Origin of the sequence: Massilia glaciei (genome assembly GCF_003011895.2) — a bacterium.
In the GTDB taxonomy this organism is placed as follows: Bacteria; Pseudomonadota; Gammaproteobacteria; order Burkholderiales; family Burkholderiaceae_D; genus Telluria_A; species Telluria_A glaciei.
On the sequence record NZ_PXWF02000121.1, the window covers coordinates 1 to 114686 of the forward strand.

At 67.0% G+C, this 114686-nt stretch carries 101 protein-coding genes, 1 tRNA gene and 1 pseudogene (1 of these 103 running past the window's edge); 55 read left to right on the forward strand and 48 right to left on the reverse strand.

All coding sequences use genetic code 11. From position 1 onward, the window contains the following. From C7C56_RS08640 to C7C56_RS08650, 3 genes are all read left to right on the forward strand, one after another. On the forward strand, positions 1 to 765 hold a 765-nt coding region (locus C7C56_RS08640; protein ID WP_181373078.1), incomplete at its 5' end, for a TolC family protein. Between the two features lie 77 nt (positions 766 to 842). Then, the gene (locus C7C56_RS08645; protein ID WP_106757033.1) at positions 843 to 2027 is read left to right on the forward strand and encodes an efflux RND transporter periplasmic adaptor subunit; all 1185 of its coding nucleotides are present in this window, start codon (positions 843 to 845) and stop codon (positions 2025 to 2027) included. A 9-nt stretch (positions 2028 to 2036) separates the two neighbouring features. Next, positions 2037 to 5162 (forward strand): efflux RND transporter permease subunit, encoded by a 3126-nt coding sequence (locus C7C56_RS08650; RefSeq protein WP_106757034.1) that lies wholly within the window; start codon positions 2037 to 2039, stop codon positions 5160 to 5162. A gap of 96 nt (positions 5163 to 5258) precedes the next feature. Here C7C56_RS08650 and C7C56_RS08655 read toward each other — a convergent pair whose 3' ends face one another. Together C7C56_RS08655 and C7C56_RS08660 are read right to left on the reverse strand one after the other, a co-directional pair. Next, a complete protein-coding gene (locus C7C56_RS08655; protein WP_106757035.1) occupies positions 5259 to 7673 on the reverse strand; it encodes a catalase in 2415 nt (804 codons plus the stop codon). Between the two features lie 325 nt (positions 7674 to 7998). Then, positions 7999 to 8427 carry an ElaB/YgaM/YqjD family protein gene (locus C7C56_RS08660; protein ID WP_229458428.1) on the reverse strand — a complete coding sequence of 143 codons (429 nt, stop codon included), beginning with the start codon at positions 8425 to 8427 and terminating at the stop codon, positions 7999 to 8001. Positions 8428 to 8843: 416 nt separating this feature from the next. Between C7C56_RS08660 and C7C56_RS08665 the strand changes: the two genes are divergently transcribed. Both C7C56_RS08665 and C7C56_RS08670 read left to right on the forward strand, forming a co-directional pair. Then, positions 8844 to 9656 carry a phytanoyl-CoA dioxygenase family protein gene (locus tag C7C56_RS08665; RefSeq protein ID WP_219933127.1) on the forward strand — a complete coding sequence of 271 codons (813 nt, stop codon included), beginning with the start codon at positions 8844 to 8846 and terminating at the stop codon, positions 9654 to 9656. A gap of 76 nt (positions 9657 to 9732) precedes the next feature. Beyond that, positions 9733 to 9945 (forward strand): hypothetical protein, encoded by a 213-nt coding sequence (locus C7C56_RS08670; protein ID WP_106757037.1) that lies wholly within the window; start codon positions 9733 to 9735, stop codon positions 9943 to 9945. Positions 9946 to 9960: 15 nt separating this feature from the next. Here the strand turns inward: C7C56_RS08670 and C7C56_RS08675 are convergent, their stop codons facing one another. Beyond that, positions 9961 to 10272, reverse strand: a complete 312-nt coding sequence (locus tag C7C56_RS08675; protein ID WP_146204359.1) for a hypothetical protein — start codon at positions 10270 to 10272, stop codon at positions 9961 to 9963. Between the two features lie 226 nt (positions 10273 to 10498). Continuing rightward, complete coding sequence (locus tag C7C56_RS08680; RefSeq protein WP_106757039.1) at positions 10499 to 11935, reverse strand: App1 family protein phosphatidate phosphatase; 1437 nt, start codon at positions 11933 to 11935, stop codon at positions 10499 to 10501. Positions 11936 to 12301: 366 nt separating this feature from the next. On the opposite strand from C7C56_RS08680, the gene C7C56_RS30680 reads away from it, so the two are divergent. Together C7C56_RS30680 and C7C56_RS28045 are read left to right on the forward strand one after the other, a co-directional pair. Beyond that, positions 12302 to 12601 carry an energy transducer TonB gene (locus C7C56_RS30680; protein ID WP_370660190.1) on the forward strand — a complete coding sequence of 100 codons (300 nt, stop codon included), beginning with the start codon at positions 12302 to 12304 and terminating at the stop codon, positions 12599 to 12601. Positions 12602 to 12770: 169 nt separating this feature from the next. Continuing rightward, positions 12771 to 13082, forward strand: a complete 312-nt coding sequence (locus C7C56_RS28045) for a hypothetical protein (RefSeq protein ID WP_146204360.1) — start codon at positions 12771 to 12773, stop codon at positions 13080 to 13082. 309 nt (positions 13083 to 13391) lie between these two features. Here C7C56_RS28045 and C7C56_RS08690 read toward each other — a convergent pair. The 3 genes from C7C56_RS08690 to pepN form a co-directional block, all read right to left on the reverse strand. Beyond that, positions 13392 to 13467 (reverse strand) — tRNA-Thr (locus C7C56_RS08690). Between the two features lie 97 nt (positions 13468 to 13564). After that, complete coding sequence (locus tag C7C56_RS08695) at positions 13565 to 14566, reverse strand: class 1 fructose-bisphosphatase (protein ID WP_106757041.1); 1002 nt, start codon at positions 14564 to 14566, stop codon at positions 13565 to 13567. A gap of 61 nt (positions 14567 to 14627) precedes the next feature. Next, positions 14628 to 17273, reverse strand: a complete 2646-nt coding sequence (pepN, locus tag C7C56_RS08700) for an aminopeptidase N (protein ID WP_106757042.1) — start codon at positions 17271 to 17273, stop codon at positions 14628 to 14630. A gap of 197 nt (positions 17274 to 17470) precedes the next feature. Here pepN and C7C56_RS08705 point away from each other — a divergent pair, with 197 nt between their 5' ends. Next, on the forward strand, positions 17471 to 18181 hold the full coding sequence (locus C7C56_RS08705; RefSeq protein ID WP_106757043.1) for a DUF4136 domain-containing protein: 711 nt from the start codon (positions 17471 to 17473) through the stop codon (positions 18179 to 18181). Positions 18182 to 18374: 193 nt separating this feature from the next. Here C7C56_RS08705 and C7C56_RS28680 read toward each other — a convergent pair whose 3' ends face one another. The 4 genes from C7C56_RS28680 to C7C56_RS08720 all read right to left on the reverse strand — a co-directional run bounded on the left by C7C56_RS28680 (position 18375) and on the right by C7C56_RS08720 (position 20974). Further along, a complete protein-coding gene (locus C7C56_RS28680; RefSeq protein ID WP_181373080.1) occupies positions 18375 to 18527 on the reverse strand; it encodes a hypothetical protein in 153 nt (50 codons plus the stop codon). Beyond that, entirely contained in the window at positions 18524 to 19498 is a 975-nt protein-coding gene (locus C7C56_RS08710; protein WP_106757044.1) for a quinone oxidoreductase family protein, read from the reverse strand. Before C7C56_RS08710 ends, C7C56_RS28680 begins: the two co-directional genes overlap by 4 nt. Positions 19499 to 19633: 135 nt before the next feature. Continuing rightward, positions 19634 to 20023 carry a methylglyoxal synthase gene (locus tag C7C56_RS08715; RefSeq protein WP_106757045.1) on the reverse strand — a complete coding sequence of 130 codons (390 nt, stop codon included), beginning with the start codon at positions 20021 to 20023 and terminating at the stop codon, positions 19634 to 19636. 21 nt (positions 20024 to 20044) lie between these two features. After that, complete coding sequence (locus C7C56_RS08720; protein WP_106757046.1) at positions 20045 to 20974, reverse strand: DMT family transporter; 930 nt, start codon at positions 20972 to 20974, stop codon at positions 20045 to 20047. 121 nt (positions 20975 to 21095) lie between these two features. On the opposite strand from C7C56_RS08720, the gene C7C56_RS08725 reads away from it, so the two are divergent. Beyond that, positions 21096 to 21821 (forward strand): YebC/PmpR family DNA-binding transcriptional regulator, encoded by a 726-nt coding sequence (locus C7C56_RS08725; RefSeq protein ID WP_106757047.1) that lies wholly within the window; start codon positions 21096 to 21098, stop codon positions 21819 to 21821. A 4-nt stretch (positions 21822 to 21825) separates the two neighbouring features. Further along, on the forward strand, positions 21826 to 23094 hold the full coding sequence (gene purD / locus C7C56_RS08730) for a phosphoribosylamine--glycine ligase (protein WP_106757048.1): 1269 nt from the start codon (positions 21826 to 21828) through the stop codon (positions 23092 to 23094). 43 nt (positions 23095 to 23137) lie between these two features. Here the strand turns inward: purD and C7C56_RS29695 are convergent, their stop codons facing one another. Further along, positions 23138 to 23569: a tyrosine-type recombinase/integrase gene (locus C7C56_RS29695; protein ID WP_441295169.1), complete on the reverse strand. Its 432-nt coding sequence runs from the start codon at positions 23567 to 23569 to the stop codon at positions 23138 to 23140. Positions 23570 to 23773: 204 nt separating this feature from the next. Here C7C56_RS29695 and C7C56_RS28050 point away from each other — a divergent pair, with 204 nt between their 5' ends. Next, positions 23774 to 24010 (forward strand): hypothetical protein, encoded by a 237-nt coding sequence (locus C7C56_RS28050; protein ID WP_146204361.1) that lies wholly within the window; start codon positions 23774 to 23776, stop codon positions 24008 to 24010. A gap of 31 nt (positions 24011 to 24041) precedes the next feature. On the opposite strand, the gene C7C56_RS08740 is transcribed toward C7C56_RS28050, so the two are convergent. Then, the gene (locus C7C56_RS08740; RefSeq protein WP_146204362.1) at positions 24042 to 24278 is read right to left on the reverse strand and encodes a transposase; all 237 of its coding nucleotides are present in this window, start codon (positions 24276 to 24278) and stop codon (positions 24042 to 24044) included. Between the two features lie 53 nt (positions 24279 to 24331). Between C7C56_RS08740 and C7C56_RS08745 the strand changes: the two genes are divergently transcribed. The 6 genes and pseudogenes from C7C56_RS08745 (at position 24332) to C7C56_RS08770 (ending at position 26373) form a co-directional block, all read left to right on the forward strand. Further along, positions 24332 to 24646, forward strand: a complete 315-nt coding sequence (locus tag C7C56_RS08745) for a class I SAM-dependent methyltransferase (RefSeq protein ID WP_106757051.1) — start codon at positions 24332 to 24334, stop codon at positions 24644 to 24646. Beyond that, a complete protein-coding gene (locus C7C56_RS08750) occupies positions 24636 to 24965 on the forward strand; it encodes a helix-turn-helix domain-containing protein (protein WP_106757052.1) in 330 nt (109 codons plus the stop codon). The genes C7C56_RS08745 and C7C56_RS08750 overlap by 11 nt, the downstream gene beginning before the upstream one ends. Before the next feature lie 21 nt (positions 24966 to 24986). Next, a pseudogene (locus tag C7C56_RS08755) lies at positions 24987 to 25190 on the forward strand (type II toxin-antitoxin system RelE/ParE family toxin); the annotation flags it as partial. Further along, on the forward strand, positions 25190 to 25483 hold the full coding sequence (locus C7C56_RS08760) for a HigA family addiction module antitoxin (protein WP_106757054.1): 294 nt from the start codon (positions 25190 to 25192) through the stop codon (positions 25481 to 25483). The pseudogene C7C56_RS08755 and the gene C7C56_RS08760, both read left to right, overlap by 1 nt. Before the next feature lie 389 nt (positions 25484 to 25872). Further along, positions 25873 to 26154 carry a BrnT family toxin gene (locus tag C7C56_RS08765; RefSeq protein WP_106757055.1) on the forward strand — a complete coding sequence of 94 codons (282 nt, stop codon included), beginning with the start codon at positions 25873 to 25875 and terminating at the stop codon, positions 26152 to 26154. 9 nt (positions 26155 to 26163) lie between these two features. Continuing rightward, a complete protein-coding gene (locus C7C56_RS08770) occupies positions 26164 to 26373 on the forward strand; it encodes a BrnA antitoxin family protein (protein WP_106757056.1) in 210 nt (69 codons plus the stop codon). Between the two features lie 176 nt (positions 26374 to 26549). Here the strand turns inward: C7C56_RS08770 and C7C56_RS08775 are convergent, their stop codons facing one another. From C7C56_RS08775 to C7C56_RS08790, 4 genes are all read right to left on the reverse strand, one after another. Continuing rightward, positions 26550 to 27326, reverse strand: a complete 777-nt coding sequence (locus C7C56_RS08775) for a LytR/AlgR family response regulator transcription factor (RefSeq protein WP_106757057.1) — start codon at positions 27324 to 27326, stop codon at positions 26550 to 26552. Beyond that, positions 27323 to 28420, reverse strand: a complete 1098-nt coding sequence (locus C7C56_RS08780) for a sensor histidine kinase (protein ID WP_229458432.1) — start codon at positions 28418 to 28420, stop codon at positions 27323 to 27325. Before C7C56_RS08780 ends, C7C56_RS08775 begins: the two co-directional genes overlap by 4 nt. A gap of 55 nt (positions 28421 to 28475) precedes the next feature. Then, the gene (locus C7C56_RS08785; RefSeq protein ID WP_106757058.1) at positions 28476 to 28886 is read right to left on the reverse strand and encodes a hypothetical protein; all 411 of its coding nucleotides are present in this window, start codon (positions 28884 to 28886) and stop codon (positions 28476 to 28478) included. Positions 28887 to 28964: 78 nt separating this feature from the next. Continuing rightward, positions 28965 to 29999 (reverse strand): tetratricopeptide repeat protein, encoded by a 1035-nt coding sequence (locus tag C7C56_RS08790; protein ID WP_181373081.1) that lies wholly within the window; start codon positions 29997 to 29999, stop codon positions 28965 to 28967. Positions 30000 to 30335: 336 nt separating this feature from the next. Between C7C56_RS08790 and C7C56_RS08795 the strand changes: the two genes are divergently transcribed. The 14 genes from C7C56_RS08795 to C7C56_RS28055 all read left to right on the forward strand — a co-directional run bounded on the left by C7C56_RS08795 (position 30336) and on the right by C7C56_RS28055 (position 40733). After that, a complete protein-coding gene (locus C7C56_RS08795) occupies positions 30336 to 31313 on the forward strand; it encodes a CE1 family esterase (RefSeq protein ID WP_181373082.1) in 978 nt (325 codons plus the stop codon). A 31-nt stretch (positions 31314 to 31344) separates the two neighbouring features. Further along, on the forward strand, positions 31345 to 32085 hold the full coding sequence (locus C7C56_RS08800; RefSeq protein WP_109246564.1) for a DUF2306 domain-containing protein: 741 nt from the start codon (positions 31345 to 31347) through the stop codon (positions 32083 to 32085). A 64-nt stretch (positions 32086 to 32149) separates the two neighbouring features. Further along, entirely contained in the window at positions 32150 to 33031 is an 882-nt protein-coding gene (locus C7C56_RS08805; RefSeq protein WP_146204364.1) for a BPSS1187 family protein, read from the forward strand. 108 nt (positions 33032 to 33139) lie between these two features. After that, positions 33140 to 33445 (forward strand): TfoX/Sxy family protein, encoded by a 306-nt coding sequence (locus C7C56_RS08810; protein WP_106757063.1) that lies wholly within the window; start codon positions 33140 to 33142, stop codon positions 33443 to 33445. A gap of 98 nt (positions 33446 to 33543) precedes the next feature. After that, entirely contained in the window at positions 33544 to 33912 is a 369-nt protein-coding gene (locus tag C7C56_RS08815) for a VOC family protein (RefSeq protein ID WP_106757064.1), read from the forward strand. 178 nt (positions 33913 to 34090) lie between these two features. Beyond that, positions 34091 to 34315, forward strand: coding sequence for an addiction module protein (locus C7C56_RS08820; protein ID WP_106757065.1), 225 nt, complete (start codon positions 34091 to 34093; stop codon positions 34313 to 34315). A gap of 288 nt (positions 34316 to 34603) precedes the next feature. Beyond that, the gene (locus C7C56_RS08825; RefSeq protein ID WP_181373083.1) at positions 34604 to 35107 is read left to right on the forward strand and encodes a YcxB family protein; all 504 of its coding nucleotides are present in this window, start codon (positions 34604 to 34606) and stop codon (positions 35105 to 35107) included. A gap of 144 nt (positions 35108 to 35251) precedes the next feature. Then, a complete protein-coding gene (gene hemF / locus C7C56_RS08830) occupies positions 35252 to 36163 on the forward strand; it encodes an oxygen-dependent coproporphyrinogen oxidase (protein ID WP_106757067.1) in 912 nt (303 codons plus the stop codon). After that, entirely contained in the window at positions 36160 to 36810 is a 651-nt protein-coding gene (locus C7C56_RS08835) for a nicotinate-nucleotide adenylyltransferase (RefSeq protein WP_106757068.1), read from the forward strand. The genes hemF and C7C56_RS08835 overlap by 4 nt, the downstream gene beginning before the upstream one ends. Further along, positions 36810 to 37532, forward strand: coding sequence for a ribosome silencing factor (gene rsfS / locus C7C56_RS08840; protein ID WP_106757069.1), 723 nt, complete (start codon positions 36810 to 36812; stop codon positions 37530 to 37532). Before C7C56_RS08835 ends, rsfS begins: the two co-directional genes overlap by 1 nt. A 6-nt stretch (positions 37533 to 37538) precedes the next feature. Then, entirely contained in the window at positions 37539 to 38009 is a 471-nt protein-coding gene (gene rlmH, locus C7C56_RS08845; protein WP_106757070.1) for a 23S rRNA (pseudouridine(1915)-N(3))-methyltransferase RlmH, read from the forward strand. 17 nt (positions 38010 to 38026) lie between these two features. Further along, complete coding sequence (locus C7C56_RS08850; protein ID WP_106757071.1) at positions 38027 to 38647, forward strand: Maf family protein; 621 nt, start codon at positions 38027 to 38029, stop codon at positions 38645 to 38647. A 108-nt stretch (positions 38648 to 38755) separates the two neighbouring features. After that, positions 38756 to 40219, forward strand: coding sequence for a ribonuclease G (gene rng / locus C7C56_RS08855; RefSeq protein WP_106757072.1), 1464 nt, complete (start codon positions 38756 to 38758; stop codon positions 40217 to 40219). Positions 40220 to 40373: 154 nt separating this feature from the next. Next, entirely contained in the window at positions 40374 to 40733 is a 360-nt protein-coding gene (locus tag C7C56_RS28055; protein ID WP_146204366.1) for a hypothetical protein, read from the forward strand. Between the two features lie 123 nt (positions 40734 to 40856). Here the strand turns inward: C7C56_RS28055 and C7C56_RS08865 are convergent, their stop codons facing one another. Further along, on the reverse strand, positions 40857 to 42176 hold the full coding sequence (locus C7C56_RS08865) for an alginate export family protein (RefSeq protein ID WP_106757074.1): 1320 nt from the start codon (positions 42174 to 42176) through the stop codon (positions 40857 to 40859). 510 nt (positions 42177 to 42686) lie between these two features. Then, positions 42687 to 43364 carry an NAD(P)H-binding protein gene (locus C7C56_RS08870; protein ID WP_106757075.1) on the reverse strand — a complete coding sequence of 226 codons (678 nt, stop codon included), beginning with the start codon at positions 43362 to 43364 and terminating at the stop codon, positions 42687 to 42689. 88 nt (positions 43365 to 43452) lie between these two features. On the opposite strand from C7C56_RS08870, the gene C7C56_RS08875 reads away from it, so the two are divergent. From C7C56_RS08875 to C7C56_RS08895, 5 genes are all read left to right on the forward strand, one after another. Next, on the forward strand, positions 43453 to 44106 hold the full coding sequence (locus tag C7C56_RS08875; protein WP_181373085.1) for a ribonuclease T2 family protein: 654 nt from the start codon (positions 43453 to 43455) through the stop codon (positions 44104 to 44106). 89 nt (positions 44107 to 44195) lie between these two features. Continuing rightward, complete coding sequence (locus C7C56_RS08880; protein WP_106757076.1) at positions 44196 to 44891, forward strand: type 1 glutamine amidotransferase domain-containing protein; 696 nt, start codon at positions 44196 to 44198, stop codon at positions 44889 to 44891. Between the two features lie 400 nt (positions 44892 to 45291). Further along, positions 45292 to 49866, forward strand: a complete 4575-nt coding sequence (locus C7C56_RS08885; RefSeq protein ID WP_106757077.1) for a DUF5979 domain-containing protein — start codon at positions 45292 to 45294, stop codon at positions 49864 to 49866. A gap of 31 nt (positions 49867 to 49897) precedes the next feature. Beyond that, positions 49898 to 50842 (forward strand): CsgG/HfaB family protein, encoded by a 945-nt coding sequence (locus tag C7C56_RS08890; RefSeq protein ID WP_106757078.1) that lies wholly within the window; start codon positions 49898 to 49900, stop codon positions 50840 to 50842. Positions 50843 to 50865: 23 nt separating this feature from the next. Next, on the forward strand, positions 50866 to 51174 hold the full coding sequence (locus tag C7C56_RS08895; protein ID WP_106757079.1) for a hypothetical protein: 309 nt from the start codon (positions 50866 to 50868) through the stop codon (positions 51172 to 51174). A gap of 38 nt (positions 51175 to 51212) precedes the next feature. Here C7C56_RS08895 and C7C56_RS08900 read toward each other — a convergent pair whose 3' ends face one another. From C7C56_RS08900 to C7C56_RS28685, 10 genes are all read right to left on the reverse strand, one after another. Then, the gene (locus C7C56_RS08900; RefSeq protein ID WP_229458442.1) at positions 51213 to 52016 is read right to left on the reverse strand and encodes an ABC transporter substrate-binding protein; all 804 of its coding nucleotides are present in this window, start codon (positions 52014 to 52016) and stop codon (positions 51213 to 51215) included. A 15-nt stretch (positions 52017 to 52031) separates the two neighbouring features. Further along, positions 52032 to 52694 (reverse strand): ABC transporter ATP-binding protein, encoded by a 663-nt coding sequence (locus C7C56_RS08905; protein ID WP_106757081.1) that lies wholly within the window; start codon positions 52692 to 52694, stop codon positions 52032 to 52034. Further along, on the reverse strand, positions 52691 to 53398 hold the full coding sequence (locus C7C56_RS08910; RefSeq protein ID WP_106757082.1) for an ABC transporter permease: 708 nt from the start codon (positions 53396 to 53398) through the stop codon (positions 52691 to 52693). The genes C7C56_RS08905 and C7C56_RS08910 overlap by 4 nt, the downstream gene beginning before the upstream one ends. 151 nt (positions 53399 to 53549) lie before the next feature. Further along, positions 53550 to 56183, reverse strand: a complete 2634-nt coding sequence (locus C7C56_RS08915; protein WP_181373086.1) for a PKD domain-containing protein — start codon at positions 56181 to 56183, stop codon at positions 53550 to 53552. 209 nt (positions 56184 to 56392) lie between these two features. After that, positions 56393 to 57253: a formate dehydrogenase accessory sulfurtransferase FdhD gene (locus C7C56_RS08920; protein WP_106757084.1), complete on the reverse strand. Its 861-nt coding sequence runs from the start codon at positions 57251 to 57253 to the stop codon at positions 56393 to 56395. Then, entirely contained in the window at positions 57250 to 60069 is a 2820-nt protein-coding gene (gene fdhF / locus C7C56_RS08925; RefSeq protein WP_106757085.1) for a formate dehydrogenase subunit alpha, read from the reverse strand. The genes C7C56_RS08920 and fdhF overlap by 4 nt, the downstream gene beginning before the upstream one ends. Then, complete coding sequence (locus tag C7C56_RS08930) at positions 60066 to 61766, reverse strand: NADH-ubiquinone oxidoreductase-F iron-sulfur binding region domain-containing protein (RefSeq protein ID WP_106757086.1); 1701 nt, start codon at positions 61764 to 61766, stop codon at positions 60066 to 60068. Before C7C56_RS08930 ends, fdhF begins: the two co-directional genes overlap by 4 nt. Before the next feature lie 112 nt (positions 61767 to 61878). Then, positions 61879 to 62916, reverse strand: a complete 1038-nt coding sequence (gene waaF / locus C7C56_RS08935) for a lipopolysaccharide heptosyltransferase II (RefSeq protein ID WP_106757087.1) — start codon at positions 62914 to 62916, stop codon at positions 61879 to 61881. Next, on the reverse strand, positions 62913 to 64643 hold the full coding sequence (gene msbA / locus C7C56_RS08940) for a lipid A export permease/ATP-binding protein MsbA (RefSeq protein ID WP_106757088.1): 1731 nt from the start codon (positions 64641 to 64643) through the stop codon (positions 62913 to 62915). Before msbA ends, waaF begins: the two co-directional genes overlap by 4 nt. Beyond that, positions 64633 to 64857, reverse strand: a complete 225-nt coding sequence (locus tag C7C56_RS28685) for a hypothetical protein (RefSeq protein WP_181373088.1) — start codon at positions 64855 to 64857, stop codon at positions 64633 to 64635. The genes msbA and C7C56_RS28685 overlap by 11 nt, the downstream gene beginning before the upstream one ends. A 108-nt stretch (positions 64858 to 64965) precedes the next feature. Here C7C56_RS28685 and C7C56_RS08945 point away from each other — a divergent pair, with 108 nt between their 5' ends. Both C7C56_RS08945 and C7C56_RS08950 read left to right on the forward strand, forming a co-directional pair. Beyond that, complete coding sequence (locus tag C7C56_RS08945) at positions 64966 to 66222, forward strand: O-antigen ligase family protein (RefSeq protein WP_181373089.1); 1257 nt, start codon at positions 64966 to 64968, stop codon at positions 66220 to 66222. A gap of 18 nt (positions 66223 to 66240) precedes the next feature. Then, complete coding sequence (locus C7C56_RS08950; RefSeq protein ID WP_229458445.1) at positions 66241 to 67077, forward strand: glycosyltransferase family 2 protein; 837 nt, start codon at positions 66241 to 66243, stop codon at positions 67075 to 67077. Positions 67078 to 67215: 138 nt separating this feature from the next. Here C7C56_RS08950 and dnaE read toward each other — a convergent pair whose 3' ends face one another. Further along, positions 67216 to 70761: a DNA polymerase III subunit alpha gene (dnaE, locus tag C7C56_RS08955; protein ID WP_370660189.1), complete on the reverse strand. Its 3546-nt coding sequence runs from the start codon at positions 70759 to 70761 to the stop codon at positions 67216 to 67218. Positions 70762 to 71085: 324 nt separating this feature from the next. Here dnaE and C7C56_RS08960 point away from each other — a divergent pair, with 324 nt between their 5' ends. Genes C7C56_RS08960 through C7C56_RS08980 form a run of 5 tightly spaced genes read left to right on the forward strand, consistent with a single transcriptional unit; the run spans position 71086 to position 78370 of the window. Then, positions 71086 to 72327 carry a hypothetical protein gene (locus C7C56_RS08960; RefSeq protein ID WP_146204368.1) on the forward strand — a complete coding sequence of 414 codons (1242 nt, stop codon included), beginning with the start codon at positions 71086 to 71088 and terminating at the stop codon, positions 72325 to 72327. A 6-nt stretch (positions 72328 to 72333) separates the two neighbouring features. Then, entirely contained in the window at positions 72334 to 74676 is a 2343-nt protein-coding gene (locus tag C7C56_RS08965) for a CHAT domain-containing protein (RefSeq protein WP_106757093.1), read from the forward strand. Positions 74677 to 74710: 34 nt separating this feature from the next. Further along, positions 74711 to 75574 carry a hypothetical protein gene (locus C7C56_RS08970; RefSeq protein WP_106757094.1) on the forward strand — a complete coding sequence of 288 codons (864 nt, stop codon included), beginning with the start codon at positions 74711 to 74713 and terminating at the stop codon, positions 75572 to 75574. 19 nt (positions 75575 to 75593) lie between these two features. Continuing rightward, the gene (locus tag C7C56_RS08975) at positions 75594 to 77417 is read left to right on the forward strand and encodes an adenylate/guanylate cyclase domain-containing protein (protein ID WP_106757095.1); all 1824 of its coding nucleotides are present in this window, start codon (positions 75594 to 75596) and stop codon (positions 77415 to 77417) included. 41 nt (positions 77418 to 77458) lie between these two features. Next, a complete protein-coding gene (locus tag C7C56_RS08980) occupies positions 77459 to 78370 on the forward strand; it encodes a sulfurtransferase (RefSeq protein ID WP_106757135.1) in 912 nt (303 codons plus the stop codon). Between the two features lie 336 nt (positions 78371 to 78706). Here C7C56_RS08980 and C7C56_RS28690 read toward each other — a convergent pair whose 3' ends face one another. Then, positions 78707 to 78928 (reverse strand): hypothetical protein, encoded by a 222-nt coding sequence (locus C7C56_RS28690; RefSeq protein ID WP_181373090.1) that lies wholly within the window; start codon positions 78926 to 78928, stop codon positions 78707 to 78709. A 242-nt stretch (positions 78929 to 79170) separates the two neighbouring features. Here C7C56_RS28690 and C7C56_RS08990 point away from each other — a divergent pair, with 242 nt between their 5' ends. The 6 genes from C7C56_RS08990 (at position 79171) to C7C56_RS09015 (ending at position 87082) form a co-directional block, all read left to right on the forward strand. Continuing rightward, a complete protein-coding gene (locus tag C7C56_RS08990) occupies positions 79171 to 79971 on the forward strand; it encodes an ABC transporter permease (RefSeq protein ID WP_106757096.1) in 801 nt (266 codons plus the stop codon). After that, on the forward strand, positions 79971 to 81194 hold the full coding sequence (locus C7C56_RS08995; protein WP_106757097.1) for an ABC transporter ATP-binding protein: 1224 nt from the start codon (positions 79971 to 79973) through the stop codon (positions 81192 to 81194). Before C7C56_RS08990 ends, C7C56_RS08995 begins: the two co-directional genes overlap by 1 nt. Beyond that, positions 81191 to 82633 carry an FkbM family methyltransferase gene (locus C7C56_RS09000; RefSeq protein WP_106757098.1) on the forward strand — a complete coding sequence of 481 codons (1443 nt, stop codon included), beginning with the start codon at positions 81191 to 81193 and terminating at the stop codon, positions 82631 to 82633. Before C7C56_RS08995 ends, C7C56_RS09000 begins: the two co-directional genes overlap by 4 nt. A gap of 6 nt (positions 82634 to 82639) precedes the next feature. Further along, on the forward strand, positions 82640 to 85561 hold the full coding sequence (locus tag C7C56_RS09005; protein WP_106757099.1) for a glycosyltransferase: 2922 nt from the start codon (positions 82640 to 82642) through the stop codon (positions 85559 to 85561). A 132-nt stretch (positions 85562 to 85693) separates the two neighbouring features. Further along, entirely contained in the window at positions 85694 to 86680 is a 987-nt protein-coding gene (locus C7C56_RS09010) for a glycosyltransferase family 2 protein (RefSeq protein ID WP_106757100.1), read from the forward strand. A gap of 24 nt (positions 86681 to 86704) precedes the next feature. Next, the gene (locus C7C56_RS09015; protein ID WP_106757101.1) at positions 86705 to 87082 is read left to right on the forward strand and encodes a GtrA family protein; all 378 of its coding nucleotides are present in this window, start codon (positions 86705 to 86707) and stop codon (positions 87080 to 87082) included. 19 nt (positions 87083 to 87101) lie between these two features. Here the strand turns inward: C7C56_RS09015 and C7C56_RS09020 are convergent, their stop codons facing one another. Continuing rightward, positions 87102 to 89177, reverse strand: coding sequence for a DUF7024 domain-containing protein (locus tag C7C56_RS09020; RefSeq protein WP_106757102.1), 2076 nt, complete (start codon positions 89175 to 89177; stop codon positions 87102 to 87104). 478 nt (positions 89178 to 89655) lie between these two features. Continuing rightward, positions 89656 to 91155, reverse strand: coding sequence for a DEAD/DEAH box helicase (locus C7C56_RS09025; protein WP_106757103.1), 1500 nt, complete (start codon positions 91153 to 91155; stop codon positions 89656 to 89658). Between the two features lie 447 nt (positions 91156 to 91602). Between C7C56_RS09025 and C7C56_RS09030 the strand changes: the two genes are divergently transcribed. Next, positions 91603 to 94728 (forward strand): diguanylate cyclase, encoded by a 3126-nt coding sequence (locus C7C56_RS09030; protein ID WP_106757104.1) that lies wholly within the window; start codon positions 91603 to 91605, stop codon positions 94726 to 94728. A gap of 41 nt (positions 94729 to 94769) precedes the next feature. On the opposite strand, the gene C7C56_RS09035 is transcribed toward C7C56_RS09030, so the two are convergent. The 6 genes from C7C56_RS09035 to C7C56_RS09060 all read right to left on the reverse strand — a co-directional run bounded on the left by C7C56_RS09035 (position 94770) and on the right by C7C56_RS09060 (position 100617). Then, positions 94770 to 95615: a tetratricopeptide repeat protein gene (locus C7C56_RS09035; RefSeq protein WP_181373091.1), complete on the reverse strand. Its 846-nt coding sequence runs from the start codon at positions 95613 to 95615 to the stop codon at positions 94770 to 94772. A gap of 109 nt (positions 95616 to 95724) precedes the next feature. Then, on the reverse strand, positions 95725 to 97197 hold the full coding sequence (locus C7C56_RS09040; protein WP_181373092.1) for a serine hydrolase: 1473 nt from the start codon (positions 97195 to 97197) through the stop codon (positions 95725 to 95727). Positions 97198 to 97373: 176 nt separating this feature from the next. Then, a complete protein-coding gene (locus C7C56_RS09045; RefSeq protein WP_219933128.1) occupies positions 97374 to 98891 on the reverse strand; it encodes a serine hydrolase domain-containing protein in 1518 nt (505 codons plus the stop codon). Between the two features lie 45 nt (positions 98892 to 98936). After that, complete coding sequence (locus tag C7C56_RS09050) at positions 98937 to 99302, reverse strand: hypothetical protein (RefSeq protein WP_106757108.1); 366 nt, start codon at positions 99300 to 99302, stop codon at positions 98937 to 98939. A 17-nt stretch (positions 99303 to 99319) separates the two neighbouring features. Beyond that, positions 99320 to 100114 (reverse strand): anti-sigma factor, encoded by a 795-nt coding sequence (locus tag C7C56_RS09055; protein ID WP_106757109.1) that lies wholly within the window; start codon positions 100112 to 100114, stop codon positions 99320 to 99322. Further along, the gene (locus C7C56_RS09060; RefSeq protein ID WP_106757110.1) at positions 100111 to 100617 is read right to left on the reverse strand and encodes an RNA polymerase sigma factor; all 507 of its coding nucleotides are present in this window, start codon (positions 100615 to 100617) and stop codon (positions 100111 to 100113) included. The genes C7C56_RS09055 and C7C56_RS09060 overlap by 4 nt, the downstream gene beginning before the upstream one ends. A gap of 93 nt (positions 100618 to 100710) precedes the next feature. Here C7C56_RS09060 and C7C56_RS09065 point away from each other — a divergent pair, with 93 nt between their 5' ends. Next, positions 100711 to 102057, forward strand: a complete 1347-nt coding sequence (locus C7C56_RS09065; protein WP_229458448.1) for a S8 family serine peptidase — start codon at positions 100711 to 100713, stop codon at positions 102055 to 102057. 104 nt (positions 102058 to 102161) lie between these two features. Further along, positions 102162 to 103121 (forward strand): hypothetical protein, encoded by a 960-nt coding sequence (locus C7C56_RS09070; RefSeq protein WP_106757111.1) that lies wholly within the window; start codon positions 102162 to 102164, stop codon positions 103119 to 103121. 162 nt (positions 103122 to 103283) lie between these two features. Here the strand turns inward: C7C56_RS09070 and C7C56_RS09075 are convergent, their stop codons facing one another. From C7C56_RS09075 to C7C56_RS09100, 6 genes are all read right to left on the reverse strand, one after another. Further along, positions 103284 to 103901 (reverse strand): LON peptidase substrate-binding domain-containing protein, encoded by a 618-nt coding sequence (locus C7C56_RS09075; RefSeq protein ID WP_106757112.1) that lies wholly within the window; start codon positions 103899 to 103901, stop codon positions 103284 to 103286. Positions 103902 to 103974: 73 nt separating this feature from the next. Then, entirely contained in the window at positions 103975 to 104715 is a 741-nt protein-coding gene (locus tag C7C56_RS09080; protein ID WP_106757113.1) for an ABC transporter ATP-binding protein, read from the reverse strand. Then, entirely contained in the window at positions 104705 to 105463 is a 759-nt protein-coding gene (locus tag C7C56_RS09085; protein WP_106757114.1) for an ABC transporter permease, read from the reverse strand. Before C7C56_RS09085 ends, C7C56_RS09080 begins: the two co-directional genes overlap by 11 nt. A gap of 40 nt (positions 105464 to 105503) precedes the next feature. Further along, positions 105504 to 105959 (reverse strand): cupredoxin domain-containing protein, encoded by a 456-nt coding sequence (locus C7C56_RS09090; protein WP_106757115.1) that lies wholly within the window; start codon positions 105957 to 105959, stop codon positions 105504 to 105506. 11 nt (positions 105960 to 105970) lie between these two features. Next, a complete protein-coding gene (locus C7C56_RS09095; protein ID WP_229458459.1) occupies positions 105971 to 106576 on the reverse strand; it encodes an SCO family protein in 606 nt (201 codons plus the stop codon). Positions 106577 to 106590: 14 nt separating this feature from the next. Next, positions 106591 to 107613, reverse strand: a complete 1023-nt coding sequence (locus C7C56_RS09100; protein WP_229458461.1) for an ABC transporter substrate-binding protein — start codon at positions 107611 to 107613, stop codon at positions 106591 to 106593. A gap of 249 nt (positions 107614 to 107862) precedes the next feature. Between C7C56_RS09100 and C7C56_RS09105 the strand changes: the two genes are divergently transcribed. Next, positions 107863 to 109041 (forward strand): GAF domain-containing sensor histidine kinase, encoded by a 1179-nt coding sequence (locus C7C56_RS09105; RefSeq protein WP_106757116.1) that lies wholly within the window; start codon positions 107863 to 107865, stop codon positions 109039 to 109041. Here the strand turns inward: C7C56_RS09105 and C7C56_RS09110 are convergent. Then, positions 109038 to 110048, reverse strand: a complete 1011-nt coding sequence (locus tag C7C56_RS09110; RefSeq protein WP_106757117.1) for a hypothetical protein — start codon at positions 110046 to 110048, stop codon at positions 109038 to 109040. The genes C7C56_RS09105 and C7C56_RS09110 overlap by 4 nt on opposite strands. Before the next feature lie 599 nt (positions 110049 to 110647). Between C7C56_RS09110 and C7C56_RS28695 the strand changes: the two genes are divergently transcribed. Continuing rightward, positions 110648 to 112393 (forward strand): N,N-dimethylformamidase beta subunit family domain-containing protein, encoded by a 1746-nt coding sequence (locus C7C56_RS28695; RefSeq protein WP_181373093.1) that lies wholly within the window; start codon positions 110648 to 110650, stop codon positions 112391 to 112393. Here C7C56_RS28695 and C7C56_RS09120 read toward each other — a convergent pair. Together C7C56_RS09120 and glpK are read right to left on the reverse strand one after the other, a co-directional pair. Then, complete coding sequence (locus C7C56_RS09120) at positions 112390 to 112761, reverse strand: translational machinery protein (protein WP_106757118.1); 372 nt, start codon at positions 112759 to 112761, stop codon at positions 112390 to 112392. The genes C7C56_RS28695 and C7C56_RS09120 overlap by 4 nt on opposite strands. 129 nt (positions 112762 to 112890) lie before the next feature. Continuing rightward, positions 112891 to 114408 carry a glycerol kinase GlpK gene (gene glpK, locus C7C56_RS09125; RefSeq protein ID WP_106757139.1) on the reverse strand — a complete coding sequence of 506 codons (1518 nt, stop codon included), beginning with the start codon at positions 114406 to 114408 and terminating at the stop codon, positions 112891 to 112893. 160 nt (positions 114409 to 114568) lie between these two features. On the opposite strand from glpK, the gene C7C56_RS09130 reads away from it, so the two are divergent. Then, positions 114569 to 114686 carry the beginning of a glycerol-3-phosphate dehydrogenase/oxidase gene (locus C7C56_RS09130; RefSeq protein ID WP_106757119.1) on the forward strand. The gene runs 1487 nt beyond the window's last position, so the window shows 118 of its 1605 coding nt (coding positions 1-118); its start codon is at positions 114569 to 114571; its stop codon lies beyond the right edge, outside the window.

Here is a 114686-nt window from a genome sequence, read left to right on the forward strand (position 1 = left end):
GCGCTGGCGCGCGCCAGCGCCGCCGAGGGCAGCGGCCGCGTCGCCGGCCAGCGCGCCCTGTGCGAGCTCGACATCAAGGCGTTGGCCGCCCTCACCGGCGAAGGCGAGCCGGCGCTGCGCGCCCGGCTGGCCGGCGCGGCGGCTGTGCCGGCGCCGCCGCTCACGATCGCGTACCTGCCCGCGCAGGTGCTGGCGCAGCGCCCCGACGTCTTCAACGCCGAGCGCGAGGTGGCCGCCGCCAGCGCCGATGTCGGCGCCGCGCGCGCCCAGCGCTATCCGCGGCTGGCGCTGCAGGGTTCGGTCGGGCTGGCCAACTTCCGCAGCGGCGGCGAGAGCGTCGCGCTCGACACCTGGAGCATCGGCCCGCTCGCGCTGACCGTGCCGATCTTTAACGCCGGACGGCTCGCCGCCAACGTCGACGCGGCGGGCGCGCGCTACGACGCGGCCGTGGTCAACTACCGCGCCAGCGCGCGCCGCGCCGTCAGCGAGGTCGAGCAGGCGCTCGTCAACCTCGACAGCAGCACCGCGCGCATCGCCGACGCCCGGGTCGCGCTGGAGGGCTACCAGCGCGCGTTCAAGGCCGCCGAGGACCGTTACAAGAACGGCATGGCGGGCCTGATCGAACTCGAAGAGACCCGGCGCCTGCGCCTGGCGGCCGACAACGCGGCCGTCACGCTGCAGCGTGAACGCAACCAGGCCTGGGTCGCGCTGTACCGCGCGGCCGGCGGCGGCTGGACCCGCGGCGCGAACCAAGCGAACTTTTGACATCGAACCGAATTTTTGACATCGAACCGAATCTTTGACACCGAACTCGCGACATTGAACCGAACGGATAAAACAATATGAACAAGCTGATTTTCCCTGTGCCCACCGGCACGCTCAACCGCAAGCGCCTGTCGCTCGCCGTCGCCGGCGCCGTGGTGCTGGCAGCCTCGATCGGCGCCATCGCCGCCGACGACAAGCCGGACCCAAAAAACGCCGCGGCCGCGGTCAAGCCGGCGCTGACCGTCACCACCACGCGCGCGCTGCCGGCCAGCCTGCCCGTCAAGCTGGCCGCCAACGGCAACGTGAGCGCGTGGCAGGAGGCGCTGATCGGCAGCGAGTCGAGCGGCCTGCGCCTGCTCGAGGTGCGCGCCAACGTCGGCGACGTGGTCAAAAAAGGCCAGGTGCTGGCGGTGTTCGCGGCCGAGTCGGTGCAGGCCGACGTGGCGCAGGCGCGCGCCGCGCTGCTCGAGGCACAGGCCACCGCCGCCGAGGCCTCCGCAAACGCGGCGCGCGCGCGCACCCTGCAGAGCTCCGGCGCGCTCAGCGCCCAGCAGATCGGCCAGTACATGACGGCCGAGCAGACCGCCAACGCGCGCATCGCCGCCGCCAAGGCCACGCTGGCGGTGCAGCAGGTGCGCCTGAACCACGCCCGGGTGCTCGCGCCCGACCATGGCGTGATCTCCTCGCGCAGCGCCACCGTGGGCGCCGTGCCCGGTCCCGGCACCGAGTTGTTCCGCATGATCCGCCAGGGCCGCCTCGAGTGGCGCGCCGAGGTCACCGCGGCCGAATTGTCGCGCCTGACGCCCGGCATGGCGGCGCGGGTCAAGGCCGCCAACGGCAGCGAGCTGACCGGCAAGGTGCGCATGATCGCGCCCACCATCGACCCGCAGACCCGCACCGCGCTGGTGTATGTCGACCTGCCCACCAGCGCCGGCCAGAACGCGCCGTTCAAGGCCGGCATGTTCGCCAGCGGGCGCTTCGAGCTCGGCACAACGCAGGCGATGACGGTGCCGCAGCAGGCGGTCGCGGTGCGCGACGGCTTCAGCTACGTGTTCCTGCTCGGGGCCGACCAGCGCGTGACGCGCCAGAAGGTGCAGACCGGGCGCCGCATCGACGGCCAGATCGAGATCGTCTCCGGCCTCAAGCCGGCCGCGGTGGTGGTCGTCAGCGGCGCCGGCTTCCTCAACGACGGCGACATGGTGCGCAACGTGGCCGCCGGGGTGCCGTCCGCCAAGCCCTCCGCCAAGCCGCCGGCCAAGTAGGGACACGCCATGAATTTCTCATCCCTGTCTATTAAAAACCCGATCCCGGCGATCATGCTGTTCGTGCTGCTCAGCCTCGCCGGGCTGATGGCCTACAAGGCCAACGCGGTGCAGGACTTCCCCGACATCGAACTGCCGATCGTGACCGTGACCGCCACGCTCGAGGGGGCCGCCCCGGCCCAGCTCGAGACCGAGGTCGCGCGCAAGATCGAGGATTCGGTCGCCACCTTGCAAGGCGTCAAGAACATCTACACCAAGGTGCTCGACGGCGTGGCCAACGTCACGGTCGAATTCGTGCTCGAAAAGCCGATCGCCGAAGCCGTCAACGACGTGCGCGACGCGGTCGCGCGCGTCAAGGCCGACCTGCCGGCCGAGATGCGCGACCCGACCGTGACCAAGGCCTCGACCGCCGGGCGCGTGGTGATGACCTTCACCGCGGCCGCCGCCGGCGCCAACATGGACAACCAGGAGGTCAGCTGGTTCGTCGACAACGCCGTCGCCAAGCGATTGCTCAGCGTGCCGGGCGTCGGCGCGGTCAAGCGCGTGGGCGGCGTCTCGCGCGAGGTGCGCATCGAACTCGACGACGAGCGCATGGCCGCGCTGGGCGTCACCGCGGTCGAGGTGTCGCGCCAGTTGCGCCAGGTCCAGCGCGAGGCGCCCGGCGGGCGCGGCGACGTCAGCGGCGCCGAGCAATCGGTGCGCACCATCGCCACCGTCGGCAACGCCGCCGAACTGGCGCTGCTCGACATTCCGCTTGCGGGCGGGCGCAGCGTGCGGCTCGACCAGGTCGCGAGCGTGACCGACACCGTGGCCGAACCGCGCTCGCTGGCCGAGCACGACGGCAAGACCGTGGTCGCCTTCGAGGTGTTCCGGACCAAGGGCGCGAGCGAGATCGACGTCGCACGCGGCGCGCGCGAGGCGGTCGCCACGCTGCGCGCCGAACACCCGAACGTGACGCTCACCGAGGTCATCGACAACGCCTTCCCGGTCGAGGAGAACTTCGCCGGCTCGATGGAGCTGCTCTACGAGGGCGCGATCCTGGCGGTGCTGGTGGTCTGGTGGTTCCTGCGCGACTGGCGCGCCACGCTGGTGGCGGCGGCCGCGCTGCCGCTGTCGGTGATCCCGGCCTTCCTCGGCATCTACTACTTCGGCTACACGCTCAACACCGTGACCCTGCTCTCGCTCGCGCTCGTGGTGGGGGTGCTGGTCGACGACGCGATCGTCGAGATCGAGAACATCTCGCGCCACCTGCGCATGGGCAAAACGCCGATGCAGGCGGCGATGGAGGCGGCCGACGAGATCGGCATGGCGGTCATCGCGACCACCTTCGCGCTGGTCGCGGTGTTCCTGCCGACCGCCTTCATGGGCGGGGTGCCGGGCAAGTTCTTCAAGCAGTTCGGCTGGACCGCGGTGCTGGCGATCATCGCCTCGCTGATGGTGGCGCGCCTGCTCACGCCGATGATGGCGGCCTACATCCTCAAGCCGGCCAAGGAGCTCGGCGAGAAAACCGACAGCTGGGTCATGCGGCGCTACATGGCGTCGATGAAATGGTGCCTGACCCACCGCCACGTCACGGCGCTCGCCTCGGCCCTGTTCTTCGCCGCTTCGATCGCGCTGGTGCCGCTGCTGCCGACCGGCTTCGTGCCGCCGGCCGACCGCGCCCAGACCCAGATCAACCTCGAGCTGCCGCCCGGCTCGACCCTGGCCGAGACGCGCGCCGTGGCCGAGCGCGCGCGCCTGGCGGCGATGCAGGTGGGCGGCGTCAAGGGCGTGTTCAGCTCGATCGGCGGCGGCTCCAGCGGCGACGCCTTCGCCCCCGGCGCGGCGGCCGAGGCGCGCCGCGCCATCCTGACCCTGACCACCGTGCACCGCACCGACCGCGACGAGTCGCTCGACCAGATCGAGCGCCAGATCCGCACCCGGCTCGACCAGATCCCGGGCGCCAAGTTCAACGTCGGCCCGCCCGACACCGGCGTCAAGATGCAGCTGGTGCTGCGCAGCGAGGACCCGCTGGCCCTGACGGCGGCGGCGCAAACGGTCGAGCGCGAGCTGCGCACCCTCAAGGGCATCGGCAACGTCGGCTCGAGCGCCTCGCTGGTGCGCCCGGAGATCATCGTGCGGCCCGACTTCGCCAAGGCGGCCGACCTCGGCGTGACGGCGGCGGCGATCGGCGAGACGGTGCGGGTGGCCACCGCCGGCGACTACGACATCGCGCTCACCAAGCTCAACCTGACCGAGCGCCAGGTGCCGATCCGGGTCAAGCTGCCCGACGCGGTGCGCGCCGACCTGTCCGCGCTCGAGCGGCTCATGGTGCCCGGCAAGAACGGCCCGGTCATGCTGGCCAACGTGGCGAGCATCACCATGGAGAGCGGCCCGGCCCAGATCGACCGCCTCAACCGCAGCCGCAACGTCACGCTCGAGGTGGAGCTGTCGGGCCGTTCGCTCGGCGAGGTCAACACCGAGGCGCGCGCCCTGCCGTCGCTTAACAACCTGCCGCCGTCGGTCAAGATCGCCGAACTCGGCGACGCCCAGGAGATGGCCAACCTGTTCGCCAGCTTCGGCGTGGCGATGCTGATCGGGGTGCTGTGCATCTACGGCGTGCTGGTGCTGCTGTTCAAGGACTTCATGCAGCCGATCACCATTTTGGCGGCGCTGCCGCTGTCGATCGGCGGCGCGTTCGTCGCCCTGCTGCTGACCGGCAAGGCGCTGTCGATGCCGTCGATGATAGGCCTGATCATGCTCATGGGCATTGTGACCAAGAACTCGATCCTGCTGGTCGACTATGCGATCCTGGCGCGCCAGGCCGGCATGGAGCGCTTCGACGCGCTGGTCGACGCCTGCCACAAGCGCAGCCGCCCGATCGTCATGACCACCATCGCGATGGGCGCCGGCATGATGCCGCTGGCGCTCGGCTGGGGCGCCGACCCGAGCTTCCGCTCGCCGATGGCGGTGACCGTGATCGGCGGCCTGATCACCTCGACCCTGCTCAGCCTGCTGGTGGTGCCGGCCGTGTTCACCTACATCGACGACCTCGAGCAGCTGCTCGGACGGCTGATGCGCAAGATGCGCGGCAAGCCGCCCGCCCAGGTCGCGCTCGCCAAGCCAACCACGCAGTTGCATACGCAAAACCACTAAGGCAAGGCGGCGCCAAGGCGCATTGAAAAAGGCCGGTCAGCGAACGCTGCCCGGCCTTTTTTTCATCGCCGTTTCCGCCAAGGTTTCACAGCGGCCTCACACGGGCGGCGGATCGGTCTCGCGCCCGAAACTGCGGTGCCGCGACAGCGCCTCCTTGAACGCGGCCAGCGCCTGCGCCAGGTCCTCGCCGTGCGCGCCGATCAGCGACGGGTCGGCCCCGCCGTCGGGCAGCGCCGGCGGCACGCCGGCCTCGTGCAGCAGGCCGGCGCCGGCGCCGAGCACCAGGATCGGCTTGCAATGCCGGTATTGCTGGCGCACGAAGTCGAGCGCGTCGGCGTCGCGCCCGAGCGCCGCGACCCCGAACTCGCCGTCGGGCACCACCACCGCGTCGTACAGCACCGAGGCCCCGGCCTCGAACGTGATTTCCACGTCGAGCTCGCTGCCGTCGACGCCCTCGACCCGGCCCAGCCTGGCGCCGACCAGGCGCGGCACGGCGCCGTCGGCCAACAAGGCGGCATAGACCTCGCGCACCATCGCGCCGTCGACGCCGTCGGCCACCAGCAGCGCGACCTTGCGCGTGCGAATGCCGGTCTGGCCCGGGCGGCTAAACAGCGACAGCGCCGGCGACGGCGCGTATTCGGGCATCGGCCGATCGGTCGCCAAGGGCAGCGGCGGCGGGATCTCGATGCCGAGCCCGGCCGCGACGGCGCCGGCCAGCACCGGATGCACATTGGCCAGCGCGGCGACCACGCGCGCGCGCACGGCGGGGGTTTGGACGCGCGTGAGCTCGAAGCGGAACGCGGCCGCGATATGGTTCTGCTCGACCGCGCTCTGGCTCTCGTAGAACAGGCGCGCCTGCGAATAATGGTCGGCGAACAGCTCGGCACTGCCGCGCACCTTGTCCTCGGCCACGCGCTCGGGGAAGCTGGTGAAGCCTGCGGCGCCGGCCTGGAACGGACAGCCGCCGCCGAGCGAATTGGGCTCGTAGTTGACGCGCCCGCGGTTGAGCGCCTGGCGGTGCATGCCGTCGCGCTGGTTGTTTTGCACCGGCGCGATCGGCGAATTGATCGGGATCTCGTGGAAGTTGGCGCCGCCGAGGCGGCTTATCTGGGTGTCGAGATAGGAGTGGATGCGCCCCTGCAGCAGCGGGTCGTTGCTGAAGTCGATGCCGGGCACGATGTGGGCGGTGCAGAACGCGACCTGCTCGGTTTCGGCGAAAAAATTGTCCGGGTTGCGGTTGAGGACCATCTTGCCGACCGGGAGCAGCGGCACGAGTTCCTCGGGCACCAGCTTGGTCGGGTCGAGCACGTCGAACGCGAAGCTTGCCGCCTGCTCCTCGGAGAACACCTGCAGGCCCAGCTCCCACTCGGGGAATTGGCCGGCCTCGATCGCCTCCCACAGGTCGCGCCGGTGGAAGTCGGCGTCGGCGCCGGTCAGTTTGGCGGCCTCGTCCCAGACCAGCGAATGGGTGCCCTGCATCGGCGTCCAGTGGAATTTGCAGAACTGCGATTCGCCCGCCGCGTTGACCAGGCGGAAGGTGTGCACGCCGAAGCCCTGCATGGTGCGGTAGCTGCGCGGAATGGCGCGGTCCGACATCTGCCACAGCAGCATGTGGGTCGACTCGGGCATGAGCGAGACGAAGTCCCAGAATGTGTCGTGCGCGCTCGATGCCTGCGGCATGCCGTGGTGCGGCTCGGTCTTGACCGCGTGCACCAGGTCGGGGAATTTCATCGCGTCCTGGATGAAGAAGACGGGGATGTTGTTGCCCACCAGGTCCCAGTTGCCCTCCTCGGTGTAGAACTTGACGGCGAAGCCGCGCACGTCGCGCACGGTGTCGGCCGAGCCGCGCTCGCCGGCCACGGTCGAAAAGCGCGTGAACAGCGGCGTGCGCTTGCCGGCCTGCGCGAACGGCGCCGCGCGCGTCAGGGCGCCAAGCTCGCGGTAGCACTCGAAATAGCCATGCGCGGCCGAGCCGCGCGCGTGCACCACGCGCTCGGGGATGCGCTCGTGGTCGAAATGGGTCAGTTTTTCGCGCAGGATGAAGTCTTCCATCGCGGTCGGCCCGCGCAGGCCGATCTTGAGCGAATGCTGGTTGTCGGCCACCGGCACGCCCTGGTTGGTCGTGAGGCGCTGGCCGGCGGCGTCGACCCGCACGCGGTCGAGCGGATCGGTGGTCGGGTTGCCGCCCGGCGCCGGCTGGCCCTTGCCGAGCTTGGCCGAGGCGATGGTTTCGGTGCTGGTGCTGCCGGTGGCGGCCGGGTCGGCCGGCGCGTGCGTGGCGCCCTGGGCCGGGGTGCGCGCGGCGTCGCCGTACTCGCCCGCCTTGTTCGGGTTGAACGGCATGGCGGCGGCGAGCCCTTGGCTGCCGACGGTCTTGGCCAACAGGCGCGCGGCGACGGCGTTCTTGCTGCCGAGGCTGGCCGGCGGCTGCGCGCCCGAGGGCCCCGCAACGGTGCTGAGCACGGAGCCGGCGCCAGCGACGCCCTGGCCGTTCTTTTTGCGTGTAACCATAAGTAAATCCTCAATTGATGATTATGGCGCGCCGCACGGGGGTGCGGACGCGGTCGGTGAATCTGGAAAACGGCGACGGGGATGGGCCACGGGGATGGGCCTATGTGCGCCCTCGCGGCTGCGGCCGGAAACCGCACGACGATGGGGCTGCCGCGCGCGCGGGCGTCCATGTCTGGCCGGCCGGCGCGCGCCGGCCGGCCAGACATGGACGACAACAGGGTTACGCCTTGGGTTACGCCTTGGGTTACGCCTTGGGTTACGCCTTGGGTTACGCCTTGGGTTACGCCTTGGGTTACGCCTTGGGTTACGCCTTGGGTTACGCCTTTTAGTGGCGCCGGTTCAACAGCTTGGACAGGGTGTAGCCGGCCGCGAGCGCCACCAGCACCGAGGTGGCGGGGCTGGAGCGCACGTAGTCGCGCCCGGTTTCGGTGAAGTGGCTGTAGGCATCGGCGAGCTGGCGGGTTTTCTCGTCCATGCGGCGCGACGCGCCGCTCAGGGCGTTGGAGACCTTGTCGACGCCAGCATGGGCGCTTTCGGCCATGCCGGCCACCGCCGGCTGGACGGCGTCGGCCGCCTTGTCGATCGACTTGTGCAGGTCTGACGCGCCTTTGCCGATGTCTTTATTGATGTCCTTGGTGATGTCCTTGCCGAAGTCCTTGCCCGACTCCCTGCCCTGGTCCTTGCCCATGCTCGCACCCGCGCCCTCGCGATTGAGGTCGCGGGCGTTGCCGTCGTTCGATTTTTGATTATCCATGATGAGTTTCCTTGTAGTTTCCACTTAAAAATGACCATCAACGCGGCGTGAGGGGATCCTCGACCGTCGGCCATTGTTCCCCGATTCCCCATAAAACAAAACCCGGGTCCGGAATCCATCTGCGCTGCGTCAATCGCCAGAACGGCGGCCGCGCGCAACGGCGGACAGCCCGGCCGCGTTGCAAAACCCGCGCGATCCGATCGCAACAAGATTGCATCGAAGACAAAAAATATAACGTTTGCGGCGCCTTCACCGTGCGGTGACTAACAGAGCCGTTGATCGCGCGCGCAGGCGGCGTCCACCCACTGGCGGCGGCGGCCCCGCCCGCCATCCTCAGGGAAAAATTAACTGATTGGCGGCACTTTCTTGACGCACGGCGGTCTTATATGAACTTCGCAAATTTCAGGGGACCGGGGATGGCATACGATGTGGCCGACATCATGGGCGGGCTGTACGGCGAGGGGATCATCGCCTGCGAGGGCGCTTTCGCGCACGACTGGGTCGAGCGCCTCGGCGCCGACATCGCCACGCTGTTCGCCGAGGCGCGCGAGCGCCCTGGCGGGGTGCTCGCGCGCGGGCCGAACCGCTACTACGTCGAGATTCACCCCGAGCGCGTGCACGGCTTCCTCGACCTGGTCACCCATCCATGGGTGGTGGCGGTGTGCCAGGCCGTGCTCGGCCCCGACTACAAGGTGGTGGAGGCGGGCTTCGACATTCCGGGCCCGGGCGCGATGCGCCAGCCGTGGCACCGCGACTTCGCCGCGCCGCCCGAAACGCTGGTCGGGCGCCGCCTCAATTCGCTCGCCTTCAACATCACCACGGTCGACGTCACCGACGACATGGGGCCGCTCGAAATCGCGCCCGGCACCCAATGGGACGCCTGGCCCGGCGCCGACCCGATGTTCCCGCCGCCGGCGCTGGCCCCGCGCTACGAGGCGCGCCGCCAGCGCAAGCTGCCGCAGATGGGCGACATTTCCGCGCGTTCGGCGTTGACCATCCACCGCGGCACTGAGAACCGGTCGGCGCGGGCGCGTCCGGTGTTCGTGCTCGGCGTCGACGCGCCCGACGCGCGCAACGCCGACAAGCACGACCTTCAGCTGAGCGCCGATTTCCACGCGCGCCTGCCCGACGCAGTGCGCCGCCATCTGGCCTGCCGCGTGGTCGACCGTCTCACGCCCGTGGTGCAGGCGCACACGATCGAGGGACTGCTGATGGGTTCGAAGGGATGAGGGTGCCCGCTTGGGGCACGCCCTATAATGGTGGACTTCACCGCGAACGCGGCCACCAGCGACCCGAGTGCCACCAATGACAGACAAGCTGCTGCACGAAATGCTCTACTGCCAGACCTTCCTGGCCTGCGAGTCGCACGGCTGCCGCGCGCATTTCGAGTTCGACGAACTCGCCAACGAGCCGATGGAAGAGTGGGCGCGGCGCGCGGCAAGCGAGGCCGCGCAACAGGGGTGGAAGACCGGCCACACGGGGCTGGTCAAATGCCCCGCCTGCGCGGCGGTCGCGTAGCGAGGCCGGCCGCGCCTAACCGAGGTAGCGCACGCCGCCGACGCGTTTATCCTTGAGCACATAGACCTCGATCTGACCGTGCTTGTTCGGGTCGTGAAGTGATATCTTGTGGTCGAACTGCCACGGCGCGCCGGGTTTGTTGAGATTCCTGCGCGTGACAAAGAAAACCCGCGACGTGCCCACCCGTTGCGCATACGTGATCGCGCCAAAAGACTCCGCCAGCCACTTCTTGTCCTCGTGCTGTTCGCTTGCCAACTCCACCAGCCACTGCGGATCGAAACGTTTCCATCCAGTTAGATAGCGTGCGATAGAAGTAATGATTTGCATGACTCGATTTATTGTGGTTTACCCCGTGAAGGACGCTCTGCATTGTCCGGAGGATTGGGGCGCGCTGGAAATTGTGGAACAAAGTCGACAGGATGCCTGTAGTCCAGCTCCTACAACGGAGAAGTATATCGCAAATGGCAGCAAAAGTAACTTCAAAACAATATAATTAGTTTTTGTGCAATTGACGTTGCCAAAAGCGCGACATTTCTGTAAATACCTCAAATAATTAGACGCCTGGCCGCACGCTCTCGTCCTCTTTTTTGCCCAAGCGGACCGCGCCGAGCCGATCGACGTGAATCAATCCCTCGGCCGCCGCGTGCGCCGCCGCGAACACGCTGTCGGGCGCCAGGATAAGCTGGGTGCCGGTGGCGCTGACCTCCTCGATCAAGCGGTCGAGCGCCTCGATGCGGGATGGATCCGGATTCACATTGCGAATGTAGATCGCGCGCACCGATGTTGGATGCCGCTTGACGACCTCGGCGTAAATCTCGGGATCCTGCTCGCCGCTGTCGCCGATCAGGACGAATTGCATATCCGGGTAGTAGCTCAGGATGAGGTCGATCTTGCCGAGTTTGTGGTTGCCATGCTTGGTCAGATGGAACACCTCGCGCATGCCCAGCTCGCGCAGCAGCAACGGGCCGACCGGAATCGCCTGCACGCGCAGAAATTCGACAAGCGGCCCGAACAGATGCCAGGGGCTGCTCGAGACATAGAACACGGGATTGTCCTCGTTGCCCCCGGCGCCCTGCTGGAGCGCGCGGTAGAACGCGGCCACGCCCTTGAAGGGCTTGCGCGTGTGCGCGTTTGAGCGCGCCAGCATCAGCGCCATGTTCAGCTTGTTGGTGACATTGGTCCACAGCACCGTGTCGTCGATATCGCTGATGATGCCGAAACGCGCCGTGGACGCCGGCACGATCACCTCCGCGCCGGCCCGCACGTGCGCGCCGCCATCGGCGCCGCTGTCGGGGAGCTCGAGTTCGACCGTCTGCCAGCCGCCGCCGAGCGCTTGCGGCGGCACGATCTCGAACGAGAAATAGCCGCCCGCGTCGGTCACCGTGTCGTGGCTTTGCCCCTGGAAATGGGCGCGCACGCGGGCGCCGGCCACCTCGTCGGATTCGAGCCTTTGGTAGAGCGCGAACAGGTTGCGCCAGCGGCTGTCCTGGGCGCTTTGTTCGCGGAAGGCGCCCTCGTCGAGGACGCGGCCCTTGACCCACATTTTGCCGGCGTTGCCAAAGCCGAAGTAGGGCACCAACATCAGTTTGCGTTGCGCCAGCGGCGTGCGCAGCCGGTGCAGCGCGGCGCGGGCCAACACGCCGGCAGCCCGCGCGAAGCGCCGCGGCGGCGCCGCGTTGGCCCGCTCCCGCGCCGGACCGGCGGGCACTGGCCCCGTGGCCGGGGCGGCCTGCGCGTATCCGCCAAGCTGGCGTTCGACCCATACGGTCGCGCCATCGTGGCCGGCCGCGCTCGCGGCGCGTTCGACCTCGGCCAGGACGGCCGGATCGGCGACCGCCGCGAGCACATGGACGCGCGCGCCGGCGGCGCGCAGGCGCGCGATCTCGGCGTCGGACGCCACGCCCGGGGCGAGGTGGAACACGGCGCCGCCGGCCCCGACGCGGGACACGATGTCGTCGAATCCCGCGCGGGTCAAAATCACAAACGGCATGTGCTGGTCCCAGTATTATTCGGACGACCATTATGTATCAGCCCGGCCATTCACAAACGCGCAGTTGGATCGCGGCGGCAAGCTGGCCAGACGACGCCCCACTGCGCCTCGCTGCCGCTGAGCGCTGGCCATTCTATTGCATTCAAAGTATTTCTCGCCGTACAGTCGATACCCAGCCAACAGGCATTACAATAAGTTAAATTTATAATTTAACCAAGCGCCTATGCGCCCTGCCCCCATTAGCTTTTGGTGGCCAGATTAATTCACAGAGGAGCGACCTTGAAAGCCACTACCCTAAAAATCCTTGTCCTCGCCTTGTTGTCGGGGATCGCCCAAGCGTCTGGGCCCGGTCCCGCCCCGGATTTTGTGCCTCCCCAGATCCTTGCCAACCAGCCATGCAAGGAACACATTCTAAATTCAGTCGCGGTCGAGCCCGGGGACTGGCCTTCGCAGGCGCGCGGCAGGGAGGTCCGGGCGTTTGTTATCGTTGGATACGACTTGGAACCAAGTGGAAGGGCAAGCAATATTCGGATATTGCAGTCCGAGCCCAACCGCACTTTCGATGCCGTAACCCTTGAGAATTTCTCCCGCACGACCTTCGCCACGGGGATTAGCGCTGTGTCTTGTCGTCACGTGGCGAGCTATGCATCGGTCCGGCGACCTTGATAAGAAAACAATAAGGGCCAGATCGGCCGTCGGTACCGCTGTGGGCATGGAGTGCAGCGTGCCGACATCCGGTCCAACTTGCATGGCCGCAGTGGGTTGACACTGAGACTGTTTCGGCGCACGCTAGCCGCGCGACAGCGACACTTTTCAAAAAATCGGAGGGGTTTGTATGAAACTGAACGTGACGATTCCAGCGTTGTGCCTGGCTGCCGCCTTGCTCCTACCCAGTCTCAGCCATGCACGGATTTTTAACGTGGCAGGAAAAGACCAAGGCTGTGGGCCAGGGTCACATTTCATGCGCAACGCCACTGTAGGAACGGGGACCGATGGAAAACTATTGTGGATCACCGTCTGCGCAACCGATGACCGCAAGCTTTCGAAAAATCCGGACGCTGCCCGCAAGCTCACTGGTCAGGATGTGGAAAAGGCAAACAAAACCGCAGGAAAATCTAAGCTTCCCGCAGCTTCCGGTACGCGATAAGCGGCCACTCCAGTTTTACTGTCTTGCCGCTGCCCAGCAGTGGTTCGCGGCAGTTCGCTGAAATGGTTAAGCGGCAAGAGCGGTATGGGTCGGTTATTCCGGATACCGGCTTATCTCACCAGCCTTAAAATCGGCTCGCCCCTTGGACAACGAGGGTTTTGCCAAAGTTTTTGGCAAATTTTGGTAAAAGGTAGACCGAAAAGGGGAGTTTTGCCGGGCCCTAACGCAAGCCCAAACGTAAAAAAACCCAGGATCCCCCTACGAGAGGGGAATTATCTGGGTTTTTCCGTGGATCTCTGAATCTAATCTTGGTGCCGTTGGCCGGAATCGAACTGGCGACCTTCACATTACGAATGTGCTGCTCTACCAACTGAGCTACAACGGCGAAGACGCGTATTCTAGCAAACAATGGCGCGACTTTGCTAGTGCGAATCCTCATTCTCACGTTTTTTTGTCTTTTCAACAAAAAACGCGAGGGGGACCTACTCGGCGTGGTAACGCGTCACGCGCTCGACTTCGGCCTTGGAGCCGAGGAACACCGGCACGCGCTGGTGCAGTTTGTGCGGTGGAATGTCGAGGATGCGGCCGCGACCGTCGGTCGCCGCCCCGCCCGCCTGCTCGACGATCAGCGCCATCGGGTTCGCTTCGTACATCAGGCGCAGCTTGCCCGGCATCGCCGTGTCGCGCATGTCGGCCGGATACAAGAAGATGCCGCCGCGGTTGAGGATGCGGTGGACGTCGGCCACCATCGAGGCCACCCAGCGCATGTTGAAATCCTTGTCGCGCGGCCCCGTTGTACCGGCGAGCAACTCGTTGACATAGCGCTGCACCGGCGGGTGCCAGTGGCGCTGGTTCGACATGTTGATCGCGAATTCCTTGGTCGCCTCGGGGATCATCATGTGGCGCTGGGTCAGCACCCAAGAGCCCATCTCGCGGTCCAGGGTAAAGCAGTTGACGCCATTGCCGGTGGTGAGCACGAGCATGGTTTGCGGGCCGTACACGGCGTAGCCGGCGGCCACTTGCTTGCTGCCCTCCTGCATGAAGTCGGCCTCGGTCGGCTCGCCCATGCCGTCCGGCGCCTTGAGCACCGAAAAGATGGTGCCGATCGACACGTTGACGTCGATGTTCGACGAGCCATCGAGCGGGTCGAACAGCAACATGTATTCGCCCTTGGGGTAGCGGTTCGGGATCGGGTGGATCGATTCCATCTCTTCCGACGCCATCGCGGCGAGGTGGCCGCCCCATTCGTTCGCTTCGAGCAGGATTTCGTTCGAGATCACGTCGAGCTTTTTTTGCACTTCGCCCTGGATGTTCTCGGTGTGCGCGCTGCCGAGGATGTCGCCGAGCGCGCCCTTGCCCACCGAGTGGCTGATGGTCTTGCAGGCGCGGGCGACCACTTCGATCAGCAGGCGCAGTTCGGCCGGAATGGAATTGTGCAGGCGTTGTTCTTCGACCAGGTATTGCGTGAGGCTGACGCGTTTCATGACTTCCTTTGATAGTTTATTAATTCTGTATTGTTGCCATGTTGCTTAAGAGCTTAGCTGCTTAGTTGGTCAGCGCCTTGCCGACCACCTCGCGCACATCGTTCGACAGTTTCTTCCCTTTTGCCACTTGCTGCAGCGCTTTTTTCATCGGCAGCTGGAGCGCGGGCGCGTAGCGGCGCCAGCGGTCCATCGAGCGCGCCAGCCGGCTCGCCACCTGCGGGTTGAGGGCGTCGAGCGCGCCGACCTGCTCGGCCCAGAACGCGTAGCCGCTGCCGTCGGCGGCGTGGAACTGGGCCGGGTTGCCCGCGCAGAAGGCGAACACGAGGCTGCGCACCCGGTTCGGGTTCTTGATGTTGAAGGCAGGGTGCAGCATCAGTTCGCGCACGGCGGCCACGTCGGTGCCGGGCGCCGCGGCCTGCATCGAGAACCATTTGTCGACCACCAGCGCCTCGTGTTCGAAGTCGTCGTAGAAGCGCGCGAGCGCGTCGGACGCGTACTCGGCCTCGGCGTGGATCAGGGCGCCGAGCGCGGCGACCCGGTCGGTCATGTTGCCGGCGGTGTCGAACTGCATTTTGGCCAGCGCGTTGTTGGCCGGACTCGGCGCCGCGGCGAGGTAGGCCAGCGCCAGGTTTTTGAGCCCGCGCCGACCGGCCGAGCCGGCGTCGGGGCTGTACGGCCCCGGCGTCTGGTTGGCGTCGTACTGGGCGAACAGGTCGGCCCGCAGCTCGGTGCCGATGGTGCGCCGCATGAACTGGCGCGCCAGGTGGATCGCCTGCGGATTGACCGTCTCCAACTGGTCGGCGATCATGCTTTCGGACGGCAGCAGCAAAGCTTGCTCGCGGAAGGCGGCGTCGAGCGAGGCGTCGGAAAGCATCTTGCGCAGCGCGTTGATGAACGTTTCGTCGAGCTCGAGCTTGGCGCCGGCGGCGACGGCGGCCGTGAGCTTGAGCAGGCGCGCCATCGCGAGCCGCTGGCCCGCCTCCCAGCGGTTGACCGGGTCGCTGTCGTGGCTGAACAAATGCAGCAGTTCGGCGTCGCTGTAGTCGTATTCCAGGATGACGGGCGCGGAAAAATCGCGCAGCAGCGACGGCGTGGGCGCCTCGGCCACGTCGGTAAAGACGAACCGTTGCCGCGCCTCGAGCAACTCGAGCACCGCGCCGGTGCCATGCGCGACGCCGTCGATGGTCAGGGGCAGGTCGCGGCCGTTGGCGCCAAGCAGGCCGACGGCGAACGGGATGTGGAACGGCGCTTTGCTCTGCTGGCCCGGGGTCGGCGGGCAGCTTTGCGACAGCGTCAGCGTGTAGGTCTTGGCCTCGGCGTCGTAGCTGGTATCGGCGCGCACCACGGGGGTGCCGGCCTGGCTGTACCAGAGTTCGAACTGGGCCAGGTCGCGCCCGTTGGCGTCGGCCATGGCGCGGCGGAAATCGTCGCACTCGACGGCCTGGCCGTCGTGGCGCGCGAAGTACAGGTCCATGCCCTTGCGGAAGCCCTCGCGCCCGACCAGGGTCTGGATCATGCGCACCACCTCCGCGCCTTTTTCGTACACCGTGACGGTGTAAAAATTGTTGATCTCGACGAAGGAGTCGGGCCGCACCGGATGCGCCATCGGGCCCGCATCCTCGGGGAACTGGGCCTGGCGCAGCGTGCGCACCTGCTCGATGCGGGAAACCGCGCGGCCCGAGTCGGTGCCGATCATGTCGGCCGAGAACTCCTGGTCGCGGAACACGGTCAGGCCCTCCTTGAGCGAGAGCTGGAACCAGTCGCGGCAGGTCACGCGGTTGCCGGTCCAGTTGTGGAAGTACTCGTGCCCGACCACGGCCTCGATGCCGGCGTAGTCGGTGTCGGTGGCCACGCGCGGGTTGGCCAGCACGTACTTGGTGTTGAAGATGTTGAGGCCCTTGTTTTCCATCGCGCCCATGTTGAAGTCGCCCACGGCGACGATCATGAAGCGGTCGAGGTCGAGCTCGAGGCCGTAGCGCTGCTCGTCCCAGCGGATGCTGTTCTTGAGCGACTGCATCGCGTAGTTGGTCTTGTCGAGGTTGCCCTCCTCGACCCACACCTGCAGCAGCGCCTCGCGCCCGTCGGCCAGGGCGAACGTTTCTTCCTGGCATTCGAGACGCGCGGCCACGAGCGCGAACAGATACGAGGGCTTCTTGAACGGGTCCTCCCATTTGGCGAAGTGGCGTCCGTCGCCAAGGTCGCCCTCCTCGATCAGGTTGCCGTTCGACAGCAGCACGGGATAGCGCTGCTTGTCGGCGCGCAGCATCACGGTGAACTTGGCCATGACGTCGGGCCGGTCCGGGAAATAGGTGATGTGGCGGAAGCCCTCGGCCTCGCACTGCGTGAAAAAGTTGCCGTTGGAGACGTAGAGGCCGTTGAGCGTGGTGTTTTGCCGCGGCGCGGTCAGGGTCTCGATCTCGAGCGTGGCGCGCTCGGGCGCGTTGGGGATGCGCAAGGTCTTGTCGTCGATGGCGTACTCGCGCTTGCCAAGCGTCTTGCCGTTCATGCGCAGCGCGACCAGTTCGAGGTTTTCGCCACACAGCACGATGGCGCGCTCGGCGCTGTCGGGGTTGCGCCGCATGGTCAGGCGGCTGGCCACGATGGTGCGGGCCGGATCGAGGTCGAAGCCAAGCTCCACGGTGTCCACCAGGTAGCTCGGCGGCAGGTAATCTTGCCGATAAATGGTCGCAGGCGTGTCGGTTCGCATAGGGAGTTTGAGTGGGACGAGGATCGGGCGCCTATTTTACCAATCCGTTCCCGCGCCTGTGCGATTTCGCGCCTTTGGCGCCCGGTTTGTCCCCGGCGAACGGCCCAGCGTAACATTTTGTAAGTTTTCTGCGAAAATGCATTGCCGCCCGTAGACTTTATCCTTGCCGAAAGTCCGCGCTGCCGAAGGAGAAAACAATGAAACGCCCCGTATTGATAGCCATTGCCGCCCTCACGCTGCTGCTCGGCGGCTGCGCCTCGACCATCCAAAGCGATGTGACCGCCTTCCACGAGTGGCCGGCCGAGTTGCCGAACAAAACCTATGTGTTCGAGGCGCCGCCGGTGCAGCAAGACACGCTCGAAATGCGCAGCTACCGGAACCTGGTGCGCGCCGAGTTGGCCAGGCTGGGTTTCCAGGATGCCCCGGCCGGCGCCGCGCCGGCGCTGCGGGTGGCGCTCAAGGTCAGCACGACCGACGTCGCCACGCGCGCGCTGCAAATCAGCGATCCGTTCTTCACGCCGTTCTATTCGCCGTTTTATAGCTCGTACTACCGCATGGCCCGGGGCGTCTACATGCCTGCGTCGCCACACCGCCATATTTTCTTCGGCCACGGCTTCGGCTACCGCTTCAGCCCGTTCTACAGCTCGTATATGTTCGGCATGCCGCAGTACGAGGAGAGCATCCGCCACACCTACAAGCGCGAGCTAAATGTGGCGATCCGCGCCGCCGCCAGCGGCAAGCCGATGTTCGACGTGACGGTGCAAAACAGTAGCCGCCAGCGCTCGACGCCGAGGATCATGCCGGCCCTCGTGCGCAGCGCCTTCGAGAGCTTTCCAGGCCCGAGCGGCGTGGCGCGCCGGGTCGAACTGACGCTGGCCGAAACCCCCGCCCCCGCCGCCAAGCAGTAAGGCGCCGGGGTTGCAGGAGCCTGCGGGCTCCCGGGAACCTGTCGGACTTGGGATCGTCGGCTGCAAAAAGCGCTCGACGGTACAAATTGCGCCGTTTTCCCGGCCACCAGCTCGCTATTGGCGCTGCGAAATCGTCAAAATCCATCCCCGTCCAGCACTATCTGGGCTTCGACTCGCCAAGCCCCACAACCGCCTAGCGTCCGCCAAGCAAGGCCTCGGACGCCAGGGTGATGACGCCCACCAGCAGCACCGCCAGCAGCAGCACGATGAGCAGGCGCCCGAATTTGGGCGAGCCGTCGTCGGCCGGCGCGGCCGGCTTGTCGTCGGGAAGCGGGTTCTGGCTCATGGCAGCAGCACCGACGAACCGACCGTCTCGCGCGCCTCGAGTGCGCGGTGCATCTCGGCGGCCTCGGCCAGATTGTAGCGCTGCCGGACATCGACCTTGACCGCGCCCGAGGTGACCATCGCGAACAACTCGCCCGACATCGCCTCGAGCTCGGGCCGGCTGGCCGCGTACGCGAACAGGGTCGGGCGCGTGATGAACAGCGAACCGCGCGAGGCGAGCTCGTTGAGGTTGAACGGCGGCACCTGCCCCGAGGCGCTGCCGAAGCTGACCATCGTGCCCAGCGGGCGCAGGCAGTCGAGCGAGGCGCCGAAGGTGTCCTTGCCGATCGAATCGTAGACCACCGACACTTTTTTGCCTTCGGTCAACTCCAGCACGCGCGCGGCGACGTCCTCGGTCTTGTAGTTGATGACCTCGGCGCAGCCGTGCGCGCGCGCCAGTCCGGCCTTGGCGTCGGAGCCGACCGTGCCGATCATGTGCACCCCGAGCGCGCGCGCCCACTGGCAGGCGATCAGGCCGACGCCGCCGGCGGCCGCGTGGAACAGGATGGTGTCGCCCTTTTGCAATTTGACGGTGCGGTTGAACAGGTATTGCACCGTGAGCCCCTGCAGCATCATGGCCGCGCCGGTCTCGAACGAGATCGCGTCGGGCAATCGCACGAGGATGGCGGCCGGCATGTTGCGCACCTCGCAATAGGCGCCGTTGGGGTGCCCGGCGTAGACCACGCGGTCGCCCACGCGCACATGGGTCACGTCGGGCCCGACGGCCTCGACCACGCCGGCGCCCTCCATGCCGAGCCCGTTGGGCAGGGGCTGCGGGTACAGCCCGCTGCGGAAATAGACATCGATGAAATTGACGCCGATGGCCTCGTGCCGGACGCGCGCCTGGCCCGGGCCGGGTGCGCCGACCTCGACGTCGACGTATTCCATGACCTCCGGGCCGCCGGTGCGTTGCATGACGATTGCTTTTGCCATTGTTTTTCCCTGTCTCTTCTATCTCTTGATTGGTTTGACCATGCCCGCCGTGTTTCAGCTGTGTTTATATGCGGGTTTTCGGCGCCGACGCTTGATGCCCCTCGAAGGACGCGCGCCGCGCCGGCTAGGCAGCGCCTAGGCCGCGTCCTGCGCTTCGCGTTGCAGCTGCGACAGCACCAGGTGCGCGCTCGCAAGATTGGTCGCGCAGGCCACGTTGTGGACGTCGCAGGCGCGCACCAGCGCGTTGATGTCGGGCTCGTGCGGCTGCGGGGTCATCGGGTCGCGCAGGAAGATCACACAGTCGATGTTGCCCTCGACCAGTTGCGAGCCGATCTGCAGGTCGCCGCCGAACGGCCCGGACTGCTTGCGCTCGATGGTAAGGCCGAGCTCGTTGGCCAAGCGCCCGCCCGTGGTGCCGGTGGCCATCAGCTCGCAGCCCTGCAGGAAGTTGAGGTATTGCGCCGCCAGCGTGATCATGTCGTCTTTTTTCTTGTCGTGGGCGATGAGTGCGATGCGTGGTTTCATGGTGTGGGCGTCCGGTTCGGTTTAAACGGTTGATTTTTTATTTGTGAGCATGTAAATCCCCGCGAGCACGAGCGCGGTTCCGGCGAGCTGCACCGCCGTGATCGGCTCGCCGAGCACGAGCGCGCCGAGGAACAGCGTGGAAACCGGCCCGATCATGCCCGCCTGCGAGACGGTGGCGGCGCCGATGCGGCCGATCGCGGCCATCGTCATGAACACGGGCAGGATGGTACAGAATACCGCGTTCACCAGCGAAAGCCAGTACACCGGCATCGGCTGGACCAGCATGGCGGCCGGGCGCAGCACGAAGAACTGGACGATGCAGGCGGCGCTGGCCACGCACATCGCGTACGCGACCAGGCGCACCGAGCCGACCCGCTCGACCAGTTCGCCCGAGAACAAGAGGTAGAGCGCATACGCGAACGCGGCGCCGAGCACCAGCAGCGCGCCGGTGACCACCTTGGGGCCGCCGCCGGCCAGGTCGTGCGCGAACACGAGCACGATGCCGCAATACGAGGCCGCCAGCGCGATCCATTGGCCGCCGCTGATGTGGCGCTTGAGGATGAAGGTGGTCATGAGCAGCACGAAGGTGGGCGTGAGGAACAGCAACAGGCGCTCGAGGCCGACCGAGATGTATTGCAGGCCCAAAAAATCGAGCATGCTCGAAATGTAATAGCCGACCAGGCCCAGCCCGAGGATGCGCCAGCGGTCGCGCGGCGCCAGCGGTGCCTTGGTGCGCATCTGCCACAACGCGACCGCGCCGAACACGGGCACCGCCAACAGCATGCGGAAGGCGATCACGGTGACGGCGTCGATCTGGTAGCGGTACAGCAGTTTGGCCACCACCGCCTTGGCCGAGAACAGCACCGCCGCGCCGATCGCGATGGCCAGACCGGCCGCCAGCGCGGGGCGCGGAGGGATTTGCTGGGGGGCGGTGCCGGCGTTTTGACTCATGGCAAGATTGTAAAGCGAATTCGGAAAGCGGGTGCGGGGCGGCCGCCGCGCAGCCCGGATCGCGGGGCGCCCTATGGTAAAATGTTGGCCATTCGTGCACACCGTCTAAGGAAGATTCGACATGGCTGGACATAGCAAATGGGCCAACATCAAGCATAAAAAGGCCGCGACGGACGCCAAGCGCGGCAAGGTCTGGACACGCCTGATCAAAGAGATCACGGTCGGCGCGCGCATGGGCGGCCCCGACATCGCGACCAACCCGCGGCTGCGGCTGGCGGTCGACAAGGCGGCCGACGCCAACATGCCGAAAGAAAACGTCACCCGCGCGATCCAGCGCGGCTCGGGCGGGCTCGAGGGCGTCAACTACGAGGAGGTGCGCTACGAGGGCTACGGCATCGGCGGCGCCGCCATCATCGTCGACTGCATGACCGACAACCGGGTGCGCACGGTGGCCGAGGTGCGCCACGCGTTCAACAAGCACGGCGGCAACATGGGCAACGAAGGCTCGGTCGCCTTCATGTTCCAGCACTGCGGCCAGTTTTTGTTCCCGCCGGGCGTGGACGAGGACAAGCTGATGGAGGCGGCGCTCGAAGCCGGCGCCGACGACGTCATCACCGACGACGAGGGCGGCATGGAGGTGCTGTGCGACCCATTCGCCTTCGCGGGCGTCAAGGAGAAGCTCGAGGCGGCCGGCTTCAAGGCCGAGGTGGCCGAGATCATCATGAAACCAGCGACCGAAACCGTGATCGAAGGTGAAGACGGCATCCGCATGCAAAAGATCCTCGACGCGCTCGAGAACCTCGACGATGTGCAAGAAGTTTACACCAACGCCCTGATCGAAGAATAAGCCTATGAAAATCCTGGTAGTCGGCTCCGGCGGCCGCGAACACGCCCTGGCCTGGAAACTGGCCCAATCCGAACGCATCCAATTGGTCTATGTCGCGCCGGGCAACGGCGGCACCGAGCGCGACACGCGCCTAGTCAACATCGAGATCACCGACCCGGCCGCGCTGGCCGACTTTGTGGTGCAGGAACATATCGCGTTGACCGTGGTCGGGCCCGAGACCCCGCTCGCGGCCGGCATCGTCGACCTGTTCCGCGCGCGCGGGCTCAAGATATTCGGGCCCACGCGCGACGCGGCCCAGCTCGAAAGCTCGAAGGATTTCGCCAAGGCGTTCATGCAGCGGCACGGCATCCCGACGGCGGCCTATCAGACCTTTTCCGACGTGGCCCAGGCGCACGCCTACATCGACGCGCAGGGCGCGCCGATCGTCATCAAGGCCGACGGCCTGGCCGCCGGCAAGGGCGTGGTCGTGGCCATGAGCCTCGACGAGGCGCACCAGGCGGTCGACCACATGCTGGCCGACAACCGCTTCGGCGACGCCGGGGCGCGCATCGTGATCGAGGAATTTCTGAGCGGCGAAGAGGCGAGCTTCATCATCATGTGCGACGGCAAGAACATCCTGCCGCTGGCAACCAGCCAGGACCATAAGCGCCTGGGCGACCACGACGAGGGGCCGAACACGGGCGGCATGGGCGCCTATTCGCCGGCGCCGATCGTCACGCCGGCGCTGCACGCGCGCGTGATGCGCGAGATCATCAACCCGACCATCGCCGGCATGGCCAAGGACGGCATCGTGTTCACGGGCTTTTTGTACGCGGGCCTGATGATCGACGACAAGGGTGGCCTCAAGACGCTCGAATTCAACTGCCGCATGGGCGACCCGGAGACGCAGCCGATCATGGCGCGCCTCAAGAGCGACCTGGTGAACGTGATGGAGCACGCCGTCAATGGCACGCTCGATACCGTCGAACTCGACTGGGACCGGCGCACCGCGGTCGGCGTCGTGATGGCCGCTGCGGGCTACCCGGAAAGCCCGGTCAAGGGCGACGTCATCGACGGCATTCCGCCCGATACGGCCGAATGCATCGTGTTCCACGCGGGCACCGTACTATCGGGCGGCAGGCTGCTGACCAACGGCGGGCGCGTGCTGTGCGTGGTCGGTTTGGGCGACAGCGTCAAGATGGCGCAAAAGCAGGCTTACGAGACGGTCGACAAGATCCACTTCAACGGCGCGCAGTTCCGCCGCGACATCGGCTGGCGCGGGCTGAAGCACTAAGGATTGTCGTTGGGCGGAAGGCGTTTTTTTGGGTCGAGCCGTTTTAATGCACGTGGTCTTGCATTTCGCCGGAACGATCAAGCGGACTGGTCACGCCATGAGCGCCACGATTGAGCACGTGGGTATAAATCATCGTTGTTTGTACGTCCTTGTGGCCCAATAATTCCTGGACCGTGCGGATGTCGTACCCTCCCTGCAAGAGATGGGTTGCAAAGGAATGACGCAAGGTATGGGGTGTTGCTGGCTTTGCGATGCCGGCGCTGCGGACGGCTTGACGCATGGCGCGTTGAAGATTTTTTTCGTCAGCGTGGTGGCGCCGTAAGACATCTGAGCGTGGATCGCGCGATCTTCTGCTCGAATATTGCCAAGCCCATTCAGCCGCCGCGTTGGGGTATTTTCGCTCAAGCGCAAATGGCAGGTACGTCTTGCCGTAACCAGCAGCCAAGTCTTCTTGATGCAAGGCCTTGACGCGCACAAGGTGCTCCTGCAACTGGGTTACAAGGGATAGCGAGCCATACACTAAGCGAAGAGCTAAAGTCGTATAAAGTACGCACCGCCGAAGAATAGGATCATCGGGCGAGTCATGGCTGGGCTGAACGTAGCCCGCGCTTTCGGCCCAACATGGCATTCGAGTTCGCTAGACTTCGTTTCGCCAGACGCGCTGGCGCCAAGTCCAGGCATGCGCAGCTCTCAGCTTGCTGGAACTGAAGCCATTTTCGATCCGAATGTCTTCACGCTCACATGGTCAATGCGCGCCACGCGCGGCAATGGCGCGGGCATTGGACGGATGCCTGTCCGTACGATTTTCATCGCCGCGCCACAGCAGGGGCACCTTCCGTCCAGCCGCCTCGAGGCCGGCCAGCACCTTCGCGCGAAAGACCTTGGCCAGCGCCTGATGGCTGAACAGGAAACCTGACTTGTCACCACCGCGCTTGGTCCGCCAAAGCTTACGCGCGGCGTTCGATGGCGCCGGCCGGCATGATCAGATGGACGTGGGGGTGGTAATCGAGCCGGCGCGTTTTCGTGTGCAGGACAGCGATGGCGCCCGGCGTAGTTTCTTGTTTCTTGTCGATTTCGCCGAAGGTGCCCACCGTCTCCCAGCTCGCGCGCATGAGCAAGTCGTAGACGATGTTCTGGTGCGCGTGGGCAAGCGCCCGCAAATGATCGGAGCTCAGGTTCGGCACAATTAAAATTAGTGCCACTTGCGCGAAATACGGCAACGCCGTACTCTGAGCGTGTGAGAACAGTCGCCGAGACCTCAATTTTCCAGCGTTACGCTGCTGACATCTGGACTCAAGAAGAGCTGGATGCTTTCATCTATTGGATTGCGGCGCATCCAGACGCCGGAGATGTCATAAAAGGTAGTGGTGGGTGCCGAAAAGTGCGATGGTCCGCCCCTGGGCGGGGCAAGCGCGGCGGGGCGCGCGTCATTTATTTCAATGTAAGTGACGAGACCATTTGGTTACTCATCGTGTACACCAAGAACAAGTTCGATAGTTTGCCGCCATCGTTTTTGGCGGAATTAAAGCAAGGAGTCGAAGATGCCTTCTGAAATGGAAAAATTTCAACGTGATCTACTTGTTTCTGTGAAGCAAATGAAACGAGGTGAAGCTGCGCGAACCACCAAGGTTCAACTTTCTGCTGCTGCCGAAGCAAGGGCGCAGGTAGGTTTATCACAGCAAGAATTTGCTTGTCTTTTGGGTGTGTCTGCCCGAACGCTGCAGGACTGGGAACAAGGTCGAAGAGAGCCAAACGGTGCTGCCAAGACGCTCTTAAGGGTGGCCGTAGCTCATCCCGAAATCTTGCGAGAATTAGGCGGTTTTGTCCAACCATCGGTTCCAGCCGACGCCTTCGGCGCGGCTGAACAGTAACGTTGGAGTGTTCAGGCCAGCCATGCCAATCGATTACGGCTGCAGCTGACTGCTTTGGATACGACCCAAACCATCGAGGATATGGACATTCCAGGGTTCCGTCTTCATCCGCTTAAAGGCGAGATGCGTGGCCGGTGGTCCATAATTGTCAATGGTAACTGGCGGGTGACTTTTGAGCTTCGTGGCAGAAACACCTACGTCTTGGATTATGAGGACTATCATTAATGGCGATGCACAACCCTCCCCATCCCGGAGAATTAATCACTGACATCTATCTGGAGCCCAATGGCATCAGTGGACGCGCGCTTGCGGACAAGCTCGATGTCGCGCCGTCTACGCTCAGCCGGGTCCTCAAAGGTTCTAGCCGTGTCACTCCGGAAATGGCACTGCGCCTCTCAAAAGCGATTGGTCGCTCGCCTGAGAGTTGGCTTGCAATGCAGGATGCACATGACCTTTGGGTCGCTCGGCAGCACGTTAATCTCCGTAAGGTAGGCAAGCTCAAGCTGGTCGCCGTCTAAATTCTTTTTCCAGCGGGCGCCTTGAAGCACCGCTGAGCATTTGGATTGAGCCCAAAATCATCGCAGGCTTTCACCCGCGCTCGTGAAACACTCAGCATTGCCCCCCATGCCGGCACTCTGGCACGAGCAAACCGGGAACGCGCGTCGCGACTTCAGGCACGCCATTGGCGTTTGCCTATTGACTTGACCTCGCAACGGCCTACATCTCTCTAAAGAATTGCGAGTTGCTGCGGCTGCCCGGCACGCGTTGGCTGCGACCCTGGATCTCGATGTCGACGTTCTCGTTTTCGGGGCTAAACCGCTCGATCAAAGGCCCGTCTTGCCGGTCCCCGGGAACCGAACGCCGTGCGTCGCTTGCTATTCCATTACATTGTAGTTAGACTTTCCGTATGAGCACACTTCGCTTTGAATGGGATGATCGGAAAGCCGCCGCGAACCTGAGGAAGCACGGTGTTAGTTTCGAGGAAGCCAAGTCGGTTTTCGTCGATGAGCACGCAAAGCTGATCGACGATCCCGATCATTCTGTGATCGAAGATCGCTTTGTACTGCTTGGCGTAAGCAGCGCACTTCGATTGCTGCTCGTCTGTCATTGCTATCGAAGTGCCGGCAACATTATTCGCATCATTTCTGCTCGCAAGGCAAGTGCGAAAGAATCTAGATCTTATCCGTAGAGGTGGAACATGCGTGAAGAGTACGACTTCTCCGCTGCGAGGAAGAACCCATACGCGGCCCAACTCAAGAAGCAAATCACCATTCGGCTCGACGAGGAATCCATCACGTACTTCAAGTCAATTTCCGAAGAGGTTGGCATCCCATACCAAAGTCTCATCAATTTGTATTTGCGGGATTGCGCCGCCTCGAAGCGCAAGCTCAATCTTAAGTGGAAGTAAGTTCCCGATGTCGAACCGGGCTTACTCGGCAGTCACCTGAACTGTCTCTGTGCTGCACACTCGGGCAGCCAGTTGATTTGAAAGTTGCCGGTGCCAGCGCTCTGGCAGCAAACCGGGAACGCGCCGCAACGGCATCAGGCACACCATTAGCGTTTGTCTATTGACTTAGCAACGGCCTACATCTCTTTGAAAAACTGCAAGTTGGTGCGGCTGACCGGCAAGCGTTCGCTGCGGCCCTTGATCTCGATGTCGGCGGTCTCGTTTTCGCCCCGGGTTACGCGGCGAATCGCGCTCAGGTTGACCACCACCGATCGATGCACCTGCACAAACTGCTGCTGGTTGAGCTGCGCGATGAGTTCCTTCAACGGCAGGCGTATCAATGCCTCGGCGGGCTGGCCTTCGTCCCGGTAGGCGACCAAGGTGTATTTCGTGTCGCTCTTGAGGTAGTCGATATCGTCGACCGGTATCATCCGCAAGGAGCTGCCCACCGTCGCGCGCACCCAGCGCAGCGGCTCGAGCTGGTCGAGCTTTAGCCGCTTGGCCAATTGCGCCAGCAGCGCCTCGGTGTGCACCGCCGGTTGCGCCGTCTGCAAGCGCGCCTGCAGGCGCGCCACCGTTTCGGCCAGGCGCGCGGCGGTGACCGGCTTGACGAGGTAATCTAGCACGCCATGCTCAAAGGCGTCGAGCGCATATTGGTCGAAGGCGGTGACAAAAACCAAATGCGAGCGTTTGCCGATCTGCCGCGCCACTTCGATGCCGCTCAGACCCGGCATATGCACGTCCAGGAAACAAATCGTTGGCTGATGCTGCTCGAACAGCTCGAGCGCCTGCCTGCCGTTGCGCGCCTGCGCGACGATGCGCAGATCGGGCCAGGCGGCGGCCAGCCGCGCCTCAAGAATCTCGCGCAGCAGCGGTTCGTCGTCGGCAATCAGGGCGCTGATGTTTGTGGTCATGTCGGCTCGATGTCAAATTCAATGGTGGCGTGGACGCCGTGCGGCTGCGCTTCGCTCAAGTCCAGCGTCGCACTGCCGTCGTAGGCCCAATGCAGCCGTTCGCGCAGCGCCACCAGGCCGGTGCCGAGGCCCCGCCCGGTCACCTGCAGGCCAACGCCGGTGTCGGTGACGCTCAAGCGGCAACGCGCCGCGCCGCCGCTACCGGAACGCGACTCGGCAAGCAACTCGGCGTGCACGTCGATGCGGCCACCCTCCTCGCTCGGATCGATGCCATGCTGGACAGCATTCTCCACCAAGGTCAGCAGCGTAAAGGGTGGGCAAGGCAGCAGATGCACGCCGGCGCCGATGTGCAGGTCGAAGGCCAGGCGGTCGGGCATGCGCATCTGCATCAACTCCAGATACGCGCGCACCAGCTCGAGCTCCTGGCCAAGCGTGCTGGCCGAGCCATCGAGGCGAGGCACCGCGGCGCGCAAATAGGACGTCAGGCTTTCCAGCAGCAGCGGCGCACGGGGCGAGCCGGCCTCGACCAAGGCCTGCACATTAGCCAGTGTGTTAAACAGGAAATGCGGCTGCGCCTGCGCGCTGAGCAGGCGCATGCGGGCGTCGAGCGCGGCGCGCGCCATGGCGATTTCCTGCGCTTCCAAGGTCGCTTCGCGCTGGCGCACCAGCGCCGCCAGCGCGGTCCAGGGAGCGAGCAGCATGCCGAGAAAAGTGAAGGTCATAAAACCTTCGAGTCGAACGGGTTCCCGCCAGAACGGCGGCGCGCCCGGCGCCGTGCTCCAGACATAGGCGATGAACATAGCGACCGGCACCATCGCCCCCACCGCCGCAACTTGCAAGGCCCAACGCGCGATCCAGGTGGGCAGGCGCCGCGGCCATTGCTCAAACAGGCCGAAGACCAGCAACAAGGCCAGGCCGACGCCAAACACCCTGAGCACGAGAAGCGGCATGCCCAGCTCCCAGCCGAAGCTGAAAAGCAGCGTGAGCAGGGAACAAAGAATGGCGACGGTGCGCAGGCGGCGCCAAACGAACACGGCACGCCAGTTGGCCCTCGGGATCGGATCGCTTAGTTTGGCGGATTGGGCGGATGGCATCACGGCATCATACTCGATTAAATAAGGGGGTCGAAAGCGGGAAGGTCCCGGGCTCCTAGCGCCAGCGCTGCGCGGTTTTTTTGAAATAGTGGTACGCGATATAGCGCCACGGAAGCACCAGCGGGGTCAACACCACTCCCATCAAGCAGGCAAAAACGGTCTCTTCCACGCCCGGCGTCATCGTCCCACCCAGCCACATCGGCGCTGCGATGGCCAGCAGCCAAACCACTTTCCAGACCAGCTCGAAAATGAGGAGCGGCAGCAACTGCAGCGGGTAGCGCAGACCCCACAGGCAGACGATCGCGAGCCCGGTCAAGAGCGCCGCCGTTTCACCCTTGCGCTGCGCCCAAAGGTCGCTGTGTTGCAGCATCAAGGGCCCGAAACTGACCATCAGCCCCACCGTCACCAGCAGATAAAAGGCGCGCAGCAGGTTCAGGCGCCAAACGGGAATATCGTCGTTGTTCATGTAAATTATCCATTAGAAAAGGAATAGGCGGGGCGCCGTCGTGGCCCCCTTTGAATGTCGGATGAATGGTGGATTCGCTCAGCGCAGCTTGGCCAGGCTGGCTCGGGCCTCTTCGGCATTGGCCGGATTGGCCCGTTTATTGGCGATATAACGCGCGTAGGCCGCCTTGGCCTGCGCCTTGTCGCCCTTGGCCAGATAGGCGTCGCCCAGGCGGTGGTCGATCGGGTAGTCGTCGGCACCGATGAGTGTCTTGGCATGCTCAAGGTTGCGGATCGCCTGGTCCGGCTGGCCCATCGATGAATGGACCCGGCCCAGGCCGTAGACGGCGCCGGCGTGGTCGGGCTCGCTGCGCAGCAAGGTCTCGTACAGGCTCCTGGCCTTCGCCAGGTCCTTGCCGTCCGTCAGGAACACCTGTGCCAACTGCATGGTGGCACCCCGGATCTCCTCACGCATGGCCGAATCCTTGCTCGGTTTGAGGGCCGCTAATTCGCCCTCCATCTCGCCCCACCTCTTGGCTTCGCCGGCGATGTAGGCACGGATGATGCGCGCCGTTTCCGGCTGGCTGGCGCGCACGCCCGCCTCCAACTCCTTGGCCTTGGACACGCTGCCGCCCATCATGCCCGGCACCGTCAGATAGAGCTTGGCCAACTCCACCCGGGCCACAAAGCTGCCGGGGTCCAATTCGAGCGTGCGGACCCAGGACGCTTTCAAGGTGCCGACCATGCGCATGGCCTTGAACATTCCCATGTTAAGCATCTGCATGCTCAAGTTTTGCGCCTCCGCCAGATGGCAAACCGCGACCATCGGATGCCGTTCGGTGCATTGCTTGGCCTGCTTCGCGCCGGCGTCGAGCCGTTTTTCATCGCTGGCGTCGAGGAAGGTCAGCGCCAGGGACAAGGCCGCGCTGGCCTCGGCATCGCCGGCGTTGGCTTTCAAGCGGGCCTGCGCCTTCTGTTCCAGCTCCGCATACTTGCCCGCGTCTCGCAGGGGCTCCAATTGGGCGTCCTTGAAAACGGCGGCCTGGGCCGTGTCCATCGGGGCCAAGATCGCCAGCGCGGTCATGGCGGCGGCGATTGAACGTGTGCTACGGGCGGAAACGCATTGAGTTTTCATGATTGCTTGGCTCTTAAAATGGTCGGTTGAAGAAACTGGAAATAGGACAGCGGGTTTCAGATTTCCAAAGCACGGCATGATTTTATGGAGCCGGCGGCGCGCCCATGCGCCCTCTCGGACGAGTGACGGAACAAGAATGGTCAAGCGCGATGCCGCGCGATGAATGGCGGCGCAGGCCAAAAAGCGAACACCGGCGCCATTCGTCGCGCCAGGGCGTGGCTCGTCCCGGCGGGGCGTAGCCGGTCCGGTCCGGCTTGTCACGGCCGGGCCACACTGGCACAGTAGGGCCGTTACAGCACAGAAAGCCTTGTCATGAAAAAAATTGCACGCTTCTTGATGTTTTCCCTGTTGGGCCTGCTCGGCCTGCTCGCCCTGTTGGCCGGCCTGTTGGGCTATTTTGTCTACACGCCCGAGCCCGAAGAACCCCAGCTTTCCGGCAAGCTGAGCGAGGGATCCATCGAGATGGCCGGCTTGCAGCGAAGCTATCGGACCTATGTTCCCAAGAACTTGCCCAAAGGCGCGCCCTTGGTCTTGGTGCTACACGGCTCCGGCGAAGGCCCGCAACGCATTCGCGTCGGCACCGGCTATGGCTTCGAGCGCCTGGCGGACGAGCACGGCTTTGCCGTCGCCTACCCCAAGTCGTTCGCCCCGGACTGGAATGACTGCAGTTCTATAGGCGACAACATGGTAGACGGCGCCAGCGCCGACGACACGCGCTTCCTGGCCGCCCTGGTCGACAAATTGATCGCCGAGATCGGGGTCGATCCGGCGCGCGTGTTTTCGGCCGGCGTGTCGAACGGCGGCTCGATGGCGATGCGCCTGGCGCTGGAAGACCCGACCCGTTATCGGGCGGTGGCCGCTGTGCTCGCCAATGTGCCGGCGCCGCAGAACTTCCAATGCAAGCCGGTGGCGCAGACCACTTCGGTGATGATCATGAACGGCACCAAGGATCCGCTGGTGCCCTATGCGGGCGGCAAGGTCAGCCTGTTCGGGCTCTTCTTCCATAGTGGAGAGGTCGTTTCGTCGAAAGCATCGGCGCAGTATTTCGCGGATCGGAATGCGCTTGCCGGCGCCCCCGTCGTCAGCCTGGCGCCCGCCGGCGAGGGCATCAGCGTCGAGCAGGAGCGCTGGAGCAATGGTGGCAGGACCGACGTTGACCTGGTGACCATTCATGGGGGCGGGCACGGCTTGCCACAGGCATATTCGCGCCGCCCGCGGCTCTTGGGGCCGTCACCGATGGCGCCCGACGGTCCGGCCATGATCTGGGACTTCTTCGCGCGGCAGCGGCCACGAATCGCGCCCCGTCCGCAGTAGAACCTTCCCCGACCTTAGCACGGAGTAATTGATGCCAGTCTTGCAAATCGATCCCAACAGCGCCCCCCTCGTTCACGCGGCCGCAGCGGCACTCTTATACACGCATATCGGCGCCGGGGGCGTCGGCCTGCTGGCGGGCGCGGCCGCTTTTGTATTCCGCAAGGGTGCAGCCCTGCACCGCCTGGCGGGAAAGGTCTTTGCCGTGGCCATGATGGTAATGGCGGGCATCGGCGCCTGCGTGGCGCCCTTCTTGCCGACACCTGAGCGCGCCTCGGTGGTCGCCGGCGTGTTGACCTTCTATCTGGTATTGACCTCGTGGACGGCCGTCAAGCGCAAGCCCGGCCAGATCGGCCGCTTCGACTACGCTATGCTACTGACCTCGGTGGGCATCGTCATCGCCGGCGCCTGTTTTTTCTGGCTGGCCTCGAACAGCCCGAGCGGCGAACTGGACGGGCAACCGGGCGCCGCTTTTGTCATGTTCGTCATCATTGGCAGCTTGGCTGCGGTGGGCGACCTGAGATTGATTATGAATCGCGGTGTCAGCGGCGCCACGCGCGTGGCGCGCCACCTGTGGCGCATGACAGTGGCCTTGTTTATTGCTGCAAATGCACTCTTCCTGGGGCAGCCACAGGTCTTCCCGAAGGCGGTGCAAACGTCGGGCGTGCTGAACTTGCCGGCGCTTCTGATCCTGGCCTTGCTCGTGTATTGGCTCTGCCATGTCGGCTACGGCGCCCACAGGCGCAAACGGGTTGGCAAGCGGCAGGCCGCATGAGCGATCTGCCACAATGGGCATGTGTCCGTTCCCGGCATATTAAGTTTCACCATGGAGATGAAGAATGAGAAAGCTAACCATTGGTCTGGCCGCGCTTCTGGTGAGCTCGGCGCAGGCCGCAGTTGTGCGCGTGGACGTTCACCCGTCCGCGACCGCGCCTGACATCCTGGCCGCCGATTCGCCGCACATCGTCCTTGTTGAAGCAGGCAGTGCCGCCGGTGATCTCTTGCTGTGGATGCCGGGGACTGGGGGCAGCCCCCGCATCGCCGCGCGGCCGGACTTCCCGCAATTCGCGGCGCAGCAGGGCTATCGCGTCATCATCCTGTCCTACATCACCGATCAGGGCGTGTCGAACATTTGCGTTGGCAAGAACCTGCGCGGCAACCGGTCCTGCGCGGAAGACTTCCGGAACAAACGCATTTTCGGCGGCGGCGGCTTTTCGCTGGTCGCCGACCAGCCGCAGGACGCCATCGTCAACCGGTTCACCAGGATCCTGCAAAAGCTGAAGGAGACGCGCCCTGACGAACAATGGGAACAATTCCTCAACGCCGATGGCAGCCCGCGCTGGGAACGCATCGCGGTCGGTGGCCAATCCCAAGGCGGCGGACACGCAGCCTTCATCGCCAAAACCAAGCCGGTGGCGAGGGTTGTCATGCTCTCGGGCGGCTGGGACAAGAGCGCGCGAGGCGAGATCGCAAACTGGTACGGCAAGCCCAGCGCAACCCCGTCCGAGCGCTGGTACGCCACCTACCATGTCGAAGAACGCACCGCCAATACCATGGCGGAAATCAACCGGGCCCTGCGAATCCCCAGTGCCAATGTTGGCGTCCTCGACAAGCCGGTACAAGGCCCCAATGCCCACGGCGAAGGACTGTCCAATCGCGCCTACCAATCGTGGTGGAAATTCGCGCTCGGGCGCGGCGCATCGGTGTCAGAATTGCCTTGAATGGGGACATCCGCATGTTTATCAGGAACAATCCAAAGGATCATCATTCCGGCACACGCCCGGCCGGCGCCGTTGAACAATCGCGTTAAAGCTCGGACAGGATAAAACATGGAAAAGCCAACGTCGATTTCCGAGCTCAAGAGCCTCGGTCCGAAGTCCCAGGAAATGTTGGCCCGGGCCGGCATCCATTCCGAGGTCCAACTTCGGGAACTCGGGGCCGTCGCGGCCTTTGCCAAGGCCCGGTCTGCCAACCCCGGCACGAGCCTCAACCTGCTCTGGGCTTTGGAGTCCGCCCTTACCGGCATGACCTGGCAGGAGGTCTCCCGCAAGTTCCGCACCAGCCTCTTGCTCGCACTCGAGCAACATGAGAAAAACAGTGATCGGCTCTTGCCCGCCGCACAGCATTTAAAATGACCAAGTGTTCCCACAAGTGGCCCGCCCTGCGCAGCCGCTTCAACAATCCATTCAAGCCGAACCCGCCTCGCGGCCAGGCGCAACATTGAGGAGGTCGCATGACGCTCAGTCGTCTTGTTCCAATGCAGCCGGTCAAAGACATGCCGGCCAGTGTGCGGTTCTACGAGAAGCTTGGTTTTGTCGTTGAGAATCGGAAGGATGAGTGGGGCTGGGCCATGATGCGTTGCGGCGATTGCCAACTCATGCTGGACCAGTCCATCAACCTTCATGCCGGCATTCCAAGGATCTCCGTCCTCTATCTTTACCCGGAAGATGTGGTCGAATTCCATCGCCGCGCCAAACAGAACGGACTCTCCGTCGATGATCTTGAAACCACCTTTTACGGATTGACCGAGTTCCGCATTGCGGATCCAGACGGCAATCGCCTTTGGATTGGTCAAGACAAGAGCGTGCCAGGCGTCGCCTGACATGTTCAGATAGTACGAAGTGAACAGCTTCGTTCGGACAACTCTAATCGCATCCACAATTTGCGCTGCCGTCGAGCCGGTGCTGCCGGTCCAGCGCCGGCTATGTCTAGTCCGCAAGGCAGCTTAGCTTTCATCTGGGAGGCGGTACAATTTCCATCACCTTCAGGAGGCGCGTGACATGGGAAACCAACTCGAATTGCTTAAGGCCGAGGCCCTGAAGCTGACAACCGATGAACGCGCTGAGTTCGCCCAATTATTGCTTGCGAGTCTAGATGTCGATGCCGAGATCGACGATGCTTGGGCTGTCGAAACCGAGCGCCGCATTTCAGAAATCGAGCGTGGAGCAATGCAAGTCGTTCCGATCACGCAGGCGCTTGCACAGGTGCGCGCAGCGTTAAAGTGAAGCGTACGACGGGAATAGTGCGGCAGTTTCAGCAACAATGTCAAATTACTCATCCGATGGGGCGTGGTGAAAATACTCTCAGCAACACACTTTTTTCCCAACCCGTCGATGTTTGTCCGGCAGTCATTTGCCCGGCGGCCGTACCAACGGAAAGTATCCCAGCGGACAGGTAGTAATCTGGTAGGATCAATGCTCAACCGTGCGCCATCGCGTCAACGAGCCCGAGGGCGGCGGCAGTCGTGGTTCAATCCTTGGGCGGCCAGCCGCTCGTGTCAACGTGAGGTGGCAATGGAAGCGTCGCAGGAACTCGAAGCCAATTACTCCCTGACATATCCCGAGCGCCTTCGTGCTGCTTGGGATCTCACCATGGGATCGCCCTCCGCCATCTTATGGCTGTGCTTTTTTCCCGGCCTCGGCATCTTGCTGCTCTGGCTGATGACCTGGTCCGGGAGCCGCGCCACAGGATTGGATTACTTTCTGGCCTTCGTCTGCTTCGCGTTTGTGCCGGCCTTGATCATGTGGATCACCCACCGGGCGCACGTGGCGGACCGCGAAAAGGGACCGTACAGCTATCGTTTCAACGATGAGGGTATCCATGTCACGACCGCCACCTCGGAGCTGACCCATCGCTGGCCGGCGATCGTGCGCGTGCGCCAGAAGCGCGACATGCTTTATCTGTATTTCACCGCGCGCAATGCGCATTGCGTGCCGCTTCGCGTGTTTCCCGCCGGCGCCGCGGCTGCCATCGAGGGCTTGGCGAGCGCAGGCGGCGTGCCGCGTGTCGGCACCTAGGAAAACGGCGCAAAAGACCGTCCAAGCTCTCGACGCCACCCCGGCGGCAATCCCCGCCTCAATGGCGGGCTCATAGGGCGCCTATCATAAAATGGCGCGGCGGTGTACAATCCTTCCTCACTTTTTATTCCCCGAACCCCACCGATGTCATCCCCCTCCCCCGCGGCCGTCAAGGCCTGGCTGCTCGATTTGCAAGCGCGCATCGTGCACGCGCTCGAACTGGCCGACGGCAAGCCGTTCGCGCGCGACGCCTGGCAGCGCCCCGAGGGCGGCGGCGGCATCTCGCGCGTGATCGAGGAAGGCAACGTCTTCGAACGCGGCGGCGTCAATTTTTCGCACGTGATGGGCGCCAACCTGCCGCCGTCGGCCGCCGCCGGCCGGCCCGAGCTCGCCGGCCGCTCGTGGGAGGCGATGGGCGTGTCGCTGGTGCTGCACCCGCGCAATCCTTACGCCCCCACGGTGCACATGAACGTGCGCTTTTTCACCACCACGGCCGAAGGCCAGGAGCCGGTCTGGTGGTTCGGCGGCGGCATGGACCTGACCCCGTACTACGGCGACGAGGACGACGCGCGCCACTTCCACGGCACCTGCCGCGACGCCCTCGCCCCGTACGGCGCCGACCTGCACCCGCGCTTCAAGCAATGGTGCGACGACTACTTCTACCTCAAACACCGCAAGGAGCCGCGCGGCGTGGGCGGGATCTTCTTCGACGACTTCAACGCGCCCGGCTTCGAGCAGAGCTACGCGATGACGCAAAGCGTCGGCGAGAGCTTCGTCAAGGCCTACCTGCCGATCCTGATGGCGCGCAAGGACACGCCCTACGGCGAGCGCGAACGCGACTTCCAGGCCTACCGGCGCGGCCGCTACGTCGAATTCAACCTCGTCTTCGACCGCGGCACCCTGTTCGGCCTGCAGTCGGGCGGACGCACCGAGGCGATCCTGATGTCGATGCCGCCGATCGTCAAATGGCGCTACGACTGGCAGCCCGAGGCCGGCAGCGCCGAGGCCAGGCTCACCACCGACTTTTTGGTCCACCGCGACTGGCTCCAACAGTGACAATCTGCGTCGCGCTGCTGGGAGGCAGTTTCGACCCGGTCCACAACGGCCACGTAGCCCTTGCCGCACTGTTTGCGAAGCTGCTCGCGCCGGGACGGCTGCGCATCGTCCCGGCCGGCAGCCCGTGGCAAAAGAATGGTTTATCCGCGAGCGCAAAAGACCGCGTCGCGATGCTCGAACTGGCATTCGAGGCCGCCGCCCTACCGGTGGTGCTGGACTGCCAGGAGATCGAGCGCAGCACGCCGACATACACCATCGACACGCTGCGCAATGTACGCGCCGAACTCGGACCCGACGCCAGCGTCGTGTTCCTGATGGGCGCGGACCAATTGCAGCAACTGGACAGCTGGCGCGAGTGGCAGCGGCTGTTCGACTTCGCCCACATCGGCGTGGCGGCGCGACCCGGTTTCGACCTGGCCGAAGCGGCACTCCCCGCTGCGGTCACCCTGGAACTGGAGAAGCGCCTGTCACCCCTGGCGCAACTGAAGAACACGCCGTCGGGACTGGCTTACCTGGCGCACGAACTCGCAGTGGACATCTCTGCCACCCAGATCCGTGCTGCATTACAACGGGGCGAACAGGCAAACCCGCTTATACCCCCGGTAGTGCTAGACTATATTCAACAACATAATCTATACAAAATCTAATGGATATCAAAAAACTTCAATCCCTCGTCGTTGACGCCCTCGAAGACATCAAGGGCCAGGACATCAGCGTGTTCGACACCGTCCACCTGACCAGCCTGTTCGACCGCATCGCCGTCGTCTCGGGCACCTCGAACCGCCAGACCAAGGCTCTGGCCGCCTCGGTGCGCGACAAAGTCAAGGAAGCCGGCGGCGACGTCATCGGCGTCGAGGGCGAGGACACCGGCGAATGGGTGCTGGTCGACCTCGGCGACATGATCGTCCACATCATGCAGCCGGCCATCCGCCAATACTACCGCCTCGAGGAGATCTGGGGCGACAAGCCCGTCAAGCTCGGCGCGGCCAAGCGCAAGGGCACGGTCGAGGCGGCCGAGGCCAGCGAGATCAAGCCCAAGTCCAAACACCTGACCTCGACCCAGGAGGCGCCGGTCGTCAAGCCGGTCAACGAGCGCAAGTCGCCGGCGCGCAAAGAAGCCGTCGACAAGGCGTCGGTGGTCAAGCCGGCCGCGGCCAAAAAGCCAGCAGCCAAAAAACCGGCGGCCTCGAAGGCGGTCGGCAAGGTCGTCAAGGTGGCGGCCACCAAGACCGAGGAGGCGGCGGTCAAGGCGCTCAAATCGCTGCCGCCCAAGCGCGCGGCCGCCGTCAAGGCGCCCAAAGTGGCGGCCGACGCCGTGCCCGCCAAAAAGGTCATCAAGCGCGCCGTCAAGAAGACAGCGGACGAATAAGCGCGGATGCAGCTCATCATTGCTGCGGTCGGCCATAAAATGCCGGCCTGGATCGAGACCGGCTTCACCGAATACACGAAGCGCATGCCCCCCGAGCTGCGCATCGTGCTCAAGGAGGTCAAGCCGGTCGAGCGCTCCGGCAGCAAGACCGCCGCCACCGCGATGGCGCTCGAGCGCGACCGGATCGAGGCGGTTTTACCCAAAAACGTGCGCATCATCGCCCTCGACGAGCGCGGCAAGGACCTGACCAGCGTCGGCCTGTCGCAACAGCTCATGCAGTGGCAGCAGGACGGGCGCGACACCGCCTTCCTGATCGGCGGGGCCGACGGCCTAGATCCCGAGCTCAAGGGCCGCGCGGAGGGCCTGATCCGCATTTCTAGTATGACGCTCCCGCATGGCATCGTGCGTGTTATGCTTGCAGAACAATTGTACCGAGCGTGGTCGATCACGCAGAACCACCCCTATCATCGCGTCTGACAAGGCGCCCGAATCCGATGAAACCGATCGACAAAAAGATCTACCTCGCCTCCAAAAGCCCGCGCCGGCGCGAATTGCTGCGCCAGATCGGCGTCGAATTCGAACTCCTCCTGCTGCGCAACGACTCCCCGCGCGGCCCCGACGTCACCGAAGAGGTGCGCGCGGGCGAGGCGCCGCTCGACTACGTGGTCCGCGTGGCCAGCGAAAAAGCGGCGTTCGCGCAGCGGCTCGTCATGCACCGGCACCTGACCCTGCGGCCGGTGCTCGCGGCCGACACCACCGTCACCGTCGACGGCAAGATCCTGGGCAAACCGGCCAGCCTGCAAGAGGCGGTCGAGATGCTCGAGCGCCTGTCGGGCCGCACCCACCAGGTGCTGACCTCGATCGCGGTGCACCACTGGGACATGGCCGAGCAGATCACGCAGGTCTCGCAGGTGCGTTTCGCGACCCTGTCGAAGGCGACCATCAGCGCCTACTGCGCCACCCCCGAACCCTACGACAAGGCCGGCGGCTACGGCATCCAGGGCCTGGCCGGCCAGTTCGTCGAGCACATCCATGGCAGCCACTCGGGCATCATGGGCCTGCCCCTGTACGAGACGGCCGCGCTGCTGCGCAAAGTCGGCCTCCCACTCATTTAGGTCGCTCGCCAGCGTACGGGAGCGAATCGGCGCACGCCCGGCGGCGCGCCCGTGTATGATGAAAACTTGCACAATATTCACGCTGCCGACCGCCGCCGACGCCCATTCATGAACGAAGACATCCTGATCAACATCACCCCGCAAGAGACGCGCGTCGCCTTGATTTTGCAGGGCGCGGTGCAGGAGCTGCACATCGAGCGCACGCTCACGCGCGGCTTGGCGGGCAATGTCTATTCGGGCAAGGTGGTGCGCGTGCTGCCGGGGATGCAGTCGGCCTTCATCGACATCGGTTTGGAGCGCGCCGCGTTCCTGCACGTGGCCGACATCTGGGAGGCGCGCACCAACGACGGCCCGGCGGTGGCGCCGACCCCGATCGAAAAAATCCTGTTCGACGGCCAGGTGCTGACGGTGCAGGTCATCAAGGACCCGATCGGCACCAAGGGCGCGCGCTTGTCGACCCAGATCTCGATCGCGGGGCGCATGCTGGTCTACCTGCCGCAGGACCACCACATCGGCATCTCCCAAAAGATCGAAAAGGAATCCGAGCGCGAACTGCTGCGCAACCGCCTGCAGCACCTGCTGCCGGCCGAAGAAAAAGGCGGCTACATCGTGCGCACGATGGCCGAGGACGCGTCCGACACCGACCTCGCGGCCGACGTCGACTACCTGCGCAAGACCTGGGCGGCGATCGTGCACGGCGCGCGCACCAAGCCGGCCACCAGCCTGCTGTACCAGGACCTGAACCTGGCGCAGCGCGTGCTGCGCGACTTCGTGCACGACGAGACGGCCAGCATCCAGGTCGACTCGCGCGAGAATTATCTGGGTTTGGTCGAGTTCGCGCAGGCGTACACGCCGAGCGAGCTGACGCGCCTGCAGCACTACACGGGCGAGCGCCCCTTGTTCGACCTGTACGGGGTCGAGGAGGAAATCCTGCGCGCGCTGGGCCGGCGGGTCGACCTCAAGTCGGGCGGCTACCTGATCGTCGACCAGACCGAGGCGATGACCACGATCGACGTCAACACGGGCGGGTTCGTGGGCGGGCGTAATTTTGCCGACACCATTTTCAAGACCAACCTGGAGGCCGCGCACGCGATCGCGCGCCAGCTGCGCCTGCGCAACCTGGGCGGGATCATCATCCTCGACTTCATCGACATGGACAACAACGAGCATCGCCACGCGGTGCTCGCCGAGCTTAAAAAGACTTTGTCGCGCGACCGCACCAAAGTCTCGGTGAGCAATTTCTCGGCGCTCGGCCTGGTCGAGATGACCCGCAAGCGCACCCGCGAGTCGCTGGCCCACATCCTGTGCGAGCCGTGCCCGGCCTGCACCGGCAAGGGCCAGGTCAAGACCAGCCGCACGATCTGCTACGAGATCCTGCGCGAACTGCTGCGCGAGGCCAAACAGTTCAACCCGCGCGAATTCCGCATCCTCGCCGCCCAGGAGGTCGTCGACCTGTTCCTCGAGGAGGAGTCGCAGCATCTGGCGATGCTGGGCGACTTCATCGGCAAGAAGATCTCGCTGCAGGTCGAGACGGCATATCATCAGGAACAGTACGACGTCATTTTGATGTAGGCGTCTGATCATTCGTTCACATCCGAAATTGCTCGGGCGCGAAGCATTCCGCAATATAATTAAGGCAATTGTTTTTTGACAAATTTATGCTGCCAAATTTGGCCGCTTGTTTGCCGCTGAGCGTTTCCCTAATCTGGAATGAGGAATCAAGAAAATGTACAAACTGTTTTACCTGCTGGGTGCCGTATTGGTTTTGTCGGGCTGCGAGCAGAAAATTTCCACGAAGTCGCAGACTTCCGTAAAAACTACGACTGAAAACCAAAACGTCGAAGTCGGATCGGCGACCGCCAAGTTCGAGTGCACGAAAAGTTCCCTCGGCTCTTGCGACTTCGTCCTGTTTTCATCCACGTGCGTCAATGGAACCGGTGTCAATGGAAAACGCTCCATCACCTGCACCGATCAAGTGCTCGAAGAGTTTTCGCTTAAAGAAGGCGAATCCAAAACGGTCTCTCAATTACCTTCCAGCTTCAAAAGCTGTGCCACGAGTGGCACAGCACCGATTTGCGCTAAGTAGGGATTGACGCGGCCATCAGGTCGGGTCGCAAATCAAGCAGCGGCAAATAACTCACTGCGGGTCGGGGCAAGGCCCGCCATCAGGAACAATACGACGTCATCCTGACGGCGGCCGGCCTTCCGATTAGAACTTCACCTCACCCCACAACCAGGCTTTGCGCGTGTCGACGTTGCCCGTGCCGAAGGTTGTCGCCGGAGTGCCGGCCGCGCTGTAATCGGCCAACTTGGCGCCGACCAGGTAGTGCTTGCCGAACGCCTTGGTCGCCGAAATATTCCACTCGCTTCCCAGACGCTTCGAACTGAGCACGGCGGTCGGCTTGTCGGCGCGGTAGGCGTGGTAGCTGAGCATAAGGTTGGCCCCACCCGCCTTGCCGTCGAGCGACACATAGACATCGCGCAGGCCCTGCGACGGCGTGGCCAGGAACATGTCGGCCCAGCCGTTGAACGCGTGCAGCGTCGCCAATGGGGTCGAGAACGATTTGCCCGCCGCGACCAGCGCGCCACCGGCCTTGGTCCTGGCGCCGCGGTCGCCGCCGAGCACCTCGTAGCCCAACTTGACGACGGCGGTCTTGAAATCGACGCCGCCCTCGAGCAGCGCGTAGCGCGCGCGGTAGCTGACCGGGTTGTCGCCGCCGTCGGACTGCGTGGCCAGCTCGGCGGTGTACAGCAGCTTGACCGCGCCGGCCAGCGCGCCGCCCTTGAACCTGACGCCGTAGGTGTCGCTCGTGCTGGCGAGCATCGCGCTGGCGCTGTCGTAGTCGAGCAAATAGGCGTAGGCGCTCAACTCGCCCGGCTTGAAGCCCGTGTAACGCGCGTTCAAAATGGTCGAGCCCATCTTGTGGTTGCCGCCCGCCGGCCCCGCCGTCCTGGCCGCCGCGCGGTCGCTGAACACGCGGTTGACGTTGGTGATGTAGCCTGCCGTCAGCGTGGTCGCCGGCAGCGAGGTGTTGACCACCGTCACGGCGTCGTAGGTCTGCTCGTTCTGGCGCCAGCCGACATTGCCGACGAATCGGTCGTTGTCGAGCTTGATGCGCTGGCGGCCCCATTTGACGGTGGTCTTCGCAATCCCCGTGTAGCTCAGGAATGCCTGGTTGATCTCGTCCGAATCGGGGTCGGCGATGACCGCATAGCCGTTCGCGGTCTGCCCCAGCGCGCGGCTGTCGTAGTGCTTGCTGCCGAGCGCCTGGACCGACTCGGCCTCGACCATCGCGCCAAAGCCGTGGAAGGTGCCGGTGGCGTATCCGAGTCGCAGGCGCACCGTGTGCGCGCTGGCCTCGCTGGCGGTGGCCGCGCCCGTTTCCACGTCCTCGAAGCGGTACTGCACGCTGGCCGTGGTGGTGCCTTTGGTCAGCGCCGAGGTCAAGGTGTCGGCGGCCAGGGCGGGCGCGGCGAACAGCGCGGAAAGCGCGGCGAAACTTGTTGCGGTCGTTTTTTTAATGAGCATGCAATTCCCCAGTGGTCGAAAATGTCGAGCGTTCCATGGGCTTTTAGCAAGAGTTATGCCAAGTTCCGGGGGAGATCGGCGAGTTTCGTTATTTCACTATGGAAATGCATTCCTCTGGGCGGGCGGCGGCAGGCGGGCCAAACGCTTCCGTGCGCGTTTGTTGTGCGCCGCACCAATTCGGGATGTCAATACAGGGCGTTCCCATAGACGGGAATACGAGGCTTGGAGCCAGGAGGAGGAGGAGTAGGAGGAGGAGGAGGAGACCGGCGTCATCCTCGCGCATGCGGGGACCCATTCTGAGCCAGCAGACACGGGCCGCTCGAACCTTTAGGCCAGAGTATTACGGCCTAAAATTTGTATGCGACGCGTATCTGCACACTCATGATGGGTCCCCGCCTTCGCGAGGAGTCATTTCTGCCAATGGCAGGAATGACGTTGATTTTGGCTATTTGAGTTCTCGCCACACGATTTCTGAAGCGATTGAAAGGCCAAGCATTCAGGGCCCACAGCCTACTTTTTTGCGCCCCCGCCCAGCGCGTTGATGTCGCCGGTCTCGAGAATCCGTTTGGGCGCGCCGTGGCGCACCGCCGCCAGCATGGCCTGGCCGATGATCGCCGTGCTCAGCACGTGGGCCGGCATCAGTTTGCGCAGCAGCGGCAGCACCGGCTTGGTCAGCGAGTAGAACACGCGGTACGCAGCGGTCTTGGACTTGATGCCGTCGAGCGGCTCGATCATGCCCGGACGGAACATGTAGACACCCCGGAACGGCAGTTGCAGCAGCGCGTTCTCGGTCTTGCCCCGCACCCTGGCCCACATCAGCTTGCCCTTCTCGGAGGTGTCGGCGCCGGCCGCAGACACGTAGACGAAAACCATCTGCGGGTTCAGCCGCACCAGAGTGGTCGCCGCGGCAAGCGTCAGCTCGTACGTCGTGCGCGTGTATTCGGCCTCCTTCTTGCCCGACGAGCTGGTGCCAAGGCAAAAGAAGCAGGCGTCGAAGTCGCGCAATTCGTCTTCGACCTCGCTGTAGTCCCACATGTCGTCCAGCACCAGATCGCGCAGTTTCGGATGCTGCTGCCCGTTGGGCGAGCGACCCACCGTTTTGACGAGCGCCACGTCGCGCGCCGCCAGCGCCTCGCGCAGGGCGCCCTGTCCGACCATGCCAGAGGCGCCAAAAATAAGTACGTTCACCGCCTGCCCCTTAAATTCGGAATCAGCGCCATCATACACGTCCGACAATGCAGTACGATGTCTGCCAACCCAACCCGAAGGACCGGCCATGCCCCTGTTTCGCTCACTCCTGCTTTGCTCCCTGTTGGCCGCCGCTCTTCCGGCCGAGGCGCGCAAGCCCTACAACGAAGTGGGCGTGTTCGACTACTACGCGGTGGCCCTGAGCTGGTCGCCGTCGTTTTGCGCCTCGCACGACGATCCGAACCAATGCGCGCCCGGCCGCCGGCATGGCTTCGTGCTCCATGGCCTGTGGCCGCAGTTCGAAAAGGGCTATCCCGGCCACTGCTCGTCGCGCGCGCTGCCACTCGACGTGCGCAACAAATACACGTCCATCTTCCCGTCGCCCAAGATGATCGGCCACCAATGGAGCAAGCATGGCAGTTGCTCCGGGCTCGACCCGGCGGCCTACTTCACCCTGTCGGCCAGATTGCAGGCCCAAGTCGTGATTCCGCAGGCGTTCCGGCAGCCCGCCGCGCCGGTCCGCATCGGCAACGCGCAATTCATCGCGGCCTTTAACGCGAGCAACCCCGGCATGGCGCGCAACGCGGTGATGCCCTACTGCGCCGACGGTGGCCGCTTTCTGCGCGAGATTTTGGTGTGCTTCGACAAGGGCGGGCGCTCGCGCACCTGCAGCTACAGCGACCTGAAGCGCTCGTCGAACAGCTGCCGCAAGGACAGCTTCGTGATGCAGAGCGTGCGCTGAAGGCCGCGCCAAGCGTGCAGGCCCGATCGCGCGTTTGGGGCTAAGCTGATGTTTATGCAAATGTCTTGCTTACACACTTGGAGCCACGAATGAATATCCTGATGGTACTGACCTCGCACGACCGCCTTGGCGACACCGGCAAAAAAACCGGCTTCTGGCTTGAGGAATTCGCCGCGCCTTTCTATATCTTCAAAGACGCAGACGCGCACATCACGCTCGCCTCGCCCAAGGGCGGCCAGCCGCCGCTCGACCCGAAGAGCGACGAGCCCGATGCGCAGACCGAGGCCACGCGCCGCTTCAAGCAAGACCCCGCCGCGCAGCAGGCGCTGGCCGCCACCGTCACGCTATCGAGCGTGTCGGCCGACGATTTCGACGCCGTGTTCTATCCCGGCGGCCACGGCCCCCTGTGGGACCTCGCGGCCGACCCGGTCTCGATCAAACTGATCGAGACGATGTACAAGGCGGGCAAGCCGGTGGCCGCCGTCTGCCACGCCCCGGGCGTGCTGCGCGACACCAAGGCCCCCGACGGCGCGCCGCTGGTGCAGGGCAAGCACGTGACGGGCTTCACCAACACCGAAGAGGCGGCCGCGCAACTGACCGACATCGTGCCCTTCCTGGTCGAGGACATGCTCGTCAAAAACGGCGGAAAATACGCCAAGGGACCCGACTGGCAGCCCTACGTGCTGGTCGACGGCACGCTGATCACGGGACAAAACCCGGCCTCGTCGGCGCCGGCGGCCGAATTGCTGCTCAAGCAGCTCGCCGAGCGCGAACAAACAATCTGATCGCCGCCATTCGGGCACCGGCGCCGGTGCGCCGATGCCTCCCGCGCGGCAGGCCAGCAGTTCATCACGGCTGGCCCAGGGCTTCCCCCGGGGCTCCCCTTCCTCCACCCTGTCCCCCCGCCCCGCCAAGGCGCGCCGGTTTCCCGCGCCGCCCCCCAAGTTTGAAGCAACCTTGCAAACAAGGTCAAATTGCCGCCAATTCAACAGCTTCGCGCTTTTGAAACACATTCAAAATAATTTCGCGCAGGCCACAAAAAATGCGTCATTATCATTATCGGTAGCAAAATAAAAACAAATCAAGGGGGTGCACGTGAACCGCTCGAGTTTAGCGTTTGCAATTCTTGTGGGTGCCTCCTCGGCACCTTTCGCCCAGGCCCAATCGGTAACGGTGAGCTGGCCCTTGAACAGCGGCAGCACGCTCGGCGCGACCAGCAGCCAGCCGGCGCTGGCCACCGGGGGCGCCCAAATCATCGCGGGCGGTCCGCCGCCGGCCATCATGGTGTTCGACTACTGGACCGGCCAGACCCAGCGCATGTGGGCGGGCACCTCCGGCTGGTTCGCCGGCGCCGCCGACCCCGGGCGCTACCTGCAGTTCGACGCCCAGCCCACGGCCGGCAATCAATTGATCGTCACCAGCGTGTCTTTCAACTACGGCGGGGCCGGCATCGATGGCCACATCCGCGCGGCGGTGCGCTACTCGGTCAACAATTGGAGTTCATCGACCCTGCTCGCGCCGGCGCTGGCCTATCCCCGCGCCAACATGCTGGCCTACACCGCGTCGGTCTCGGCGCCGCCCGTCGCCAGCGGCAGCAAATTCTCCCTGCGCATCTACCCGTATGCGATCCTCAACAGCGTGGCGATGGCGCCCACCTTCGCCTCGCACAACACGGTGGTGCTCAATGGCCGCAATACGGCCGGGAGCAAGGGCGCCGGCTTCACCATCCGCAAGAGCACCGGCGACGGCATGGTCTTGGGCACCTATCTGTTCAACATCATGTGCAACGGCCCAGGCGGCCCCTACACCGGCCCCAACCCGGTCGCGGTGGTGGTGCCGAGCCCCGGCATGAACACCGTCAACGTGCCCGCCGGATCGGTCTGCGGCGTGACCGAGCTGCCGCCGACGGGCGGCAACTGGTCGCCGCCCGGCTTCACCGGCAGCGGCCTCAACGTCCAGGCGGGCGGGCCTTGGGAGGCCAAGGTCGGCCCGGTCACGGAGGGCGGCGGCATCTTGTTGGTCAACAACCGGCCGGGCAAAGTCGACCCGAAACAGGTCGTGTTCAATATCCGCAAACGCACCGGCGAAATCACGATCCCGGGCAGCTATCTGTTCAATATCATCTGCAACGGACCCGGCGGCCCCTACACCGGTCCCAATCCGGTCGCGGTGGTGCTGCCGAGCCCCGGCACGAGCGCGGTGGCGGTGCCCGCCGGCTCGGTGTGCGGCGTGACCGAGCTGCCGCCGACGGGCGGCAATTGGTCGCCGCCCGGCTTCACCGGCAGCGGCCTCAACGTCCAGGCGGGCGGGCCATGGGAGGCCAAGGTCGGCCCGGTCACCGGGGGCGGCGGCACCTTGTTGGTCAACAACCGGCCGGGCAAGGTCGACCCCAAACAGGTCGTGTTCAACATCCGCAAGCGCACCGGCGAAATCACGATCCCGGGCAGCTATCTGTTCAATATCATGTGCAACGGACCCGGCGGCCCCTACACCGGTCCCAACCCGGTCGCGGTGGTGCTGCCGAGCCCCGGCACGAGCGCGGTGGCGGTGCCCGCCGGCTCGGTGTGCGGCGTGACCGAGCTGCCGCCGACGGGCGGCAATTGGTCGCCGCCCGGCTTCACCGGCAGCGGCCTCAACGTCCAGGCGGGCGGGCCATGGGAGGCCAAGGTCGGCCCGGTCACCGGGGGCGGCGGCACCTTGTTGGTCAACAACCGGCCGGGCAAGGTCGACCCCAAACAGGTCGTGTTCAACATCCGCAAGCGCACCGGCGAAATCACGATCCCGGGCACCTATCTGTTCAACATCATGTGCAACGGACCCGGTGGCCCCTACACCGGTCCCAACCCGGTCGCGGTGGTGCTGCCGAGCCCCGGCACGAGCGCGGTGGCGGTGCCCGCCGGCTCCGTGTGCGGCGTGACCGAGTTACCGCCGACGGGCGGCAGCTGGTCGCCGCCCGGCTTCACCGGCAACGGCCTCAACGTCCAGGCGGGCGGGCCATGGGAGGCCAAGGTCGGCCCGGTCACCGGGGGCGGCGGCACTCTGCTGGTCAACAACCGCCCCAACAAGGACGACGGTAAGGGCACGCGCTTCACCATCGGCAAGCGCACGGGTGAGCGCGTCATTCCTGGCACCTACCTGTTCACCATCACCTGCAACCCGGCGTACACCGGCCCCAACCCGGTCGCGGTGGTGCTGCCCAGCCCGGGCGTGGCGACGGTGAACGTCGCCGCGGGGGCGGTGTGCGGGATCGTCGAGGCGCAACCGGCGGGCGGCAACTGGGCCGCGCCCAACTTCACCGGCAGCGGGCTGAACCTCGAAATGGGGGCGCCGTGGAGCGCAAAGGTCGGGCCGGTCAGCGGGGCCGCCGGCGCCGTGGTCGTCCACAACCGGCCCGGCAAGGACGATCCGAAACTGGTCGGCGTGGCGATCCGCAAGCGCACCGGCGACGAGATGGTGCCTGGCAGCTACCTGTTCAACATCAGTTGCAACGGGCCCGGCGGGCCGTACACGGGCCCCAACCCGGTCGCGGTGGTGCTGCCCAGCCCGGGCGTGACGAACGTGAACGTGCCGGCGGGCTCGGTTTGCCGGATCGAAGAACAGGCGCCGGCGCAGGGCAACTGGGACGCGCCCACCTTCAGCGGCAGCGGCCTGAACCTGGAAATGGGCGGACCGTGGGAGGCCAAGTTCGGCCCAGTCAACGCCGGCGGCGGCGCCGTCATGGTCAACAACCGGCCCGCCAAGGACGAGGGCAAGCGCGCGCGCTTCACGATCCGCAAACGCACCGGCGACAACACCATCGCCGGCACCTATTTGTTCCACATCAGCTGTACCGGGCCGGGCGGTCCGTACACGGGGCAAAACCCGGTGCCGGTCGTGCTGCCGAGTCCGGGCGCGAGCACCATCGAGGTGCCGGCGGGCTCGGTGTGCACGGTCGTCGAGGCGCAACCGACGAGCGGCAACTGGGCGGCGCCGGTCTACACCGCCAGCGGCCTGAACCTGCAGGCGGGCGCGCCCTGGGGGTCCAAGGTGGGCCCGGTCAACGGCGGCGCGGGCGTGCTCGTGGTCAACAACCGGCCGAAGGACGCCCCCAAGACGGTCCGCTTCAGCATCCGCAAAAGCACGGGCGAACAGGTCATTGCCGGCACCTATAACTTCAACATAGCGTGCTCCGGCCCGGGCGGGCCGTACACGGGCCAAAACCCCGTGCCCGTGGTGCTGCCGAGCCCGGGGTTCGCCAACGTGGGCGTGCCCTCCGGCTCCCTGTGCACTCTGGTCGAACTGCCGCCCGCCGGCGGCAACTGGGGCGCGCCGGGCTACTCCGGCAGCGGCGTCAACGTGCAGATGGGCGCGCCGTGGGAAGCCCAGGTCGGCCCGGTCAACAACAACGCCGGCGTGGTGATGGTGGCCAACCGGCCCGGCAAGGGCGACGGCAAGGAGGCCCGCTTCCAGATCCGCAAACGGACCGGCGACACCGTCATCGCCGGCAGCTACCTGTTCACGATCGCCTGCAACGGACCCAACGGTCCGTACAACACGACGGCGTCGGTGGTGCTGCCGAGCCCGGGCTTTAGCAGCGTCAACGTTCCCGCCGGCTCCCTGTGCACGCTCATCGAAACCCCGCCGGGCGGCAACTGGGGCCCGCCGACCTACCTCGGCAGCGCGGTGGGGGTGCAGGCGCTGGCGCCGTGGCAGGCCAAGGTCGGCCCCGTGCACGGGTCCGGCGGCAGCGTGATGGTGCACAACCGCCCGGGCAAGGACGAGGTCCGGCTGGTGCCCTTCCGCATCCGCAAGACCACCGGCGCGGCCATGGTGCCGGGCACCTATGTGTTCAACCTGAGCTGCAGCGGCCTGGGCGGGCCCTACACGGGGCCGCCGGTCTCGGTGGTCCTGCCCAGCCCGGGCGTGGCCAGCGCCAACGTGCCGGCCGGCTCGGTGTGCAGCGTGACCGAAGTGGCGCCGGGCGCCGGCTGGGACGCGCCCACCTTCAGCGGCAGCAATTTGAGCGTGCAGGCGGGCCCGCCGTGGCAGGCCAGCGTGGGCCCGGTCAACAACGCCGGCGGCACGCTGGTGGTCGCCAACCGGCAAAAACCGGTGGCGCTGGCCTGCAACAAATTCGTGTTCACGCCGAACCTGAACGTGGGGACCATGATCCCGAGCGCGCCCGGCGGCGCGCTCAACGCGCAAACCAACAATGGCACGGTCGAGAAATACTGCTACGGCGACTCGCCCGCCAAGTGCGCGATTTATGGCGGCCTGTACGAATGGGACGAGGCGATGGGCTACGGCGCCAGCAACAGCAGCGACCAGAGCGGTGCGCGGGTGCGGGGCATCTGCCCGGCCGGGCACCACATTCCAAGCCACCAGGAATGGGCGCGCTACGCGCACTGCGTCGAAAGCGGGGTCGCGCCGGCCGGGGCAACGCCGCTGAGCGTGTTCCAGAGCCAGACCATGTTCAACTGGATGGGCTCGGCCAATCCGGCCGAGGCGCCGGGCACCAAGATGAAGATCCCGCACGGCTCGTTCGGCTGGACCGGCAGCAACGCGAGCGGTTTCGCCGCCCTGCCCGGCGGCGCGCGCACCCTGATGCTGGGCGACTTCTCGGACGAGGGCAAATACGCCACCTTCTGGACCGCGACCGCCTCGTCGAGCGCGCGCGCGTTCAACGTGGTGCTCGACCAATTGAGCAGTTCCGGGCGCTACGGGCACAACAAGACCCCGAAGCAATATGGCATGAGCGTGCGCTGCATGCAGGACTACTGATGCGGACTGGTCCGCGAAAAGGGAGGCTATCATGAAATCCATCCAATGCATCGCGGGCGCGCTGCTGCTGTCGGGCCTGGCGGGGGCGCCGCCGGCGCCGGCGGCCGAGCCCGCGCGCCAATACGACGGGCCGCGCAAGAGCGTGGCGGTGGACCAGTTCCAGGCCACCGACGCGACCGGCGGCGCCGTCACCGCCGACGGCATGACCACCATGCTCACCAACGCCCTGGTCAGGGACGGCCGCTTCGTCGTCGTCGAGCGCCCCGCCCTGTCGGTGCTCCAGGCCGAACAGGCGCTCGGGCAGATGAACGCGGCGAACCCGGAGACGGCGGCCAAAACCGGGCAGTTGATCGGCGCGAACGTCCTGGTGCGCGGCGTGGTGACCAAGTTCCAGGCCGCCGCCAGCGGGGGCGGCCTGAACATCGGCAGCAGCGGCTTCGGCAAGCTGCTCGGCGGCATGGCCGGGCTCAAGAGCCAGACCTCGATGATGGAGATCTCCCTGCGCCTGATCGACACCTCGACCGGCCAGGTGGTCTCGACCGCGACGGCGCAGGGCACGGTGACGGCGAAGAACCTCGACATGTCGCTGTTCAATCCGAACACCGGCCTCTCGCTCGGCGGCGGCGTGTTCGAGAACACCCCGGCCGCGCTGGCCGGGGAGCAGGCCATCGTCAAAGCGCTCGACCAGATCGTGGCCGGCATGGCGGGCGTGCCCTGGTCGGCGCTGGTGATCGACACCAGCAACGGCGTGGTGTACCTGAACGCCGGCGCCGACCGCAAGATGGCGGTCGGGACCGCGCTCGGCGTCTATCGCAAGGGCAAGGTGCTCACGGACCCGGGCACCGGCGTGGTGCTCGACGTCGAGTTTGAAAAGATCGGCACCATCCGCGTCGTCGGCGTGCGCGACAAGGTGGCCACGGCCGCCGTCGAAAGCGGCGAGACGCCCGAGCGCGGCAACGTGCTCAAGTTGGACTAGCCCTCCCCACCCCAAGGACCAGCATGAAAACGATCAACCTCATCGCCGCACTGTCGATCTTCTTCTGCGCCGACGCGGCGGCCAAATGGACCAATATGTCCGACTCATGGTGCCGCAAACATGGCTTCACGCCCAAGTGCGAGGTCTGGACCCGCGCCGCGAAGGCCGACAAGGGCGACGCCAGCGCCGCCCGCGGCGCGCCGCAGCGGCTGCCCCGCGCCGGCATGACGATCTTCGACCGCTGGGGCAACAGGATCAGGGCCGACGCCGAGCCCGAAGAGGGCGACGTGCTCGCGCCGGGGTTCGACAAGGGCACGGCCACCAACAGGTAGCGCCACCGCTTCAAGGCGGACGGTTCAGGGCGGACGGTTCAGGGCGGCGCCGGCGGGAAGAACAGCTGCCTGCCGTCGCGCCGGAAGCCGGCGATTGTTTGCCGGCCCTCGGGCGAGGTGAGCCAATCGATCAGCCTGCGCGCGGCGGCGTGGTTGACGTGCTTGTGGCGCGCCGGATTGACGGCGATGATGCCATACGGGTTGAACATGCGGGCGTCGCCCTCGACCATGACGGCCAGCCCGGTGCGCGCCCCGTAACTGCTGTAGGTGGCGCGGTCGGCGATGGTGTAGGCGCCCAGTTCGGCGGCCATGTTGAGCACCTCGCCCATGCCGAGGCCGGCCGACAGGTAGCGTCCCGCCGGCGGGCGCGTGCCGATCGCCTTCCAGTAGCTTTTCTCCATCAGGTCGGTGCCCGAATCGTCCCCGCGCGAGACGAATTTGACGCCCCGCGCGGCGATCTTGCGCAGCGCCGCCAACAGGTCGCGGCCGCCCTTGACGCCGGCCGGGTCGGACGCCGGGCCGACCAGCACAAAATCGTTGTACATCACATCGCGGCGGCCGACGCCGTGGCCGGCGGCGACGAATGCGTCCTCCGCCGCGCGCGCGTGCACCAGCACCACGTCGACATCGCCGTTTCTGGCCAGCGCCAGCGCCTTGCCGCTGCCCACCGCGAGCACATGGACCGTGACGCCGTACCGCGCCTCGAACGCCGGCAGCAGGTGCGCCAGCAGGCCGGAGTTTTCGGTGCTGGTCGTGGTCGACAGGCGCAGCACGGGCGGCGCAGCGAAACAGGGCGCGGCCAATGCCAGCGCGGCCAGCAGGACGCCCGTTCGTTTGAACATTACCCTCTTCAACATTCAATCCTCGCTTTTGGATTCGATGCGGCCGTCGCGCAGTTTGAAGCGGCGCACGCCCGGCAGGTTGATCAGGTCGCGGTCGTGACAGGCCATCACCACGCTGGCGCCGGCCGCGGTCAGGGTCGGAATCAGGGCCATCACCTGCTCGCGCGCGGCGCCGTCGAGGTTGGCGGTCGGCTCGTCGAGCAGCAGCAGTCTGGGCGAGAGCACCTTGGCCCGCGCCAGCGCCACGCGCTGCTTTTCGCCGCCCGACAGGCGCGCCGGCGCGTGCGCATGCAGGTGCGCCACGCCGGCCCAGTCCATCGCCCCGCGCACCAGCGCCGCCGCCGCGGCCTTGGGCATCGCGCGCGCCAGCAGGCCATAGCCTACATTGTGCGCGACGCTGGTCGAGAACATGATCGGATGCTGGTGCACGTACACGATGTCGCGCCGCAGCGCCCGCGGATACGGCGAGAGCGCGACCGGCCTGCCGTCGAACGACACGTCCGTCGCCTCGCCCTGCTCGAGCCCCGCCAGGATGCGCAGCAAGGTGCTCTTGCCGGCGCCGTTGACGCCAGTGAGCACATAGGCGCGGCCGGCGTCGAGCGAAAATTGTTCGAGCTCGAACAGCACCCGGTCGCCGAGGCGTTTTCGCAAGCGCCCGATGCGCAGCAAGGTGCTCACGCGCGCCCCCGGACCGCGTGCGCGTCGCCTTGCAGCAGCATCAGCGCGCCGTTCATGAGCAGCGCGATGGCGACCAGCACCATGCCGAGCGCGATGCCCTGCGCGAAGTCGCCCTTGCTCGTCTCGAGCGCGATGGCGGTGGTGATGGTGCGCGTCTCGCCGGCGATATTGCCGCCGACCATGAGCGCGCAGCCGACCTCGGAGACCACGCGCCCGAAACCGCTGATGACGGCCGCCATGACCCCGAAGCGCGCCTCGTGCAGCACCGTTCCCATCACGCGCCAGCCCGAGGCGCCGTGCGTGAGCGCGGTCTCGGCGTAGCGCGGGTCGGCCGCCTGCACCGCCGCGAGCGTGAACGCGACCAGCACCGGGACCGCGATGACGCACTGCCCGAGGATCAGGCCCGGCTGCGAAAACAGCCAGTGCAGGCCGCCCCACGGCCCCTGGCGCGACAGCAGCAGGTACAGCAGCAGGCCGATCAGCACGGTCGGCAGCGACAGCGCGGCCTGCGCCAGCCAGATGGCGATGCGCCGCCCCGGAAACCGGTGGCTCGCGATCGCATAGCCGAGCAGCACCGCCGGCGGCGCCGCCAGCAGCAGCCCGGCGAGGCTCGTTTTGAGGGAGATCCAGACGATCGTCCACAGCGCCGCGTCGCCCGAGAGCAGCAAGGCGAAGGCGTCGCCGCTCGCTTGTAGCAGGGGCATCAGCTTGTCGTCGCCTTTGAATTGGTGGGCACATCCACAGCAGGTCCTGTCGAAGACACAATGAGCGCCATCATACACGCCGCGGACGGACGCAAAAAAAGCCGGCCACACCCAGGAGTGTGGCCGGCCTTGTTTGCCTCGCGGCGCGCTGTTAGCGCGTCGTCACGTAGTACTTGACGGCCGCGGCGTTCTGGGTCGCCGAGCCGGTTTGCACGATGGCGACGTGGTTTCCGTTGGCGCTATGGAATATCTTTAAACCGTAGCTTTGCGCGCTGTCGATCACCGGCAGCGAGATGGCGGTGTCGGGCAGGAACAGCGCGCCCACGAAGCGCTGGTAACTTGCCGAATAGGTACGTTCAGAGTTGTAGTAACTGTACGCCGCCTCCAGCACCAGCGCCTCGTCGATGTCGGACGAATGGCTCATCGACAGCATGCCGGTGCCGGATGTCAGCGTAAGCTTGCCGGCGTAGCGCAACGTGTCGGTGTGGAAGAAAGTGCCGAACGAGGTGAAGAGCAAATCTTCGTTATCCGACAAGAACAACGGCGTGCTCATGCCGTAATCGCCATGGTACGGGGAATCGCCCGAGACCGTCACTTTGCCGTCATTCGGACTAATGCCGAAGTACGAAATGTCGGATGGCGAAAGGCCCTGCGACATGAAGAACACCTTGTTCTTCTTCGACGCGAAGACGCCGTACTGGGTGCCATAGAAAGTCGCTTGTCCATATGCGAGGCCGATCAGGGAGTTCATGTTAACGCCGCTGTAGCCGTCGACCGCGGTCACCGATGGGTCGACCCACTGGCCGCCGGTCTGGCCGATCATGTAGATCAAGCCGGCGTTGGAGGCGAAAGCGTCGGTTTGCGATCCGCCGGTCGGGGTCGAGCGGATCAGCGTCGCCGCGTCGAGATCGACCAGGCTGACCACGCCCTCGTGCAGCACGGCGGCCAGTTTGCCGTTGGGGCTCAGCTGGAGCGACTTCACGCCCAGCGGCAGCAGCACGGTCTTGATGGCCGCCGTGAACGGGTCGACGATCTTGAGCGCGTTCGGATTGCTGGCGACCACGACCACCTTGTCGAGGCCCTTGCTGTAGCGCGCCTCAAGCGGCGCAAAGTTCAGCGCGACGCGTCCGGCCAGGCTTGCCAGCACCCGGATATTGACGTACGCGACACTCGAATTTTTTCCGTCGCTCACCGTCACGGCGGCCACGTAGGTGCCCACGAGGTCCGGCGTGAACGACAGCGTCGGCGACGACGGGGCAGCGATGGTCGCCACCGAGCCGAGCGGATGGGCGTCGATGGTCCATTGATAGGTCAGTGCCTCGCCGTCCTCGTCATAGCTGAGCGCGGCGGAGGCGGTGGTGGCGACGCCGGTCAGGATCGTGATCCTGTTCTTGTCCGTCACCGCGACCGGGGCGTAGTTGCCCACCTCGATCGACAGCGACTGTTCCGAGAACGCGCCGGCGGCGTCGGTCACGCGCAGCAGCACGATATACGAGCCGTTCTTTTCGGGCGTGATCTGCACCGAGCTGCCGCTGGCCGAGGACAGCACCGCAACGCTGCCGGCCGGCTTGCTCGTCATGCTCCAGCTGTAGACCAGGGCGTCGCCGTCGGCGTCCACGCTGCTGGTGCCGCGCAGGGTCACCACGGTATTGAGCGGCAGGCGGATCGCCGGGCCGCTCGGCAGCGCGACCGGGGTGGCGTTGCTGCTGATGGCGGCGATTGGCCGCCGGTTCTTGACCTCGATGGTCGTCACGAAGCTGCTCGACGCGCCCGCGCTGTCGGTGGCGGTCATCTTGACCACGTAGTTGCCCAAGACGTCAGGAATGATCTGGCTGGTCACGCCGCTGCTGCTGCTCAGTGCGGCGGTGCTGCCCGCAGGCTTGCTCGTGATGGTCCACGCGTAGGTCAGAGCACTGCCGTCGGGATCGGTGCTGCCGCTGCCGTTGAACGCGACCATGTAGCCGGTCGCGGCCGCAAGCGTGGCCGCGCCCCCGCCCGGTGCCGCCGTAACAGAGGTCAGAACCATCGTGACCGGCGCGACGTTGTTGGCATCGATGACGTAAATCGACTCGCTCCAGGCGCCATGCGCATCGGTGCCGCGCGCGCGCACTTTGAACACGCCTTTGACGTCGAGCACAAGGCGGCTGGTGAGGCCACTGGTGCTCATTGCGGCGTTGCTGCCGGCCGGCTTCTCAATCAGCGTCCAGGTGGTCGTGACGACGTCGCCGTCGGCGTCGGTGCTGCCGGTCGCGTCGAACACGATCGCCGCGCCGACGTTGAGCTGCTGGGTAGGCTTGGTCGCGCTCACCCCGGTGTAGGTGGCGCTGATGACAATATTGGAGACCGGTGCGGAATTGGCACGGATATTGATGGTGGCCTTTTTGTCCGTGAACGCACCCTTGCTGTCCGAGACACGCAGGTTGATCACATACACTCCGCCAACGTCCGGCTTGATTGTCTGCTGGGTGGCGGTGTCGTTGGTCAACACCATATTGCTCGTCGCCGGCTTGCTCACGATGGACCACTTGTAGGTGATCGCATCGCCGTCCGGGTCGGTGCTCCCATTCGCACTAAGGACCAACTCGGCGCCCGCGCTGGCGGTGGCGTCGGCGGTACTGCCGCCCGCCTCGACCGCGCCGGACAGCAGCATCGTGACGGCGGGCGCCGCGTTGGCGGGCGGTTCCGGAGGGGAGCTGCCGCCGCCGCAGGCCGAAAGCAGGAGCATGGCGAGGGCGCTGCCGATGGTCCAACGCCCGATGCGGGCGCCAAAATTAAGATTGGTCATAATTAGCAATGGGAAATATGTGGAGCGTGGATGATACGTTGCCAAATATTTAATAGGCTCACACAATGTCACCATTGGTTAAATAAAAACGTTTACTACACACCTAGGAGGCCTCCTAGCTGCACAACTGCAAATTCCATGTAAAAAGGCCGGCCATCCTGATGGCTGACCGGCCTTCCACATAGCAAATTGACAGTTTTTTGATGGAACTACGGCGCCGCATCCTCCGCTTGCGGTTCGAACGCCAGCCGCCCGTGCCCCGTCAACATCAAAAAATGCCTGCCGGTGCAGCGCGCCAGCAGCGCCATGCCCACCCGCTCGGCCACCATATGCCCCATCTGGGTGGTGCCCGAGCGCGACAGCAGGAACGGGATACCCATCTGCGCGCCCTTGATCACCATCTCGGAGGTCAGGCGCCCGGTCGTGTAAAACACCTTGTCGGCGCCGTCGACACCGTCGAGCCACATCAGGCCGGCGATCGCGTCGACCGCGTTGTGGCGGCCGACGTCCTCGATGAAGTACAGCAGCTCGCCCGCGCCCGTGAACAGCGCGCAGCCGTGCACCGAGCCGGCCTGCTTGTAGATCGACTGCTGGGTGCGGATCTTCTCGACGACCTTGTACACGGTCGCCTGCGCCAGCCGCGCCTCGGGCGGCAGCGCGATCTGGTCGACCTCGTCCATCAGGCCGCCGAACACCGAGCCCTGCCCGCAGCCAGTGGTGACGACCTTTTTGGCGGTGCGCTGCTCGACATCGGCGATGCCGTTGCGGGTGGCCACCGCGACCGCGTCGACCGCCCAGTCGACCTGCACCGAGACCACCTCGCCGACCGACCGCACCAGGCGCTGGTTGCGCAGGTAACCCAGCGTGAGCGCCTCGGGCGCGCCGCCGAGCGTCATCAGGGTGACCAGTTCGCGCTTGTCGACGTACACGGTCAACGGCCGCTCGGCGGGAATCGCGATGCGCGAGACGCGCCCGCGTTCGTCGAGCACCTCGACCTCGTGCGTGAGGCTGGCGCTGGCCTTTGACAGGACCGGCCGGCGCCCGGACGCGGACGCGCGCGCGCGCGTCACGGCGCCAATCCGCGCAGCACCTGGCCGCCGCCAAAGCTGCCCTGCGCCGCGACCTCGCCGCCGAGCTTGACGCGCACGGCGCAGTATTTGAACTCGGGGATCTTGCCGAACGGGTCGAGCGCGGCGTTGGTGAGCTTGTTGATGGCCGCCTCGTAGTAGCAGAACGGCACGAAGATCGCCCCGCGCGGCGAGCTGTCGTCGGCGCGCGCGTACAGCACCACCTGCCCGCGGCGCGAGGCGAGCGTGACCACGTCGCCCGGCCGCCCGCCCAGCGCCGCCAGGTCGAGCGGATGCACCAGCGCCACCGGATCGGGCTCGATCGCGTCGAGCGCGGCGCTGCGCCGGGTCATGCTGCCGGTGTGCCAGTGTTCGAGCTGGCGCCCGGTGATCAGCACCATCGGGTACTCGGCGTCGGGGCGCTCGTCGGCGGGGATGATATCGGCCGGCACAAAGCGCGCGCGCCCCGACTCGCGCGGGAAGGTCTCGGTGAACACCACCGGGGTGCCCGGGTCGCCCTCTTGCGTGCACGGATAGGTCACCGCGTTCTCGCGCTCGAGGCGCTCCCAGGTGATGCCGCCGATGCTGGGCATGGTGCGGCGCATCTCGTCGAACACCTGCGAAACGTGGGTGTAGGCCCAATTGAGGCCGAGCCGCACGGCCATCTGTTCGATGATCCACAGGTCCTGGCGCGCCTGGCCCGGCGGTTCGAGCGCCTGGCGCCCGATCTGCACCAGCCGGTCGGTGTTGGTGAAGCTGCCCGTTTTTTCGGGAAACGCGCTGGCCGGCAAAATCACGTCGGCTAGGTAGGCGGTCTCGGTAAGGAATATGTCCTGCACCACCAGATGCTCGAGCGCGGCGAGCGACTCGCGCGCGTGGTTGGCGTCGGGGTCCGACATGGCCGGGTTCTCGCCCATGATGTACATGCCGCGGATCTCGCCGCGTTTGATCGCGTGCATGATCTCGACCACGGTCAGGCCGGGCCGGTCGTCGAGCGTCGCGCCCCACGCCTGTTCGAACTTGGCGCGCGCGGCCGGGTTGTCGACCCGCTGGTAGTCGGGGAACATCATCGGGATCAGGCCGGCGTCGGAGGCGCCCTGCACGTTGTTTTGCCCCCGCAGCGGATGCAGGCCGGTGCCGGGGCGGCCGATCTGGCCGGTCATCAGCGCCAGCGCGATCAGGCAGCGCGCGTTGTCGGTGCCGTGGATGTGCTGCGAGATGCCCATCCCCCACAGGATCATCGACGCCTTCGAGGTCGCGTACAGGCGCGCCACGTAGCGGATGGTGTCGGCGTCGATGCCGCAGATAGGCGCCATGAGCTCGGGGCTGTAGCCGGCCACATTGGCTTCGAGCTCGGCGTAGCCGATGGTGCGCCCGGCGATGAATTCGCGGTCGACCAGGCCCTCGGCGACGATCACGTGCATCATCGCGTTGAGCAGCGCGACGTCGGTGTCGGGCTTGAATTGCAGGTAGCGGTGGGCGCTGCGCGCCAGCTCCGAGCGGCGCGGGTCGATCACCACCAGTTTGGTGCCGTTGCCGATCGCGTTCTTGATCCAGGTCGCCGCCACCGGGTGGTTGACGGTCGGGTTGGCGCCGATCACGATCACCACCTCGGCGCGCGTGACGTCCATCACCGGGTTCGACACCGCGCCCGAGCCGATCCCCTCGAGCAGCGCCGCCACCGACGAGGCGTGGCACAGGCGCGTGCAATGGTCGACGTTGTTGCTGCCAAAGCCGGTGCGCACCAGCTTTTGGAACAGGTAGGCTTCCTCGTTGCTGCCCTTGGCCGAACCAAAGCCGGCCAGCGCGCGCCCGCCGCGCGTGTCGCGGATGGCGGCCAGCGTGCCGCCGGCCAGGGCGAGCGCCTCGTCCCAACTGGCCTCGCGGAAAACCTCCATGACGCGCTCCGGGTCCATCACGAAGTCGCCGCGCTTGGGCGGGGCGTCGGCGCGCCGGATCAGCGGCACCGTCAGGCGGTGCGGGTGGTGCGCGTAGTCGAAGCCGTAGCGTCCCTTGACGCACAGGCGCGCGTGGTTGGCCGGGCCGTCGCGCCCCTCGACGAAGGCGATCTTGTTGTCCTTGACGTTGTAGGTGAGCTGGCAGCCCACGCCGCAATACGGGCACACCGAGTCGACCCGCTTGTCGGGCACGGCGAGCGCGGCGCCGCGCGCCGGCATCAGCGCGCCGGTGGGGCAGGCCTGCACGCATTCGCCGCAGCCGACGCAGGTCGAGTCGCCCATCGGGTCGTCCATGTCGAACACGATCTTGACCTGGTCGCCGCGCAGGGCGAGCCCGATCACGTCGTTGACCTGCTCGTCGCGGCAGGCGCGCACGCAGCGCGTGCACTGGATGCAGGCGTCGAGGTTGACCGTGATGGCCGCGTGCGAGGCGTCGCGCGGCGGCTGGCCGCGCGCGGCGAAGCGCGGTTTGCCCACGGCCAGCTTGCCGGCCCAGAAGTCGACCTCGTTGTGGCGCGTGTAGGCGGTCTCGGGCATGTCCGCGAGCAGCATCTCGAGCACCATTTTTTGCGCCGCGAGCGCGCGCGCGCTGTCGGTGCTGACCTTCATCCCGGCGGCCGGGTAACGGCAGCACGAGGGCGCCAGCACGCGCTCGCCGTCGATCTCGACCATGCAGGCGCGGCAGTTGCCGACTTCCTCGAGGCCCGGCTTGTAGCACAGGTGCGGGATCTCGATCCCTTCGCGCCTGGCCACCTCGATCAGGGTCTCGTTGGCGTGGGCGGCAACGCTGCGGCCATTGAGTTCGATGCTGACCGTGGCGCCGCGCCTGGCGGCCCGGTTCAGTCGCGTGATCGCGTTCATGGCTGCTCCAGCTCTTGCGGGAAGTACTTGACCACGCAGTCGATCGGATTCGGGGCGGCCTGCCCCAGCCCGCAGATCGAGGCGTCGCGCATGACCTGCGACAGTTCGGCCAGCAGCTTGGTGTCCCAGAGCGGCTGTTCGATCAGGGCCAGCGCCTTGGCCGTGCCCACCCGGCACGGGGTGCACTGGCCGCACGACTCGTGCTTGAAAAAGCGCAGCGTGTTGCGCGCGGCCGCTGCGGCGGTGTCGCGGTCCGACAGCACCACCACCGCGGCCGAGCCGATGAAGCAGCCAAACGGCTGCAAGGTGTCGAAGTCGAGCGGAATGGCACCCAGCGATGCCGGCAGGATGCCGCCCGAGGCGCCGCCCGGCAGGTAGCCATAAAACCGGTGGCCCTCCTGCATGCCGCCGCAATGGTCGTCGATCAGTTGCTGGACCGTGATGCCGGCCGGCGCCAACTTGACGCCCGGCGCGCGCACCCGTCCCGAGACCGAGAACGAACGCAGCCCTTTTCGACCGTTCAGGCCGTGGCCGCTGTACCAGGACGCGCCCTTTTCGACGATCTCGCGCACCCAGTGCAGCGTCTCGAAATTGTGCTGGAGCGTCGGGCGCCCGAACAGCCCGACCTGCGCCACGTATGGCGGGCGCAGGCGCGGCATGCCGCGCTTGCCTTCGATCGATTCGATCATGGCCGACTCCTCGCCGCAGATGTAGGCGCCGGCGCCGCGCCGCAGCACGATGGCGGGCATGCCGGCGAGCGGCGGATCGGCGCGCAGGGCGGCCAGTTCGGCCTCGAGCAGCGCGCGGCAGCCGTGGTACTCGTCGCGCAGGTAGATGTAGATGGTGTCGATGCCGGCCGCCCAGGCCGCGATCAGCGCGCCCTCGATGAAGCGGTGCGGGTCGCGCTCGAGGTAGTGGCGGTCCTTGAAGGTGCCCGGCTCGCCCTCGTCGATGTTGACGGCCATCAGGCGCGGGCCCGGCTCGGCGCGCACGATGCGCCATTTGCGCCCGGCCGGAAAGCCGGCCCCGCCAAGGCCGCGCAAACCCGAGTCCTCCATCGTCGCGAGCACCGACTCGAGCGTGCGCACGCCGGCGGCGCAGTCGCGCAGCAGCGCATAGCCGCCTTGCGCGCGGTAGGCAGCGTAGCCGGTGTACGGCGCCGGCTCATGCGTGGTGTGCCCGCCCGCCACCGCGGCGGCGACCGATTCACAACTGGCCTGTGCCAGCGGATGCTGGCCCACCACCGCCGCGGGCGCCTGCTCGCAGCGGCCGAGGCACGGCGCGCCGAGCACGCGCACCCCGGGCCCGAGCATGGCGGGCAGCCGCGCCAGCAGTTCGCGCGCGCCGGCCATTTCGCACGACAGGCCGTCGCACACGCGCACCGTCAGCGCGGCCGGCGCAACTTCGCCCTCTTTGACGACGTCGAAGTGGTGGTAGAACGTGGCGACCTCGTAGACCGCGGTTTGCGGCAGCTTGAGCTCGTGCGCCAGCGCTGCCAGATGCGCGCTCGACAGGCTGCCATGCGCGTCCTGGATCTTGTGCAGGTGTTCGATCAGCAGGTCGGGCTGGCGCCCCGCGCCGCCGAGCAAGGCCTGCACCTCGCGCAGCGCCTGCGGATCGACGCGGCGCCCTTTCGGCGCCTCGCGCTTGCGCTGGCGCGTGCTGCCCTGCACCGCGATCGGAATGATTGTGTTCATGCTGTCCCTGAAGGTTGAAGCAAGCCGTCTGTCCGTCGCATTATAAGCCTGCGCCCCAAGGATTTCACTGATGTTGTACAGACAGCTTTTTGGCATGCCCGAACTCCAGGCACTAAGTCCGGCAGCCTCCTGGCAGCATCGGCCGCAGCGCCTGCCACACCATGCCGCTGTCCATCTTTTGCATGCAGTCGTGGTGGCCCAGCGGACATTCGCGCTGGCGGCACGGCGCGCACGCGAGCCGCAGCGAGAGCGACCGCGCGATGTCCGAAAACGGCGGCGCGTGGTCGGGGTCGGTCGGGCCGTACAGCGCGATCACCGGGCGGTTCAGCGCCGAGGCGATGTGCAGCAGCCCGGAATCGTTCGACACCACCGCGTCGGCGCGCGCGATCAGCGCGACCGCCTCGTCCAGCCGGGTGGCGCCGGCCAGGTTGAACACGGCCTGCGGGCGCGCATGGGCGACGATCTCGTCGCACACGTCCTTGTCCTTGGGCGAGCCGAGCAGCGCCACCTGCGCGTCCGGGTTGGCCTCGACTATGGCGACGGCGAGCGCGGCGAAGTGGCCCGTCGGCCAGCGCTTGGCGGCGCCGAATTCGGCGCCCGGCGCGAACACCACCAGCGCCCGATCGCGCGCGATGCCGGCGCGCGCGCAGGCGGCTGCGATCTGCTCCTCGCCGACCCGCAGGCGCGGGCGCGGCACGTCGGTGCGCGGGGGCGCTTGCGGCGCCTGCGCCAGCGCCGCGTAGAACGGCACCATCGGCCGCGGCGGCGCCGTGTCGTGGTGCATCACATTGAGCAGGCCGTAGCGCATCTCGCCCTTGTACCCGACCCGCACCGGGATCCCGGCCAGCCAGGGGATCAGCGCGTACTTGAGCGTGTTGGGCAGCACATAGGCGTCCTGGTAGCCGCGCGCGCGCAGCACCCTGGCGTACTTCCAGCGTTCTTTCAGTTGCAGCGGGCCGTGCTTGAACGGCGTCTCGAGCACGCTGTCGACTTCGGCCATGGCGCGCCACACCGGCGCCACCGAGGGCGGCGCCAGCACGTCGATCGGGCGCCCCGGATGGCGCCGCGCCAGCATCTGCAGCAGCGGCTGCGCCATCACGGCGTCGCCGATCCAGTTGGGCGAAATGACGAGGGTGCGCGCGGTGCTCATGCCACCTCGGCCGTGGCGAACTGGAGCCGGTACAGGTTGGCGTACATACCGTTGTGGGCCAGCAGTTCGTCGTGGCGGCCCGCCTCGACGATGCGGCCCTGGTCGACCACCACGATGCGGTCGGCCCGCTCGATTGTCGAGAGCCGGTGCGCGATCACGATCGTGGTGCGCCCGGCCATGAGGGCGTCGAGCGCGGCCTGCACCGCGCGTTCGGATTCGTTGTCGAGCGCGGAGGTGGCCTCGTCGAGGATCAGGATCGGCGCGTCCTTGTAGATCGCGCGCGCGATCGCCACGCGCTGGCGCTGCCCGCCCGACAAGCGCATGCCGTTCTCGCCGATCGGCGTGTCTAGCCCCTCGGGCAGCGCCGCGACCACCTCGGACAGGTGGGCCGCCCTGACCGCCGCCAGCAGGCGCGCCTGGTCGACCGTCTCGACCCCGTAGGCGATGTTGGCGCCGAGCGTGTCGTCGAACAGCACCACGTTCTGGCCCACCATCGCCAACTGGGCGCGCAGGCTGGCCAGGGTGATGTCGCCGTAGGGCACGCCGTCGAGCAGGATGCGGCCGGCGTCGGGTTGGTAGAAACGGGTGAGCAGGTTGACGAAGGTCGACTTGCCGCCGCCCGAGACGCCCACCAGCGCCACCGTCTGGCCCGGCAGAACCTCGAGCGAGACGTCGTTCAGCGCGAGCGGGTTTTTGTCGGAGTAGCGGAACGAGACGTGTTCGAGCTTGAGGTGGCCGCGCGCGCGTCCGAGCACGGTGGCGCCGGTGTCGGTCTCGATCGGGGCGTCGATCATGGTGAACACCGTCTCGGCCGCGGCCATGCCGCGCTGCATCGGGCCGTTGACCTCGACGAGCGCCTTGAGCGGCTGCAGCAGCATCAGCATCATGGTGATGAAATTGGTGAATTGGCCGACCGTCATGTCCGAGCGGATCGCCATCACGATCACCACCGACACCGCCAGCGCGGTGCAGATCTGGGTGATCGGCACGGTGGCGGCGGCGGCCACCGTCATGCGCTGCGAAAAACCGCGCAACGCCTCGCTGCGGGTCTCGAAGCGCCTGCCCTCGTAGCGCTCGCCCGAGAAGATGCGGATCACCTGGTGGCCGCGCGCGGCCTCCTCGACCACCTGGGTCATCTCGCCGGTGACGCGCTGGTTGTCGCGGTTGAGGCGGCGCAGCCGTTTGGTGGTGGTGCGCACGATCACGGCCGTGAGCGGCACCACCACCAGCGCGATCAGGGTCAGGCGCCAGTTGAGCCACAGCAGCGCGCCGAGCAGGCCGACCACCACCATGGTGTCGCGCACGAAGGCGAGGAACACCGAGTTGATCATGTCGACCACCTGGCGCACGTCGGCGATCACGGTGTTGATGATCCTGCCGGTCGACTCCTCGTGGAAGCGCGCCACGGGCAGGCGCAGCAGGCGGTCGAACACCATCCGGCGCAGGTCGTTGAGCACGCGGCTCATGACCCAGTTGTTCAGATAGGCGGTCGAGAAGGTGCACAGCCCGCGCAGCACGAAGATCGAGAGCAGGATCAGCGGCACCAGCCACAGGCTGAACTCGACCTTGTTCGGGCCGATGCCCTTGTCGAGCAGCAATTGGAGCGCGTAGCCGAGCATCGGCTGGGTGGCGGCGGTGCCGGCCATGGCGAACAGCGCGAGCACCGCGCGCGAACGGTAGGGGCGCACCAGCGCGCTCAGGCGTTTGGCGATGACGCTAGTTTCCATCATTTTCTTTCGCGATCAGGCAGCAGCCCATGTTTGATTGGCAAAGAAATCGCCGGGTTTGTCGGAAGCGGAGCGCAATTTTCGCATTAATGCCGCCACAAAGGTGGAAATGAAAGATGGAAATGAAATGTGGAAATGCAAAGAACGGCCACGGGCGGCGACGAGTGGCAAGGCGGACCAGCCCCGCCCGCGCCGCGGCGGCGCCGCCAAACACGCGCACGCCTACGCCAGCGCAAGGGCGCCCCGCGCCGATCTTACTAGACTCTCGGGACCACTTTCGCGCGCCCCCCCCTGCCCGCTCATCACCATGCCAGCGATCATCATGCCAGCCATCACCACCCTCGCCCCGACGCTGCCCGAGCGCCTCAGCGCCACCTGCGTTTTGCTCGCGCTGTTTTGCATCCCGTTCTCGACCGCGCTCACAAATGTCTTCGTCGCAACGAGCCTGCTCCTTTTCGTGTTGGCGCTGGGCGCCAGCGCGGCCCTGCGCGCGCAGGCGCTGCGCGCGCCCCCCGCACGCCTGGCGCTGGCCCTGCTCGCCTTGCTGGTCGTCGCCAGCAGCTGGTCCAACGCCCCCGCGCCCGACCTCGTCAAGGCGCTGGGCAAATACGCCAAGCTGCTGCTGTTGCCGCTTGCCATCACCCTGGCCTGGCGCTCGCCCGCGCTGCCGCGGCGCGCCCTCCATTGCTTTCTCGCCGGGGCCGGCGTGCTGGCGCTGGCGTGCTACCTGGCCTACTTCGAGTTGATGCCCAGTTCGCGGCTCGGCTGGTGGCGCGTCGGCGACGCCGGCAACGCGTTCGCGTTCAAGAACCACATCACGATCGGCATCCTGCTCGGTTTCGCCGCCGCGCTGAGCCTGCTCAAGGCGAGCTACGACACCGGGCGCGCGCGCCTGCTGGCCATCGCGGCGGGGATCGGCTTCGGTTTTCCGGTCATTTTCCTGATGCAGGGCCGCACCGGCTACGTGGCGCTGTTCGTCGGCCTGGTCACCCTGCTCCTGCTGCGCATGCGCCTGACGGCGCCGCGCGCGGTCGCCGGGGTGGGCGCCATCGTGCTGCTGTTCGCGTGTTTTTATGCGGTCTCGGCCAATTTCAAGCTGCGCACCGACGCCCTCATCAGCGAGGTGCGCACGGTCGACGCGCGCACCCCCAACGGCCAGCGGGTGAGCTTTTTGCAGGTCGGCGCGCGGATGATCGCGGCCGATCCGGTGTTTGGCCGGGGCACGGCCTCGTTCGCCGAAGCCTACGCGCCCACCGCGCGCCGCACCTGGCCGGAGGGGTCTTTCCAGGCCGGGGTGCGCTACCAGCCGCACAGCGAATTCTTGCTCATCGCGGTGCAGCTCGGCTTGCTCGGCACGCTCCTTTACTTCGCCCTGCTCGGCGCGATCGGCAAGGCGGCATTGCAGGTGCGCAATCTCGAGGCCGACAGCCTGGCGCTGCTGTGGGCGATCTACGTGTGCGCGTCGGCGTTCAACAGCTTGCTGTGGGATCCGACCGAGGGCTACTGGTTCCTGCTGCTGGCCGGCTGCCTGTATGCGAGCGCCACACGCTTCCAAAGACAGGCGGCGCAGCTTGCCTGAACCCTTGCCGGCATCCCCTTGCCCTCCCACACCATGCGCCAGGCGCCACGCATTTCGCTCGTCATCACCACCTACAACCGGCCCGACGCGCTCGAGCTTGTGGTGGAGGCATGTTTCGGCCAGAGCGAGCGCGGCTTCGAGATCATCGTCGCCGACGACGGCTCGGCCGAGGCCACGCGCGCCTGCGTCGAACGGCTGCGCTCGCGCGCGCCGGTGCCGCTGACGCACGTGTGGCAGGCCGACCAGGGATTCCGGGCGGCCATGGCGCGCAACCGCGGCACGCGCGCCGCCAGCGGCGACTACATCGTGTTCCTCGACGGCGACTGCGTGCCGCAACGCGATTTCGTCGCGCTCCACCGGGCGCTGGCGCGGCCGGGGTTTCTGGTGTCGGGCAGCCGGGTGCTGCTCAGCGAAGGGTACACGGCGCGCGTGCTGGCGGAAGGAATCGATCTGCACCTGCTCGGCGTGGCCGACAAATTGCGCCTGCGGCATGCGGGCGCCATCAACAAGGTGCTGCAACTGCTGTGCAAGTGGCCCGACGCGGGGCGCGCGAGCAAGCGTTTCACGTGGCGCCGCATCAAGAGTTGCAATCTTGGCGTGTGGCGCTCGGACTTGTACAAGGTCGACGGCTTCGACGAGGGCTTCCTCGGCTGGGGGCACGAGGACGCCGATCTGGTGCTGCGGCTGTTCAACGCGGGCGTGATGCGCAAGGATGGCGCGTTCGCGACCGAGGTGTTCCATCTATGGCACCGCGAGGCGCGGCGCGACCTGGCCTCGAGCAACCTCAAGCTGGTGCGCGAGCGCGCGGCCGACAAGACGGTGCGCGCGGCGCGGGGTTTGAGTTCGCATGAATGAAGCCGCTGCGGCCCTAAACGAGTCGTGCCGCGTAGGCCGCCGGTCTGAATGGGCGAACCTCGCATAAATGCAAGCTCAGCATGGGGCAAACGCATGCGTTTGCGCGTTCGCGGGGATGACGACCAATTCTGCCACGCTCTAGTACTCGACCCTGACCTCGCGCGCGCCAAGGCCCCGCTCGAGCGCGAGCGTGAGCGCGTCGGACGGCGCGACCCGCCACTCCTCGCCGAACTGCAGCGTGCAGTCGACCCCCTGCGGTTTTAGCCGCATCAGCACCGCCAGCCCGGCCGGATTGCGGTGCGGCTGCAGCACCTCGGCGATCTTCGACGACGGCACCGGGGCCGGCAGGAACATGCCGAAATGGCTGCCGTACTGCACCCGCGAGGCGGTCAGGTCGAACACCTTCTCGGCCGTGATGCGCAGGCCGCCGTTGAAGCGGTCCTCCGACACCTTGCCCACCACCAGCAGGAACTCGTCCTCCTTGAACATGCTCTTGTTGGCGTCGAACACCTCGTTGTAGACGGTGACCTCGACCACGGCGGTCTTGTCGTCGAGCGAGACGATCAGTATCTTGCCGCGCTGCGTCATCTGGGTGCGGATGCCGGTGATCACGCCGCACATCATGCGCGGGTCGCGCGACGGCTCGAGGTCCTTCAGCTTGGTGCGCGAGAAACGGCGCGCCTCGACCGCGAACGAGTCGAACATGTGGCCCGACAGGTAGAAGCCGAGCGCGATTTTTTCCTCGGACAGCTTTTGGCGGTCGGTCCACGGGGTCGCCTTGACGTACTCGGGCGGCGCGACCATGTCGCTGTCGTCGCCGCCGAACAGGCTGACCTGGTTGATCGAGGCGTGCGCCTGGTCGGCGCATTCGACCGCGAACGCGACCGAGGCGAGCAGGATCGCGCGGTCGACCTTGAAGCAGTCGAAGGCGCCGGCGCGGATCAGCGACTCGATGGTGCGCCGGTTGATCTGCTTGCGGTCGACCCGCTTGCAAAAGTCGAACAGGTCGGTGAAGTGCCCGCCGGCGGTGCGCGCGGCGATGATCGCCTCGATCGCGCCCTGGCCCGAACCCTTGACCGCGCCCAGCCCGTAGCGGATGTTGGTGACGCGCTTCTTGCTCACCGACGGCGCCTCGCCCTCGGGCGTGAAGCGGTAGTCCGAATGGTTGACGTCCGGCGGCAGCAGCGTCAGGCCGCAGATGTCGAGCGAATCCTCGACCAGGATCTTGATCTTGTCGGTGTCGTCCATCGCCAGCGACAGGTTGGCCGCCATGAACGCGGCCGTGTGGTGCGCCTTGAGGTAGGCCGTGTGGTACGACAGCAGCGCGTAGGCGGCCGCGTGCGACTTGTTGAAGCCGTAGCCGGCGAACTTCTCCATCAAGTCGAAGATCTCGTCGGCCTTTGCGGCCGTCAGGCCGTCCTTGGCGGCGCCGGCGCGGAAGATCTCGCGGTGTTCGGCCATCTCCTCGGCCTTCTTTTTACCCATCGCGCGGCGCAGCATGTCGGCGCCGCCGAGCGAGTAGCCGCCCACGATCTGCGCCATCTGCATGACCTGCTCCTGGTAGACCATGATGCCGTAGGTCTCGGACAGGATGGACTCGGTGCGCGGATCGGGATAGTCGAATTTTTCGCCGTGCTTGCGCTTGCAAAAGTCGGGGATCAGGTCCATCGGGCCCGGACGGTACAGCGCCACGAGCGCGATGATGTCCTCGAAGCGGTCGGGGCGCGCGTCCTTGAGCATGCCCTGCATGCCGCGCGACTCGAGCTGGAACACGGCGACCGTCTTGGCCTTGGTCAGCAGCTCGTACGAGGCCTTGTCGTTGAGCGGCAGCTTCTCGAGCGCGAAGTCGGCGTTGGCCGGGTCGAGCTGCTTGATGTAGCGCACCGCGCGGTCGAGGATGGTGAGCGTGGTCAGGCCCAAGAAGTCGAACTTGACCAGCCCGACGGCCTCGACGTCGTCCTTGTCGTACTGCGACACCACGCCCGAGTCGCCGCCCTGGGTGTAGAGCGGGCAGAAATCGGTCAGCTTGCCCGGGGCGATCAGCACGCCCCCGGCGTGCATGCCGATGTTGCGGGCGATGCCCTCGACCTGCTGCGCCAGCGCCAGCAGCTGCTTGACCTCGTCCTCGTTCTCGAGCCGCTCGGCCAGCATCGGCTCCTCGGCGATGGCGTCGGCGATGGTGACAGGCTTACCCGGCTTGAACGGGATCAGCTTAGAGATGCCGTCGCAGAAGTTGTAGCCGAAATCGAGCACCCGGCCGACGTCGCGGATCGCGCCCTTGGCCGCCATGGTGCCGAAGGTGGCGATCTGCGAGACCGCCTCCTTGCCGTACAAATCCTTGACGTGCTGGATGACGCGGTCGCGCCCCTCCTGGCAGAAGTCGATGTCGAAGTCGGGCATGGAGACCCGTTCCGGATTGAGGAAGCGCTCGAACAGCAGGTTGTACTGCAGCGGGTCGAGGTCGGTGATGAGCAGCGAATACGCCACCAGCGAGCCGGCGCCCGAGCCGCGGCCCGGGCCCACCGGCACCCCGTTCTCCTTGGCCCAGCGGATGAACTCGGCCACGATCAGAAAGTAGCCCGGAAAGCCCATGTTGCTGATGGTGTCGGTCTCGAACTTGAGGCGGTCCTCGTAGCGCGCGCGCTGCGCCTCGCGCTTGGCCGGGTCCGGATACAGGTGGACCAGGCGCTGTTCGAGGCCGGCCTTGGACTCCGAGACCAGGAACTGGTCGATCGTCATGCCGGGCGGGGTCGGGAAGTTCGGCAGTTGTGGTTTGCCCAGCGTGAGCACCACATTGCAGCGTTTGGCGATGTGCACCGAGTTGGCCAGCGCGCCGGGCATGTCGGCGAACAGCTCGGCCATCTCGGCCTGCGACTTGAAGCGCATCGACTCGTTGAAGCGCTTGACGCGCTTGGCGTTGGCCAGCATCTCGCCCTCGGCGATGCAGGTGCGCGCCTCGTGGGCGACGAATTCCTCGGGCGAGAGGAACTGGATCGGGTGGGTCGCGACCACCGGCAGGCCCAGTTTGGCCGCCAGCGCCGCCGCCTGGCGCACCTGCGCCTCCTGGTTCGGCTGGCCGGCGCGCTGCACCTCGATGTAAAAATGGCCCGGGAAGATCGCGGCCCAGCGCGCCGCGCAGCGTTCGGCCAGCGCCAGGTTGCCGTTCTCGATCGCGGTGCCGACGTCGCCGAAGTGCGCGCCCGAGAGCACGATCAGGCCGTTGGCCTGGCTCTCGCCCGGGTTCAGGGTCGATTCGCTCGTCGCCAGCGCGGCGAGCCACTCGGGGCGGATCTCGGCGCGGCCCTTGTGCTGGTTGCTCAGCCAGGCGTTAGAGAGCAGCTCGCACAGCTGCAGGTAGCCCATGCGGTTTTTGGCCAGCAGCAGCAAGCGCGAGGGTTTGTCGCGGTTGTCGTCGTTGCTGATCCAGGCGTCGACCCCGATGACCGGCTTGATGCCCTTGCCGCGCGCGGCCTTGTAGAACTTGACCATGCCGAACAGGTTGGCCAGGTCGGTGATCGCGAGCGCCGGCTGCTTGTCCTTGGCGGCGGCGGCGACCACGTCGTCGATGCGCACCAGGCCGTCGACGATCGAATACTCCGAGTGCACGCGCAGGTGGACAAACGCGGGGCCGTTTGGCACCGCCGGGGCGGGCGCTGCTGCGCCATCGCGTTCAAGGACATCCATGCTCATGTTCGGCTTACCCTGCTAATCAAAGGACGCTATTTTACCGCGCACGCACCATGCCGGTCAGCTAATCGGGCGCGGGGGAATTTGGCAAGGGGAGCAGGCCGAAATCGTGTCGGGAGAATTTAGAAAACTGATCGCATTCCAGCATCCCGCGTGGACGATGGGTTGGTTTCTTTGAGGACCATTGGTTGTATTCGGGCAGCAACGCCGGAAATAAGTTCGTTGCCCCCGATTATTTCTTGGTATAAAGTTTGAATGTCAAGTAGCAAATTAACAAGCTTCGCCGTCGTTGTCGCCAACCCGATCACCAGGGGAAACAGCATGAATAGGACGAAAAGCGGGCCAACCATCTGTCTCGCGGTGGCGTTGGCGGCATCGCCCCTCCCGGACTTCGCGCAGGTGGTCGATTGCACCACCTCGTTCGGTTTCCGCGCCGACGTCAACGGCGTCGCCGGCCTGACCCTGTGCGACGCCAAGGTCGACACCTTCCTCGACACGGCGAAAAATTTCGCGTTGAGCAACAGCGGCTACAACAACACCGCCGCGATCCTGGCGCAGGGGCGTTTCAATGATGTCAACATCAGTCTCAGTTTTGCCGCCAATTCGCCCACGCTGAGCTACAACTTCGCCGAACTGGGCGTCAGCGGCGCGTTCACCGGCGCCACCCGGGCCCAGTCGCAGGAATTGTTCCTCGCGTTCCTCAAGCAGTCCGACCTCGTCGGCCGGATGCTCAAATACCAGTCCGAGCATTCGACCGCGAGCACCGTCACCGGCATGGGCGGCGCCATCCCGACGCTGGGGCAGGCCGATTTCGCGGTCGGCTTCGAAGGCGCCAGCCAGATCGGCGCCGCGGCGCAGGCGGGCGGCGCCGAAGGCGGCACGCCCAGCCTCGTCGGCCTCGGCTTGAGCTACGGCTCGTTCAGCATGCGCGACGGCTCGGACGTGCGCAGCACCTCGCTGCCGCTGTCGTACACGGTGCGCAACGGGATCGACCCGCGCCGCCAGTTCGTGGTCAGCGTGCCGCTCTCGCGCGTGACGGTCGGCGCCGCCGTGGTCAACCACGGCGGCCTGGGCCTGGCCTACCGGCTGCCGATGTCGGACCGCTGGACCCTGACCCCGGGGGCGCGCTACGCGGTGTCGGCCTCGCGCGACCGGGCCACCGCCACCAAGATCTATTCGGCTTCGCTGGTGAGCACCTACCTGGTGCCGGCGGGCGCGCTCAATTTCGCGATCGGCAACATGGTCGGCGTCTACCGCACCGGCGCCTTCCGCAACGGCGGCTACACCTTCGACCCCGACATCACCCTGACCATGCTGCGCAACGGCGTGCTGATGTCGCTGCCGGCGCGCGCCTTCGGCCCCAAACTGGTGGCCGAGGTCTCGCTGATCGACACCCGCTATGTGGGCTCCAAACCGTTCGCGAGCAACACCCAGGAACTGGGCATCAGCCTCGGCACCAACAAGCGCGCCTCGAACGCGCGCAGCTACACGCGCGCCGGGGCCGCCATTTTGCGCGGCAAGAACGCCAAGGGCTTCACCGTCAATTTCGGCTACTGGTTCTAGCCGGCCATGAAGCGCGCCGCCCGCCCGACCGGCCTGGCCCGCGCCCTGCTCGCGGGCGCGTTGCTCGCGCTGGCGCCGTGCGGCGCCGCGCTGGCCGACCGCGGCACCGAGCAGGTCGCGCTGGCCGCGACCGGGCGCTTCGACGAGCTCGAAAGGCAGCTCGAGGCGCAGGCCGCGCGCGGCCGGCTCGACACCCCCGACCTGCACGCGCTGTGCTACGCCCACTCCAAGACCAAGCGCTACGCCAAGCTCATGGCCTGCCTCGACCGGCTCGCGCTGAACCTGCAAACGGGCGGCCGGCACACGCGCTTGTTCGCGCTCGAGGACGCCACGCCGGCGATGCAGATCATGCGCGCCGAGGCGCTGGTCGAACTGGGCCAGTACGCGGACGCGGTCGCGGTGGCCACCCGCGCCGGCGACTGGCTCAGACAGGACGACAGCGACGACCTCGACATGGTCTGCAACGCGCTGGCGGTGCTGTCGATGGCGCACACGCTCGGCGGCGCGCGCGACAAGGGGCTGGCGGCGGCGCGCGCGCTCGAGCAGGTCCCGGTCGGCATGCTCAGCGCCTACGCGAGCGACAAGGCGATGGCGCTGGCGCGCGCGCGCATGGCGCTGGGCGACTACGCGGGCGTGATCGCCGCGCTCGAGGGCGACCGCGTCTTCGCGGTCAATATGTTCCTCGACAAATTCGCCAGCGGCAGCTTCATCACGGGGGTCAACAACTGGGCCTGGGTCGAGCTGCCGCGCGCCTTCATGATGGCCAAGGCGCTGCTCGAGACAGGCCGCACCGAACAGGCCAGGCGCGGCTTCGAGCGCCTGCTGGCGGCGCCCCATGCAAGGCAGAACGGCGGGGTCTACTGGCTGCTGCTGGCCGAGCGGGGGCGCCTGGCGCTGCGCGACAAGGACTACGCGGGCGCGCTGGCCGCCTTCACGCAGGCGATCGAGGTGGTCGAGGCGCAGCGCGCCAGCATCAACACCGAGGCCACCAAGATCGGCTTCGTGGGCGACAAGCAGGCCCTGTACGCGCAGGCGATCGCCAGCGCCATGCTGCTCGGCGAAAGCGCGCGGGTGTACGATTTCATGGAGCGCGCCAAGTCGCGCGCGCTGGTCGACCTGCTCGCCGCGCGCAGCGGCGAGGCCCTGCCGCGGGCGCGCACCGAGGCCGCGCGCGAGGCGCTCGAGAGCTACCGCCGGGCCGCCGACGAGGCGGCCGCGCAGTTGCCGCTGTCGCCCCGGGGGACGGAGGCGGTGGCCGGCAACCGCGGCGGCGCGGACGTCGCCGCGCGCGCCCAGGAGTTGCGCAGGCAGGACCCGGCGCTGGCCTCGCTCGTGAGCGGCGACTCGCTGCAGCTCGACGAGGTGCGCGCCTACATGGCGCCGGACGAGGTGCTGCTCGAGTACCACATGTACGGCGAGCAACTGGTGGTCATGGCCGTGACCGGCGACGAGGTGGCGGCGGCCACGATCGGCAGCGCGGGGCTCGACAACGAGATCCGGCGCTTCCGCCGGCAGATCAACGAGCAGGACGAGGCCGCGCTGGCGTCGGCCGCGGCGCTCTACACGCGCCTGCTCGGTCCGGTCAAGTCGCTGCTTGCCGGCCGCAACCTGGTGCTGGTCCCGCACGGCATCTTGCACTATCTGCCGTTCGGGGCCCTGCACGACGGCGCCGGCTACCTCGTGGCCAGCCGCAGCCTGCGCTACCTGCCCAGCGCCAGCGTGCACAAGTATCTGCGCCCGCAGCGGCAGCAGGCGCCCGACCGGATGCTCATCCTCGGCAACCCCGACCTCGGACGCGCCGAGCTCGACCTGCCGAGCGCGGGCCAGGAGGCGGCCATGCTCGGAGCGCTCGTGCCCGCCAGCAAAATCCTCACGCGCGCCGCCGCCTCCGAGACCGCGTTCAAGCAGTCGGCGCCCGGCTACCGCTATCTGCACGTGGCAGCGCACGGCCAGTTCAAGGGCGACAGCCCGCTCAACTCGCGCCTCGTGCTCGCGCCCGACGGCGCCAACGACGGCTCGCTCACGGTCGGCGAAATCTACGCGCTGCGCCTCGACGCCGACCTGGTCACCCTGTCGGCCTGCGAGACGGGCCTGACCAAGGCCATGAACGGCGACGACCTGATCGGCATGACGCGCGGCTTCCTGTACGCCGGCAGCAGCAACATCGTGGCCAGCCTGTGGCCGGTGGATGACGTCGCCACGGCCGAGCTGATGAAACAGTTCTACCACAACCTCAAGGCCGGACAGAGCAAGAAGGAGGCGCTGCGCGGGGCCCAGCGCTCGCTGTGGCCGCGCTATGCGCACCCCCTGTTCTGGGGCGCGTTCTACCTCACCGGCGACGGCAGCTAGCCCCGCTCGACCGGCACACCAACAAGGAAACACCATGAAAATATTCGCCATCCTCGCGCTTACATGCACCCTTGCGGTTTCCGGCACCCTGTCGGCCGCGGGCGCGCGCGCGGCGCCACCGGCCGAGGCGGTCGGCATGGTGCTCGATGTGCGCGGCGGCGGCGAGGTGTCCGGCGGCGGCGCGCCGGCCAGGCTGCGCCTGCTCGGCTATGTCAAACCGGGCGACCGGATCACGCTCGCCGCCGACGCCAAGGCCTCGGTCTCGCACTACGGCGCCAAGCTGATCTACCAGCTGACCGGGCCGCTGGTGGCCGACGTCGATCTCGCCAAAATCAAGGTGCGCAAGGGCGGCCGGGAGCCCGTCATCCGCTCGGTCGCCGAGAAACTGGTGGCGGCCGCGCTCGATCCGCAGATGAGCGCGGCGGCGGTCAGGATGCGCCGCTTCGACGACATCGAGATGCTGGCCCCGGCCAAGCGCGGCGTGCTGCTGACGACGCGCCCCGAGTTCCGCTGGGAGGCCGACGGCGACAACAACTACCAGGTCTCGGTCGACGAATTGCCCGAACGCGAACTGGCGCGCGGCACCACCACCGACAAGCGCTGGCAGTTGCCGGCCGGGGTCGCGCTCGAGCACGGCAAGAGCTACCGCTGGACCGTGGCCTACACCGCCGCCGGCGGCGCCCCGGCCAGCGCCAGCGCCGTGTTCGGCGTCGCCAGCGCGGCCGACAGCGCCGGCATGCTCGCGCTCCGGCCGGAACCGGGCGCGGGCATCGAGGAGTGGGTGATGTACGCGACCATCCTCGACGAGCGGCGCATGCACGACGACGCCGGCGCCGCCTGGACGATCATCGGGGCCCAGCGCCCCGACCTGGCCGCCGCGCGCGCGACCCCGCACTGACGCGCGCAAGGACCGGCAGTTGCACCCGCAGCCACCCTCCGCGCGGCGGGCCGGCCTGATCGGCTGGCTGGCCGTCGCGCTGGCGAGCGTCGCCGCGCTGGCGCTGGCCGCGCCGGCGCTCGACGCCCGCATCCTCGACCTGCAGTTCGCGGCCAACCGGCACTGGCATCCGCAGCCGGCCGCGCGCGACGTGGTGGTGGTCGGGATCAACGAGGCCTTCCTCGACAGCGTCGACGAACCGCTGGCGCTGAGCCACAAGTACCTGGCCGAATTCATGCGCGCCGTGGGCGAAGCCGGGCCGGCGGTGATCGGCATGGACATCGAGCTGCCCGCCAAACGCTTCGACACGCTGGCCTCGACCACCGACCCCGGGTTCGACTTCCACCGCACGCTGGTGGGCGGCCTGATCGAATCGATGCGCAACACCAAGCTGGTGCTGGCCAAGACCTGGGACTACGACCGCAACCACTACCGCGACATCCAGATCGACTACGCCGCGGTGCTGGGCGCGCAGGAGGGCGAGGTGCGGGCGATCGCCTCGGCCATGGTGCTCAAGGACGCCGACGGGCGCGTGCGCCGCTACCCGGGCGCGTCGGTCCAGCCCGACCGCAGACCCTTCACCCTGGTCAGCGAAATGGCCGCGGCCGCGGGTGTGCGGCGCGCTTGGCGCGGTTTGATCAACTACCAGATCGGCGGCCAATTCCCTTACATCGCCCTGCAGGACGTGCTGCGGCTGGCCAGGGACGGCGAAACGGCGCGACTGCGCGCCCTGTTCGCCGGCAGGGTCGTCCTGATCGGCACCGTGCAGGACGAGGCCGATCTGTACGACCTGCCGGTGCCCCTGGCGCGGTGGCGTCCCGACGCCACGCGCGTGCCGGGCGTGTTGCTGCACGCGCAGATCGTGCGCACCATGCTCAACGGGGGGTTCATCACGCCGATCGCGCCCGCCTGGGTGTGGGGCCTGTCGCTGCTGTTCACCTTGTCCTGGTTCCACCGCTCGGTCGCGTACAAGGGCATCTTGTTGGCCTGCCTGGCGCTGGGGCTTGTGCTGTTGAGCACCGAACTGCTGCGGCGCCGGCTCTGGCTGCCGCCGGCCGGCATCTTGCTGTGCGCGTCGATCGGCTGGCTCGCGCGCGGCGGCTGGCAGGCCTGGCAGGGCGTGCGCGAGAACCGCCGCCTGAGCCGCAGTTTTTCCGGCTTCGTCAGCCCGAGCGTGATGAAGGAGATCCTGGCCGGGCGCCTCGACGGCGGCCTGCAAGGAAGCAAGCGCCATATCTGCGTGCTGTTTTCCGACATCCGCGACTTCACCGGCATGAGCGAGCCGATGCCGGCCGAGGACGTCGTCGCTTTGCTCAACCGCTATTTCGGGCGGATGGCGGCGGTGGTGCACAGGCACGGCGGCACGGTCGACAAGTTCATCGGCGACGGCATGATGGCCTTCTTCAACGCGCCCAACGCGCTGGCCGACCCCGAGCGGGCGGCGCTGCGGACGGCGCGCGACATGCTCGACGCGCTCGCCGGACTGAACGCCGAGCTCGCCGCCGAGGGCAGGCCGGCGCTCGCGGTCGGCATCGGCCTGCACAGCGGGTTGGCCGTGATCGGCAATGTCGGCTCGCCCGACCGGCACGAGTTCACCGCCATCGGCGACACCGTCAACATCGCCGCGCGGGTCGAGGCGATGTGCAAGCCGCTCGGCTATCCGGTCGTCTGTTCCGAGGCGGTGGCCGCCGCGCTGGGGTTTCCGCCCGATCTGGTCGGGCTGGGCGAGCACCAGCTCAAAGGGCGGCGCGCCGGGGTCGGGCTGTATGGCCTCGACCAGGCGCTGGCGGCCGCCCGTTTGTAGGGGTTTATAATAGGGGCTGTACGTTCAATTTGATCGCCTTCATGCACGCCACCACCGCCCCCATCGACTCGGCCGAGGCCAGCGCCGCGGCCGCCGCCGCCGCCGCGCACGTCAATATCGCCGCCTATAAATTCGTCACGCTCGACGACATCGAGCAGATGCGCCCGCTGTACCAGGAGCAGTGCAAGCGACTCGGCCTCAAGGGCACGATCTTGCTCACGCCCGAGGGCATCAACCTGTTCCTGTCGGGGCCGCGCGGCTGCATCGACCAGTTTTTGGCATGGCTGCGCGGCGACGCGCGGCTGGCCGACATCGAGGTGAAAGAGAGCTATTCCGAGGAGCAATCGCACAAGCGCATGCTCGTGAAGATCAAAAAAGAGATCATCACGATGCGCATGCCGCTGATCCAGCCCGAAAAGGGCCGCGCCCCGGCGGTCGTGCCGACCACGCTCAAGCGCTGGCTCGACCAGGGCCACGACGACGACGGCAAGCCGGTCGTGATGATGGAGACGCGCAATGCGTTCGAGGTCGACGTTGGCACCTTCGACAACACGATCGATTATCGGATTGAAAAATTCAGCGAGTTTCCCGACGTCATCGCCCAGCACCGCGAAGAACTAGACGGCAAGACCATCGTCACCTTCTGCACCGGCGGCATCCGCTGCGAGAAGGCCGCGATCCACATGAAGAACATCGGCTACGAGAGCGTGTACCAGCTCGACGGCGGGATCCTCAAGTATTTCGAGGACGTGGGCGGCGCGCATTACACGGGCGACTGCTTCGTGTTCGACTACCGGACCGCGCTCAACCCGCAGCTCGAGCCGACCATGACGGTGCAGTGTTTCGTGTGCCGCTCGGTGGTGACGCCGCGCGAGCAATTGTCGCCGCTGTATGTGTACGAGGTGTCGTGCCCGCATTGCGCCAAGCCGGAGGCGGCGGAGCAGCAACAGTAAGTTAGTTAGTACTCCCCGGGCACCCCAAGGTGCGCCCGGGGATGACGTGGAAACCGATCATCGCCGCGTGCACCACCACTTTTACCACCGCCGCCACCTTCACCAACGTCACCAACGTCACCAACGCCTTCACCACCGGCAGTCATTCCCGCCATTGGCAGAAACGACTCCCCGCGAAAGCGGGGCCCCATACTGAGCGAGCGAAGCGCTGGCGCCCCCCCCACCGTCATTCCTGCCACTGGCAGAAACGACTTCCCGCGAAAGCGGGGACCCATACTGAGCGAGCAAAGCGCTGGCGCAGATCAGTTTTTGTCCGGAACGATAGAGGTTTGAAATTCATTTGACGCCACGAACCAAAAGGTTCACGTGCCGGGTGAACGCGAGCTCAGCATGGGTCCCCGCTTTCGCGGGGATGACGTAGGGAGGAGGAGGTGGTGGTGGTGGTGGTGGTGGTGGTGGTGGTGGTGGTGGTGGTGGTGGTGGTGGTGGTGGTGGTGGTGGTGGTGGCGGTGGAATGACGATAGCTCCTTTGTACGCCCATTCGTTTGTTGAACGCAAGATTTCCTGATCCTTGTCGCCCATCCCCAATCCCTAAACACCCACTTTCCCGCCCACGCCGATTCTGGCCAATCGTGCGCGCTATTTCTGCGCCCGCGACGCACTTCCCTAGCCGCGCGCATATGTTAAATGTGACAAGCTTGAATATAAAATAAGTATGGGTATAATTTTTCGATCCCAAAGGTCCCGGCCATGAAGACAAAAATTGCCCACACAATCCGCCTGCCGCCCCGGGGAACCGCATGAGCGCGCCCCTCCTGCTGCGCGCGGCCTGGTCCTACCGCGGCTTCGTGCTCGGCAGCGTCAAGCGCGAGTTCGAGTCGAAATACCGCAACGCCCTTCTCGGCGCGGCCTGGTCGGTCCTGAACCCGGTCGCGATGATCCTCGTCTACACGGTGATCTTCGCGCAGGTCATGCAGGCGCGGCTGCCGGGTAGGGATTCTTTCTTCGCCTACAGCATCTACTTGTGCGCCGGCATCCTCAGTTGGGGCCTGTTCGCCGAAATCACCGGCCGCGCCCAGACCATGTTCATCGAGAAAGCCAACCTGATCAAAAAAATCGCCTTTCCGCGCATTTGCCTGCCGCTCATCGTGGTGCTCAACGCGCTGCTCAATTTTTGCATCATCTTCGGGCTGTTCATCGTGTTCCTGCTGGCGACGGGCAATTTTCCGGGCATGGTTTTTTGGGCCATCGTGCCGGTGCTGGCCCTGCTGGCCTTGTTCGCGATCGGCCTCGGCCTGATCGTCGGCGTGCTCAACGTGTTCTTCCGCGACATCGGCCAGTTCTTCGGCATCGTGCTGCAGTTCTGGTTCTGGCTCACGCCGATCGTCTACACGCCAGACATCGTGCCCGTGGGGGTGCGCGAGCTGCTCGCCTACAACCCGCTGGCGGCCATCATCGGCGCCTGCCAGACGATCGTGGTGCACGGCGCGGCGCCGCACTGGCCGTCGCTGGCGCCCGCGTTCGCGCTCGGCCTTGGCATGTGCTGGTTCGGCCTGCGCCTGTTCCGCAAGCGCGCCGGCGACATGTTGGACGAACTCTGATGGGCGCCATCCATGTGAGCGGGCTGGGCAAGGCCTACAAGCAGTACGGCAGCCACGCCGCGCGCGTGGCCGAATGGGTGCTGCCGTTTTGCGGCCCGCGGCACAAGCTCCAGTGGGTGCTGCGCGACATAAACTTCCAGGTCGCCTCGGGCGAGTCGGTCGGACTGATCGGCATCAACGGCGCCGGCAAGAGCACCCTGCTCAAGCTGATCACCGGCACCACCCTGGCCACCACGGGCGCGGTCGCCACCAGCGGCCGCGTGGCCGCGCTGCTCGAGCTGGGCATGGGCTTCCACCCCGACTTCAGCGGGCGCCAGAACGCGGTCATGGCGGGCCAGCTGCTCGGCCTCTCCAACGCCGAGATCGCCGAGCTGATGCCGCAGATCGAGGCGTTCGCCGACATCGGCGACTACATCGACCAGCCGGTGCGGGTTTATTCGAGCGGCATGCAGATGCGGCTCGCGTTCAGCGTGGCGACCGCGCGCCGCCCCGACGTGCTCATCGTCGACGAGGCGCTGTCGGTGGGCGACGCCTACTTCCAGCACAAGAGCTTCGAGCGGATCCGCCAGTTCCGGCGCGACGGCACCACCTTGCTGCTGGTCTCGCACGACAAGCAGGCGATCCAGACGGTGTGCGACCGCGCGATCCTGCTCGACGGCGGCCGCCTGGCGCAGCAGGGCAAGCCCGAACAGATCATGGACTACTACAACGCGCTGATCGCCGAGCGCGAAAACCAGACCGTGCGGCTGCGCGAACTGGCCGGTGGCAAAGTCCAGACCGTCTCGGGCACCGGCGAGGCCAGCGTGACCGACATCGCGCTGCTCGACGCCGACGGCGCCAGCGTCGAGGTGATCGACGTCGGCAGCGCCGTCACGCTGCGCGTCACCGTCATGGCGTGGGCGCCAATTCCGCGCATGGTGCTCGGCTACATGATCAAGGACCGGCTCGGCCAGCCCATGTACGGCACCAACACCCACCTCAAGGAGCTCGCGCTCGAACACGTGGGCGCGGGCCAGAAGGTGGTGTACCGCTTCCAGTTCCCCATGAACCTCGGGCCCGGCACCTATTCGGTCGCCACCGCCATCGTCAGCACCGAGACCCACCTCGTGAACAACTACGAGTGGCGCGACCTGGCCCTCGTGTTCACCGTGATGAATATGCGTCGTCCCCATTTCGAGGGTTCGGCATGGCTTGACCCCTCCATCGAAATCGACCAGACATGACACTCATCTCCTACGCCCAGAATGCCGAAGACGTGCTGCTATGGCGCGCGCTGGGACATATAAAAAACGGCTTTTACATCGACGCCGGCGCCAACGATCCGGTCGACCATTCGGTGACCAAGGCCTTTTACGACGCCGGCTGGCACGGCATCAACATCGAACCGCTGCCGGGGCCGCATGCGGCCCTGCTGGCGCAGCGCCCGCGCGACATCAACCTGGCGCTGGCCGCCGGCGCCGGCGACGGCCGGCTCACGCTGTTCGACATCCCCGCCGTCAACGGCTGGGCCTCGCCCGCGCCCGAGGTGGCCGAGGCGCACCGCGCCGCCGGCTTCGCCGTGGCCGAACTGACGGTGCTGGTGCGCACGCTGGCCGGCATCTGCGCCGAGCATGTGCAGGGCGCCATCCATTTCTTAAAAATCGATGTCGAAGGCTTCGAGGCCGAGGTCTTGCGCGGCATGGACCTGAAACGCTGGCGCCCGTGGATCATGCTGATCGAGGCGACCCGGCCCGGCAGCCGCGAAAGCAACCACCAGGGCTGGGAACCGCTGGTGCTGGCCCACGGCTACCGGCTGGCCTGGTTCGACGGCCTGAACCGCTACTACGTGGCCGACGAACACGCCGAACTGCAAGCGGCGCTGTCGGTGCAGCCCAATGTGTTCGACGATTTCATTTCGCACCACCTGGCGCACGCGATGGCCGCCACCGAGGAGGCGCGCGCGGCCCGCGCGCGGGCCGAGGCGCAGGCGGCGCTGGCCTTGGCGCAGGCCGAGGAGCAGGTGGCGCAGGCCGGGGCGCAGGCCGCGCAGGCCGCGCGCGAACGCGACGAGGCGCGCCAGCGCGCGGCCGACGCCGTCGCGGCCTCGCGCGAGTCGTCGATTCTATCGAACGTCATGTTCCGAAAATTCGACGAGGTCTGCGTGCGGGTCCAGCTCGCGCAGGAGGCCAAGCTGGCCGCCGAGGCCGAGCTGGCCGCGCTGCGCGAGTCGACGCTGGGCGCGCAGACCGAGATCAAGCTGCTGCGCGACACCGCGCTGGCCGCGCAGGCCGACGCGGCCCAGGCGCGCGAGGCCCACGTCAAGGCGCACCAGGACGGCCTGCGCGCGCTGATGTGGGCGCACGAACTCGAACACAAACTGGTCGGGATCGAAGGCAGCCGCATGTGGCGCCTGAACGCGTCGCTGCGCCTTTTGGGCGACGGCGCGCCGCTGCGGCGGGCGGCGCTGCGCCTTTCCGCGAACCAGCGCCTGCGGCGCCTGCTGCTTCCGGTGCTGCTGCGTTTTCCGCGGCTCGGCAGGCGCGTCGCGGCCTCGCTCGCCGCCATCCGAATGCAAACCCCGCCGGGCGCGCTGGCGCCGGCCCTGGTGCCGGACGAACTGCGCGAGCTGCCGGTGTCGGCGCGCGCGGTGCTGGCCGACCTGCAGCGCCAGCGCGGCGCCTAGGGCACCATGCGCCTGGTCATAGACCTTGTCAGCAGCCACCCCGGCAAGCTCGCGCTGGCGCAGGAGCTCGCGCGCACGCGCGGCGCGCACGAGGTGTGGCTCGCGGGCCGGCGCGACAACATCGGGGCGCTGCGCCACGCGTTCGCCGGCCTGCTGCAGGAGGCGCGCGTGGTGCTGTGCCACCTGCCGGCCGGGGTGTCGCCGTGGCGCGCCATGGCGGCCGAACCGGTGCGCGAGAATTTCCTCGCCTGCCTCGGCGCCGACCTCGTGTTCGCGCCCGACGCCGCGCCAGCGCCCGCGCCGGCGCCCGCCACTTTGCCCGACGGCGCGCCGGCCGGCGCCACGCGCTTCGCCACCGTCACCGAACTCGACGTGCGGCGCGACCTGTGGGGGCAGTTGGGCGCCGCCCTTCCCGGTCCGCCGGCGGCGCTGTTGCCGGCGCCGCGCCCGCGGCTCGCCTTCATCTCGCCGCTGCCGCCCCAGCATTCGGGTATCGCCGACTACAGCGCGGCGCTGATCCCGGAACTGGCGCGCTACTACGACATCGAGCTCGTGGTCGACCAGCCGCACGTGAGCGAGGCCCCGCTGGCGCCGTATCCGCTGCGCCAGCTCGACTGGTTCGAGGCCCACGCCCACGAGTACGACCGCCTGCTCTACCACTTCGGCAACTCCGAGGTGCACCGCCACATGTTCGCGCTGCTGCGGCGCCACCCCGGCGTCGTGGTGCTGCACGATTTCTTCCTCTCGGGGGTGCTCGACAACCTCGAGCACGACGGCTACCTGCCGCAGGGCTTCCTCGGCGCGCTGCACGCCTCGCACGGCTACACCGGCCTGCTCGAGCATGGCGCGATCGGGCGCAACGCGACGATCTGGAAATACCCGCTCAACAAGGAGGTGCTCGAGCACGCGAGCGGGGTGGTGGTCCACGCGGCCTATCCGGGCCGGCTGGCCGAGCAATGGTACGGGCCCGGCAGCGCCAGCGGCTGGCGCGCGGTGCCCATGGCGCGCGTGCGCACCGGCGCCATCTCGCGGGCCCAGGCGCGCGCGCGGCTGGGGCTGCGCCGCGACGCCTTTTTGGTGTGCAGCTTCGGCATGCTCGGCCCCACCAAACTGAACGACGAACTGCTCGACGCCTTCCTCGGCAGCGCCATCGGCGCCGACGCGCACGCGCGGCTGGTGTTCGTCGGCGAGAACGAACCAGGCCTGTACGGCGCCGCGCTCACGCGCAAGATCGTCGCCAACCGCAGCGTCGACCGGATCGGCATCACCGGCTACGTCAGCGCCGCCTGCTACGCCGACTACCTGGCCGCCTGCGACGTGGCGGTGCAACTGCGCTCGCGCACGCGCGGCGAGACCTCGGCGGCGGTGCTCGACTGCCTGCTGTACGGCGCGCCGACCATCGTCAACGCGCACGGCACCAACGCCGACCTGCCCGACGCCGTCGTGCTCAAGATCGCCGACACCGTCGCGATCGCCGAGCTGGGCGCGGCGCTGGCCCGCCTGCACGCCGAGCCGGCGCTGCGCGTGGGCTTGTCGCAGCGCGCGTTGGCGCACATGCAGGCGCACCACCAGGGCCCGCACGCCGCCGCCAAGCTGGCCGAGGCGGTCGAACACTTCGCCCGGCACAGCCCGCGCAGCCATTACCAGGCGCTGCTCCGAGCCTTGGCCGGCCTGCCCGCGCAGGCCGGCGCCGAGGACCTGCGCGAGGCGGCCCGCGCGATCGCCCTGAACCAGCCCGCGCGCGCGCCGCGCCAGTTGCTGGTGGACGTCTCGGCGCTGGTACAGGCCGACCTGCGCACCGGCATCCAGCGCGTCGTGCGCAGCGTGCTGCTGGCCCTGATCGCCGAGCCGCCGCCGGGCGTGCGCGTCGAGCCGGTGTACAGCCACGGCGGCAACCGCAGCTACCAGTACGCGCGCGGCTTCGGCTGCGCGCTGGTCGGCATGCCCGAGCTGCATCTCGAGGACGCGCCGGTCGAGCTGCGCGCCGGCGACATCTTCCTCGGGCTCGACCTGTTCACCAACGGCACCGCGCAAAACCACGCGCTGCTCGAGTCGATGCGCGCGGCCGGGGTGGCCATCTACTTCACGGTCTACGACCTGCTGCCGGTGCTGCGGCCAGAGGTCTTCCCGTACGGCGCCGAGCGCTATTTCAGCGAATTCCTAAGCACCGTGGCGGCGGTCTCCGACGGCGTGGTCTGCATCTCGCGCGCGGTGTGCGACGAATTGTGCGACTGGATCGGGCAGCACGCCGACAAGGAGTCGAGCCGCCGCCTAGCGCCGCTCAAGATCGGCTACTTCCACCTCGGCGCCGACATCGACGCCAGCGCGCCGAGCACCGGCTTGCCGCCCAACGCGCAGCAGGTGCTGGCCGGCCTGGCCGCGCGCCCGAGCTTTTTGATGGTCGGCACGGTCGAGCCGCGCAAGGGGCAGGCGCAGGCGCTGGCCGCGTTCGAGCTGCTGTGGGCCCGCGGGCACGACGTGAACCTGGTCATCGTCGGCAAGCAGGGCTGGATGGTCGAGCAACTGGCCGCGCGCATCGGCTCCCACCCGGAGCGCGACGCGCGCCTGTTCTGGCTGCCCGGCGTGTCCGACCAGATGCTGCTCAAACTGTACGCGGGCGCGGCCGCGCTGCTGGCCGCGTCCGAGGGCGAGGGCTTCGGGCTGCCGCTGATCGAGGCGGCCCAGCACAACATTCCGATCGTCGCGCGCGACCTTCCGGTATTCCGCGAAGTGGCCGGCGAGCACGCCTTTTACTTCGAGGGCAAGGACGCGGGCGCGCTGGCGGACGCGGTCACGGACTGGCTCGCCCTCGCGCGCGAAGGCAGGGCGCCGTCCCCGGCCGGCGTCAAATGGCTGACCTGGCGCGCGTCGGCGCGCCAGTTGCTCGACGCCGTTGTCGGCCAGCAGTGGTACCGGGAAATTGACTGATCTGCTGTAAGAACGGGGCGCGTGCGCAGGGACAGGCGGACGGCGCTGGTCTAGACTCGGTCCTGTCGAATCCAATCCAGCCGAATCCAACCGGGATACAACCCCGCCGAATCCAACCCGCCCGCGCCGCCCATGTCCGCCCATCCCAGCATCGCCGTCATCATTCCGAGCTTCCGCGTCACGCGGCATGTGCTCGGCGTGATCGACCGCATCGGGCCCGAGGTCGGGCGCATCTACGTGGTCGACGACAAATGCCCCGACCGCTCGGGCCAGCTGGTGCGCGCGGCCTGCTTCGACCCGCGCGTGAGCGTGCTCGACCATACCGAGAACCAGGGCGTGGGCGGCGCCGTCATGACCGGCTACGCGGCCGCGATCCGCGACGGCGCCACCGTCATCGTCAAGCTCGACGGCGACGGCCAGATGGACGCGCGCCTGATCCCCAGTTTCGTCGCGCCCATCCTGGCCGGCGAGGCCGACTACACCAAGGGCAACCGCTTCTTCGACCTCGAGCAGATCCGCGCGATGCCGCCGGCGCGCCTGTTCGGCAACGCGGTGCTGTCGTTCCTGACCAAATTGTCGTCGGGTTACTGGCACTTGTTCGACCCCACCAACGGCTACACGGCGATCCACGCCGACGTCGCGCGCCATCTGCCGCTGGGCAAAATCAGCCGCCGCTATTTCTTCGAGACCGACATGCTGTTCCGGCTCAACACCTTGCATGCGGTGGTGGTCGACGTGCCGATGGACGCCATCTACGGCGACGAGGTCAGCAACCTGCGGATCTCCAAAATCGTCTCCGAGTTCCTGGCCAAGCATGTGCGCAATTTTTTCAAGCGCGTGTTCTACAACTACTACCTGCGCAACATGTCGCTCGCCTCGATCGAGTTGCCGCTAGGCTTTTCGCTGCTCGCGTTCGGCGGCATCTACGGCGCGCTGAACTGGGCCCAGTCGGCGCGCGCCGACGTCGCCACCCCGGCCGGCACGGTCATGCTGGCGGCCCTGCCGGTGCTGATGGGCGCGCAACTGGTCCTCGCCTTCCTCGCCTACGACATCGCCTCGGTGCCGCTGCGCCCGATCCACAAGCGCATCCGCGCCTGCGCGCAGGGCGCTTATGTTTAAGCTCGCTTATGTTTAAGCCCGCTTATGCTTAAGCTCGCCGCGCGCCACCGGCAGTTGCTGGTGTACCTCGTCGGCGGCGCGCTCAGCGCGCTGGTCGACGTCGGCTTCCTGCAGGCGCTGCTGGCCGAGGGCGTCGACCTGTTCGCGGCCACCTCGGCCGGGTTCGCGGCGGGTCTTTTGTTCAACTACACCTTCCACGCCCGCCTCACTTTCGGCGCGCCCGCCTCGGCCTTCAATTTTGTGCGCTTCCTGTGCGTGATCGCGCTCAACTACGCAATCACGCTGTTGTTCGTCGACATGTCGGTGCAATGGAGCGGCGGCGCGATGGCCGGCAAGCTGCTTTCGCTGCCGGTGGTCACGCTCAACGCCTTTGTGCTCGGCAAGCACTGGGTGTTCAAGTAGCTCAGGGTGTTCAAGTAACTCAGGGTTGCGGCAGCACTTCGATCGACTCCAGCGCCAGTCCGAGCAGCCGGTCGTCGCGACCCCGCCCCAGCGAGCGCGGCGAGACGGGCTGCGGCACGGTGATCGTGACCACGCGCTGCGTGCCATCGGTCTCGAGCGGGAGCGCGACCCCGCCGACGCCGGCGGGCAGGCGGAACGGCATTTTCCGGCCGCCCATGTCCAACATGAACGCCTGCCCGGCGTTGGGGCCGAAGGCGCGCCCCCTGATCGCGAGCGTGAAGCGCCGCGGCAGCGGCGCGGCGAACCCGAGCACGACGCGTTCGCCGTTCGACCAGGCACCCCAATGCTCGGGGTCGGCGAGGCCATCGACCCGCTCCAACACCGAGCCCGACAAGGGCGCCACGAAATGGACGACCGTCCTGAGCCGGTACAGCGCGTAGTCGGCCGTTCGCAGCTCGGCGCGGCGCCCGCCCGCGAAGGCGTGCCGGCCCAGCACCAGCACCCACTCGCGGCGCGCGTCCGCCGGCGCCGGCGAGAACGGCGCGCCCGGCGCGAGGAAGCGTTCGCCCACATCGGGATTGTCGATTTGGAACATCGCGCGCGCCACCTCGGCGCGACCGCCCGCCACCAGCAGCCCGCTGGTGGCGGCCCCGCCCAGGTAGTGGCGCACCACCTTGCCGGCCTTGTCGGCGCCGCCCGGCTTCACGCCTGCGATCATTTTTTTCACCCCGGCCTCGCCCACGAGCGCGCCCAGGGGCAGCAGCGCGAACACGAACAGTTGCGCCGCCAGCTTGGGGCGCCATGCCCACAGCGCCAGCAGCAGCGCCAAGGACGCGACCCAGACGGCGTAGAGCGCGGGCCGCTTGGTCATGACGAACAATTCCGGCGCGTCGATGAAGGACAGCGAATAGGCGCTCTCGAGCATGAACGCCGCGTACAGCACGGCCCCGAGCAGCGCAAGCGCCACCAGCGCGGCCCTGGCCGGCGCGATTTTCCGTGGCGGCCGCGCCAGCGTCGCGGCGGCCACGATCAACAGCAGCGGAAACAGAAAATTGTAGTAACGCATATGCAGGCGGACGCCTTCGAGCGGGCCGCCGCCGGCGATCGTGGCCGTGAACAGCACCGTCATGCCGAGCGCCGCGCCAAGCATGAGCACGCTGAACACGGCCAGCGTGCGCAGCTCGCCGCCGGCCTCGGCGCGAGCCTGCGCGCTCACGCCGAGCAGGGCCAGCGTGGCGAGCGGCATGCCCATGAGCAGCGCCAATCCCATCGCGTGGCCCTTCAAGCTGGTCAGCACGCCCGGCAGCAGGGCCGCGAGCGAGCCGACGGCGTCGCGGTTGCTGTGCGGGTGCGCCGCGTAGAAACGGCCGAGGATGGTCAGGCCCGCCTCGCCCGCGATCGCGTAGCCGAGCGCGAGCTTGACGACGGCCATCGCGAGCAGCGCGAGCAAACCCATCCATAAAGCGGTGGCCAGCCAGCGCCCGCGCGGTTGGCGCGCCAAGCACAGGTAAAGCATGAAGCCGCACAGCGCCGGGAGCAGGAACACGGCGTGCACCTTGATCACGCTCATCAGGCCGAGCATGGCGCCGGCGGCCAGCGCGTATGGCGCCGGCGGCGCGGCGCGGTAGCGCAGCGCGCCCCAGGCGAACAGGGTGAAGGCGAAAAAATACATGACCTCGGGCATGAAGTACGCCGTGGTGGAATTGAGCGGCGCGAGCAGGCAGAGCGCCGCGACGAGCGCCGCGACCCGCTTGCGGCAGACGCGTTGTGCGATCAGGTAGATCAGCGGCGCGGTGGCGACGAACAGCAAGGCGTTGAGCACCCGCGCGCAATCGTAGAAACTCTCGCCGCAGGAGGACGTCGTGCTGAACAGGAAAAGGTAGAGGTAGGAAGGCAGCCGCGACTGTTCAAACGGGAGCAGGCGCGCCGCGCTGCTGTAGTACCACTCGTCGGCGAGCACCATCGGCGGGGTGCCGGCGTTGCGCAGAAGCAGGTAGAGGAATGCGCCGAACAGCGCCAGCGCAATGGCGCGCGCGGCGCCCGGCGCCAGATAATGCGCCGCCGGTTTGCGCGTGGTCGTGGGAAGCGTCGTCATGGTGAAACCTTCGATGGCAATCGCGGAACGGCGGATTGTATACGAAATTACAACAAAGACATTTGTATAACATCGACGTGCGCGCGTTTAGGCGACGGTATGCAAATATGCATAACATCGGGCATCGTCAAACAAAATTGAATAGTGGCGTAAACCCGCGGGGTGGACCCGGTAAAAGGCGGCGCCGTCGTTGTTGCGTTGCCGTGCTAGCAGCGAGAAGGTGCTCGGAATACCCTAGAAGTCGGACTGCCCTTCAAGAGTGCCAGCATCGGCGCCGCCGCTGACTTCGGCCCGCGAAAGCGGGGTGAGGCGGGCGGCGAGCCTAATTTTCGCATGAACCCGCGAAAAAAAAGGCTCGACGCCCCCCTCACGACCCCGGTTTCGCTATCGAGCCGACTTCGCCTGCGGACAAGGCCGACAGGCTGCTAGCTTCTGTGCTTGTTGCCGCCTAATGTAGCGAACTGCCGCTTACTGCTGCCTACTGCTGCTTCGGCATGCCGCCCAACAGGGCCGCCACTTTTTGCTTGGCCGGCTTGATCGACGGGTTGCCGCTCGCGGGCGCGGCGGCGGCGGTCGGCGCGGCCGACGGCTCGTACGGCTTGAGGAACCATGGATCGACCTTTTCGCGGCGCGGCGACGGGCCGGTGCTGCGCACCCGGTCGGGCCGTTCGAAGCGCTCGGTGCGCTCGGTGCGCTCGGCGCGTTCGGGCGCGCGCGACGGGGTCTCGGCGTCGCCGCGGCGGGCGCGCCGCTCCGGGGTGCGTTCGGCGTCGCGCGGCGGGCGCGCGCTCGACGGCGTGAAGCCCGGCACTTCGCCGCGCGTGATGGTTTGCTTGATCAGTTTTTCGATGTCGGTCAGCAGGCGCTCGTCCTTGTCCGAGAACACCGAGATCGCGTCGCCCGAGGCGCCCGCGCGGCCCGTGCGGCCGATCCGGTGCACGTAGTCTTCGGCGTTGTACGGCAGGTCGTAGTTGATCACGCACGGCAGGTCGGAGATGTCGAGCCCGCGCGCGGCGACGTCGGTCGCGACGAGCACGTCGATCTCGCCCTTTTTGAACGCCTCGAGCGCGGCCATGCGCTCCTGCTGGGTCTTGTCGCCATGGATCGCGGTGGCCTTGATGCCGCCCTGCTCGAGGTGGCGCGACAGGCGCGAGGCGCCGATCTTGGTGTTCGAAAACACCAGCACCTGCTTGAGGTCGCGTCCGCGGATCAGGTGCTCGACGACGTCGCGCTTGCTTTCCTCGGACACCTTGTAGACCACCTGGGTGACCTTGTCGGCGGTCTGGTTGCTGCGCGCCACTTCGATCGTGACCGGGTCGTTCAGGAAGCTGTTGGCGAGGCGTTTGATCTCCGGCGAGAAGGTCGCCGAGAACATCAGGTTCTGGCGCTTTTTCGGCAGCATGTTGATGATGCGCTGCAGGTCGGGCAAAAAGCCCATGTCGAGCATGCGGTCGGCCTCGTCCATGACGAGCATCTGCACCTGGTTGAGGCTGACGTTCTTTTGTTCCACATGGTCGAGCAGGCGGCCCGGGGTGGCGATCACGATCTCGACGCCGGCCTTGAGGATGATGGTCTGGCCCTTCATGTCCATGCCGCCGAACACGACGGTCGAGCGCAGCGACGTGTGGCGCGCGTAGGCCTTGACGTTCTCGGCCACCTGCACCGCCAGTTCGCGGGTCGGCGTGAGCACCAGCGCGCGCACGGGATGGCGCGCCGGCGAGGTGCTCGGGCTCGCGTGGGCGAGCAGCAACTGGATGATCGGCAGCGAAAAGCCGGCGGTTTTGCCGGTGCCGGTCTGGGCGGCGCCCATGACGTCGCGGCCCTGCAACACGATCGGGATCGCCTCGGCCTGGATCGGGGTCGGGTGCACATACCCCTGGTCCGACAGCGCACGCAATATTTCGGGCGCGAGGCCGAAATCGGCAAAACGCACGGTGGGAGCGCTGTCGGCTTCGATGGTGATCGGTGTTTCGGGCATAAGTTTTCCGGACGATTTAATCGGGTGATCTACGGCCGGTCTGCGGTGAGCGGCTTTTTTGGAGGAACGCCAACGCGGGGGAACGCCTGACTGGACGGGAACGGGGCCGCCTGGTTGACAGGACCGGAGGCGATCGCGTCGGCAAAACCGGTCGCTAGGACGTAGATGCAATATTAGTGCCGTAAACGATACCCTAAATCGACTTGGCTGTACATGGAATCATGAATTTAGGGGGCGATTCGGGGCTTTTTGTTACCGAAAGTGCAATGCGGCGACGCACCCCGCCCCCCCCCCCGACGGCGCCCGGGCGGCCCGGATTTGGCGTTCAAATCAAGCAATTTATATGGCTGAAAAGTGCAAATTGATTGACAGGCGGCATTGCAAGCATCACAGTAAAGGTTGGTATCTATTAACAAAACAGGGGGGAACGCACAACGTTCCGAATCCATGAACCTGCGCTGGCCCGACCCGGGCATCCAACTGTCGCTCCTGCGCCGCGCGCTTGTGCTGCTGTTTTTGTTCGCGCTGGCCGGCACCGCCGCCGCGCAGGCGAACGCGACCCTGCGTTTCAAGCGCCTCGGCGCGCTCGGCTCGGACGAGCTGTCGGTGGTGTCGCTGCTGCAGGACCGGCAGGGGTACATCTGGATCGGCACCCATAGCGGCGGCCTGTACCGCTACGACGGCCACAACGCGATCAAGTACACGCACCACCCGGGCCGGGCGCGCAGCCTGCCGCACGACCGCGTCTCGGCGCTGTTCCAGGACCGTCAGGGGCGCATCTGGGCCGGCACCCAGAACGGCCTGGCCCGCTACGACCCGGCCACCAACGATTTCACGACCTTCGCGCCGCCGAGCGGCCCGCCCGCGCGCTTGATCATCAAGTCGATCGTGCCCGACCCCGGGGGCGGCATGTGGCTCGCGACCTGGGGCGGCCTGCACCATTTCGACCCCGACAGCGGCGCGTTCCGGGGCTACCTGCACGACGCCGGGCGCCCCGACAGCCTCAGCAGCAACGACTTGAACGCGATCGCGCTCGACCACAAGGGCGGGCTGTGGATCGGCACCTGGCCCGGCGGCCTCGACTATCTGGCGCCGGGCGCGCGCGGCTTCGCGCACTACCGGGTCGACGACGCGGCCGCGCCCGACGCCAAGCTCAATATCGTGCGCTCGCTGATGTTCGACGCCGCGCGCACGCTGTGGATCGGGACCGAGGCCGGCATGGTGCGCTGGGACACCGGCGCGCCCTGGCGCGCGCGCGCGCGCCTGCCGGGCCCGGTCAGCCGGGTCGCCCACATCGTGGCCGACCGCACCGGCACCGTGTGGGCCGGAACGGTCTCGGCCGGGCTGCTGCGCTGGGACAAGGGCGGCGGCGCCATGCGCCAGTTTATCAACCGCGCCAGCGACCCGCACAGCCTGCCCTCGAACAACATACCGGCCGTGATGCAGGACAGCAGCGGCATGCTGTGGATCGCCTCGTTCACCGACGGCATCGCGATGGTCAACCTCAACAGCCGCAGCTTCGAGCACATCATCCCGTTCGACACCACGCCCGACAACCCGGTTCCCAACAATTCGCTGCAGGCGATCGCGGGGGCGGGCGGCGACCGCCTGTGGCTGGCCACCAACACCGGGCTGGCGCTGTTCGACCGCGCCAGCGGCCGCGCGCTGCGGCACTACCGGGCCGACCCGGGCAAGCCCGGCGCGCTGAGCCACAACATGATCTACAGCCTGCACCGGCAGGAGGGCGGCCCCCTGTGGGTCGGCACCTCGGCCGGGCTGAACCGGCTGGCGCACGAGGACGCGCGCTTCGAGGTGGTCAACTTCGGCAAGGGCGGCGCCGACTTCATCAACACCATCGCCCCCGGCGCGCCGGGCAAGCTGTGGCTGGGCACGGGCCGCGCCGTGTTCCACTACGACATCGCGCGCGGCGACTGGACCAGCTACGCGCACGACGAGCGCGACCCGCACAGCCGCAGCGTCGACGGCAGCACCTGCATCGTCGAGGACCGTCAGGGGCGCGTCTGGATGGGCTCGGAATGGAGCGCCGGCGGGCTCGACATGCTCGACAAAAAAAACGGGCGCTTCCGCCATTTCCGGCACGCCGCCGGCGACCCGGCCTCGCTGTCGGACGACAACGTCTCGAGCCTGTACGAGGACGCCAGGGGGCGCGTGTGGGCCGGCACCGCCAAGGGGCTCGACCAGGTCGTCACCGGGGCCGACGGCCGGATCCGCTTCCGCCGCCACAGCGCGCAGGGCAGCGTGGGCCAGCTCAAGATACTGGCGATCCGCGGCGACGCGGCCGGCATGCTGTGGCTGAGCACGGCGTCGGGCCTGCTACGGCTCGACCCGGAAAGCGGCAAGGTCGAGCGCTTTCGCAGCGCGGACGGGGTTTCGCAGGGCTTCACGCCGGGCTCGTCGCACACGGCGCCAAACGGCGTGCTGTACTTCGGCGGGGTCAAGGGCATGACCGCGGTCGAGCCCGGGGCCGTGCGCAAGGTCTCGTTCCCGCCGCAGGTCGCGATCACCGACGTGCGCGTGCAAAACCGCTCGCTGTGGGACGGCCCGGCGCCGCCCGGGGTGCGCGTGCGCGGCCCGCTGACGGCGCCGGCCGCGCTCACACTCGACCTGCGCCAGACCGTCATCTCGTTCGAATTCGCCGCCCTCCATTACACCGACCCGGCCCGCAACAGCTACCGCTACCGGCTTGCCGGCTTCGACCGCGACTGGGTGCCGACCGACGCGGCGCACCGCAACGCGACCTACACCAACCTCGATCCGGGCAGCTATGTGTTCGAGGTGCGCGCGGCCAACGACCAGGGCATCTGGGGCGCGCGCGCGGCGCGCGTCGAGCTCGACATCCTGCCGGCGTTCTGGCAGAGCTGGTGGTTCCGGCTGCTGGCCGGCGCGTTCGTGCTCGGCGCCCTGGCGCTGACCTACCGGCTGCGCATCGGCCTGCTCACGCAGCAGCGCCAGCACCTGCGCGCGCTGGTGCGCGAGCGCACGCGCGAACTCGAGGAGAGCAACATCAAGCTGGCCAGGCTCTCGACCACCGACGCGCTGACCGGCATCACCAACCGGCGCGGCTTCGACGAGGCGCTCGCGCGCGAATGGCAGCGCGCCAAGCGCAACGGCGAGCCGCTGGCGCTGGCGATGCTCGACGTCGATTGGTTCAAGCATTACAACGACCACTACGGCCACCAGGCCGGCGACCAGTGCCTGCGCGCCGTGGCCGAGCTGATCGCCGCGCACGCGCGCCGCACCAGCGACCTGGTGGCGCGCTACGGCGGCGAGGAGTTCACCCTGCTGGCGCCGGCCACCGGCCTGGCCCAGATGCTGGCGATCGCCGAGGAGATCTGCGCCGCGCTCGCGCTGCTGGGCCTGCGGCACGAGAAGTCCGAGTTCGGCGCGGTGACCATCAGCATCGGCGTGGCCGCGATCCGGCCCGACCTCCAAGGCACGCCCGAGGGCCTGATCCACGCGGCCGACCTGGCGCTGTACGTCGCCAAGCAGAACGGCCGCAACCGCGTGTCAGACGGGACCGGCGCGCCGCGGGTGGCGCCGGCCGGTGCATAGGCCGGTGCGTGGGACGCTGCCAGCGGGCGCCCTATCGGCGCTCAGTGGGCCTGGTTCTCGGATATCTGCATTATTTTGGCGACGGCCTTCTTGTCGCCCTGCGCGCCGGCCTTGCGATACCATTGGAGCGCCTTTTGCGTGTCGACCGGGACCCCGATGCCGATTTCGTACATGCTCGCGAGGATGTTCTGGGCGGCGAGCGCGCCGCTGCCGGCCGCCTTCAACAGCCATTCGCGCGCCTGCGCGTAGTCTTTTTCGAGGCCCTCTCCGCGCGCGTACATCAGACCCAGATTGGTCTGGGCGTCGACATGCCCTTGTTCGGCCGCCTTCCTGAACCACTGCGCCGCCTGCCGCAGGTCTTGCGGCACGCCCTCGCCGCGCGCGTAAAGCAGTGCCAGGTTCGCCTGCGCGCCGGCGTGGCCCTGCGCCGCGGCCTGCTCGAACCACTGCGTCGACTCCTTGGGGTCGGGGCCGCCCGCCACGCCCTGCCGCGCCATCGCGCCGAGCCAGTTCTGGGCATCGGCGTCGCCCTGCGCGGCCGCCTTGCGGCTCCACTTGAAGGCCTCCTGCGCATCGGCCGCCACGCCCCTGCCCTCCTGGTACATCAGGGCCAGGTTGTATTGCGCCGCGCCCAGTCCCTGGACGGCCGCTTTTTTGAACCAGGCGTACGCGGCGGCCTCGTCGCGCGGCATGCCGGCGCCGTCCAGGTACAGCGTGCCGACGTTGTTTTGCGCGCCCGGGTCGCCCGCCTTGGCCAGCGGCAGCCATTCTTTGAGGGCCGCCGCGTAGTCTTGCCGGGCATGCGCCGCGACCCCCCCCTCGACCCCGGCGTGGGCCGCGGCCGCGACGAAGAGCAGGGAGATAATCAGACTGGAGCGAAGTCGCATAGCGGCGGCCATTTCTTGGAGAGGACGACGGACAGAACCATTTACCCGGACGCGCATCCGGCTCGAACGGCGTGGGCCAAGATTACCCGATCGGCGGCCGGCGGTCGATTCATTCGAGGCGGTTTCCGGGCATTTCGCGTCCGCCCTGCATCAAAATGAGACGGCCGGCCGCGCCGTCGGCGCCGCGCTCGAAACGCAGCTGCGCCTCGACCGTGGTGGAATAGAACAGCGTGTCCGAACGCGGGAACATCTCGACGGGCTCCTCGTCGTTGGTTTTTGCCAGGTATCTGCCGCCGTCGCGCAGTATCTCGATCACGAAACCGGGCGCGAGCGCGTATTTGCCGACATAGGCGTCGAACACGGCGGGGGCGAGGGGGGCCGGGGCCGCCGGCCCGGCGCCCCCCAACGGCTTGCCGATGGCGATCCCGGCGGCCGTATGGGCGATCAGCGCGGGATCGGCCACGCCCGATTCGCTGTTGAGCAACACGGCCACGTACACCTGTTCCTGCGGCAGCCGCATCGCATACGACGAAAAGCCGTTGATGCCGCCGCCGTGGCCGATGGTCGGGCTGCCCTTGAGCGCGCCCATGGCCCAGCCGTAGCCGTGGCCGTGGCCGTGGCCATGGCCGTCGGGCGCGCCGCCGCCCGGCTTGTGGGGCGTGAATGCGCGCGCCCAGCTGGCCGGTTTGAGCAGCCTGCCGGCCGTGATCGCCGCATCCCAGCGCGCCAGGTCGTCGACGCACGAGACGAGCGAGCCGGCGGCGTATGGTTGCGTCATGCTCAGCGGTGCGTGCGGGCCGAACTTGCCCGCGACGGCACGGTAGCCGCGCGCCTGCGCGACCTTGTGGCGTGCGTGGCCCTCGTAGGCGCTGCAGCGCATGTCGAGCGGCGCGAAGATGTTTTGCGCGACGAAGTCGGCATAGGACCGGCCGGACACCTTCTCGATGACAGCGCCGAGCAGAAAATAGCCGGAATTGCTGTACGCGAAGCGGGTACCGGGTTCGAACAGGCGCGGCGCATCCTGGAACGAAGCGATCATCTGCGCCACCGTCATGTCCCTGGCCATGCCGTCGATGTAGCCGGGCAGGTCGGTATAGCTGGGAATGCCCGAGGTGTGGGTCAGCAGGTGCTCGAGCGTGATGGTCCCGCCCGGGTCGCGGTAGTGCGGCAGGAACTTCCTGAAGTCGTCGTCGAGCGACAGCCTGCCCTGCTCCGCCAGCAGCAAGATGGCGGCCGCGGTGAACTGCTTGGTGAGCGAACCGATGCGCAGAACCGTGCCGGGCTCGAGCGCCCGCCCGGTTTCCAGGTCCGCCCTGCCGTAGGCCTTTCGGAACACGGTCTTGCCATCCCTGGCCACAAGCACGGTGGCGCCCGGCGCGTCGGGCCTGAAGTACGGCGCTATGCCGGCGTCGATGCGCTGCGCGAGACCGGGGTCGGCCCGCGCGGCGGCGGGCATGCCCAGCGATCCCGACAGCAGGAAGATGGCGCCAAGCGCCAGGATGCCCGCGCTGGCCGTTGCTCTGGCGGGTCCGCTGGCGGGTCCGCTGGCGTGGCGCGGGTGGACTGGTTTTTTGTCGATCATGAATAGCTCCCTGGTCATAGTTGAAACGTCAACTGCGCCAAGAGTATTCTGCGATTTGAGCGCCGCCGGTGACGACACCGACCCGACTTCAGGCCGGCAGCGGCCCGGCAACCGCCGCTTGCGCGCCCCGACACCACCCGTCCACCGGGAGTCGGCCATGCGCGGGCGCCCCGGCCTCAGGGATTTTTTGCGCTCAGCGAGATCGCCTGGATGCGCGGCGGCAGCGTGGGGGTCAGCAGGAGATTGCCCGCGACCCTGCCGCGGGCGCAGCGCCAGGTGAACTCGCCCGCCAACGCGCCGGTCGCCGTCAGCGGCGCCGCGGTGTCGCATTCGCCGACCTTTTTCCTCAGGGCGGCCAGATGCCCGCGCCATCCGGCGGCGTCGCGATCGAGCAGGAAATTCATCGCCAGCCGGCCCGCGCCCGCCGCGACATCGCCCTGTTGGTAGATGAGCGCGACGCTGCCGTAGGCGGCGGCAAGGTCGGCCTCGACCGGCACCGGGCGGCGCTTTAGCAAGCCCGCCTTGCCCAGCGCGACCGCCGCATCCCAGACCGCCCCGTAAGGGCCCGCGTAGGTGCGGTTTGCCAGCGCGAAGATGCCGATGCCGTATTCGGGAAGGAGCAGCACGTACGATCCATAGCCGGGATAGCCGCCGCCGTGGCCGAGGGTCAGGCCAAGGTCGCAGTCGGCCGCGACCCACATGCCCATGCCATAGGTCGACGCCTGGCGGCAGGCGGTGGCGCCGCTTTGCCCGAGGCGCTGGCGCACCCGGGGGAAGTTCGACCCTTGCGCCAGCTCGCGCACGGTGGCGCGCCTGGCCGGTCCGGCGTCGGCGCCGTCGCGCGGCGGCCACGCCGACAGCAGGTAGGCCACCCATTTCGCATAGTCGTTCGCGCTGGTCTGGATCCCGCCCATGGCGCCGAACGCGCCGTGCGCCATGCCCGGCTCCATCGACCAGGCGTCGTCTTCCCAGCGGTAGCCGAGCGCGCGGCGCGCGCGCGGCATCGCGTCGATCACGAAGCCGGTCGACGCCATGCCCAATGGCTGCAGCAGCGATTTGCCGATCGTGTCGGCGTACGGGCGGCCCGACACGTTGGTGATGATGCGTCCGAGCAGCGCGTAGCCGAGGTTCGAATACTCCATCCTGGTGCCGGGAGGGCTGTTGAAGGGCACGCCCGCGCGCAGCAGCGCGCTGAACTCGGCCTCGGGCATCGGGGTCTGGCGGTCGCCCCAGGGGTCGTCGGTGACGAGCCCGGCGGTGTGGTTGAGCAGGTCGCGCACCCGGATGCGCGGCGCGTCACGGGTCGGGTATTTCCAGCCGCGCATTTCGGGGATGTAGGTCTCGGCCAGCGCGTCGAGCCCGAGCTTGCCCTCGTCGCGCAGCTGCAGGATCGTCAGCGCCGTGAACGCCTTCGACATCGAGGCGATGCGGAACAGGGTTTCCGGCGTCACCGGGCGCTTCGACTCGAGCTCTTGCACCCCGAGCCCGCGCACATGCGCCAGGCGGCCGTCGACGACGATGCCATACACGGCGCCGGGGATGTGGTTGTCGACCGCGTAGTCGGCGAAGATGGTGTCGATGCCGGCCAATGTGGCCGCGAATGGGTCGGGCGCGTCGGAAGCGAGCGCGGGGCCGCTTATCAGCAAACTAAACACCGCTATCAGCGAGCGCTTCATCAGAGGGCTTGGTTTCATCCGATCCATTATCATTCAAAATAATGGACCTGGCCATAAATGAAGCTAAGAAATATGCGCCGTCAGCGTCCTGGTGCTCTCGAGATGCAGATAGGCGCGCTCCTCGTTCGTCAACGCGAGCCGCTTGAAGCCCGGCCAAGCCGGTGCCCGGGCCAGCGCCTCGTCCCAGATGTCGGCGTAGTAGCTGGTCGGGGTCAGCGCGAACCAGTGTTCGCGCGCGCGTCCCTGGTGGATGAACGAGCGCGCGACGACCAGATCGAGCAGTCGCTGGTAGCTTTCCCCGCGCGCCTCTTGCGGGGTTTCGTCGTGCCAGCGCAGGGCCCAGCGCATGGCGTCGAAATAGGGCCGGCTCTGCGCATCGCTGGCAAGCAGGTTCAGGGACGCGATCTCGGCGTCTGTGAAAATCCGCATGGCGAGGGCGCCCCGGCCTAGCGGGCCTTGGGCGCCCAGCCCTTTTGCTGCGCGGCGTGCTCGGCGGCGGCGTCGAGCGACTGGCCCTCGATGCGCGCGTCGATCGCCTCGAGCACCGCGCCCGGCATCGCCACGCCGGCGCGGCGGTAGGCGCCCGGGGCCTCGCCGCTGGCCTCGGTGAGCACGGGGATGGCCCAGGCCTCGCCGCTGCGGCAGGCCAGGCCGGCCGTGCCGCTGAGGGCGAAACTGCGGCAATAATTGCCGTCCTTGGTCTCGAACGTGAGCCCGATCCTGACCTGGCCGCCGGCCGGCGGCGCACCGCTGAGCTGGTTCGACAGCGCCGCGGCGAGCTTGCCCTGCGCCATCAGCGCGCCGTCCTTGCCGCCGAGCGCGGCCAGCTGCGTCTCGCCCCCCATCTCGCCTCCCGTCGCGCCCCCCATCGCGCCCAGCCCCATGCTGCCGGCCAGCACGCCGAGCACGAGCGTGGCGGCCATCGCGCCCCATTCTGGCCACGACCAGCGGCGCCGCGCGGCCGGCGCCGGCTGTCCGGCGGCCTGCGCGCGCGCGCTGCGCACGGCGTCGAGCTGGACCACGGTGCCGGTGCGCCCTATTGCCTGCAGGCGTTGCGGCACCGGCTCGCCGAGCACCCCCGCGAACGCGCCGAACACGTCGGCGCGCAGCGCGCGCAGCTGCGCCACCTTGGCCGCGACGGCCGGATCGTCCTGCATCGCCTGTTCGACCGCAGCGCGGGTTGCCGCGTCGAGCTCGCCGTCGGCGTAGGCCATCAGGGTTTCATCGGAAATAATATTCATGGCAGGCTCCTGGCTTGATCGGACAACAATAATTGCAGTGCTTCGCGCGCGCGCGCCAAACGGCTCGTGAGCGTGCCCATCGGTATCTCGAGCACCTCGGCCGCCTCCTTGTAGGGCAGGCCGTCGACCAGCACCAGGCCGATCACGATGCGGTGGTCGTCCGACAGCAGGCTGATCGCCTTTTGGATCGCCATGCGCCGCTGGTGCGCCTCGGCGAAATCGTCGCCCACGTGCTCGCCCTCGGCTTCGGGGGCGAACAGGTGGTCGCGCCGCACCCGGGTGCGGATTTCATCGATCCAGGCGTTTTTCATGATCCTGAAAATCCAGCTGTCGAGCCGCGTGCCCGCCTGCCATTGTTCACTGCGGCCCAGGGCGCGCTCGAGCGCCACCTGCACCAGGTCGTCCGCGTCCTCGCGGTTGTAGGTGATGGAGCGGGCGAAACGGCGCAACCGCGGCAGCAGGGCGGCAATGTCGGCATGTAATGGCGCGGCGGCAAAAGTCATAGATAGTAGATAAACGTTCGGGGCGGGGATTTTATTCCATGTCCCAGACGTTATTTCAGTAGGTTTTCCGATTCACTATATTATCATCCGAAAATGCGCACTCCACTCCCCCACCGCCTGCTGTGCAGGCTCGGCCCGCCCCTGGCGCTGGCCGCCTGCATGGCGCCGGCCCAGGCCCAACTGGGCCTGCCTTCGCTCGGACCAGCGCTGGGCGATCGCATAGGCCCGCTCGGGCTCGGGCGCCTCGACGGCGGCGGAGCACGGCTGCTGGCCGCCGCCGACCGCGCCAGGCTCGATCGGCTGCGGCTCGGGCGGGTCGCCCGCTTGCTCGAGCAACACGGCGACACGCTCGAAGCCGATCCGCGCGGCGAGCCGGCGGTGCGCCGCGAAATACTCGCCTGGTCGCCCAGTCCGGCCGGGCTGGCCGCCGCGCGCGAGGCGGGCCTCAAAGTCGCACGCGAAGAGGCGCAAGACGGCCTCGACGACTTGCGCCTGGTGGTGCTGCGGGTGCCCGCCGGCGGCGACACCGCGGCCGCGCTGGCGCGCCTGCGCGCGCTCGACCCGGCCGGGGTGTACGACTTTAACCATGTGTATACAGGCAGCAGCGCGGACCGTGGCGCGGCCGGCAAGCCGGTGCATGGCGGATCCCGGGACGGGCCGGCCCCACAGCGCGCGGCCACGGCCCGGCGCGTCGGCCTCGTCGACAGCGGCGTCGATCCCGCGCACGTGGTCTTCGAGGACGCGCGCGTGGTGCGCTGGGGCTGCGCCGACAAGCCCCATCCGAGCGAGCACGGCACCGCCGTGGCGGCCTTGATGGTGGGCCAATCGACGCGCTTTCGCGGCGTCGCGCCCGACACCGGCCTGTACGCGGCCGACATCTATTGCGACAGCGCCAGCGGCGGCTCGGCCGACAAGATCGCCGGCGCGCTGGCCTGGATGGCGCGCGAGAAAGTGGGCGTCGTCAATATCAGCCTGGTCGGTCCCCCGAATGCGACGCTCGAGCGGGTGGTCGGGGCCATGCTCGAACGCGGCCACCTGCTGGTAGCCGCGGTCGGCAACGACGGGCCGGCCGCGCCGCCGCTGTATCCGGCCAGCTACCCCGGCGTGGTCGGGGTGAGCGCGGTCGACAAGCGCGGGCACACCTTGCCGGAGGCGGCGCGCGGCCCCCAGGTCATGTTCGCCGCGCCGGGCAGCAATATGGTCAGCGCGGCGCTGGGCGCGCGGCCCTACCGCCAGGTGCGCGGCACCTCGTACGCGGCGCCGATCGTCGCCGCCATGCTCGCGCAGCGATTGGGCGGGCCCGACGCCGGCGCCGCCAAGGCAGCGCTGGCCGCGCTGGCGGAGCAGGCCGCGCGCGCGCCGGGCGCGGCCGCCAGTCTTGACACCGGGCTCGGCGTGGTGGGCGCGGCGTACCGGATCGATCCGTCCGAATTCCGCTGAAAAAAATTTCGGCTTTTTTTTGAGGCGATGGAATAAATGTTGAGCCCGCATCGTTCTCCTTACATCGGCGGCGGATAGTCCGCGCCACATTCAGGAGAACGACCATGAACACCACACAACGCGTCAAACACATCGCCCTCGCCCTCTCCCTCGGCATCGCCGCCTCGGCGCAGGCCGGCCCGCTGCTCGGTGGCGGCGGCGGTCAGCTGGGCGGCATGATCGGTGGCGGCGGCATGATCGGCGGCGGCATGGGCGCGAGCCGTCTCGGCCGCGCCGATTCGCTGATCGGGAACACGCGCTCGACCCTCGAGCGCGGCGTCGAACGCACCCGTCGCGCCGAAGCCAACGGCAACGCCGGCGGCCAAGCGAGCGGCAATGGTTCGGCCGATATGGTCAGCAATATCATGCCGGGCAGTGGCGCGTCGGGTGCCGGTTCGGCCGGCGGCAACGGCAGCGGCAACGGCAACGGCGGGGTCGGCGGCGCGCTCGCTTCGGTTGGCATGGAAAAGTCTGGGGCGCTCAACGGCGCGACCTCGGGCAGCAACACCGGCCGCCTGGCGCGCGAAATCAACGGCGAGGCCGACGGCAACGCCAGCGGCAGCGCGAGCGGCAGCGCCAATCGTGGCGGCATTAGCGGCAGCATCCTGGGCAGCGGCGATGCGGGCGGCGGCGCGAGCGGCGCCAATGGTAGCGCAAACGGCAGTGGCAGCGGCAACGTCGGCGGTGGCCTCGCACTGGGTGGCAGCACCGACGGCGTTCGCAACGGCGCGCGCGAAACGGCGGGCGGCGTTCGCGACGGCGCGCGCGCGGCGCGCAGCGGCGCGAGGAACCAGGTCGACAACACCGGCCAGTATGCGCAGGCGAGTGTGGCGACCACGCGCGGCACCGCGCGGGCGGCCAAACAGGGCGCGGTCGGCGGCGCCAAGCGTGCCGCCGGGGCGGTCGGGTCGGCCGGGATGCCGTCTCTCAACGGCAGCCTGAGCGGCTCCGCCAACGGTTCGGCCAACGGTTCGGCCGGCGGCCAGTCGAACGGCCAGTCGAACGGCGGTCCAGTCGAAGACTAAGCGAATGAGTAGGTAGAAGAAATAAGTAGGTAGAAGGAATAAGCAGGTAGAAGGAATAAGCAGGTAGAAGGAATAAGCAGGTAGAAGGAATAAGCAGGTAGAAGGAATAAGCAAGCAGAAACGGCAGCGGAACGGGACCGGGCAGCGATGTCCGGTCCTTTTTTATGAGGTCAGCAGGTCGTGTTCGTCGAGCACGTCGTGCAGCAGTTCGAGGCGGATCAGCGGATTGTCGAGCATGAGCAGCTTGTGCTTTTGCAGGTTGGGCAGCGGCAGCAGTTCGCACCAGCGGTTGGCGACCCAGCCGCAATCGTCGAGCCGGAACGGCGGCAGCACGGGCCAGCGCTGCTCGGGGATGCCGTCGAGCGAGGCGAGCACGCGCCCGAGCGCGTCGGCGGCGCCCTGCAGTTCGGACGGGATGGGAACCTGGCGGTCGTCGTCCTGCAGCTCGGCCTGGCCGAACCACAGTCCGTTGGCGCGCCGTTCGCGCGAGAGCAACTGGAAGCGCGAGTTGCCGCGGCAGGTCACCTGCAGCAGGCCGGGCGCGCTGGCCGTGGTTTCCTGCACCGTCGCGAGGGTGCCCGAGCCGACGAAATGCTCCTGCCCCTCGGGCGTGCGCACCTCGTGGCCGCCGGTGAGCAGCACCACCCCGAACGGGGTTTCGTTGACGATGCTCTTGTTGATCATGTCGAGGTAGCGCACCTCGAATATTTGCAGCGGCAACGCCCCGTCCGGAAACAGCACGGTGGTGAGCGGAAACAGCGGCAGCGTGATCGTCGTCATGGCGCCATCATGCCAGAATCGGGACGGCCGACACGCACGCCATCGTGAGCTGCCTGTTCGAACCCCACGCTCCCTACAGCCCCAACTCGGCCAGGATGTCTTCCTTCAACTGCTGCAGCGCGGGGCTCGACAGCCGGCGCGGATGCGGGTGCGGCACGCTGAAGGTCGCCTGGATCACGGTCGGGCGCGGCGACAGCACCATGATCCGGTCGGCCAGGTAGATCGCCTCCTCGACGTCGTGGGTGATCAGGATGACGGTGTGGCGCTCCTCCTCGAGGATGCGCAGCAGCTCGGTGCGCATGCGCAGGTTCATCAGCGCGTCGAGCGCCGAGAACGGCTCGTCCATGAACAATATCTCGGGCTTGACGACCAGCGCGCGCGCGATCTCGACGCGCTTGAGCATGCCGCCCGACAGTTCGCGCGGGTAGCTGTTCTCGAAGCCCTTGAGGCCGACCATGGCCGCGTGGTGGTCGGCCAGCGCGGCCTTGTCGCCGTGCTGGTCGCCGTTGAGGCCGAACATCAGGTTCTGCTGCACGGTCAGCCACGGGAACACCGAGCCGTGCTGCGAGATCACGATGCCCTTCGGGCTCGGCCCGCGGGCGGCCTTGCCGTCGATGTGGATGCTGCCCTCGTCGGGCCGCTCGAAGCCGGAGATGATCTTCATCAGCGTCGACTTGCCGCAGCCCGAGGGGCCGACGATGGCGACGAACTCGCCGTCCTCGACCACCAGGCTGACGCCGCCCACGACGGGCAGCGAGGTCTTTCCGGAGACGAATTTTTTCTTGATGTCCCTGACAACGATCTTACCGTCCATAACGCCACCTCACCGATCTGTGTTTTTCCAGCAGGCGCATCAAACCGTCGAGCAACAGTCCGATCAGGCCGATGATGATCATGCCCGCGACCACCAGGTCGTAGCGGTTGCCCGCATTGCGCGAATCGATGATCAGGTAGCCCAGGCCGGAGCGCGGGGCGATCATTTCGGCCGCCACCACCACCAGCCAGGCGACGCCGAGCCCGATGCGCATGCCAACCACGATCTCGGGCAGCACCGCCGGCAGGATCACCTGGCGGAACAGGCGCGCGCGCGAGACGCCGAAGTTCTCGGCCGCGTGCAGGTAGCGCCGCTCGATGGTGTGCACGCCCGAGACCGTCTGCACGATCATGGGAAACACGGCGGCCAGGAAGATGAGGAAGATCGGCGAGGTGTTGCCCACGCCGAACCACAGGATCGACAGCGGGATCCACGCGATCGGCGAGATCGGGCGCATGATCTGGAAGATCGGGTTGAGCGTGCGGAAGGCGCCGTCGACCCGCCCCATCCACAGGCCTAGCGGCACCGCGACGAGCACCGCGCCGAAAAAACCGGCGGCCACGCGCAGCAGCGAGGCGCCGATGTGGTTCCACAAGGTGCCGTCGGCGGCCAGCTCCAGCGTGCCCTCGAACACCTGCAGCGGCGTCGGAAAGATCATGCTCTCGGTCGCGAGCACGACGATCCACCAGAGGGCCAGCAGCAGCGCCATGAGCGCGAGCGAGGGTAAGGTTTCTTTTAGTTTTTCCACAGCTGCGTCTCTGAATAGGGTTCCGGCGGTAAATAGGCGTTCACTTCGCGGGCGCCGGCCGCATGCCGCGCAGCGCCTTGAGCAGCGCTTCGATGCGCCACACCAGGCGCGGCGTGCCCGGGTTGGGCAGCGCCTCGACCACCACCACCATCTGCCCGCTGGCATGGGCCGAGCACGCGAACTGGTTGACCGAGGCCTGCTCGAACGGCAGCCGGAAATCCTGGCCGGGCATGATCAGGATGGGGCCGAACACCTGCGGCACCACATCGTTGTTGCGCAACAGCAGCACATCCTTGTAGCCGAGCGTGAGGCGCACCTCGCCCGGCAGGATCTCGACCTTGTCGCCGGCCATGCGGCGCTCCCAGGTGCCCTTGGGAATCTCAAACAGCTCGTCGCGCGAGTCCGCGCGCAGCGGCGCGAGCGCGGCCCAGCCGAGCAGCGCCAGCAGGCAGGCGAGCGGCAGCAGATAGCCCCAGTGGCGGCGCGAAAGCGTCATCTGCCGCCCCGCTATTGCTTGAGCAGCAGCTTGACGTCGTGCACGACTTCGGCGGCGGGCCGCCCGAACGGCATCAGCGCGCGCAGCATGCCCTGGCGGTCGATGAAGTACAGGTAGGACGAATGGTGCATCGTGTAGGCGCCCCCGGCGCCCTCGACCATCTTCTTGGTGACCGTGATGCCATACGCCTTTTGCACGGCCGCCATCTCGGCCGCGGTGCCCGTGATGCCGATGAAGCTAGGGTCGAACGCGCCCATGTAGCGTTTGAGGTGGGCCGGGCTGTCGCGCGCCGGGTCGACCGTCACGAACACCACCTGCAGCCTGGCGCCGTCGGCGCCGAGTTGCTTTTTGGCCTGGGCCAGCATCGCCAGCGACACCGGGCAGACGTCGGCGCAGGCGGTGTAGCCGAATTCGAGCACGACCACCTTGCGGCGGTATTTGGCGAGCGAGAATTGACTGCCGTCGGTGCCGCGCAGGGCGATCTCGGGGGCGGCGCGCGGCGGCGAGAAGACCCCCGACTTGAGCGCGGGCGCGGGCGCGGCCGCCAGGCTGTTGCCGGCCAGGCAGGCGGACAACAAAAGCTTCAGGGAAAGCGATAGGGCGAGTGCGTGCTTCAAATGAATTCCTGGGGTCAGAGCGTGATGGGGACGGGCTTGATGTTCTTGACGAAACTGGTGTCGACATAGCTGTCGAAGGCGACCGGGCGCTTGAGCGTGCCGGCCTCGATCGACAGCCGCATGAGGTCGTCGAACTCGGGGCGCAGCATGCGCAGGTCGCCGTAGGTGACCCGGTCGGCCGGGTTAGACATGACGAATTCGAGCGTCTTCGGGTCCTGGTTGAAGTACTTTCTGGCCGACGCGATCGCGACGGCCTTGCTGCGGTTGGCCGCGCCGGCGTCGAGCCAGTTGCCGGCCGACTGCACATGGTTGACCAGGTCCTGCACCATGGGCCGGTTGTCGCGGATCAGCTCGGTCCTGACGGTGAGCACGCAGCAAATGTAGTTGCGCCATTCATCGCGCGTCATCTTGAGCGGGCGCGCATAGCCGGCGCGCTGGGCCGCGGCGCCGAACGGCTCACCCGTGCAATAGGCGTCGACCGCCTTCGCGTACAGCGCGGCGGGCATGTCGGGCGGCGGCATCTCGAGGATCTCGACGTCCTTAATGCCCATCCCTTCGCGCGCGAGCATCTTGCGCAGGAACAGGTAGTCGACCGCGAACCGGCTCGGGATAGCGATCACCTTGCCCTTGAGTTGGCGGAAGCTGCGGTACGGCGAATCGGTGCGCACCATGATCACCGCGCCCGAGCGGTGGCCGAGCGCGACGATCTTGAGCCCGATGCGGTGGTCGGTCAGGTCCATCACGAGCGGGGCCAGCATGTAGGCCGCCTGCACCCGGCCGGTCATCAGAGACTCCTTGAGCTCGGGCCAGCCGCCGTACTTGCTGAATTCGTAGTCGAAGCGCGGGCCCGCGCCCCTGGCGTTGCTGGCCGCCTTGGCCGCGCAGGCCACCGGCAGCGTCAGGTTGCAGGTGACGGGCAAGGCGCCGATCACGAGCGGCGCGGGCGCGGCAAGCGCCGGCGCCGGCAGCGCGAACGGGGCGGCGGCGGCGAGCGCGCCTTTGAGCACCTGGCGGCGCCGCAGCGCGTGCTCTGTCACGGGGTCTTCACTTTGCATTGCGGCGCTGCCCTCCGGTTGCCTTGTCGATTGCCGGCGCTCGCGCGCTGCGGTCGGGCAATTGTACAGCACCACCATGCGCCCGCAATACGCCCGCAAGACACCCGCATGAGAGCGCCGCGGCGCGCCGGCGCGCGCCAACCGAGCAGCGCGCGCCCAAAAACGGGGGTACTATCGCGTGGTCATAAAGGGATGCCGGGACGCGCCTCACTTTTATCGCAAAGCACGACCATGGATGCACTAAACTCCGACGTACAGGCCATCCAGGCGATCAGCTCGGTGCCGACGATCCTGCGCGTGGTCGCCGAGACCACCGGTTTGCGCTTCGTGTGCATCGCGCGCGTGACCGGCAACGCCTGGGTCACCTGCGCCGCGCTCGACCGGCTCGGCCTCGGTCTGCGCCCCGGCGACGAGCTCGACGTCGCCACGACCCTGTGCGACAGCGTGCGCGCCGGCGACCAGCCGATCGTGATCGACCACGCCAGCGTCGATCCGGTCTACTGCACCCATCCCACGCCGCGGCAATACGGCTTCGAGAGCTACATCGCGGTGCCGGTGCGGCGCGCCAACGGCGATTTCTTCGGCACCCTGTGCGGGCTCGACCCGGAACCGGCGGCGCTGTCGGACCGGCGCATCGTCGACACCCTGACCCTGCTCGCCGAGCTGGTCTCGCGCCAGCTCGAGGACGAACAGCGCATCGGCGCGAGCGAGGCCGCGTTGCTTAGCGAGCGCGCCAACTCCGAGCTGCGCGAGCAGTTCATCGCCGTGCTCGGCCACGACCTGCGCACGCCCCTGCTGTCGATCCTGACGGGCGCCGAATTGCTGCGCCGCCTGCCGCTCGAGCCGCACGCGCTCTCGATCGTCGAGCGCATCAAGCGCAGCGGGCGCCGCATGGCCAGCCTGGTCGACGACGTGGTCGACTTCACGCGCGGCCGGATGGGTGGCGGGATCCCGCTCGACGCGGTCGAAACCACCGAGCTCGGCCAGCAACTGCTGCATGTCGTGGCCGAACTCAAGGACGTCCACGGCGGGCGCGTGATCGACAGCGAGATCGACCTCAACACGACCGTGTATTGCGATCCGAAACGCATCGCCCAGATGCTCTCTAACCTGCTGGTCAACGCGCTGACCCACGGCGCGCCCGACCACCCCGTCACGGTGCGCGCGCGCAGCGACGACGGCGCGCTGTTTTTGTCGGTCAGCAACGCCGGCGCGCCGATCGCGGACGAGACCCTGCAGCAATTGTTCCAGCCGTTCTGGCGCGGCAGCAACAGCGGGCCATCCGAGGGCCTCGGGCTGGGCCTGTATATCGCCTCCGAGATAGCGCGCTCGCATGGCGGCAGCCTAATCGTGACCTCGACCGGCGAGGCGACCACGTTCAGCTTCACGGCGCCGCGCATCGCGCGCTAGATCGGACCAAGTCTCAACCATTCCACCACAGCGCCGGCGGCGCGCCGCAGCGCGTCCACCACATCGTCGATTGAAACCGGCTTGTTCTCGGACAGAGGGGCGGAAATCCTGCGCGTACGTCCCCTGAGACGTCTAACCCGCTGAACGCGCCGCGCCGATGGCGCCGAAAGGTTCGCGCCGGATTCGGGTTTGCCGGCTTCGGCCATGCCGGCTTCGGGTGTGCCGACTTCGGCGATGTCGGCCTTGGCCATGCCGGCTTCGGGTGTGCCGGCTTCGGCGATGTCGGCTTCGGCGATGCCAGCTTCGGCCATGCGAGCTTCGGCCGTGCCGCCTTCGGCCATGCCGGCGTTGGGTGTGCCGACTTCGGCCGTGCCGGCTTCGGCCGTTCGAGCATCGGCCGTGCCGCCTTCGGGCATGCCTGCTTTGGGTGTGCCGGCGTCGGCTGGGTGCTGGGGTTGGCGCACCTCGTGTGCGGCAAATGCGTGATGACCTTGTTCGATCGCGGGGGCCGCAAGCGGCGCGCGCGGCGTGGGCAACGGCGCAGGTTTCGCCGCTACCGGCGCTTTGCGTTCACCGCGGGAGCGTTGACGGGTACGCAGCGTTTCGGCCAGCTTCCATTCAGTTGTATTCGGAAAGCGGATCCAGATGCTGGTCCAGGCGTTGCGCCGGATACCACCGACGGCGTTGGCGAAACCACTGGGCGAGACCGCCCGTCCCTCGTAGAGAATGGCATCGCCCTCGACCAGGCCGTGATGGTTTTTCCCGTTGAATACGGTGCGCAGCAGCGTGCCATCGGGCAGGAACAATTGCTTCCATTGGTAACCCGAATTTGCCGACTTGGGCAGCGCATCGGGTTCGTGGCGCCAGATCCACTCCTCGACCGCCTCGGTGACGATTTCCCAGTCCTCCTTTTCGAAGAAGCTTCTGACCGATGCCAGGCTTATTTGCTTGTGGATATGTTGCGAAATGGGGATCTCGGCGTAGACGGCTGGGTGGTGGCGTTTCATGGCTTTTCTCCTTTTATTCCGATTTGACCGCATATTGGCCCGGCATTGCACGAGAGCGGCACGCGCCCGGACGATATCTGCGCGACTCGGCCCGACAACTGCGCGACGCGGTCCGACGACAGCACGCCTGGATCCGGTGCTTGCACGATTTTTTTACGACAACGCTGGCGTGTACTTAGTCTGTACTTAGTTAGACACGCAAACCACGTATCGTTCAGTTTCAGACTTAAAACAGGAGAGATCGCATGGCGCGCGGACGGTGTCGTGTGACTATCACCGGAATCCGCAGCGCTATCGTGCAATGTAGGGTTGAACCGGGTGAAATAGGGCCTTTTGGGAGGCGGCACATTCTGGAGGGGGCATGCGGTCGCCGGCCGGGCAAATTGCCAAATATATACGAATCTCCAGGCTAACAAGTTCGTTCGGGAACCTTTAGCCGCGCTGGCATCCCGATCTCTTGCGCGCGCGCTTGACCGCCCGCGCAGCGTGGCCGTTCAAACGACACGCTCAGGACCATTTCCACGAGGCTTGACGGGCATCGTGGCGCCGTCTTTCCCGAAGTGCAAACATCGAAAACTCCCCATCACCATCGAGTTTCCATGAGCGACCCCGGACACCCCACTGAAGTTTTTTTCGAAGGCAAGGCCCCGATCGCACCGGGCATGCTGTGCTCGCAACACTTCGCGCTCGCCGACGCCGCCACGGTCGCGCAGGTGACACTGCGCTTCCAGTGTTACGGCATGCACGCGTTGGCCGTGCTCAAGTTCACCTTCCATGACGCGCACGGACAGCGCACGCATGAGATCAACTCGGGGCCGGCGCGACCCTTGGCGGCGACGGGCTTGAACCGGCTGCGCCGGCACATTCTTTTCCTGCGGCTCGAGTCGGCGCTGCGCAGCTTGTTAAACATGCCGAGATGGTTCATCGTCGAGTTGCCTTGCGCCACATTGCGCAGCGGCGGGCTGCGCGTCGACGTGGTCAACACGGGCAAGTTCCCGGTGCTCGTGAGCGGTTTCGCCCTGCACACCTCGCCGCTCGATCCGGCCCGGCGGGTGCGCAACGACCACCCGCTCGAAGGCTATGCGGGCAGCATCAGCGTGACGGCCGGCGAGCCGCTGGCGCTGTTCGTGCATAGCCCGCAGGCGCTTTTTGCGGTCGAGGTGATCCGCTTCGGCGCCAGCGCCGCCACGCGGCTGCGGATCGATGACGTGCCCGGCCGCGCGCAGGACTACGCCCAGAACGCCTACGAGCAGGGCGCGGACTGGGACCGCACGACGGTGCTGCAGACCGACCCGGGCTGGCGCGCCGGCCTATACGTGGCGCGGCTGTCCGATTGCAGCGGCGCCTTGTTCGACATCACCTTCGTCGTCAAGAGAAAGGTGGGCGAAGCGGCGGCGGCGCTCGCCGTGCTGGCCTCGACCAACACCTGGCAAGCCTACAACGCCTGGGCTGGCGCCTCGATCTACGAATACCACATCGACGACGGCCTGCACCGCCCCGATATCTTCGTGGTGCACCAATTGCGCCCGAACCCGGCGGCCACCATGATCGACGCCAGGGGCCATCTCGCCTGCGAGGAAAAACACGTGCTGGCCTGGCTCGAACGCGAGGGCATCGACTACGACCTCTACAGCGACAGCGACCTAGACGCCGATCCGGGCCTGCTGGCGCGCCACCGCGCGCTGGTGCTCAACACCCACAGCGAATACTGGACCGGGCCGATGTACGACGGGCTCGAGCGTTTTCTCGACGGCGGCGGCAACCTCGCCTACCTGTCGGCCAACGGCCTGTTCTGGAAGACGGCGGCGCGCGGCCACCAGCTCGAGGTCCGGCACGACTGCGGCCGGCACAGCTTCATCGACGAGGCCGGCGGCAGGTGGCGCGACCACGGGCGCCCGGAGACGCGCGCGGTCGGCATCCGCTTCACGCGCGCGGGGCAAAAATCGGGCTTCAAGCCGTACCGGGTGCTCTCGCCGGGGCATTGGATTTTCGCCGGAACCGGCGTCAAAAAGGGCAGCCTGATCGGCGAGCGCGGCACCAAGTACCAGGGCGCGTCGGGCTGGGAGCTCGACACGATCGACGCGCGCGCGCGTCCGGCCGGGCTGGTGCATCTGGCAAAGGGGTGCAACGCCTGGGGCAGCGGCGCCGATATGACGTACTTCACCCATGCGGGCGGGGGCGGGGTGTTTGCGGTCGGCTCGATCACGTTCGGCGGGAGCCTGGTCGTCGATGCCGTGCTGTCGCGCATGATGCGCAATGTGTTCGCGCGCTTTTTGCGCGGAGCCGGCGCGGCGCCCGCCGCCAAAGCTGGCCTGGCGGCGGACGCCGGCGCGGTTGAAGCTTAAGCCATCGAACTATCTTTGACGAAATACTTGCGCGCGTAGGCGAGCAACTGGCCATCGTTCGGATGGTCGACCGTCTCGACGCTGACGACCTTGTCGGCGATCAGCGCCTCGTGCTTGTTCAGGTAGCGCATGAACGACAGTTTCTCCTGGCCGGGGCCGACCACCAGGATCGCGTGCGCTTCCTTGACGGAGGCGGCGATCTCGCTCATGTACGGAATGTTTTCCTCTTCCTTGATGCTGATGTCGGCGCCCGCTTTTTTATGGATCGCGCCGGTCTTGATGACTTCGGACTCGGCGGCGTCGGCCGTGAAATGGATGACGTGCGCTTCGGATTGGTCGAGCCAGATGACGACGTGGTTGAATGACATGGTGGTGTTTCCTTGTGGGAGTGAGCGTGCGCGGGGCCCATGCCCCATTGCCGAATGAGGCGAGTGTGCGCCCCTTCGCCGATTTTTTCCGTTCGGAACCGCACGTAGGCCGCAGCGCCCGCCCTCCCCCTACGCCGCCGTGGCGCGCCGCACCGCATGCTCCCACTCGGCCATGCGTTCGGCCGCCCGCGCCGGCGCCATCTCGGGCCTGAAGGTGCGCTCGGCGCGCCATTGGGCGCCAAGCTCGGCGGTGCCCGCGTACAAGCCGCTGCCCAGCCCGGCCAAATAGGCCACCCCCAGCGCCGTGGTTTCGATGATCGCGGGCCGCACCACCTCGATGCCGAGCAGGTCGGCCTGCAACTGCATCAGCAGGTCGTTGGCGCAGGCGCCGCCATCGACCCGCAACTGCCGGACCCCGCAGCCGCCGCCGGCCCTGGCGTCGCGGTTCATGACCTCGAGCAAGGCCGCGCTCTGGAAGGCGATGCTCTCGAGCGCGGCGCGCGCGATGTGGGCGCTGGTGGTGCCGCGCGTGATGCCGCAGATGGTGCCGCGCGCCCGCGCGTCCCAGTACGGCGCGCCGAGCCCCGTGAACGCGGGCACGAACATCACGCCGCCGGCGTCGGGCACGCTCTCGGCGAGCGCCTGCACCTGCGCGCTCGACTCGATCGCCTGCAGGCCGTCGCGCAGCCATTGCACCACGGCGCCGCCGACGAACACGCTGCCCTCGAGCGCGAACCGCGGCTGGGCGTCGAACTGGGCCGCGCTGGTGGTCAGCAGGCCGTTGCGCGAGAGCTCGAAGCGCTCGCCGGTGTGCATCAGCATGAAGCAGCCGGTGCCGTAGGTGTTCTTGGCCATGCCCTCGTCGAAGCAGGCCTGGCCGAACAGCGCGCTTTGCTGGTCCCCGGCGACCCCGGCGATGTCGACCGGCGCGCCGAGCAACTCGGGGCGCACCTGGCCGTAGCGCGCGCTCGACGGCAGCACCGCCGGCATCATGTTGCGCGGAATGTCGAGCAGCGCCAGCAGCTCGTCGTCCCACTCGTTGCTGCGCACATTGAACAGCATCGTGCGCGCGGCGTTGCTGACGTCGGTCGCGTGCACCGCCCGCGCGCGCGTGGCGTCGTCGGCGCCGCCGCTCAGTTGCCACAAGAGCCAGCTGTCGACCGTGCCGAACGCGAGCTCGCCGGCCTCGGCGCGGGCCCGCGCGCCGGGCACGTTGTCGAGGATCCATTTCAGTTTGACGCCCGAAAAATAGGCGTCGACCACCAGCCCCGTCCTGGCCTGGATCAGGCCGGCCTTGCCGTCGGCGCGCAGCCGCGCGCAGGCCGGCTCGGCGCGGCGGTCCTGCCACACCAGCGCGTGGTGCACCGGCAAGCCCGTCCTGCGGTCCCATACGATGGTGGTCTCGCGCTGGTTGGTGATGCCGAGCGCGTGGATCTGGCGCGCCTGCAGCCCCGCCTTGCGCAGCACGGCGCGCGCGGTCGCGAGCTGGGTGCGCCAGATCGCCATCGGATCGTGTTCGACCCAGCCCGGGCGCGGGTAAATTTGCGGCAACTCCTCCTGCGCCATGGCGACGATCTGGCCGCCGCGGTCGAAGATGATGCTGCGCGAACTGGAGGTGCCTTGGTCGAGTGCAAGCAAATAGGTCATGGTGGGGGCCGCCCCGCCCACGTTTGCTTGAGCCGGCGCAGCTGTAATGTTCGAGGTTGACGGGACCCGCGGGGGGCGGTTTATGCTCTTCGCTATTAAAATATACTATAACCTCCGTCAAACGAACACGACCAACGGGTCGCGCGAACCCACAACGCCAATGCAAGCCTACTCCTCGACCCCGCTTCACACCGCGCGCCCGGACCTGATCGCGCGCCTGGCGCAGGGGCAGCAATACGACCTGGCCATCATCGGCGGCGGCGCCACCGGGCTCGGCG

Bases quoted from the DNA above. Each gene is read 5' to 3' on its own strand.
- pepN (WP_106757042.1), bottom strand. From the start codon at position 17,273: ATGCGAACCGACACGCCTGCGACCATTTATCGGCAAGATTACCTGCCG.
- C7C56_RS08930 (WP_106757086.1), bottom strand. From the start codon at position 61,766: ATGAACACAATCATTCCGATCGCGGTGCAGGGCAGCACGCGCCAGCGC.
- C7C56_RS08970 (WP_106757094.1), top strand. From the start codon at position 74,711: ATGAAAATATTCGCCATCCTCGCGCTTACATGCACCCTTGCGGTTTCC.
- C7C56_RS08890 (WP_106757078.1), top strand. From the start codon at position 49,898: ATGAAATCCATCCAATGCATCGCGGGCGCGCTGCTGCTGTCGGGCCTG.
- C7C56_RS08810 (WP_106757063.1), top strand. From the start codon at position 33,140: ATGGAAAAGCCAACGTCGATTTCCGAGCTCAAGAGCCTCGGTCCGAAG.
- C7C56_RS09035 (WP_181373091.1), bottom strand. From the start codon at position 95,615: ATGCGACTTCGCTCCAGTCTGATTATCTCCCTGCTCTTCGTCGCGGCC.
- C7C56_RS08720 (WP_106757046.1), bottom strand. From the start codon at position 20,974: ATGAGTCAAAACGCCGGCACCGCCCCCCAGCAAATCCCTCCGCGCCCC.
- C7C56_RS08765 (WP_106757055.1), top strand. From the start codon at position 25,873: ATGAGCACACTTCGCTTTGAATGGGATGATCGGAAAGCCGCCGCGAAC.
- C7C56_RS08960 (WP_146204368.1), top strand. From the start codon at position 71,086: ATGAATAGGACGAAAAGCGGGCCAACCATCTGTCTCGCGGTGGCGTTG.
- hemF (WP_106757067.1), top strand. From the start codon at position 35,252: ATGTCATCCCCCTCCCCCGCGGCCGTCAAGGCCTGGCTGCTCGATTTG.
- C7C56_RS09045 (WP_219933128.1), bottom strand. From the start codon at position 98,891: ATGAAACCAAGCCCTCTGATGAAGCGCTCGCTGATAGCGGTGTTTAGT.
- C7C56_RS09070 (WP_106757111.1), top strand. From the start codon at position 102,162: ATGAACACCACACAACGCGTCAAACACATCGCCCTCGCCCTCTCCCTC.
- C7C56_RS09050 (WP_106757108.1), bottom strand. From the start codon at position 99,302: ATGCGGATTTTCACAGACGCCGAGATCGCGTCCCTGAACCTGCTTGCC.
- C7C56_RS08785 (WP_106757058.1), bottom strand. From the start codon at position 28,886: ATGAACAACGACGATATTCCCGTTTGGCGCCTGAACCTGCTGCGCGCC.
- C7C56_RS08645 (WP_106757033.1), top strand. From the start codon at position 843: ATGAACAAGCTGATTTTCCCTGTGCCCACCGGCACGCTCAACCGCAAG.
- C7C56_RS08655 (WP_106757035.1), bottom strand. From the start codon at position 7,673: ATGGTTACACGCAAAAAGAACGGCCAGGGCGTCGCTGGCGCCGGCTCC.
- C7C56_RS08850 (WP_106757071.1), top strand. From the start codon at position 38,027: ATGAAACCGATCGACAAAAAGATCTACCTCGCCTCCAAAAGCCCGCGC.
- C7C56_RS08880 (WP_106757076.1), top strand. From the start codon at position 44,196: ATGAATATCCTGATGGTACTGACCTCGCACGACCGCCTTGGCGACACC.
- C7C56_RS08780 (WP_229458432.1), bottom strand. From the start codon at position 28,420: ATGCCATCCGCCCAATCCGCCAAACTAAGCGATCCGATCCCGAGGGCC.
- C7C56_RS08915 (WP_181373086.1), bottom strand. From the start codon at position 56,183: ATGACCAATCTTAATTTTGGCGCCCGCATCGGGCGTTGGACCATCGGC.
- purD (WP_106757048.1), top strand. From the start codon at position 21,826: ATGAAAATCCTGGTAGTCGGCTCCGGCGGCCGCGAACACGCCCTGGCC.
- fdhF (WP_106757085.1), bottom strand. From the start codon at position 60,069: ATGAACGCGATCACGCGACTGAACCGGGCCGCCAGGCGCGGCGCCACG.
- C7C56_RS08710 (WP_106757044.1), bottom strand. From the start codon at position 19,498: ATGGCAAAAGCAATCGTCATGCAACGCACCGGCGGCCCGGAGGTCATG.
- C7C56_RS28050 (WP_146204361.1), top strand. From the start codon at position 23,774: ATGCGCAGCTCTCAGCTTGCTGGAACTGAAGCCATTTTCGATCCGAAT.
- C7C56_RS09075 (WP_106757112.1), bottom strand. From the start codon at position 103,901: ATGACGACGATCACGCTGCCGCTGTTTCCGCTCACCACCGTGCTGTTT.
- C7C56_RS28695 (WP_181373093.1), top strand. From the start codon at position 110,648: ATGAGCGACCCCGGACACCCCACTGAAGTTTTTTTCGAAGGCAAGGCC.
- C7C56_RS08705 (WP_106757043.1), top strand. From the start codon at position 17,471: ATGAAACGCCCCGTATTGATAGCCATTGCCGCCCTCACGCTGCTGCTC.
- C7C56_RS08895 (WP_106757079.1), top strand. From the start codon at position 50,866: ATGAAAACGATCAACCTCATCGCCGCACTGTCGATCTTCTTCTGCGCC.
- C7C56_RS08695 (WP_106757041.1), bottom strand. From the start codon at position 14,566: ATGAAACGCGTCAGCCTCACGCAATACCTGGTCGAAGAACAACGCCTG.
- C7C56_RS08660 (WP_229458428.1), bottom strand. From the start codon at position 8,427: ATGGATAATCAAAAATCGAACGACGGCAACGCCCGCGACCTCAATCGC.
- C7C56_RS08900 (WP_229458442.1), bottom strand. From the start codon at position 52,016: ATGTTCAAACGAACGGGCGTCCTGCTGGCCGCGCTGGCATTGGCCGCG.
- C7C56_RS08665 (WP_219933127.1), top strand. From the start codon at position 8,844: ATGGCATACGATGTGGCCGACATCATGGGCGGGCTGTACGGCGAGGGG.
- C7C56_RS08760 (WP_106757054.1), top strand. From the start codon at position 25,190: ATGGCGATGCACAACCCTCCCCATCCCGGAGAATTAATCACTGACATC.
- C7C56_RS08670 (WP_106757037.1), top strand. From the start codon at position 9,733: ATGACAGACAAGCTGCTGCACGAAATGCTCTACTGCCAGACCTTCCTG.
- C7C56_RS09080 (WP_106757113.1), bottom strand. From the start codon at position 104,715: ATGGACGGTAAGATCGTTGTCAGGGACATCAAGAAAAAATTCGTCTCC.
- rng (WP_106757072.1), top strand. From the start codon at position 38,756: ATGAACGAAGACATCCTGATCAACATCACCCCGCAAGAGACGCGCGTC.
- C7C56_RS09065 (WP_229458448.1), top strand. From the start codon at position 100,711: ATGCGCACTCCACTCCCCCACCGCCTGCTGTGCAGGCTCGGCCCGCCC.
- C7C56_RS08775 (WP_106757057.1), bottom strand. From the start codon at position 27,326: ATGACCACAAACATCAGCGCCCTGATTGCCGACGACGAACCGCTGCTG.
- C7C56_RS08725 (WP_106757047.1), top strand. From the start codon at position 21,096: ATGGCTGGACATAGCAAATGGGCCAACATCAAGCATAAAAAGGCCGCG.
- C7C56_RS08995 (WP_106757097.1), top strand. From the start codon at position 79,971: ATGGGCGCCATCCATGTGAGCGGGCTGGGCAAGGCCTACAAGCAGTAC.
- glpK (WP_106757139.1), bottom strand. From the start codon at position 114,408: ATGACCTATTTGCTTGCACTCGACCAAGGCACCTCCAGTTCGCGCAGC.
- C7C56_RS08790 (WP_181373081.1), bottom strand. From the start codon at position 29,999: ATGAAAACTCAATGCGTTTCCGCCCGTAGCACACGTTCAATCGCCGCC.
- C7C56_RS08805 (WP_146204364.1), top strand. From the start codon at position 32,150: ATGAGAAAGCTAACCATTGGTCTGGCCGCGCTTCTGGTGAGCTCGGCG.
- C7C56_RS08770 (WP_106757056.1), top strand. From the start codon at position 26,164: ATGCGTGAAGAGTACGACTTCTCCGCTGCGAGGAAGAACCCATACGCG.
- C7C56_RS08825 (WP_181373083.1), top strand. From the start codon at position 34,604: ATGGAAGCGTCGCAGGAACTCGAAGCCAATTACTCCCTGACATATCCC.
- C7C56_RS09120 (WP_106757118.1), bottom strand. From the start codon at position 112,761: ATGTCATTCAACCACGTCGTCATCTGGCTCGACCAATCCGAAGCGCAC.
- C7C56_RS09030 (WP_106757104.1), top strand. From the start codon at position 91,603: ATGAACCTGCGCTGGCCCGACCCGGGCATCCAACTGTCGCTCCTGCGC.
- C7C56_RS08795 (WP_181373082.1), top strand. From the start codon at position 30,336: ATGTTTTCCCTGTTGGGCCTGCTCGGCCTGCTCGCCCTGTTGGCCGGC.
- rlmH (WP_106757070.1), top strand. From the start codon at position 37,539: ATGCAGCTCATCATTGCTGCGGTCGGCCATAAAATGCCGGCCTGGATC.
- C7C56_RS08750 (WP_106757052.1), top strand. From the start codon at position 24,636: ATGCCTTCTGAAATGGAAAAATTTCAACGTGATCTACTTGTTTCTGTG.
- C7C56_RS08990 (WP_106757096.1), top strand. From the start codon at position 79,171: ATGAGCGCGCCCCTCCTGCTGCGCGCGGCCTGGTCCTACCGCGGCTTC.
- C7C56_RS08800 (WP_109246564.1), top strand. From the start codon at position 31,345: ATGCCAGTCTTGCAAATCGATCCCAACAGCGCCCCCCTCGTTCACGCG.
- waaF (WP_106757087.1), bottom strand. From the start codon at position 62,916: ATGAGCACCGCGCGCACCCTCGTCATTTCGCCCAACTGGATCGGCGAC.
- C7C56_RS28055 (WP_146204366.1), top strand. From the start codon at position 40,374: ATGTACAAACTGTTTTACCTGCTGGGTGCCGTATTGGTTTTGTCGGGC.
- C7C56_RS08715 (WP_106757045.1), bottom strand. From the start codon at position 20,023: ATGAAACCACGCATCGCACTCATCGCCCACGACAAGAAAAAAGACGAC.
- C7C56_RS08675 (WP_146204359.1), bottom strand. From the start codon at position 10,272: ATGCAAATCATTACTTCTATCGCACGCTATCTAACTGGATGGAAACGT.
- C7C56_RS28680 (WP_181373080.1), bottom strand. From the start codon at position 18,527: ATGAGCCAGAACCCGCTTCCCGACGACAAGCCGGCCGCGCCGGCCGAC.
- C7C56_RS08680 (WP_106757039.1), bottom strand. From the start codon at position 11,935: ATGCCGTTTGTGATTTTGACCCGCGCGGGATTCGACGACATCGTGTCC.
- rsfS (WP_106757069.1), top strand. From the start codon at position 36,810: ATGGATATCAAAAAACTTCAATCCCTCGTCGTTGACGCCCTCGAAGAC.
- C7C56_RS09015 (WP_106757101.1), top strand. From the start codon at position 86,705: ATGCTTAAGCTCGCCGCGCGCCACCGGCAGTTGCTGGTGTACCTCGTC.
- C7C56_RS08945 (WP_181373089.1), top strand. From the start codon at position 64,966: ATGCCAGCCATCACCACCCTCGCCCCGACGCTGCCCGAGCGCCTCAGC.
- dnaE (WP_370660189.1), bottom strand. From the start codon at position 70,761: ATGGATGTCCTTGAACGCGATGGCGCAGCAGCGCCCGCCCCGGCGGTG.
- msbA (WP_106757088.1), bottom strand. From the start codon at position 64,643: ATGGAAACTAGCGTCATCGCCAAACGCCTGAGCGCGCTGGTGCGCCCC.
- C7C56_RS09105 (WP_106757116.1), top strand. From the start codon at position 107,863: ATGGATGCACTAAACTCCGACGTACAGGCCATCCAGGCGATCAGCTCG.
- C7C56_RS09090 (WP_106757115.1), bottom strand. From the start codon at position 105,959: ATGACGCTTTCGCGCCGCCACTGGGGCTATCTGCTGCCGCTCGCCTGC.
- C7C56_RS08815 (WP_106757064.1), top strand. From the start codon at position 33,544: ATGACGCTCAGTCGTCTTGTTCCAATGCAGCCGGTCAAAGACATGCCG.
- C7C56_RS09110 (WP_106757117.1), bottom strand. From the start codon at position 110,048: ATGAAACGCCACCACCCAGCCGTCTACGCCGAGATCCCCATTTCGCAA.
- C7C56_RS08820 (WP_106757065.1), top strand. From the start codon at position 34,091: ATGGGAAACCAACTCGAATTGCTTAAGGCCGAGGCCCTGAAGCTGACA.
- C7C56_RS09005 (WP_106757099.1), top strand. From the start codon at position 82,640: ATGCGCCTGGTCATAGACCTTGTCAGCAGCCACCCCGGCAAGCTCGCG.
- C7C56_RS08910 (WP_106757082.1), bottom strand. From the start codon at position 53,398: ATGCCCCTGCTACAAGCGAGCGGCGACGCCTTCGCCTTGCTGCTCTCG.
- C7C56_RS09025 (WP_106757103.1), bottom strand. From the start codon at position 91,155: ATGCCCGAAACACCGATCACCATCGAAGCCGACAGCGCTCCCACCGTG.
- C7C56_RS09060 (WP_106757110.1), bottom strand. From the start codon at position 100,617: ATGACTTTTGCCGCCGCGCCATTACATGCCGACATTGCCGCCCTGCTG.
- C7C56_RS09010 (WP_106757100.1), top strand. From the start codon at position 85,694: ATGTCCGCCCATCCCAGCATCGCCGTCATCATTCCGAGCTTCCGCGTC.
- C7C56_RS08965 (WP_106757093.1), top strand. From the start codon at position 72,334: ATGAAGCGCGCCGCCCGCCCGACCGGCCTGGCCCGCGCCCTGCTCGCG.
- C7C56_RS09055 (WP_106757109.1), bottom strand. From the start codon at position 100,114: ATGAATATTATTTCCGATGAAACCCTGATGGCCTACGCCGACGGCGAG.
- C7C56_RS09000 (WP_106757098.1), top strand. From the start codon at position 81,191: ATGACACTCATCTCCTACGCCCAGAATGCCGAAGACGTGCTGCTATGG.
- C7C56_RS09040 (WP_181373092.1), bottom strand. From the start codon at position 97,197: ATGATCGACAAAAAACCAGTCCACCCGCGCCACGCCAGCGGACCCGCC.
- C7C56_RS09020 (WP_106757102.1), bottom strand. From the start codon at position 89,177: ATGACGACGCTTCCCACGACCACGCGCAAACCGGCGGCGCATTATCTG.
- C7C56_RS08980 (WP_106757135.1), top strand. From the start codon at position 77,459: ATGCACGCCACCACCGCCCCCATCGACTCGGCCGAGGCCAGCGCCGCG.
- C7C56_RS08865 (WP_106757074.1), bottom strand. From the start codon at position 42,176: ATGCTCATTAAAAAAACGACCGCAACAAGTTTCGCCGCGCTTTCCGCG.
- C7C56_RS28045 (WP_146204360.1), top strand. From the start codon at position 12,771: ATGAAACTGAACGTGACGATTCCAGCGTTGTGCCTGGCTGCCGCCTTG.
- C7C56_RS08650 (WP_106757034.1), top strand. From the start codon at position 2,037: ATGAATTTCTCATCCCTGTCTATTAAAAACCCGATCCCGGCGATCATG.
- C7C56_RS08875 (WP_181373085.1), top strand. From the start codon at position 43,453: ATGCCCCTGTTTCGCTCACTCCTGCTTTGCTCCCTGTTGGCCGCCGCT.